General features: G+C 47.5%; 109 protein-coding genes (1 of these 109 cut by a window edge). 22 read left to right on the top strand and 87 right to left on the bottom strand.

The features are described from left to right. Together gntK and gnd are read right to left on the bottom strand one after the other, a co-directional pair. Positions 1–569: the 5' end (the start) of a gluconokinase gene (gntK, locus tag LACZS1_RS01675; RefSeq protein ID WP_070650074.1), read on the bottom strand. The gene continues 1,000 nt to the left of window position 1, outside the view; 569 of the gene's 1,569 nt are visible here — the first part of the coding sequence; the start codon lies at positions 567–569; its stop codon lies off the left edge, out of view. A 14-nt stretch (positions 570–583) separates the two neighbouring features. Next, positions 584–1,507: a phosphogluconate dehydrogenase (NAD(+)-dependent, decarboxylating) gene (gene gnd / locus LACZS1_RS01670; protein WP_070650075.1), complete on the bottom strand. Its 924-nt coding sequence runs from the start codon at positions 1,505–1,507 to the stop codon at positions 584–586. Positions 1,508–2,168: 661 nt separating this feature from the next. Here gnd and LACZS1_RS01665 point away from each other — a divergent pair. Beyond that, positions 2,169–3,011, top strand: coding sequence for a MurR/RpiR family transcriptional regulator (locus LACZS1_RS01665; RefSeq protein WP_274804399.1), 843 nt, complete (start codon positions 2,169–2,171; stop codon positions 3,009–3,011). Between the two features lie 128 nt (positions 3,012–3,139). Here LACZS1_RS01665 and LACZS1_RS01660 read toward each other — a convergent pair whose 3' ends face one another. The 11 genes from LACZS1_RS01660 to LACZS1_RS01610 form a co-directional block, all read right to left on the bottom strand. Continuing rightward, on the bottom strand, positions 3,140–4,003 hold the full coding sequence (locus LACZS1_RS01660; protein WP_070652351.1) for a sugar phosphate isomerase/epimerase family protein: 864 nt from the start codon (positions 4,001–4,003) through the stop codon (positions 3,140–3,142). Positions 4,004–4,008: 5 nt separating this feature from the next. Further along, the gene (locus tag LACZS1_RS01655) at positions 4,009–4,887 is read right to left on the bottom strand and encodes a TIM barrel protein (RefSeq protein ID WP_070652349.1); all 879 of its coding nucleotides are present in this window, start codon (positions 4,885–4,887) and stop codon (positions 4,009–4,011) included. Between the two features lie 149 nt (positions 4,888–5,036). Continuing rightward, complete coding sequence (locus tag LACZS1_RS01650; RefSeq protein WP_070652347.1) at positions 5,037–5,426, bottom strand: tautomerase family protein; 390 nt, start codon at positions 5,424–5,426, stop codon at positions 5,037–5,039. An 88-nt stretch (positions 5,427–5,514) separates the two neighbouring features. Further along, positions 5,515–6,387 (bottom strand): class II fructose-bisphosphate aldolase, encoded by an 873-nt coding sequence (locus LACZS1_RS01645; protein WP_070652345.1) that lies wholly within the window; start codon positions 6,385–6,387, stop codon positions 5,515–5,517. A 29-nt stretch (positions 6,388–6,416) separates the two neighbouring features. Continuing rightward, positions 6,417–7,313 carry a myo-inosose-2 dehydratase gene (iolE, locus tag LACZS1_RS01640; protein WP_070652343.1) on the bottom strand — a complete coding sequence of 299 codons (897 nt, stop codon included), beginning with the start codon at positions 7,311–7,313 and terminating at the stop codon, positions 6,417–6,419. 1 nt (position 7,314) lies between these two features. Then, positions 7,315–8,367, bottom strand: a complete 1,053-nt coding sequence (iolG, locus tag LACZS1_RS01635) for an inositol 2-dehydrogenase (protein WP_010489795.1) — start codon at positions 8,365–8,367, stop codon at positions 7,315–7,317. A gap of 35 nt (positions 8,368–8,402) precedes the next feature. Further along, complete coding sequence (iolD, locus tag LACZS1_RS01630) at positions 8,403–11,432, bottom strand: 3D-(3,5/4)-trihydroxycyclohexane-1,2-dione acylhydrolase (decyclizing) (protein ID WP_306402893.1); 3,030 nt, start codon at positions 11,430–11,432, stop codon at positions 8,403–8,405. Position 11,433: 1 nt separating this feature from the next. Beyond that, complete coding sequence (gene iolC, locus LACZS1_RS01625) at positions 11,434–12,408, bottom strand: 5-dehydro-2-deoxygluconokinase (RefSeq protein WP_070652342.1); 975 nt, start codon at positions 12,406–12,408, stop codon at positions 11,434–11,436. Between the two features lie 34 nt (positions 12,409–12,442). Beyond that, positions 12,443–13,258, bottom strand: coding sequence for a 5-deoxy-glucuronate isomerase (gene iolB, locus LACZS1_RS01620; protein ID WP_010489803.1), 816 nt, complete (start codon positions 13,256–13,258; stop codon positions 12,443–12,445). 33 nt (positions 13,259–13,291) lie between these two features. Beyond that, a complete protein-coding gene (locus tag LACZS1_RS01615; protein WP_070652341.1) occupies positions 13,292–14,767 on the bottom strand; it encodes a CoA-acylating methylmalonate-semialdehyde dehydrogenase in 1,476 nt (491 codons plus the stop codon). A 79-nt stretch (positions 14,768–14,846) separates the two neighbouring features. After that, positions 14,847–16,334 carry a sugar porter family MFS transporter gene (locus LACZS1_RS01610; RefSeq protein ID WP_070652340.1) on the bottom strand — a complete coding sequence of 496 codons (1,488 nt, stop codon included), beginning with the start codon at positions 16,332–16,334 and terminating at the stop codon, positions 14,847–14,849. Between the two features lie 453 nt (positions 16,335–16,787). Here LACZS1_RS01610 and LACZS1_RS01605 point away from each other — a divergent pair, with 453 nt between their 5' ends. Further along, positions 16,788–17,591 (top strand): DeoR/GlpR family DNA-binding transcription regulator, encoded by an 804-nt coding sequence (locus LACZS1_RS01605; RefSeq protein ID WP_047106530.1) that lies wholly within the window; start codon positions 16,788–16,790, stop codon positions 17,589–17,591. An 86-nt stretch (positions 17,592–17,677) separates the two neighbouring features. Here LACZS1_RS01605 and LACZS1_RS01600 read toward each other — a convergent pair whose 3' ends face one another. The 7 genes from LACZS1_RS01600 to croR all read right to left on the bottom strand — a co-directional run bounded on the left by LACZS1_RS01600 (position 17,678) and on the right by croR (position 24,854). Next, on the bottom strand, positions 17,678–18,538 hold the full coding sequence (locus LACZS1_RS01600) for an aldo/keto reductase (RefSeq protein WP_010489813.1): 861 nt from the start codon (positions 18,536–18,538) through the stop codon (positions 17,678–17,680). A gap of 132 nt (positions 18,539–18,670) precedes the next feature. Further along, positions 18,671–19,420, bottom strand: coding sequence for an aspartate/glutamate racemase family protein (locus LACZS1_RS01595; RefSeq protein ID WP_070652338.1), 750 nt, complete (start codon positions 19,418–19,420; stop codon positions 18,671–18,673). Positions 19,421–19,425: 5 nt separating this feature from the next. Then, positions 19,426–20,979, bottom strand: coding sequence for a UDP-N-acetylmuramoyl-L-alanyl-D-glutamate--2,6-diaminopimelate ligase (locus tag LACZS1_RS01590; RefSeq protein ID WP_070652337.1), 1,554 nt, complete (start codon positions 20,977–20,979; stop codon positions 19,426–19,428). A gap of 120 nt (positions 20,980–21,099) precedes the next feature. Next, entirely contained in the window at positions 21,100–21,579 is a 480-nt protein-coding gene (greA, locus tag LACZS1_RS01585; protein WP_070652335.1) for a transcription elongation factor GreA, read from the bottom strand. Positions 21,580–21,666: 87 nt separating this feature from the next. Further along, the gene (locus tag LACZS1_RS01580; RefSeq protein WP_047106534.1) at positions 21,667–22,977 is read right to left on the bottom strand and encodes a D-alanyl-D-alanine carboxypeptidase family protein; all 1,311 of its coding nucleotides are present in this window, start codon (positions 22,975–22,977) and stop codon (positions 21,667–21,669) included. Positions 22,978–22,979: 2 nt separating this feature from the next. Next, positions 22,980–24,164, bottom strand: a complete 1,185-nt coding sequence (locus LACZS1_RS01575) for a sensor histidine kinase (RefSeq protein ID WP_070652334.1) — start codon at positions 24,162–24,164, stop codon at positions 22,980–22,982. 3 nt (positions 24,165–24,167) lie between these two features. Beyond that, positions 24,168–24,854: a response regulator transcription factor CroR gene (gene croR, locus LACZS1_RS01570; protein WP_010489824.1), complete on the bottom strand. Its 687-nt coding sequence runs from the start codon at positions 24,852–24,854 to the stop codon at positions 24,168–24,170. A gap of 144 nt (positions 24,855–24,998) precedes the next feature. Here croR and LACZS1_RS01565 point away from each other — a divergent pair, with 144 nt between their 5' ends. Then, positions 24,999–25,688 carry a hypothetical protein gene (locus LACZS1_RS01565; RefSeq protein WP_070652332.1) on the top strand — a complete coding sequence of 230 codons (690 nt, stop codon included), beginning with the start codon at positions 24,999–25,001 and terminating at the stop codon, positions 25,686–25,688. Positions 25,689–25,764: 76 nt separating this feature from the next. On the opposite strand, the gene guaB is transcribed toward LACZS1_RS01565, so the two are convergent. The 9 genes from guaB to rsmG all read right to left on the bottom strand — a co-directional run bounded on the left by guaB (position 25,765) and on the right by rsmG (position 34,367). Continuing rightward, a complete protein-coding gene (guaB, locus tag LACZS1_RS01560) occupies positions 25,765–27,252 on the bottom strand; it encodes an IMP dehydrogenase (RefSeq protein WP_010489828.1) in 1,488 nt (495 codons plus the stop codon). A gap of 289 nt (positions 27,253–27,541) precedes the next feature. Next, entirely contained in the window at positions 27,542–28,642 is a 1,101-nt protein-coding gene (locus LACZS1_RS01555) for an LPXTG cell wall anchor domain-containing protein (RefSeq protein ID WP_070652330.1), read from the bottom strand. 324 nt (positions 28,643–28,966) lie between these two features. Then, positions 28,967–29,761 (bottom strand): DUF1129 domain-containing protein, encoded by a 795-nt coding sequence (locus tag LACZS1_RS01550; protein WP_070652328.1) that lies wholly within the window; start codon positions 29,759–29,761, stop codon positions 28,967–28,969. A 55-nt stretch (positions 29,762–29,816) separates the two neighbouring features. Continuing rightward, positions 29,817–30,923: a redox-regulated ATPase YchF gene (gene ychF, locus LACZS1_RS01545; protein WP_025013233.1), complete on the bottom strand. Its 1,107-nt coding sequence runs from the start codon at positions 30,921–30,923 to the stop codon at positions 29,817–29,819. 24 nt (positions 30,924–30,947) lie between these two features. Then, positions 30,948–31,139: a DUF951 domain-containing protein gene (locus LACZS1_RS01540; protein ID WP_010489835.1), complete on the bottom strand. Its 192-nt coding sequence runs from the start codon at positions 31,137–31,139 to the stop codon at positions 30,948–30,950. Between the two features lie 26 nt (positions 31,140–31,165). After that, the gene (locus tag LACZS1_RS01535; protein WP_010489838.1) at positions 31,166–32,038 is read right to left on the bottom strand and encodes a ParB/RepB/Spo0J family partition protein; all 873 of its coding nucleotides are present in this window, start codon (positions 32,036–32,038) and stop codon (positions 31,166–31,168) included. After that, the gene (locus LACZS1_RS01530) at positions 32,028–32,795 is read right to left on the bottom strand and encodes a ParA family protein (RefSeq protein ID WP_010489840.1); all 768 of its coding nucleotides are present in this window, start codon (positions 32,793–32,795) and stop codon (positions 32,028–32,030) included. The genes LACZS1_RS01535 and LACZS1_RS01530 overlap by 11 nt, the downstream gene beginning before the upstream one ends. A 9-nt stretch (positions 32,796–32,804) precedes the next feature. Then, positions 32,805–33,632 (bottom strand): nucleoid occlusion protein, encoded by an 828-nt coding sequence (gene noc, locus LACZS1_RS01525; protein ID WP_047106540.1) that lies wholly within the window; start codon positions 33,630–33,632, stop codon positions 32,805–32,807. 3 nt (positions 33,633–33,635) lie between these two features. Beyond that, positions 33,636–34,367, bottom strand: coding sequence for a 16S rRNA (guanine(527)-N(7))-methyltransferase RsmG (gene rsmG, locus LACZS1_RS01520; protein ID WP_070652327.1), 732 nt, complete (start codon positions 34,365–34,367; stop codon positions 33,636–33,638). Positions 34,368–34,860: 493 nt separating this feature from the next. Here rsmG and LACZS1_RS01515 point away from each other — a divergent pair, with 493 nt between their 5' ends. The 3 genes from LACZS1_RS01515 (at position 34,861) to LACZS1_RS01505 (ending at position 37,961) form a co-directional block, all read left to right on the top strand. Then, entirely contained in the window at positions 34,861–36,282 is a 1,422-nt protein-coding gene (locus LACZS1_RS01515) for a glycosyltransferase family 2 protein (RefSeq protein WP_168165322.1), read from the top strand. Positions 36,283–36,406: 124 nt separating this feature from the next. Next, positions 36,407–36,787 (top strand): hypothetical protein, encoded by a 381-nt coding sequence (locus tag LACZS1_RS01510; protein ID WP_047106543.1) that lies wholly within the window; start codon positions 36,407–36,409, stop codon positions 36,785–36,787. A 499-nt stretch (positions 36,788–37,286) separates the two neighbouring features. Continuing rightward, on the top strand, positions 37,287–37,961 hold the full coding sequence (locus LACZS1_RS01505) for a type 1 glutamine amidotransferase (protein WP_049170103.1): 675 nt from the start codon (positions 37,287–37,289) through the stop codon (positions 37,959–37,961). A 122-nt stretch (positions 37,962–38,083) separates the two neighbouring features. On the opposite strand, the gene LACZS1_RS01500 is transcribed toward LACZS1_RS01505, so the two are convergent. The 16 genes from LACZS1_RS01500 to LACZS1_RS01425 form a co-directional block, all read right to left on the bottom strand. After that, positions 38,084–38,704 carry an NADPH-dependent F420 reductase gene (locus tag LACZS1_RS01500; RefSeq protein ID WP_070652325.1) on the bottom strand — a complete coding sequence of 207 codons (621 nt, stop codon included), beginning with the start codon at positions 38,702–38,704 and terminating at the stop codon, positions 38,084–38,086. 232 nt (positions 38,705–38,936) lie between these two features. Then, positions 38,937–39,548: a S8/S53 family peptidase gene (locus LACZS1_RS01495; protein WP_070652324.1), complete on the bottom strand. Its 612-nt coding sequence runs from the start codon at positions 39,546–39,548 to the stop codon at positions 38,937–38,939. Next, on the bottom strand, positions 39,545–41,161 hold the full coding sequence (locus LACZS1_RS01490) for an ATP-binding cassette domain-containing protein (protein WP_070652322.1): 1,617 nt from the start codon (positions 41,159–41,161) through the stop codon (positions 39,545–39,547). Before LACZS1_RS01490 ends, LACZS1_RS01495 begins: the two co-directional genes overlap by 4 nt. Positions 41,162–41,459: 298 nt before the next feature. Beyond that, a complete protein-coding gene (locus LACZS1_RS01485) occupies positions 41,460–41,711 on the bottom strand; it encodes a hypothetical protein (protein ID WP_070652321.1) in 252 nt (83 codons plus the stop codon). Between the two features lie 81 nt (positions 41,712–41,792). Beyond that, positions 41,793–42,917, bottom strand: a complete 1,125-nt coding sequence (locus LACZS1_RS01480) for a P-loop NTPase family protein (RefSeq protein ID WP_070652320.1) — start codon at positions 42,915–42,917, stop codon at positions 41,793–41,795. Next, positions 42,889–44,319, bottom strand: a complete 1,431-nt coding sequence (locus tag LACZS1_RS01475; RefSeq protein WP_070652318.1) for a radical SAM protein — start codon at positions 44,317–44,319, stop codon at positions 42,889–42,891. The genes LACZS1_RS01480 and LACZS1_RS01475 overlap by 29 nt, the downstream gene beginning before the upstream one ends. Positions 44,320–46,314: 1,995 nt before the next feature. After that, complete coding sequence (locus LACZS1_RS01470) at positions 46,315–47,943, bottom strand: putative polysaccharide biosynthesis protein (protein ID WP_306402764.1); 1,629 nt, start codon at positions 47,941–47,943, stop codon at positions 46,315–46,317. 357 nt (positions 47,944–48,300) lie between these two features. Then, a complete protein-coding gene (gene pcp, locus LACZS1_RS01465; RefSeq protein WP_025013227.1) occupies positions 48,301–48,948 on the bottom strand; it encodes a pyroglutamyl-peptidase I in 648 nt (215 codons plus the stop codon). 13 nt (positions 48,949–48,961) lie between these two features. Further along, on the bottom strand, positions 48,962–49,876 hold the full coding sequence (locus tag LACZS1_RS01460; RefSeq protein WP_070652313.1) for a DUF979 domain-containing protein: 915 nt from the start codon (positions 49,874–49,876) through the stop codon (positions 48,962–48,964). Continuing rightward, positions 49,876–50,562 (bottom strand): DUF969 domain-containing protein, encoded by a 687-nt coding sequence (locus LACZS1_RS01455; protein ID WP_047106549.1) that lies wholly within the window; start codon positions 50,560–50,562, stop codon positions 49,876–49,878. Before LACZS1_RS01455 ends, LACZS1_RS01460 begins: the two co-directional genes overlap by 1 nt. A gap of 351 nt (positions 50,563–50,913) precedes the next feature. After that, positions 50,914–51,339: an Asp23/Gls24 family envelope stress response protein gene (locus LACZS1_RS01450; protein WP_010489872.1), complete on the bottom strand. Its 426-nt coding sequence runs from the start codon at positions 51,337–51,339 to the stop codon at positions 50,914–50,916. A gap of 35 nt (positions 51,340–51,374) precedes the next feature. Then, positions 51,375–51,791 (bottom strand): Asp23/Gls24 family envelope stress response protein, encoded by a 417-nt coding sequence (locus tag LACZS1_RS01445; protein ID WP_047106550.1) that lies wholly within the window; start codon positions 51,789–51,791, stop codon positions 51,375–51,377. Between the two features lie 8 nt (positions 51,792–51,799). Next, complete coding sequence (locus tag LACZS1_RS01440; RefSeq protein WP_010489875.1) at positions 51,800–51,997, bottom strand: hypothetical protein; 198 nt, start codon at positions 51,995–51,997, stop codon at positions 51,800–51,802. Positions 51,998–52,095: 98 nt separating this feature from the next. Next, positions 52,096–52,635 carry an alkaline shock response membrane anchor protein AmaP gene (amaP, locus tag LACZS1_RS01435; protein WP_070652312.1) on the bottom strand — a complete coding sequence of 180 codons (540 nt, stop codon included), beginning with the start codon at positions 52,633–52,635 and terminating at the stop codon, positions 52,096–52,098. A gap of 13 nt (positions 52,636–52,648) precedes the next feature. Then, positions 52,649–52,906 (bottom strand): GlsB/YeaQ/YmgE family stress response membrane protein, encoded by a 258-nt coding sequence (locus LACZS1_RS01430; protein WP_025013491.1) that lies wholly within the window; start codon positions 52,904–52,906, stop codon positions 52,649–52,651. A 361-nt stretch (positions 52,907–53,267) separates the two neighbouring features. Then, entirely contained in the window at positions 53,268–53,669 is a 402-nt protein-coding gene (locus LACZS1_RS01425) for a pyridoxamine 5'-phosphate oxidase family protein (protein ID WP_010489882.1), read from the bottom strand. Between the two features lie 232 nt (positions 53,670–53,901). Here LACZS1_RS01425 and LACZS1_RS01420 point away from each other — a divergent pair, with 232 nt between their 5' ends. Next, positions 53,902–54,864: a 2-hydroxyacid dehydrogenase family protein gene (locus LACZS1_RS01420; RefSeq protein ID WP_070652310.1), complete on the top strand. Its 963-nt coding sequence runs from the start codon at positions 53,902–53,904 to the stop codon at positions 54,862–54,864. Between the two features lie 107 nt (positions 54,865–54,971). On the opposite strand, the gene LACZS1_RS01415 is transcribed toward LACZS1_RS01420, so the two are convergent. The 4 genes from LACZS1_RS01415 to LACZS1_RS01400 form a co-directional block, all read right to left on the bottom strand. Beyond that, the gene (locus LACZS1_RS01415; protein ID WP_010489885.1) at positions 54,972–55,166 is read right to left on the bottom strand and encodes a hypothetical protein; all 195 of its coding nucleotides are present in this window, start codon (positions 55,164–55,166) and stop codon (positions 54,972–54,974) included. Continuing rightward, positions 55,163–55,405 (bottom strand): hypothetical protein, encoded by a 243-nt coding sequence (locus LACZS1_RS01410; protein WP_010489886.1) that lies wholly within the window; start codon positions 55,403–55,405, stop codon positions 55,163–55,165. The genes LACZS1_RS01415 and LACZS1_RS01410 overlap by 4 nt, the downstream gene beginning before the upstream one ends. Before the next feature lie 168 nt (positions 55,406–55,573). Further along, entirely contained in the window at positions 55,574–56,041 is a 468-nt protein-coding gene (locus LACZS1_RS01405) for a flavodoxin domain-containing protein (RefSeq protein ID WP_070652309.1), read from the bottom strand. 135 nt (positions 56,042–56,176) lie between these two features. Next, positions 56,177–56,482 (bottom strand): hypothetical protein, encoded by a 306-nt coding sequence (locus LACZS1_RS01400; protein ID WP_025013495.1) that lies wholly within the window; start codon positions 56,480–56,482, stop codon positions 56,177–56,179. A 355-nt stretch (positions 56,483–56,837) separates the two neighbouring features. Between LACZS1_RS01400 and LACZS1_RS01395 the strand changes: the two genes are divergently transcribed. Continuing rightward, the gene (locus LACZS1_RS01395) at positions 56,838–57,044 is read left to right on the top strand and encodes an LBP_cg2779 family protein (protein WP_010489894.1); all 207 of its coding nucleotides are present in this window, start codon (positions 56,838–56,840) and stop codon (positions 57,042–57,044) included. Between the two features lie 76 nt (positions 57,045–57,120). Here the strand turns inward: LACZS1_RS01395 and LACZS1_RS01390 are convergent, their stop codons facing one another. From LACZS1_RS01390 to nikB, 4 genes are all read right to left on the bottom strand, one after another. Next, positions 57,121–58,848, bottom strand: a complete 1,728-nt coding sequence (locus LACZS1_RS01390; RefSeq protein WP_070652308.1) for an ABC transporter ATP-binding protein — start codon at positions 58,846–58,848, stop codon at positions 57,121–57,123. A 59-nt stretch (positions 58,849–58,907) separates the two neighbouring features. After that, complete coding sequence (locus LACZS1_RS01385) at positions 58,908–60,443, bottom strand: ABC transporter substrate-binding protein (RefSeq protein ID WP_070652307.1); 1,536 nt, start codon at positions 60,441–60,443, stop codon at positions 58,908–58,910. 36 nt (positions 60,444–60,479) lie between these two features. Beyond that, positions 60,480–61,403, bottom strand: a complete 924-nt coding sequence (locus LACZS1_RS01380; protein ID WP_047106557.1) for an ABC transporter permease — start codon at positions 61,401–61,403, stop codon at positions 60,480–60,482. A 127-nt stretch (positions 61,404–61,530) separates the two neighbouring features. After that, complete coding sequence (gene nikB / locus LACZS1_RS01375; RefSeq protein WP_047106558.1) at positions 61,531–62,469, bottom strand: nickel ABC transporter permease; 939 nt, start codon at positions 62,467–62,469, stop codon at positions 61,531–61,533. Positions 62,470–62,691: 222 nt separating this feature from the next. On the opposite strand from nikB, the gene LACZS1_RS01370 reads away from it, so the two are divergent. Then, on the top strand, positions 62,692–64,317 hold the full coding sequence (locus LACZS1_RS01370; protein ID WP_070652306.1) for a gamma-glutamyltransferase family protein: 1,626 nt from the start codon (positions 62,692–62,694) through the stop codon (positions 64,315–64,317). An 80-nt stretch (positions 64,318–64,397) separates the two neighbouring features. Here the strand turns inward: LACZS1_RS01370 and LACZS1_RS01365 are convergent, their stop codons facing one another. The 5 genes from LACZS1_RS01365 to LACZS1_RS01345 form a co-directional block, all read right to left on the bottom strand. Then, positions 64,398–64,772, bottom strand: a complete 375-nt coding sequence (locus LACZS1_RS01365; protein ID WP_010489898.1) for a DUF1634 domain-containing protein — start codon at positions 64,770–64,772, stop codon at positions 64,398–64,400. Further along, positions 64,772–65,614 (bottom strand): sulfite exporter TauE/SafE family protein, encoded by an 843-nt coding sequence (locus LACZS1_RS01360; protein ID WP_025013497.1) that lies wholly within the window; start codon positions 65,612–65,614, stop codon positions 64,772–64,774. The genes LACZS1_RS01365 and LACZS1_RS01360 overlap by 1 nt, the downstream gene beginning before the upstream one ends. Before the next feature lie 145 nt (positions 65,615–65,759). Further along, the gene (locus tag LACZS1_RS01355) at positions 65,760–67,073 is read right to left on the bottom strand and encodes a TPM domain-containing protein (protein ID WP_070652305.1); all 1,314 of its coding nucleotides are present in this window, start codon (positions 67,071–67,073) and stop codon (positions 65,760–65,762) included. A 263-nt stretch (positions 67,074–67,336) separates the two neighbouring features. Continuing rightward, entirely contained in the window at positions 67,337–67,969 is a 633-nt protein-coding gene (locus LACZS1_RS01350; protein WP_049169060.1) for an LVIS_2131 family protein, read from the bottom strand. A 10-nt stretch (positions 67,970–67,979) separates the two neighbouring features. Next, entirely contained in the window at positions 67,980–69,341 is a 1,362-nt protein-coding gene (locus LACZS1_RS01345) for an FAD-dependent oxidoreductase (RefSeq protein ID WP_047106565.1), read from the bottom strand. 144 nt (positions 69,342–69,485) lie between these two features. Between LACZS1_RS01345 and LACZS1_RS01340 the strand changes: the two genes are divergently transcribed. Further along, complete coding sequence (locus LACZS1_RS01340) at positions 69,486–71,336, top strand: FAD/NAD(P)-binding protein (protein ID WP_070652304.1); 1,851 nt, start codon at positions 69,486–69,488, stop codon at positions 71,334–71,336. Between the two features lie 165 nt (positions 71,337–71,501). Here LACZS1_RS01340 and LACZS1_RS01335 read toward each other — a convergent pair whose 3' ends face one another. Next, positions 71,502–72,368, bottom strand: coding sequence for a helix-turn-helix domain-containing protein (locus LACZS1_RS01335; RefSeq protein WP_070652374.1), 867 nt, complete (start codon positions 72,366–72,368; stop codon positions 71,502–71,504). A 94-nt stretch (positions 72,369–72,462) separates the two neighbouring features. Between LACZS1_RS01335 and LACZS1_RS01330 the strand changes: the two genes are divergently transcribed. Then, on the top strand, positions 72,463–74,043 hold the full coding sequence (locus LACZS1_RS01330; RefSeq protein WP_070652303.1) for an ATP-binding cassette domain-containing protein: 1,581 nt from the start codon (positions 72,463–72,465) through the stop codon (positions 74,041–74,043). A 186-nt stretch (positions 74,044–74,229) separates the two neighbouring features. Here LACZS1_RS01330 and LACZS1_RS01325 read toward each other — a convergent pair whose 3' ends face one another. From LACZS1_RS01325 to LACZS1_RS01285, 9 genes are all read right to left on the bottom strand, one after another. Beyond that, complete coding sequence (locus tag LACZS1_RS01325) at positions 74,230–75,363, bottom strand: baeRF6 domain-containing protein (RefSeq protein ID WP_070652302.1); 1,134 nt, start codon at positions 75,361–75,363, stop codon at positions 74,230–74,232. 155 nt (positions 75,364–75,518) lie between these two features. Then, entirely contained in the window at positions 75,519–75,986 is a 468-nt protein-coding gene (locus LACZS1_RS01320; RefSeq protein ID WP_070652301.1) for an NUDIX domain-containing protein, read from the bottom strand. A gap of 58 nt (positions 75,987–76,044) precedes the next feature. Further along, a complete protein-coding gene (locus tag LACZS1_RS01315) occupies positions 76,045–76,512 on the bottom strand; it encodes a PolC-type DNA polymerase III N-terminal domain-containing protein (protein WP_070652300.1) in 468 nt (155 codons plus the stop codon). Continuing rightward, the gene (locus LACZS1_RS01310; protein WP_070652299.1) at positions 76,509–77,183 is read right to left on the bottom strand and encodes an ABC transporter ATP-binding protein; all 675 of its coding nucleotides are present in this window, start codon (positions 77,181–77,183) and stop codon (positions 76,509–76,511) included. Before LACZS1_RS01310 ends, LACZS1_RS01315 begins: the two co-directional genes overlap by 4 nt. Further along, positions 77,164–77,859 carry a PTS mannose transporter subunit IID gene (locus LACZS1_RS01305; protein WP_306402892.1) on the bottom strand — a complete coding sequence of 232 codons (696 nt, stop codon included), beginning with the start codon at positions 77,857–77,859 and terminating at the stop codon, positions 77,164–77,166. The genes LACZS1_RS01310 and LACZS1_RS01305 overlap by 20 nt, the downstream gene beginning before the upstream one ends. Positions 77,860–77,904: 45 nt before the next feature. Beyond that, positions 77,905–78,609, bottom strand: coding sequence for a hypothetical protein (locus LACZS1_RS01300; RefSeq protein WP_274804394.1), 705 nt, complete (start codon positions 78,607–78,609; stop codon positions 77,905–77,907). Positions 78,610–78,612: 3 nt separating this feature from the next. Next, the gene (locus LACZS1_RS01295; RefSeq protein WP_070652298.1) at positions 78,613–79,401 is read right to left on the bottom strand and encodes a hypothetical protein; all 789 of its coding nucleotides are present in this window, start codon (positions 79,399–79,401) and stop codon (positions 78,613–78,615) included. 292 nt (positions 79,402–79,693) lie between these two features. Then, on the bottom strand, positions 79,694–81,313 hold the full coding sequence (locus tag LACZS1_RS01290) for a peptide ABC transporter substrate-binding protein (protein ID WP_070652297.1): 1,620 nt from the start codon (positions 81,311–81,313) through the stop codon (positions 79,694–79,696). 326 nt (positions 81,314–81,639) lie between these two features. Then, positions 81,640–84,021 (bottom strand): phosphoketolase family protein, encoded by a 2,382-nt coding sequence (locus LACZS1_RS01285; RefSeq protein WP_070652296.1) that lies wholly within the window; start codon positions 84,019–84,021, stop codon positions 81,640–81,642. A 767-nt stretch (positions 84,022–84,788) separates the two neighbouring features. Here LACZS1_RS01285 and LACZS1_RS01280 point away from each other — a divergent pair. The 3 genes from LACZS1_RS01280 to LACZS1_RS01270 all read left to right on the top strand — a co-directional run bounded on the left by LACZS1_RS01280 (position 84,789) and on the right by LACZS1_RS01270 (position 86,738). Continuing rightward, positions 84,789–84,935: a hypothetical protein gene (locus tag LACZS1_RS01280; protein ID WP_047106576.1), complete on the top strand. Its 147-nt coding sequence runs from the start codon at positions 84,789–84,791 to the stop codon at positions 84,933–84,935. Positions 84,936–84,960: 25 nt separating this feature from the next. Beyond that, positions 84,961–85,131: a hypothetical protein gene (locus LACZS1_RS01275; protein WP_164976626.1), complete on the top strand. Its 171-nt coding sequence runs from the start codon at positions 84,961–84,963 to the stop codon at positions 85,129–85,131. Between the two features lie 158 nt (positions 85,132–85,289). Then, the gene (locus tag LACZS1_RS01270) at positions 85,290–86,738 is read left to right on the top strand and encodes an MFS transporter (protein WP_070652295.1); all 1,449 of its coding nucleotides are present in this window, start codon (positions 85,290–85,292) and stop codon (positions 86,736–86,738) included. A gap of 431 nt (positions 86,739–87,169) precedes the next feature. Here LACZS1_RS01270 and LACZS1_RS01265 read toward each other — a convergent pair whose 3' ends face one another. Further along, positions 87,170–87,466, bottom strand: a complete 297-nt coding sequence (locus tag LACZS1_RS01265) for a thiamine-binding protein (protein ID WP_070652294.1) — start codon at positions 87,464–87,466, stop codon at positions 87,170–87,172. A gap of 18 nt (positions 87,467–87,484) precedes the next feature. Continuing rightward, the gene (locus tag LACZS1_RS01260; protein WP_047106580.1) at positions 87,485–88,204 is read right to left on the bottom strand and encodes an endonuclease III domain-containing protein; all 720 of its coding nucleotides are present in this window, start codon (positions 88,202–88,204) and stop codon (positions 87,485–87,487) included. A gap of 124 nt (positions 88,205–88,328) precedes the next feature. Between LACZS1_RS01260 and LACZS1_RS01255 the strand changes: the two genes are divergently transcribed. Then, entirely contained in the window at positions 88,329–89,150 is an 822-nt protein-coding gene (locus LACZS1_RS01255) for a metallophosphoesterase family protein (RefSeq protein WP_070652293.1), read from the top strand. Between the two features lie 120 nt (positions 89,151–89,270). Here the strand turns inward: LACZS1_RS01255 and ulaA are convergent, their stop codons facing one another. The 3 genes from ulaA to LACZS1_RS01240 all read right to left on the bottom strand — a co-directional run bounded on the left by ulaA (position 89,271) and on the right by LACZS1_RS01240 (position 93,212). Continuing rightward, entirely contained in the window at positions 89,271–90,608 is a 1,338-nt protein-coding gene (ulaA, locus tag LACZS1_RS01250; RefSeq protein WP_049172921.1) for a PTS ascorbate transporter subunit IIC, read from the bottom strand. Between the two features lie 225 nt (positions 90,609–90,833). Next, a complete protein-coding gene (locus LACZS1_RS01245; protein ID WP_010489931.1) occupies positions 90,834–91,703 on the bottom strand; it encodes a class II fructose-bisphosphate aldolase in 870 nt (289 codons plus the stop codon). Between the two features lie 12 nt (positions 91,704–91,715). Beyond that, a complete protein-coding gene (locus LACZS1_RS01240) occupies positions 91,716–93,212 on the bottom strand; it encodes an FGGY-family carbohydrate kinase (protein ID WP_070652292.1) in 1,497 nt (498 codons plus the stop codon). 165 nt (positions 93,213–93,377) lie between these two features. Between LACZS1_RS01240 and LACZS1_RS01235 the strand changes: the two genes are divergently transcribed. Then, complete coding sequence (locus LACZS1_RS01235; protein WP_025013581.1) at positions 93,378–94,130, top strand: DeoR/GlpR family DNA-binding transcription regulator; 753 nt, start codon at positions 93,378–93,380, stop codon at positions 94,128–94,130. A gap of 133 nt (positions 94,131–94,263) precedes the next feature. Here LACZS1_RS01235 and LACZS1_RS01230 read toward each other — a convergent pair whose 3' ends face one another. Both LACZS1_RS01230 and LACZS1_RS01225 read right to left on the bottom strand, forming a co-directional pair. Next, complete coding sequence (locus LACZS1_RS01230; protein WP_070652291.1) at positions 94,264–95,454, bottom strand: acetate kinase; 1,191 nt, start codon at positions 95,452–95,454, stop codon at positions 94,264–94,266. Between the two features lie 303 nt (positions 95,455–95,757). Beyond that, positions 95,758–97,104: a replication-associated recombination protein A gene (locus LACZS1_RS01225; RefSeq protein WP_070652290.1), complete on the bottom strand. Its 1,347-nt coding sequence runs from the start codon at positions 97,102–97,104 to the stop codon at positions 95,758–95,760. Between the two features lie 158 nt (positions 97,105–97,262). Here LACZS1_RS01225 and LACZS1_RS01220 point away from each other — a divergent pair, with 158 nt between their 5' ends. After that, a complete protein-coding gene (locus tag LACZS1_RS01220; RefSeq protein ID WP_010489941.1) occupies positions 97,263–97,592 on the top strand; it encodes a hypothetical protein in 330 nt (109 codons plus the stop codon). 104 nt (positions 97,593–97,696) lie between these two features. On the opposite strand, the gene LACZS1_RS01215 is transcribed toward LACZS1_RS01220, so the two are convergent. The 6 genes from LACZS1_RS01215 to LACZS1_RS01190 all read right to left on the bottom strand — a co-directional run bounded on the left by LACZS1_RS01215 (position 97,697) and on the right by LACZS1_RS01190 (position 104,922). Then, a complete protein-coding gene (locus LACZS1_RS01215; protein WP_070652289.1) occupies positions 97,697–98,680 on the bottom strand; it encodes a DUF805 domain-containing protein in 984 nt (327 codons plus the stop codon). Between the two features lie 141 nt (positions 98,681–98,821). Continuing rightward, a complete protein-coding gene (locus LACZS1_RS01210; RefSeq protein WP_070652288.1) occupies positions 98,822–100,273 on the bottom strand; it encodes a helix-turn-helix domain-containing protein in 1,452 nt (483 codons plus the stop codon). Between the two features lie 405 nt (positions 100,274–100,678). Further along, on the bottom strand, positions 100,679–101,767 hold the full coding sequence (locus LACZS1_RS01205) for a WxLIP family cell surface protein (protein WP_070652287.1): 1,089 nt from the start codon (positions 101,765–101,767) through the stop codon (positions 100,679–100,681). 81 nt (positions 101,768–101,848) lie between these two features. Beyond that, positions 101,849–102,616, bottom strand: coding sequence for a WxL domain-containing protein (locus LACZS1_RS01200; RefSeq protein ID WP_070652286.1), 768 nt, complete (start codon positions 102,614–102,616; stop codon positions 101,849–101,851). 2 nt (positions 102,617–102,618) lie between these two features. After that, a complete protein-coding gene (locus LACZS1_RS01195; protein WP_070652285.1) occupies positions 102,619–102,969 on the bottom strand; it encodes an EF2685/EF0750 family sortase-dependent surface protein in 351 nt (116 codons plus the stop codon). A gap of 15 nt (positions 102,970–102,984) precedes the next feature. After that, positions 102,985–104,922 carry a pectate lyase-like adhesive domain-containing protein gene (locus LACZS1_RS01190; protein ID WP_306402891.1) on the bottom strand — a complete coding sequence of 646 codons (1,938 nt, stop codon included), beginning with the start codon at positions 104,920–104,922 and terminating at the stop codon, positions 102,985–102,987. A gap of 814 nt (positions 104,923–105,736) precedes the next feature. On the opposite strand from LACZS1_RS01190, the gene LACZS1_RS01185 reads away from it, so the two are divergent. After that, complete coding sequence (locus tag LACZS1_RS01185; protein ID WP_010489964.1) at positions 105,737–106,312, top strand: GNAT family N-acetyltransferase; 576 nt, start codon at positions 105,737–105,739, stop codon at positions 106,310–106,312. Between the two features lie 123 nt (positions 106,313–106,435). On the opposite strand, the gene LACZS1_RS01180 is transcribed toward LACZS1_RS01185, so the two are convergent. Continuing rightward, positions 106,436–106,732 carry a hypothetical protein gene (locus tag LACZS1_RS01180; RefSeq protein WP_025013734.1) on the bottom strand — a complete coding sequence of 99 codons (297 nt, stop codon included), beginning with the start codon at positions 106,730–106,732 and terminating at the stop codon, positions 106,436–106,438. A 192-nt stretch (positions 106,733–106,924) separates the two neighbouring features. Between LACZS1_RS01180 and LACZS1_RS01175 the strand changes: the two genes are divergently transcribed. Beyond that, the gene (locus LACZS1_RS01175; protein ID WP_070652283.1) at positions 106,925–107,899 is read left to right on the top strand and encodes a ring-cleaving dioxygenase; all 975 of its coding nucleotides are present in this window, start codon (positions 106,925–106,927) and stop codon (positions 107,897–107,899) included. Between the two features lie 7 nt (positions 107,900–107,906). Here the strand turns inward: LACZS1_RS01175 and LACZS1_RS01170 are convergent, their stop codons facing one another. Next, complete coding sequence (locus LACZS1_RS01170; RefSeq protein WP_047106597.1) at positions 107,907–108,230, bottom strand: DsrE family protein; 324 nt, start codon at positions 108,228–108,230, stop codon at positions 107,907–107,909. A gap of 125 nt (positions 108,231–108,355) precedes the next feature. After that, positions 108,356–109,813 carry an NCS2 family permease gene (locus LACZS1_RS01165; protein ID WP_070652282.1) on the bottom strand — a complete coding sequence of 486 codons (1,458 nt, stop codon included), beginning with the start codon at positions 109,811–109,813 and terminating at the stop codon, positions 108,356–108,358. A gap of 196 nt (positions 109,814–110,009) precedes the next feature. Here LACZS1_RS01165 and LACZS1_RS01160 point away from each other — a divergent pair, with 196 nt between their 5' ends. Continuing rightward, positions 110,010–110,360 carry a YisL family protein gene (locus tag LACZS1_RS01160; protein WP_070652281.1) on the top strand — a complete coding sequence of 117 codons (351 nt, stop codon included), beginning with the start codon at positions 110,010–110,012 and terminating at the stop codon, positions 110,358–110,360. Between the two features lie 373 nt (positions 110,361–110,733). Here LACZS1_RS01160 and LACZS1_RS01155 read toward each other — a convergent pair whose 3' ends face one another. Next, a complete protein-coding gene (locus tag LACZS1_RS01155; protein WP_025013729.1) occupies positions 110,734–111,735 on the bottom strand; it encodes a D-2-hydroxyisocaproate dehydrogenase in 1,002 nt (333 codons plus the stop codon). A 111-nt stretch (positions 111,736–111,846) separates the two neighbouring features. Then, complete coding sequence (locus LACZS1_RS01150; protein ID WP_070652280.1) at positions 111,847–112,338, bottom strand: methylated-DNA--[protein]-cysteine S-methyltransferase; 492 nt, start codon at positions 112,336–112,338, stop codon at positions 111,847–111,849. A 194-nt stretch (positions 112,339–112,532) separates the two neighbouring features. Here LACZS1_RS01150 and LACZS1_RS01145 point away from each other — a divergent pair, with 194 nt between their 5' ends. Continuing rightward, the gene (locus tag LACZS1_RS01145) at positions 112,533–113,618 is read left to right on the top strand and encodes a D-alanine--D-alanine ligase family protein (protein WP_070652279.1); all 1,086 of its coding nucleotides are present in this window, start codon (positions 112,533–112,535) and stop codon (positions 113,616–113,618) included. A gap of 155 nt (positions 113,619–113,773) precedes the next feature. Here LACZS1_RS01145 and LACZS1_RS01140 read toward each other — a convergent pair whose 3' ends face one another. After that, the gene (locus LACZS1_RS01140; protein ID WP_010489986.1) at positions 113,774–114,025 is read right to left on the bottom strand and encodes an MlaD family protein; all 252 of its coding nucleotides are present in this window, start codon (positions 114,023–114,025) and stop codon (positions 113,774–113,776) included. Positions 114,026–114,186: 161 nt separating this feature from the next. Between LACZS1_RS01140 and LACZS1_RS01135 the strand changes: the two genes are divergently transcribed. Next, positions 114,187–115,254 carry a S66 family peptidase gene (locus tag LACZS1_RS01135; RefSeq protein ID WP_274804390.1) on the top strand — a complete coding sequence of 356 codons (1,068 nt, stop codon included), beginning with the start codon at positions 114,187–114,189 and terminating at the stop codon, positions 115,252–115,254. The last annotated feature ends 89 nt before the right edge of the window (positions 115,255–115,343 follow it).

Genomic DNA, 115,343 nt, shown 5'->3' with positions numbered 1-115,343 from the left:
ATCGTATGAATATTGAACAAGCCCGTCGCGTTTGCCAGTGAATAGTCTTGAACATACCGCCCGAAGAAGCGGAACAAGATATAATCTTTAATCCCGATAAAATGACGCGTGCGGGCAACAAGCTCGGGATGCTCGGCACTGAGCCACAGTAATTTCACCAGCGGCGACATCGGGTGCGTTGGAACCCCGGTCGCCTTAAACAGCGTCATTCCCAGGTCACTTTGCTTCAGCTTCGTCGCGTAAGCCGCTGCCCGATTGTCTGCCCAGGTAATAACCCGTGTGATCGGTTTGTCATGCTCATCCATCAAAATCAGACTATGCATGGCGGCTGAAAACGAAACGCCGCCTAATTCACTGGGCTGAACATTTCCGCGATGCATGACTTCGGTTAATCCGCCAACCGTCGCCGCAAAAATTTCTTCCGGATCCTCTTCAGCCATATCCGGCGTATCTTGATATAACGGGTAAGGGTTATTCGCCGTTGCAATCGCTTGACCTTTTAGATCAAACAAAACGACCTTGGTACTCGTTGTACCTAAATCAACCCCGATCATATATTTGATAGACATCACGTTGTTCTCCTTTACTTCACTTGGCCGCCGTGTTTTCCAGTCGTGGGATCAACTGCATGTCCCCCGAACTGATTGCGTAAAGCAGCCACTACTTTACCGGTCATGGTATCGGCCGCTTCTGACCGATAGCGCATCATCAACGCACTGGCAATCACCGGCGTTGCCACGTGCAGGCGCAAGGCTTCTTCGACTGTCCATGCGCCTTCACCGGAGCTATGCATGATCCCCTGAATCTTTTCGAGATCGGCATCGTCGCTAAAAGCATTACCGGCCAGTTCCATCAACCAGCTGCGAATCACGGAGCCGTTGTTCCACATTTTTGCCACTGCTTCATTGTCGTAATCATAAGGACTGTGAGCCAAAACATCGAAGCCTTCGCCAATCGCCTGCATCATGCCGTATTCAATGCCATTGTGAACCATTTTCAAGTAATGCCCTGAACCAGCCGGGCCGGTGTACAGATAGCCACCAGGCGCGGCAATGGCTTCAAACAGCGGTTCGATTTTGGCAAATTGGGTTTGGTCACCGCCGATCATGAAATTGCCATTGGCCCGCGCACCTGCCATGCCGCCGGACGTCCCGACATCAAAAAAGTGAATGCCTTCCTCTGCCAGTAACTGACTTCGCTTAATAGAATCTTGATAATAAGAATTGCCGCCATCAATCACGATGTCGCCAGGCCGCAGTAACTTGGCCAGCTGATTAATCGTTGCATCGGTTGGTTTTCCCGCCGGTACCATGCTCCAAATGATCCGCGGTGATGCCAGACTCATCACCAGCGCATCGAGACTGGCAACAGCTCTCGCCTGATATTGCCCCACTTCCATCCGCGCCTGATCATTCAAGTCAAACGCAACCACTTCAATATCATGATCGCGCATATTCGCGACCAGATTCATACCCATTTTGCCTAAACCTACCATACCTACTTGCATATGCTATCCCCTCCTGAGCGTGAGCCAGCGCGGGTAGAAGCCGGAGTGTAAGCGGCCTTGGGCGTGATGGCCCGGGTTTGGCCATTGCGACCGAGGTCCTTACACGTAGGCTGCTGCGCTGGCGAACGCGTTAATGTGAGCGTGAGCAGGAGCGCTTAGAAATCGGAGTGTAAGTGGCCTTGGACGTGATGGCGGTCTTTGCCATTGCGACCAAGGTCCTTACACGCAGATTTCTGCGACTGCGAACGCGTTAATGTGAGCGTGAGCCAGCGCGCCTAGAAGCCGGAGTGTAAGCGGCCTTGGGCGTGATGGCCCGGGTTTGGCCATTGCGACCGAGGTCCTTACACGTAGGCTTCTGCGCTGGCGAACGCGTTAATGTGAGCGTGAGCAGGAGCGCTTAGAAGCCGAAGTGTAAGCGGCCTTGGGCGTGATGGCCCGGGTTTGGCCATTGCGACCAAGGTCCTTACACGCAGATTTCTGCGACTGCGAACGCGTTAATGTGAACGCCAAGACCACTTTTCTGGGGATCGAAAGCACTCCTCCGTGATCATGGTGCCATTGTATGTAAAAAAATTACAAAAATCAAGCAAACTGTTCGTAATTAATTTTCAACCCATGTATTTAATGCTATACTCATCTTGAGGAAATGGAGGAGGGGCATATGCACGATTTTCTGGTACAACTACAAATTTATAAACCAAACTTGAGTCGGCAAGAAAAGAAATTAGCGGATTTTCTTCAAACGCATCCAGATCGCGCCAGTCAGGCAAATATTGCGGAACTTAGCGCAATAACGGGCGTCAGTACGGCTACAATTTCGCGATTTGCCAAGGCGTTGGGTTACCCGAACTTCCAGGCGCTGCGGATGGCCTTGGTTCAGTCGCCACCGGAACCGGACCAAACGCTATTTGCGGAACTGAGCCCAGACGATTCTGTCGAGACCTTAGCGCAAAAAATCTTCACCTCCAATATCGATGCGCTCCGAACCACTTTGGCCAACCTGGATGCCAACGCTTTGGCCAAATCGATTAACTGGATTACCCATGCGGATCATCTCGGCCTTTTTGGATTAGGCGCCAGCAATCTTGTTGCGTTAGATGGCTATCACAAGTTTCTGCGGACGGCCATTCCCGTTGCCTATGCCGCGGATTATCATATGCAGCTCATGGCAGCAACGCATCTGGGCGCCAATGATGCCATGATTTTGACGTCGCATTCCGGTGAAGATAAAGATGCCATTGCGTTAGCTGACTTGGCCAAGCAACAACAGGTACCGCTTATCGTGATCACCGGCGCACCGGCTTCCCGTCTGGCAAAAATGGCCGATGCCGCCTTTGTCGCGGTTGCCGAAGAATCGCGCTACCGAACCGAAGCGCTCCATGCGTTAATCGCGGAACTCAGCCTCATGGACACACTGTTTATGATCAGTGCCATTCAAACCAACAGTCAGACCGCCCCACTCTTTCGCCGGGTCCGCGCCACCATTGATGCGACGCGCCGATAATCAATCATCAGCAGCTTATGTCACTTTAAGTATACAAAAACGACATCTGAGAATTCATTCATCAGGTGTCGTTTTGGATCGGAAATATTTTTTAGCTAAATGACATTGACCGTCACCAGCCACGACTATCAGAGTTGCAAGCCGTTTTTGATAGACTGCAGCGTGATTTTATTTGACCAGTCAACCTTGTCAGGCCAGGCGAACACATTGTTGGTGATGATGCCGTTAAAATGTCGTTCCCGCAACACAGCATAAAGCGTGGCAAAATCGACTTCACCTTCGCTCGGGTTTAAGTGCTGGTGAATCGTCACCGGGGCGCCTGGCGGATTGATGATGTACCGCAAGCCTTGGTTGCCTTTGTGATTAAACGTGTCTGCAATCAGAACATGGGTAATGAGATCACCGGATTCCGCAAACTGTTGGCGAATATCACCGCGCCCGTCATCCATATAAAAGGCATGAGAGCTGCACCAAACCTGATGGACCCAGTCGACATCCAACGAGCGGATTAAGCAGCTAGCGGCCAAGTTCGATTCAATAAAGTCATTGGGATGCGGTTGGATTTCCAAGGTGATGCCGTTCTTTTCAAATTCTGGCGCCAGCTCTTCCATGGATTTGTACCACTGTCCCTGTGATACCAGTGGCTGGAACTTATCGCCTGAAAATTCGGTATTCAACACTTTCACACCCAGCGCCGCCGTGATTTCAATTGTGCGTTTCAGGTTACGAACAGCAAATTCACGCTCCTGTTCATCGGGTGATGACCATTGCTGCACCGGAAGTACCGAAGAAATTTTTACGCCGGCATCCTGGGCATACCGTTTTACTTGCTTGATCAGTGCCGTGTCCGCTACCGGATGTTCATAGAACCAAATGAAATCTCTACGCGGTGACAGTTCAACATATTCATAGCCGAGACGAGCGACCTCGTCAAACATTTGCTTCAACGTCATGGTGTCGCGAAACATGGAAGGATCGTAAGCTAATTTCATGATCTTCACACCTCCAAACCTGAAACCGCCGTTGATTGATTCAATTGCGCGATGCTGGTGGTGATTTCGTGCGCCAACTGCTGGTTACTTTCGGCCGCTAACCGTGTCGAGAAGGCTTCAAAGGAATAGTTGCCTTTATAACCCATTGATTCAAAAAGCTGTACCTGTTCAACGTTTTGCATGATATCCCGGTCTGTAATAAACAGCCGATCCTCATCCAAAACTTCGCGCAACTCGTGAATCGGTTCGATGCCAGACAAATGAACGAGTCCGATTCGTTTCACGTCAACATTTGCCTTAAACTGTGCTGCCGTTATATGTGCCAAGAAGAAGTGGAAGGTATCAATGGTTAACTTGAATTCCGTGCGACCGGATAATTCGATCGCCTGTTGCGCCGTCCACGGATACCGCAACGTGCTAGCCATAAAGCCCAGCGGTTCAACTAACCCGGTCAGATGATAAGTCGCTAAGATCTCGCCAAACACTTGCAGATTGTGGGCCGCGTCCTCCAGTCGTTGTTGCGACGTTCGGCTATCTTGCGGATTAACTTCCGGCACGAAAATAATGGCTGGGCTGTCGATTTGAACCGCTAACTCGGCCAGTCCGGTCAAAAGTTGCCGATTTTTGACTAACTTTGCTGGCTGATTAAATTGTTGCAGCGCATTAATGGTCAGAATCTTCATGCCGTATTTGGCTTTTAACGCATTAAATGCTGCGGCCGACATTTGATCAATGACTGTCTCGGGATGATCGGACGCCGTCATATCGTTGCGCAACTCCACCTGATGAATGCCAACTTCTGTCGCTAATTGAAAAAAACTTTCGAGTGAGCGGTCCTGCGCTACTTTTCGATTGAGCGCCATTTTTTCTATTTGAATCGTCATGTCTAACGCCTCTACTTTCTTACGCACACTGTTTTGATATTGTTAGCTGTCAGCTTTTCTAACACATCTAGCAGCCGCACAGAAAATGCCTTAACCGTTGCATACTTCCAGAAACGGCCAAGGCATCTTCAATCTATCTTATGATTCACCTACAAACTGCCATCCAGAAATTGCGCTTTTCCTTGGCCGAAACTCCATCCTTGGTCGCTGTTGAACGAAACATTGATCATGAGATCGTTTTTATCGACTAGTCCTGCTGCCGATAACCGCTCTGCCAAATTTGCATAGAATTGCTTTAATTGGTGAACGGTACGCACGCGGCTGACTAATGAAATGACCACAACCTTATCCGTGCGCGGTATCCCTAATCCAGTATCTTCAACAACCATTTCGTAAGGCTCATGTTGGTGGACAATTTGATAACGATCACGCGCCGGTACATCAAAAGCTGCCACCATGACCTCATGCGTGATCTGCAAAATCTGTTGAATCGTTTCGGGTGATCGGCCCTTTAACATGTCAAACCGAACCAATGGCATGGCTTCATCCTCCTAATTCACGCTGTCGACTTTTAAGCTGTCCAATCGGTCACCATCATAAATGACTGACGGCGATGTCGGCAAATACTTATCCCATCGCAGTTAGGCGGGCACTTTTCCCCAGAATATGAAAGTCGTTCATTTTACTTTCGACCAGGCGCGCCATCGCTTGCTTGCCTGCTGTGAGAATTGGTTGCGGATCGTGACCGGAGCGTTTTTGTTGAAGCGCTTTGGCAACTGCTTCCGTCCACACAGTATTCACTTCCGTATTGATGTTGATTTTGGCTGTTCCGGTTTGAATCGCTTGCTGAATCTGGTCGTCAGGAATACCTGATGCGCCGTGCAAAACCAGCGGTAGTTTGGTTGCGTCGGCAATCGCGGCCATCCGCTCAAAATTAAGCTTGGGCCGCCCAACATAATCGCCATGAACCGAACCCAGCGCTGCAGCCAACGAATCAATACCGGTGCCAGCCATTTTGACCGCATCCGCCACGCTGGCATAACGAATCCCGTTGATCAGGCCATTCTCATTACCACCAACGCTGCCAACTTCTGCTTCAACCGACACATGACGTTGATGCGCATAGGCGACCACCTTTTTGGTTAAGGCGACATTTTCATCAATGGGCAACATTGAGCCGTCAAACATGACCGATGTATAGCCGGCATCAATCGCCTGATAAACGTGTTCGACAGACAAACCATGATCCAGATGAAGCACAACCGGCACGGTAATCCCCAACGCTTGGATCATGAAACGCACATAGCGGGACATGAAGTCGAAGCCCCCAAGAAAATCCATAATCCGATCGGAAGTTGCCACAATAATCGGCGTTTTGGTTTCTTCAGCAACGCTAAGATACGTCTCCAGCCAGTCGGGACCATTAATATTAAAATGACCAATTGCAGCGTGGTGAGCCAGTGCGGCTTGCATCAATGTTGTTGCTGGTATCAACGCCATAAGGACCATACCCCTTCTAAATCAAACCCTTAAACTGCTTGCGGGATTGCCATGATGGTATCCAGGTACTGCTTTGCTTTCAACGCATATTCAAGCGGATTTGCCTTGGCAGGATCTTGCTCGGCTTCAACCACAATCCATCCGCTATAGTTGCTCTTTTGAATGGCTTGCCAGATTGGCTTGAAATCAATCATGCCATCGCCAGGTACCGTAAACATGCCGTTTTTGACCCCTGCCAAGAAACTCATGTGTTCTGCCCGTTCCTGCTTAGCTTGCTCCGGCCGAACATCTTTGAAGTGAATATGCTTAATCCGATCTTTGTAGCGATTGAAAATGTCTAACGGATCTTCACCGGATAGAACCAGATGCCCGGTGTCAAACAAAAGCGACACCTTGTCTGGATCCGTCATCGCCATCAATTTATCAATTTCTGCCGTCGTTTGAACGCCAGTACCCATGTGATGGTGATACACAATTTGCATCCCTACTTCATGCGCCCGATCGCCTAACCGTTCCAATCCGGTCGCCAATCGCTGCCACTCCTCATCGGTAAAATGCGGTTTGTCATCAAAAACAGCTTTGTCCAGCATTCCTTGAACGCTATGTCCCTGTTCCGCAACGACGATCACTTTGGCGCCCATCGCATGCAGAAAGTCCCGGTGTTTAATGAAGGCCGCTTCGGTTTCCTCATACGGCTTGGTCGTCAAAAAGGCACTGAACCATGCGCTGGCAATCTTCAGATGGCGCAATTCCAGATAATGCTTTAGCACTGCCGGATCCTTTGGGTATTTATTGCCTACTTCGGTTCCTTGGTACCCTGCCAACGCCATCTCATCAATCGCTTGTTCAAATGTCACTTCTTTGCCCAGTTCCGGCATATCATCATTTGTCCAACCAATTGGCGCAATTCCTAGCTCAATCGTCAATTTAAGCACCCACCTTTTTATCTACGTCATCGACTTTGACAATATCGTTCTTTTCAAATGCCTGCTGTAATGCCAGCGCTGCTTTCGTACCTTGCAAGCCATCTTCTGCCGTGATTCCGACTGAAGTGTCTTTCAAAATGCTGTCAACAAACGCCTTTTCTTCACTCAGAAATGCCTGGGCAAACCGCTCAGGGAAGTTCTGGGATGTTGGTCGGATAATGCCCTCTTCGTTCATCACCGTCACTAGATTCTTCTCTGGAACCTGTGCGACCCGCAGCATCCCTTTGGTCCCGATGACTTCGGTTTCGACATGATAGCCATGTGCCGCATTGCGTCCGGCTACCAGGATCGCCATGGTCTTATCTTCAAGTTGCATCAGCGCCGCGCCGGTTTCCAGCTCGCCAGCCTGATCCAGAACCGGATAAGCGCGATTCAACCCGATCGCCCAAACCTTGTCAATCTCTTTACCGGTGAACCAGCGAATCACATCAATATCATGAATCGACATGTCCAAGAACAAGCCGCCGCTATTAGCCGAGGTCGCAAACTTAACGAAGCTCTCCATCCCGGACGCTGGATCAATGCTGTAACTGCGGATGAGTGTAATGTCGCCAATTTTGCCTTCATCAACTAGCTGCTTTGCATAAACATACGAATCATCGAAGCGCCGCATGAAGCCAAGCTGGAATTTCAAATCAGGATGCTGGTTGATCACGGTCTGTGTGTGTTTGATCGCCGCAAGATCCAAGCCGATCGGTTTTTCGCTAAAAACGTGTTTGCCCGCATTCATAGCGCTTTCAATTTGCGGCAAATGAAAACCTGAAGGCGACACAATAAACACCGCATCAATATCTGCGTTTTGAACCATATCGTCAAAGTCTTCATAGGTTTCTTCAACCCCAAGTTCTTCGCGCGCCCATGCCAACTCCTCTGGAACAACACTTGTGGCTGCCTGCAGCTTAGCGTTCTGAACGCTGGTTGCCAGATTAGTCGCATGGATTTTCCCTAGTCGGCCTAACCCCACAATGCCGATTTTTACTGTCCGTTGAGCCATCATCAATATCCTCCTCAAGTCATTTATTTGGTTCACTAAGCTTTTACTGCCTGTTTCTTTTGATAAAACGCCGGTGTTGCGGCTACATTAATGAGAACCGGTTCCTGATCTTTCTGCGAGCGAATGCCGGCTTCTGCGGTGACAGCGGCAATATAACCATCCCACGCGCTAGGACCGATTGGCGATTCATTCTTGGCCACCTGATCAATGAATTCCTGTACTTCGGTGTTATAAGCCTGCAAGAAGCGCTTGACCCAACTTGTTTCCATTGCAGTCTGTTGCGTTGCCTGGGTTCGCACAATTGGCGCAAATCCGTAATCCGGCAGTTTCAACTCGCCAGTTTCCCCAACCACTTCAAGTTTGACCTCATAGCCATATTGCGCCGTCACATGAACCAGCACTTGAATAACCACACCTTTTTTTGTCGTCAACGTCGCCAGTTGCGGATCCCGCAATCCTTCGTTGTTCACTTTGCTTGACTGCCGCGGATAGGTGATCTGAATCGATGCATAATCGTCGTCAAGCAACCAGTGCATCTCATCGATTTCATGAATCAAAGTATCGGTAATCGCCATTTCATTGGAATAGTTCGCCGCCACATCCGGATTGATGTGACTGGCCCGAACAACCAGCGGAGTCCCAATGATGCCTGAATCCAACTGAGTCTTCAACGCATGAATCCCTTCGTCATAGCGCCGCATGAACCCGACTTGAATGACCTTTCGCGGTTTACCCATTTCTTTGTCGACAATGCGCTTGGCGCCTTCCAAGGTTGTCGCTAATGGCTTCTCCGTGAAAATAAATTTGTCCGTATCCAAGGCTTTAAGAACCGTCGCTTCATGTGCCCCACCAAAACTGACAACAAAGACCGCATCGATATCCGGATCTTGTAACAGACTCGTGTCGTCAGGGTAAACTTTTGCATCCAGTTTAAAATCACGCACCGCAGCTTTAGCCGCTTCTTGATTAATGTCAGTGACTGCCACCACTTTTGCGCCGTTTAAGACATTCGTCAGCCGATCAATATGCGCTCGACCCATTGCGCCTGTTCCGATAACACCAACTTTGACAACCATGTTGATCGCTCCTTTTGCTGTTTTTTCATAGTATTTAAACGCCTGATCAATACCTTCTTGAATGGCCCGATACGCCTTTTGGACTTTCGGATTGTCAGAAACTTCAGACACCCCGACACGCCACCAGCTTTGACCGTAACCTTGCGTCATTGTTTTCGGCAGCACCTTGATGTCAATTAACGTTGAAACAGTTTGTTTTTTAGCGTCTTCCAAAGCGGCGATCAGACTCTCCCGATCATTAGCGTGGTAAGTTTTCGCCCCGTATCCTTCACCGATTTTGGCAAAGTCAATCGTCAAAATATCATGATCAGCTGTTCGGAATTCAGTCAGGTAACTATTGCTGCCTTGTGCCATTTGTAAATTATTGATCGACGCAAACCCTGAATTATCAAAGACCAAAATATTGATTTTCTTGTGATACTGGAGGGCCGTAACGAGTTCCGAATGCAGCATGATAAAGCTGCCATCCCCGACCAAGGCATAGCTTTCTTTATCCGGCTCCGCCAACTTGACGCCCAAGGCCGCTGGAACTTCATACCCCATCATGGAATACCCATATTCCATGTGATAGGTGTTCGGTTCGACCGGATCCCAGATACGTTGAACATCCCCCGGCAACGAACCGGCTGCTGCGACCATAATGCTGTCTGGGTCGATCGTGTCGTTGACCGCAATGACTGCTTCGGTTTGCGTGAAGTGGGTTTTCAGTTTTGCCGCATACTCTGCCAAGGTTTCAGGGCTAAATTGGTTTTTAACTTCAGGCGTAAAGTCCGGAGCGTCATAATTCGTGTGCGCCAAGCGGTTCCGTTCTTTTTGCCAAGCCGCCTTGATGTCTACCAAGTCGGTAAATCCGCTTTCGTATCCAGATAACGCGTTTGTCAGTTGGGTTAAAGTATCACGCACATCGGCAACCACTGGGAACCCATCAAACTTATAGGACTGCATGCGATTCAGATTAATATTGATAATATGGGTCTTCTCTGGATCAATGGCGGTCTTGGATGCCGTCGTAAAGTCCGTATACCGCGTGCCTGCCCCAATAATCAGATCGGCTTTGGCAATCACGTCATTGGCAGCGGCTGTCCCCAGAACGCCGGTGCCACCCATATTGTTCGCAAAAGCAGAAGAGACGGTAGATTTGCCTGTCGGAGTTTCAACAATCGGAATTTTCAATTGATCCGAAAACGCCTCGATTGCCGGTCCGGCTTCACTAAACTTCGCGCCGCCGCCAACAATCAAAACTGGATAGCTGCTGGCCTTGATCAGCCGGGTTGCTTCCGCCAATTCGGCTGCACTTGGCTGAATGCGTTTCACGACATGGACGCGCTTCTTGAAGAAACTGCGCGGATAATCAAACGCCTGCGCTTCGGTATCCTGTGGCAAGGCAATGGTTACCGGCCCTGCCATAGCCGGATTGGTTAGTACTTCAAACGCTTTAAGCAAGGCGCTCATCAATTGCTCCGGCCGCTCAACCCGATCCCAATACTTGGATACCGGCTTCAACGTATCATTAGTGGTCGTCGTTGCGCTGCCATCCACTTCAATCTGTTGCAGAACCGGATCCGGCTGGCGCGTTGCAAACGTATCGGCTGGCAAAAAGAGAATCGGAATGTTGTTAACGTAAGCATTACCCGCCGCGGTGACAAAGTTTGCCGATCCCGGACCTGCCGAAGCCGTCACCGCAAAAATCTTATGGCGATACAGCTGACGGCTATAAGCAATCGCCGTGCTGGCCATGCCTTGTTCGTTGTGTCCTTGATAAACATTCAAATGACCGGGGTCTTCCTGCAAGGCTTCTCCCAGCCCCAGCACATTGCCGTGTCCGAAAATGGCGAAAATACCTTCGACAAAGGGTGTCACTTCTCCATCCACGTCAATATATTGTTGATTTAAAAAGCGAACCAACGCCTGTGCGGTCGTCAGCCGGACAGTGTCAGGTGCGGACCGTTGCGATGTTTTTGTTTGCGGCTCCAACTCCATTGCGCTCATCTTAATGCACCTCCTGCGTCTCAGCCTTTTGAATAAACTCGGTCAGTTGCGCCAAGTTCGGCATGGCTTCCGAAGAACTTAACTGGCTAATGACAATCGATGCCGCAGCACTCCCATACTTCAAGGCCGTTTCAATCCCCAGATGATGGCTGTACGCATACAAGAATCCGGCTGCAAAAGAATCACCTGCGCCAAAGCTCTTTAGCACCTTCGTTTTGAAAACGCCAAAATGATACTTGTCGCCTGCTTTGGTATAAGCATTCGAACCCTGAACCCCACTCTTGATGACGATCAGATTGGCATCGTATTGGAATAAGGTTGCGATGGTTTGCTCATCGGTATTGCCTTGATGATTTTCCAAAACATCGAATTCATCGCGGGTGCCGATGATGACGTCGGCTTTTTGGGCAACAAGTTGGTAATACAGGCTGGTTTCCTCGGCATTTTGCCAAGTGTATGGTCGATAATCCAGTTCGAAAATAACCTCGACACCAAGCTCCTTCGCCAGCAAAAGTGCTTTTAGAATTGCTTCGCGTGACGGGCTCTGGGCTAATCCGGTTCCTGAGATGACAAGCATCTGTGCTTGGGCCAAGTAGTCTTTTGAAACCTCATCGGCTGATAAATATAAGTCGGCGGCTTCATTACGGTACATCAAAATGTCACTTTCTTCAGGACTAATAATTTCGGTAAAAGTCAGTCCGATTTTATGGCCGGCATCATCCTTAACCATCTGTGAAGTATCAATGCCCACTTCAACCATATACTGGGTCACATAATGTCCCAGTTGATCATCTGACACTTTGCCAATAAAGCCGACTTTTTGGCCTAATTTGGCGGATCCGATCGCAATGTTGGCTGGCGAGCCGCCAACAAACTTCGCGAAGGTCTTGGTTTCTTCTAACGGCCGATTATATTCAACTGCATTTAAATCAACGGCTGCTCGGCCAATAGCAATCAAATCAAATTTTTTAGACATTTAAAATGCTTCCTCCCTTGCGCATCAACCTTTTCTACTTGCGATCAATAATCCACGCATGTTCCGGGGCATTATGAAAATGCCAAACCCGGGTCGGTCCTGCCATAATGTTGAGGTAGTAGCTATCATACCCGTCTGGAACGCCAACGGGATGATAGCCTTTAGGAACAATCACAACGTCTTGGTTTTGAACGGTCATGGTTTCATCAAGCGAGTGATCGTCTGTATAGACACGTTGAAAAACAAATCCCTGCTTTGGTTGCATTTCGTGATAATAGATTTCTTCCAGTAACGATTCTGTCGGCAGGTTGTCATGATCATGGCGATGCGGCGGGTAACTTGACCAGTTTCCTGAATCCGTATAAACCTCCACCAGCAACAATTTGTCCGCAAATGGCAGGTCGTCTGGCAAAATGTTTTGCACCAGGCGTTTATTCTGATATTTACCGCGATGCTCGATTTGATGAATATCGCCTTTAAGCAAACGAACCGGGAAGGACGTTGTGGTTGGCGAATAAGCGATCAAAATCTTGGCTGCCGTTTGTGCGGTGACACTGAACGGCAACCCGGTGCCGACATAAACACTGTCAGTCGGGATCTTGTCAAAAACCGACTGCCGCTGACCAATACCTTCAAATCGCTGTTGGTCAGCAGTTACGGTTACTTTTCCGGTCAAAACAACAATGCCGGCCTCAAACGCTCCCAAGGTTTCATCATACGAAGCGTTCGCATCAAGCGCCAAAACCTTGACTGCCGTATACTTCATTGGCGAATTACTTGCATTGACATCCTGAATCAAATGCACGCCTGGCCGAATTTCCTGATTTTGCTTTTGATACAGTAAGCTCATCGTGAACCTCCTCTTTTCAAAGCTGCAAAACTTTTACTTGAACCGGCTTTGATCATATCGCGCCGTCACAACTTTCTTGTGCGTATAGAAGTCCACGCTGTCTTTGCCATTGGCATGCAGTGTGCCGAAGAACGAATGCTTCCACCCAGAAAACGGGAAGACTGCGATGGGTGCCGGAACGCCGAGGTTAATACCTAACATGCCGGCGTCGATATTTTCTCTGAAGTAGCGAATGGATGCGGCTGAGTCCGTAAAGAGGCAGGCACCATTGGCTAGCTCGGAACTATTGGCAATGGCAACGGCTTCCGGCAAGTCTTTGGCCCGCATCACCGAAAGCACCGGCGCGAACATTTCATCATGCCAAATGGTCATGTCGGTTTTGACGTCTTCGAAAATGGTCGGTCCAACGAAGTAGCCATCGCGTTCCTTAGCTTCTTCCGAACCATCCAAAATCAGTTTGGCGCCTTCTTTGACCCCGGTTTTGATATAGTTCAAAGTCCGTTCCTGATTTTCTTTCCGAATAACCGGTCCCAGGAAGACCCCTTTGTCCAGCCCGTTGCCAATCTTGATGTCCTTAGCTGCCTGCGTAAATTTCGCCATGAATTTGTCGGCAATGCTTTCTTGCAATACCAAAACCGAAGTTGCCATGCAGCGTTCACCGGCTGATCCGAATGACGAACTAATAATGCCTTTCACAGCTGCATCAAGGTCTGCATCTTCCAAAACGATGGTGTGATTCTTTGCCCCGGTCAAGGCCTGAACCCGCTTCAAGTGTTCACTGCCGCGCTTGTACACATATTCGCCGACCCGCTCGGAACCCACAAAACTAATCGCTTTAACATCAGGATGATCCAAAAGACCATTCACAACATCCACTGACCCATTAACGATATTCAGCACCCCATCAGGCAAGCCTGCTTCCTGGAACAGTTCCACCAGTCGCTGGCTTGTCAGCGGCGTTTTCTCGGATGGCTTCAGTACAAACGTATTGCCGGTTGCCACTGCCATCGGAAACATCCAACATGGCACCATCATCGGAAAGTTGAAGGGGGTAATGCCGCCAACAACGCCAACCGGATAACGGTAATTGGTCGCCTCGACATCGGTCGCCACCGTTGTCAGAGAATCCCCCATCATCAAGGTTGGAACGCCAGCTGCAAATTCGACATTTTCAATACCACGGCCGACCTCGGCAACTGCTTCACTGAGGCTCTTGCCGTTTTCTTCAGTCACGATCCGCCCTAATTCTTCCTGGTGTTCAACTAATAACTGCTGGTATTTGAATAGAATTTTGGCCCGCTTAGGAACCGATACCCGCTGCCAGGTCTTAAACGCGGCACTTGCTGCGGCAACCGCATCGGCAACATCTTCGCTACTTGAATGCGGTACCCGAGCTAAAACTTCACCGGTTGCAGGATTGTAAACATCTTCGAAGGTATCGGTTTTAGCGTCTACCCACTTACCATTGATAAAATTCTTGAGTGTCTTCACTGCTTGTTGCGTTGTCATTGAAACTGACTCCTTTCGTGCTTCTTTTTCAAGGATGATATGAAGCGCTTACATTTTCAAACAAATTGACTTCGGAAACTTAATTTTTGTTGATCTTGCTCTTTTCCGGGAACTTGTCATCAAACTTGTTGTCCAATTCGATTTCTTCGAGCGAACGACCGGCTGTTTCCGGTGCAAACCGCCATGCGAAAATCAATGAAATGATGTTGGCTCCCACGAAGACAAGGAAGGTATTCGACATACCGATACCTGCCAACATAACCGGGAAGAAATAACCGACGAAGAAGTTGCTGATCCAGAGGAAGAAGGTGGCAAATCCCATCCCCAAACCACGGATCCGCGCTGGATAAATTTCCGATAGCAGCAACCATGTCAGCGGTCCTAATGCGCCTTGGAAGAACGCCAGATAGATAATCGTCAACAAGATCGTGAAATAAGGCAACATCGGACTGCCTGCCAGAAAGTGGCTGGTCAGTGTAATACCGACAAGTGAGAACAAGGTACCGGAAATCCCAGTTAATAACATTTGACGCCGTTTGAATTTACTCATCAAATGCATCGTCACAATGGTTGCAACCACCGATGTAACACCGTTCAGAATATTGGCAATCAAAGCCGCGTTCTGGCCAAAGCCGGTGGTCTGCAGAATTGTCGTTCCGTAGTACATCATGACGTTAATCCCGACAATCTGTTGCATGATGCCTAAGCCAATGCCGATCAAAACAAGCCGTCTGATCCAGCCGATCTTCAAGTCGGCAATCGAAGCGCTCTTCACTTCCTGTGCCGATTTTAAGGAAATCTGGATCTTTTCCATTTCGTCACGCGCCTGCTCTTCTGTCCGAATTTCTCGCAAAACGCTCAGTGCCTGATCCAACTTGCCATTGGCCGCTAACCATCGCGGTGATTCGGGAACAAAATTCATCCCGATCCATAAAATAATCGCCGGAATCGTAGCCAGGACTAACATCCACCGCCAGATGCCGGGAATATGACCCAGTGTGGTTCCTAAAATGGCATTAAACACAAAGGCCAGCAGTTGTCCGGAAACAATCATGAATTCATTCTGGGTCACAATCCGCCCACGAAGATTTGACGGTGCAACCTCGGCGAGGAAGGTCGGAACAATGACCGAAGCGCCCCAAACAGCCAGACCCAAAACGAATCGAACTGACGCCAATATTGGTGCCGTTGGTGACAATGCCGATGCAATTGTCGAGACAACAAACAACATCGCAAGTGCGGTAATCACCTTGTGCCGACCTTTACGATCGGAAATTCGGCCAGTCAAAACTGCCCCAAAAGCGGCCCCCAACGTTAATGAACTTGCTACCAAGCCTTCCATCGAAGGCGACATATTTAATTCTCCTGCCTTGGTCATGAACGGTAACGCACCGTTGATCACCCCGGTATCATACCCGAAGAGCATGCCGCCAAATGTCGCAATCACGGAAATAATCCGTAACCGGCGCCGTGCCGACTTAGGCAACTTTTCAGATTTAATCCCGCCAGACGTCTGCGGAGCAAGCGCAGCCTCGCCTTTGTCGTTAACAATTCCTGCTTTGCGCATTTCCCATAGCCTCCAAACTTTTCTGAAGTTTTTTAGTACAAAGTTAAGCGCTTACTTTATGATCACATTGCCATCATATAAGCAGACTAGATCAAAGTCAACTAAAAAGTATTCAACATTTGCTCATAAAATGACCAGTTATTCACAAAACCGGTCAAAAAGATGAATCTTCCTATACCATGATGGTATGATAAAGGCAAACAACTAGCGGCTTTGCCAAAGAAAACCAATGTTATGTTCACCGCTTTGCGCATAGATCAAAGCAGATTTTATGTTTGAATGTTGCCATTTTTTCTTGAGAAAATCGGTACATTGTTTCGGGAATCGGAGCCAACCAATTGCTTATCAGGAAATTAATCATGATTCGGCTGGCAAGTTAGTCAAAAGTTGTTCAAAAGTTTGTCATTAAGTGCTATAATCGAAATGCTTATAGAAATGAAGAAGGTGACATCCATGCTTAGAAAAGAACGAATTGATGCCATGCAAGCCTATATCAGCGACGTCAAGACGGCTTCCATGAAAGAACTCGAAGATAAGTTTGACATCGCTCCCAGCACGCTTCGTCGCGATCTGGCCAGCCTCATTGCTGCCGGTACCGTTAAAAAAGTGTATGGTGGGGTGACGGATAACACCACGACTCCCAGCACGAAAGGCAATGCCCTCACCGTTTACAGTGAGCGTCAATTAGCGGCACCGAATGAAAAACGCCAGATCGGACGCGCTGCGGCCCAACTCATCGAACCTGAAGACTTGATTTTTATTGACTCAGGGACCACGACTGCTGAGATGGGCGGTTTTTTACCGACAGATTTTCCGTTCACTTTAGTTACCAATAATCTGCAGATTATCAATCAAGCCGCACCGCTTGCGAACATCAAACTCGTCATCATTGGCATGAATTTTGATCGGCGGACCCAGTCGTTTACCGGTATTGATGATATGAACATCTTCAGCCGGTTTAACATTGGCAAGGCGTTCATGGCCGCAACCGGGATTTCGCTGACACGCGGCTTATCCAACTCGGAGTACAACGAATATCTCATCAAAGCCGAGATCTTTAAAAAGGCGCACCGCAAGATCCTGCTCATCGATCAGTCCAAGTTTGGCCGCGTCTCGCTTCTCACTTATGGCGCTTTGCAAGACATCGATGCGATTGTCACCTATGGCAATGTTGACGCAAAATATCGCGATTTTTTGACTGAAAACAATGTTCAGCTCATCAATGCCAAAACGCAGCAGGCAGTCTCACCTTCATAAATTTCGTCACGGCACACAAAACCCCCGCGGTCTCCCGCGGGGGTTTTGTGCAGTCATACAATGCTGACTGCATCGTCATTTTGCTCCTAGAAATCAGTAGTATCAGGATCCGTCGCCAAACCGGCTTCGCCATGTAACGCATCAATCAGCGTCATGTCGTGATGACTCAGTTCAAAGTCAAACAGCTGGGCGTTTTCTTTGATCCGCTCGTCATGCACTGACTTTGGCAGCGGTAGGAAGCCATGTTGCAGTGACCAACGAAGCACCACTTGTGCCACGCTCTTGTTGTACCGTTCCGCAATCTTCTTAAGGGCTTCGACTTTAAAGATTTTGCCTGTGCCTAGTGGGCTATATGCTTCACTCAAAATATCATGTGCCTTGTTATAGTCCACGACTTCCGGCTGCAAATCACTTGGATTCAGGAAGATCTGATTGACCATCGGCTTGACGTTAGCGGTCTTGAGTAACGCGTCCAAATGCTTGGCGCGGAAGTTCGACACGCCAATCGCCCGCAGTTTGCCTGCTTGATAGGCTTCTTCCATGGCTTTCCACGAACCGGCATTAGCCTCTTCCCAGTTGTTACGGAATTGAACCGGGTTTGGCCAGTGAATCAAATAAAGATCGACGTAATCAACACCAAGCTTTTGCAATGAGCGATCGATGGCGGCTTTGGTTGCTTCATAGCCATGATCGGCATTCCACAGTTTGGTGGTCAAAAAGATCTGATCGCGCGGAACTCCGGATGCCTTGATGCCTGCACCGACACTATCTTCGTTACCATAGGCAGCAGCTGTGTCGATATGCCGGTAGCCGGCAGCCAATGCGGTTTCCACACTGTGCTTGGCAACTTCCCCATCAGGTGTCTGCCAGGTGCCAAAGCCAACAATCGGAATCTTAACGCCATTGTTTAAAGTATACGTGTCTGTCAATTTGGTTAAATGTGCCAAATTCTGCATCTCCTTTACTTGAGAACTGATTTAAGCTTACCACAAGTAAGTAGCGTTTTGTATGGCCGTCTACCACTCAAAAATGAATGATAACGCGTTCGCAGTCGCAGAAATCTCCTGTTCACGCTCGGCTCACACCATTAGTTGATTCAAAAGCGCCTTACCGTCCGCTTCGCTCTTGCGGAAGGCTTTGCCTAATGCCAGCGTCTTGTCGACAATAATGCTCTGGGCATCGATAACGTGATACGGATGATCGCCCGCTTTTTCCTGCGCAAATGACAGCTCGGTGCAGCCGAGCACGATGACGTTGACATGAAAATCATCATGCATCCGCTTTAAGATGCGGTGATACAATTCAGCGTTAACTTCGCCTTTTTCTTTAACGTACTTGTAAATCAGTTCCGTGACCATGTCCTGGAGGGCCTGATCTCCCAAAACAACCTCGCGTCCCGTGTTTTCGATTTCCTGACTATAGATGCCATCTTTAATGGTACCTTGCGTGGCAATGAGTCCGATGCGTTTTTCATCGGGAAAACGTTCGCACATGTCGCGAATCGCCAGTCGCGGCATGTGTAACAACGGAATCGACGTTGCAGCCGCCAACTGATCGTAAAAATAATGAGCCGTATTGCAAACAATCACAATAAACTCGGGATTCAGCAAGCTTTGTGCCTGGATATCCTCAAGTAAATCCGGATAAAAACTTGGTTTGCTGTGATCCAAAATGTAATCGGTTCGATCCGGCACGGTGGCATCATTGACCAGAATATAATTGAGATATTCCTGATCACTGTGGGCATGCGTCCGTTGATTAAGCAGTCGCACGTAACTTTCTGTTGCGGGTGTGCCCATGCCTCCGATTACCGTGAAAAATTGACGCATTAATATCAGCCTTCCTGTAACGACTTGGCAACTTCCTTCACAACCGCCATGTCAGTTGGCCACGGCGTATTGACGCCGCGAATCTTCTGATAAGGATCCGCGCCTTTCCCGGCTACGACCACCACATCTTGCGACCCGCTGGCTTTAATCGCTTCGGTGATGGCCTCTTTGCGATCAAGCACCTTGTGGACTTTGACCTTGCTATGATCGATTTTGCTGTCAATTTCGTTGACAATATTAGCAGGATCTTCGTAACCGGGATCATCGGTTGTGAGATAGGCTTCCGTAGCTAGTTCAGTAAGCACTTTGGCAAACCCCGGCCGCCGGGAAACGCCTTTATCACCAGGCGACCCGACCACAACCAGCATCCGCGGATCTTTGTATGAACGCTTCAAAAATGATAAAAGTGCCTTCATGCTGGCATAGTTATGGGCATAATCAACATAAACCGTGCCATGACCGGCAATCTGAACATGTTCCATCCGCCCGGGTATTTTAACCTTTGCAATCCCCGGAACTGCTGCTGATGCATCAACGCCTGCCAATCCGGCACCAATGATCGCTGCGGTCGCGTTACTTTCATTAAAATCGCCGATTAACGCAAGCGAATAATGGCCGCCAATATTGAGTGCGGCCGCTTTTTCCGTTACCGGCACTAATGTAAAGCGACTTTCGGCAACGTCCGCTTCCTGACTGTCAAACCGAAAGTCGATGTCAATATCGTCGCGCTTAGGCTTGAAGCCGGCACTGGCAAATAAATAAATACTTTCCGGATAAGTCGTCGTTGTCGCTGCAGCATAAACTTGGTCAAAATGCTCGGTTTCGGCATTGATCACGACTTTGCGCGCATTAACCAACAACTGCAGCTTATTGTGCAGATAGTTGGCAAACGTTGGATGTTCGTTCGGCCCGATATGATCAGGCGTGATGTTTAAGAAGAATCCGACATCATAAGTCAACCCGAAAACACGATTACGCAGATAAGCCTGACTTGACACCTCCATCACCAGATGGGTCATACCGTTTTCAACTGCTTCCCGCATATCGCGGAATAAATCCAGACTTTCCGGCGTGGTTAGGTTTGATTTGAAGCGTTGATTTGGTTCCGGGCCGACAACCGTGTCAATCGTTGAGAATAAGGCGATATGCCGCGGACGCGCTTCGTTCAAAATAGCTTCAGTGAAATAAGATGCCGTGGTTTTGCCCTTGGTACCTGTATAGGCAATCACAAACAGGTCATCTTGCGGATAGTCGAAAAAGGCAGCGCTGAGAATCGCCATGGCTTTGGTAATATTCCGGACAATTAAGGCATTGAGTCCATTGCCTTCCACATACGGTTTTTCCGCAACATAGGTTTTGGCGCCGTTGTCTTTGGCCATTGACAAATAAATCGGCCGAAACTTATCACCTTTGCAGAAAAACAGCGTCGGACCGGACACTTTCCGCGAGTCATAAGCAATGCCGGTCATGTCCACATCTTCGGTGGTTTGGATGGCCGCGCTTTTGAGTAAATGGTGTTCCTTCAACAATAAAATACAAGCTCTAAGTGATAGTGCCATTGGGCTGCTCCTTTTTATATGCCGTTATTTCAAGCTTCATTATAGCATAAGCATTAGTGTGGCTTTGAGGTTGATTGTTCATGTGATCAACTGACAGACTACTTCAAATGGGGGGACGCGTTACGCGTTCGCTTTTCCTGTCTGAATCGCAAGAATCGTCACCTGATAAGTGCCGCTTGGGGCAGTGACAGTGACCGTATCACCTGCATGATGGCGCCGAATCGCGGCTCCCAATGGCGAGTTGACAGCAAGCTTGTCAGCACCCATGCCAGCTTCTGCCGGACCAACCAACTCATAGGTGGCTTGATCATCGTCATCATCAAACTTAAGCTTGACTGTATTGCCAATATCAGCCATATCGCTTGCTGCCGGCGCCGTGACTTTAGCATAACGAATCAGCTTATCAAGATACCGCAGCCGCCCTTCCAACTGCCGCAGTTCACGTTTGGCCGCACTGTATTCGGCATTTTCCGACCGATCGCCTAACGCTGCGGCTTCGGCAAGATTCTTGATCTTCGCCGGACGAATCGCTTTCAGATCCTCAACCTCTTGCTTCAGACTAGCCAATCCGGCCGGAGTAATTTCGTGATAAGTCACCATGATGACCGCCTCCCTAACAAAAAGGTGAACGTGTTGATCTCCGTTTCGGAGTCCAAAACATTCACCACTTAACATCATTGTTGTCGCTTAAAAAATATTGCCGAAGAAATCACCAATCCCGCGGAAGATCAGGACAAAGAAGTTAGCCTTTGGATCTGCCTTGGTGGTCTTAAGCGTGATCCCTTCACGTTTTGCACCGCCGACAAATCCAAGCGAATCACCCTTGGCCGTCACTTCCAGATGGCCGATCGTAGCACCTTTCTTAACCGGTGCTTCAATCGTGTTCTTCTTGACCCCTTTTGCAGGTGTATAAGTATACTTTAGATCCTGTTTACTGGTATCTGACGGAACCACTGCGACAGCCTTGGTGACTGGGGCAATCGGCGTTGTCCGTGCTTTGCCGCGATTAACCGTGACATTGCGATAACCTTTGATACCTTGTCCTGCATCAGCCAATTGAACTGTCTTCCAGTTTTCCAGAACATGATTCATCAACTTCTTGGTTTGGTCAAACCGTCGAGTCTTAGCATCCCCGTTGGCGTGTAAGACCACCGTGATAATCCGCATGCCGTTCTTTTTGACTGTACCGGTGAAACAGTCGCCGGCAGCGTCAGATGTGCCGGTCTTCAGTCCGTCAACTGGCAGATTTTTATCATATGAAACCAGGCCCTTCAACATCCAGTCCCAGTTTTCCATATTAATCGCATCATCGGTTCCTTTACGGAAAGTCTGTTTGGCAATGCTGGTGGTTTTCAGGACTTCCGGATGATCTTTAAGTAAGTGTTGCGCAACTTGGGCCATATCTTTGGCGGACATTTCGTTCTCCGCCTGATCGCCGGTACCAGGCACTTTAGCGTCTTTTAACTGGCTGTTGTTGAGACCAGTCACGTTGACAATTTTGGCATCCGTAATGCCCCAGCTCTTAAGCTTGGCGGTCATTTGATTGACGAATTTTTCCTGACTGCCAGCCACCGTTTTGGCGAGCAGCATCATGGCGGCGTTCGCCGAATAAATCAGCGAGGCATCGTACAACTCACGTACCGAGTAGGAACCGTCCCGCCGCAATGGCACATTGCTAAGGTCGCGATCCTGACTAAGTGACCAGATTGTCTTATCCAAGGTCACCTTGTCGTCCCATTTGATTTTTCCCGAATCAATGGCGTCCAGCACCAGTTCGATACTCAACATCTTGGTCATGGATGCAATCGGCAACACGCTATCGGCATTCTTGGCGTACAGCACTTTCCCGGTTGTGGGTTCAATGGCAACCGCCGCCTTAGCATCAACCACATTCGTATCGCTACTTTCCGCAGCAGCAACCGAGACCGCCGGAGCAGCACCACCAATCATTAACACCGCGACCATCGCGGCAATCAACCCACGCAACAACTTCTTCATTTTTACTTTCCTGCTTCCTCATTAGAATGTTTTGGTTTATCGGTCAATGAAGCACCGACTTTTAGTGGTAAATGAATCACAAAACTCGTCAACTCCGGACTGGAATCGGCATAAATATAACCGCCATGCAACGCAATAATGCTTTGGGCAATCGCAAGTCCCAATCCGGTTCCGCCGGTTTCCTGCGAACGACTTTCTTCAACTCGATAGAACCGGTCGAACAGCTGATTCAACGAGTCGTTAGGAATCTGGGCGCCATCATTGGAAACTTTCACAACCACTTCACTGCCAATGCGCTGTGCGTCCAGAAAAATATGCCGTCCGCCTTGGCCATACTTCAACGCATTGACAATCAGATTATTGAACACCCTGCCCAGTTTCTCGGTGTCGGCCTCCATCATTAACGGGTTCGGCTCACCACTGACGAGAATCCGCATATGTTTCTTATGTGCTTCGAGCTCAAAACTGGCAGCGAGCTGTTCCAGCATCGCAATCATGTTAAACCGAACCGGGTTAAGCTTGGTGGTGGTCGACTTGACTTTCGTATATTCAAACAAGTCTTCAACCAGCACCTTCATTTGTTTGGCCTTCAAATAAGCGGTGTGCGTATATTTGAGCAACTCTTCGTCACTGCGGTATTGATGGTCTTCAATCAAACCCAGATAACCGATAATGGACGTTAATGGCGTTCGAATATCATGACTGACGTTGGTAATCAGCTCGTCTTTGCTTTGCTCGATGCGCCGCTCTTCCGCCATCGAATTGACCGTCGAATCAACCAGTGCATTGATGCTGCTGACAACCTTTTGCAATTCGGTGTTCACTTCAAACTTAATCCGATGATCAAGATGGCCATCCGCAATATAATGCAGTTCGGCGATGACATGGCGCATCTGCATTTGCCGATAGCGCCGCGCCAAGCGCCAATACACCACAATCACGTCCGCAATCGCCATCATGGTAAGAAACAGATTCGACCAGCTCCAGAGATGAAAACCGCCGCGACCAAAAGTCAAATTCGTTTTCACACCCCAGATGGCATTTTCCAATCCAGGATTATGCGCGATCATCTGGTTAATCAGCACTAACAACGCAAAATTCAGCATCAGTAGCAAAATCACCGTCACAATGCCTTCAATCCACAGTTCGGATTTTTCCTTTGCGGTGAGTTTGACTTTTTCGCTCATGAATTAGGCCTCGACCTTGTAACCAACGCCCCAGACGGTTTCAATGACCTTCTCACCATCAGTTGCCTCTTCAATTTTATCGCGGAGATGTGATACGTGGACCATGACGGTTTTCGCCGAAACAATGGATTCCTGTTGCCAAACCCGCTCAAAAATTTCGTCAGCCGAAAAAACTCGGTTGGGATGGCTTGCAAGTAAATACAAAATACCGAATTCCAACGCGGTCAGCTGAATTTGTTTGCCGGTCAAAGTCGTCACTTCATGGCTGTCCTTTTTGATGGTTAACGGGCCAACCTCAAGCACATCCGGTTCCGGATTGGTAACTTCGTTTTGACTCCGACGCAACAGACTCTTGACGCGCGCCATCACTTCTAGCGGGTTAAACGGTTTGGTTACGTAATCGTCAGCGCCGGTAATCAGACCCTGAATCTTGTCCATATCCGCCGTTTTGGCTGACACAATGATGATCGGAATCTGCGAATCTTTGCGGACTTCTTTCACCACGTCCATGCCCGACATATTCGGCATCATAATATCTAAAATCATCAAAGCAATATCCGGATTGGTCACGAGTTTGGTAATCGCTTCTTTTCCCGAGTATGCTTGAATTGGTTCATAGCCTTCGTTTTTTACGTAAATGCTCAGTAATTCAACGATTTCTTTATCATCGTCAACAATTAATATCTTCATATTTTTAACTCCATTTATAGAACGATCGGTAAGGACTGTCACATCAATGTCCATTGTACCAAAATTGAACCGGGAATTCTTTACGAAAAACCTAAGAAAAAGCGGGTTACAGCGTTATTCATGCTAAAAAGGAGGCAACATTTTTTGGAAAATTTAACCAATGTTGTGGCCGCCAGTCTGCCGCGGGGCATGCGAATCGCCGGTATCAATATCGCGCATACCAGTGGCAGCACCTATTGGCTTTTGTACCAGCAGCCAGACTGGTTAACGTTGCGGCTTGCCACGCACGTCCATTGGTTGAATGGGGTGCAGCAACTACAGGTTATTTGGCCTGATATGCCCGATGTTACTGGACTCAAACCGGTTTTGACCCAAGCATTGGTGAGTCCGGCGGCGCACCAAGCTGTGTTTGCGTTCACGCCAACCGATATCGCCATTGCTAACATGCTGTTGTGGGCGGCGTCTCGCAAACTGGTATTCATGCTCCGCCTGACACCGGCAATGGCCAGCGCCTACAAGCATCGCCAATTCGACTTATATCAGGATCTTGAACCCTTGCCACTTTTCCTGGGCGATCGGAATAATAGTAACGATTTGTTGTTGCCAGTCGCTGATCGGCGCCTGCAACACCACTTGATTCAGTTTTATAGTCGAAACCTGTTATTCACGCAGTTTTCCGGTCATCATTTGATTAAGCTCTTGCCAACCGCGCAATGGTTGCAGACAATGTTGGCGATCGTGCCGCTGACCCGTGCCTGGCCAATAACAGTGGCCACGACTTTTGGAACCCAGGTGCTTGAGGTCTTCCACCAGGCGCGATTGCAGCATCGTTAAACGGTAAATATAAAAGGAGCTTACAGACGACCTCAACTGAGGAGGTATCTGTAAGCTCTTTTAATAGCGTCTTAAATTATTGAACAGAATAATTCGGTGCTTCACGCGTGATCTGAACGTCATGCGGATGGCTTTCGCGTAAGCCGGCTCCGGTAATCTGAATGAACTGGGCGTTGTCTTGCAGCTCTTTCAGGTTCGGTGCCCCGACATAGCCCATGCCGGATTCAATGCCGCCAAGCATCTGGAAGATCACATCACCAAGGCTGCCTTTGTAAGCAACTCGACCTTCAATGCCTTCAGGAACCAGCTTGTTGGCCTCATTCACGCCACTTTGGAAGTAACGATCGCTTGAGCCGTGTGCCTGCGCCATCGCGCCCAGCGAACCCATGCCACGATAAGTCTTGAAGCGCCGGCCTTGATAAATTTCAAACTGGCCTGGTGCTTCGTCGGTTCCGGCTAAAAGTGACCCTAACATGACCGCGTTCCCGCCAGCCGCCAACGCCTTCACGATGTCGCCGGAATACTTGATTCCGCCATCGGCAATGATCGTTTTGCCACGTTTACGCGCCACACCAGCAGCATCATAAACCGCCGTCAGCTGAGGAACACCGACACCGGCAACAATCCGAGTGGTACAAATCGAACCAGGGCCAATCCCGACTTTGACAACATCAACACCGGCATCATACAGTGCTTCCGTTGCTTCCGCCGTCGCAACATTACCGGCAATCAAGGTTGCCAGTGGAAAATGCTCGCGAATTTCCTTGATCTTGCGAATAACCCCGGCACTGTGACCATGGGCGGTATCAATGACAATCGCGTCAGCACCGGCATCTAACAAAGCCTGCGCCCGATCAAAAGTGTCGGAGGTCACACCGACAGCAGCAGCCACCAACAAGCGGCCATGTGCATCCTTAGCCGCATGCGGGAATTCAACCACTTTTTCAATATCTTTAATGGTAATCAATCCGCTGAGCCGGCCATTCTTGTCAATCAATGGCAGCTTTTCAATCTTGCGAGCCTGCAAGATCGCTTCTGCATCCTTAATGGAAGTGCCGGCTGGGGCCGTTACCAAACCTTCTTTGGTCATGACAGTGTCGATCAGCACACTCTTGTCATCGACATACCGTAAATCACGGTTGGTAATGATACCGGTCAGCTTGCGGTCGGTTGTGTTGTTCACAATCGGCACACCGCTGATACGATACTTTTTCATCAATGCTTCTGCATCGCTAACCGGTTTATCGGCTGTAAGATAGAAGGGATCCACAATGACGCCATTTTCACTGCGCTTAACCTTGAGCACTTCGTCAGCCTGCGCGGCAATGCTCATATTCTTATGAATAACACCCAGACCGCCTTGGCGTGCCATGGCAATTGCCATCGCACTTTCGGTCACCGTATCCATCCCCGCCGAGATGATTGGGATATTCAACTTCAAGTTGTCCGCAAGTTGTACAGACAGATCGACATCGTGAGGCAAAACATGACTTTCTGCAGGTATCAACAACACATCATCAAATGTAAAACCACGCCGGGCAAACTTTGTATCCCAATGACTCATAGCGTAAATCCCTCTTTCAATTTTTAGTTGTTGACTAATGTACTACCGGAATGTGAACACGTCAAACGTGTTTCGCAATTTTTTTGAAAAGACCGGTATCATAGGCCTAAAAATGAAAGAAAGTCTCATAATTGTTCAGTCTGATCCGAACAAAAAATTAGCGACCCTTGATATGAGAATTTAATGTTCGGATTTTAGCCATTGGGTTTGTGCCGTCATGGCTATCGTTCGGATTAATAGCTGCTGTCATTTTTCAAACAGGGACCGCTTAATGTTTCAACGGCCACCTTTAGCCTTGGCGACGCCACAACCAAGCGCCTAACGCCGAAAGCAGGGTTGCAAGCCCGGCCCAAAGTCCTGATTGACCAAGTGCTTCACCGGTTTTTGGTAATCCGTGAGTTGACCCACTTTCTGCGGATGTAGCAGCCTGAGATGTCTGTGCTGCTACCGATTCAACCGATGCTTTTTGGGAAGCACTCGCTGATGAGGATGGGCGCAGCGAGAGCTGGCTTGACTGGGCTGACGGGTCAGTGCTTGGCTTTTCTGATGGTGCTTGTGAAGGCTTTTGTGACGCTTGCGAACTTGCCTGAGATGCCTGTGAACTTGAGGAAGCAATCGCAGGCATTTTCACTGAAACGACCGCTGCCTTATCGTCCGCCTTTTCGCCGCCGATTAAGTTCCAGTTATAGCCTACTGTCACGTGCTTATCCGGTAATTCAAAATGATAGAACACATTGCGCTTGAATTGCGGATCATCTGTTGAAAAAGTGACGCGACCTTGGGCATCCGTTGTTTTGACGATTGCCGCCTTAGCACCATCAACCAGGTTCGGAATAGCGGCCACTTTCACGTTTGCCAATGGCTGCTTGGTCTGCTGGTCAACGAGTTGGAACGCGCGCTCGCCTTTTTGATAAGTATACTTGTCCATTTCAATTTTGGTTGTCTGGCCCGGTGTGTAAACGAAGCTCTCCGGAACAGCCTTCCAGCCTTGGTTACCGGAAGCCACAACCTGAAGTCGGTATGTGTGTCCTGTCTGTAGTCCGTCAGCGGCACCGATCCTTAACCCGCTGACCGATGCTGATGGTTCATCTTCATCAGTTGATGCTAACGTTTTGGTTGCGACCACCTGACCGTTATCGGCAGCAACAATCTGCACCGTGATCGCCTGATGATAATTCGCTGCGATGCCATTAAGTAGTGCGAAGACCAGCGTTTGGTCCTTAGCCGCAACCGATTTGACAGCAGATGCCTGCTCAACTGCTTGACTAGCGGAACCGTTAGCAGACGTTGCCGCCTGAGTCGGTTGGGCATTGACCAAACCAAAACCTGCCAATGCCACCACCGCCAAGACAAATCCGCGTCCGTACTGCTGTTGATGCCCCTTATTCATCCAAAAACCTCCCAAATTTTCTAAAGCGTAATCATTACGATTAAGCTCACATGAAGTTTACCGGATGAAAAACAGGGCGTCAAATTTTTTTTGAGCGCGGGCGTGAACTGGCATGGTTAGGAGCCTGCTCACCATAACGCGTTCGCCAGCCCAGAAGTCTGCGTGTAAGGACCTTGGTCGCAATGGCCTAAGCCCGGGCCATCACGCCCAAGGCCACTTACACTCCGACTTCTAACCGGGCTGGTTCACGCTCACACCAAAAAAGTCACCCCACTATCGAGGTGACCTTCAACAACCAAGCAACTTATTTTAAACCTCTACCCACTACCGCCGGAAAAAGCTCTTGAGATGATACCGACGTTGCAAAAGCCAGTGGGAACCATACGCGACAACGGCGATGATTACGTCCACATACCACGGCATTGCCCGGGTGAATGGTGTGTCAAGCATCATGAGGGCGCCGCCGATAAAGGTAACCGCGAGAACCAACACAATGCCGCCGCCAAGCACTAACCAGGCACTGCGGCGATTCTTCTTGTCCTGTTCCATCCAGTCGGCGTAATACACAAAGAAAAGACCGGCCATGAGGCTTAACATGACAAGATAAGCAAAGCTGTTGCTAGCGTTGTTCTGCGATTTCGGATTGATGTAAGTCATCACGGCGAAGACAGCCGCAAGAATGGCCATGAAAAACAGACCTTGATCGGCGACCAATAACCACAGCGGCTTTTTAGGTTCCGGTTTCGGTGTATGCAGGATTTCATTAGCCTTCACCGTGACCGGCCCATAAAGTTGTGTGGCCGGTTTGCCTTGTCGTTGGGCGGTAATCATTTCCGGCAGCATCGTTTTGAGCAGGGTTTCCTCATCCGCCTCACTCATACCGCCGTCTTTTAATTCACGCCGCAGCTTGAAGACATACTCGTTGTTCTTATTGGTCAGTCTTGCAATCATTTCCGGAACGGTTGTAGCTGGCCGCTCCTGCTTAACATGGGCATTCTTGCTTGCCACCGTTGCTGCCGACTGCTGCGTATCAGCCGCTGACGATGCCGCAGTCTGCTGTTGATCAACTGCAGCGCTGTCTGCTGTTTGACTCGTGTCCGTTTCTTGCTTCTTTGCCATGTGTAACTCCTATCTTAAAGTTATCGTCGTCGCGTGCGCGCTTTTGGCTTGCACGTTAAACATTGAACCGAAATTCAATGATATCCCCATCTTGCACTTGATATTCCTTGCCTTCAGAGCGGTAACGTCCGGCTTCCTTGACTGCCTGCACGGAACCATACTTGTCAAGATCCGTAAAGGACATTGTCTCGGCTCGGATAAAACCGCGCTCAAAGTCCGAATGAATGATCCCGGCAACTTGAGGCGCCTTCATGCCACGTTTAAACGTCCACGCGCGGGTTTCTTTGCCGCCAGCCGTAAAGAAGGTTGCTAAGCCCAGCAAATGATAGCTAGCCTTGATGAGTTTATCCAAACCGGATTCATCGACACCTTCTGCTGCCAGAAAGTCGGCTTTCTCGTCATCATCCAATTCGGCAATTTCCTCTTCGGTCTTGGCCGAAATAGCAATCACCTCGGCGCCTTCTTTGGCTGCTTCGGCTTTGATTTGTTTGACATAATCGACGGAATCCGGATCGGCCATGGCTTCTTCCGCAATATTGGCAACATAAAGCACCGGTTTACTCGTTAATAAGAACAAGCCCTTGACGATCTTCTGTTCATCTTTATCAAAGTCAATGCTGCGGACCATCCCGCCGTCTTCAAGAACCGGTTTGATCTTTTGCAGTACTTTAAACTCTGCCTGGGCTTCCTTGTCTTTGGTTTGGGTACGGGCAACCTTTTCAACTTTGGCATAGCGTTTATTGACCGAATCCAAATCGGCGATCGCCAGTTCCATGTTAATCGTAGCCATGTCTTCCAGCGGATCGACTTTGCCAGTCACACTGGTAATGTTGTCGTCATCGAATGCCCGAACAACGTGCACGATCGCATCTACCTGGCGAATGTTTTCCAGAAACTTGTTGCCAAGTCCCTCGCCTTTGGAAGCGCCTTTCACAATTCCGGCAATATCCGTGAACTCAAAAGTCGTATGAATGATTTTCTTAGCCGGAATCAATTCATCAATCCGCGCCAACCGTTTATCCGGAACCTCGACCATCCCCACATTGGGATCGATGGTCGCAAACGGATAATTGGCCATTTCGGCGCCTGCTTTTGTGATTGCGTTAAAAAGCGTGGACTTACCGACATTGGGTAGTCCGACAATACCTGCTGTTAAAGCCATTTGCTTATTTCACACTTTCTATGATTAATCTGTCTGTTCTGCTTGACCTAAAACTTTCTTGAGCCGCTTCTCAAAATCACGGCGCGACATCATGACAATATGGCCGCAACCGGTGCAACGAATTTTAATGTCGGCGCCCAGGCGAATGACTTCCCATTTATTCGTTCCACATGCATGCGGCTTCTTCATTTGAACCAAATCATGTAATTGGTACATTCGTCTACCTCCAGCGGATTGGCCGGTTAATCGATATTGACGTCTAACATCGCTAAGATCCGATTGAGATCTTGCTCGGATGTAAAATCAATTTCAATCTTGCCTTTGCCTTTACTGCCTTCATTAATATTGACTTTCGTGCCGAAGCGTTCGCCCAACTGATTTTCGGTTGCTCGGACATACGGTGATTTAGGCTTTTCCTTCGATGTCGAGCGACTTGTCCCGGCGTTCATCTGATTGATTAGCCGTTCAAGTTGGCGAACCGTTAGATTTTCACTAATGGTCTTCTTGGCAACACTGACCATCTTGGTTTTATCTTTGAGACTCAACAAGGTTCGCGCCTGCCCCATTGAGAGCTGATTGGCGCTGAGCATTTGTTTGACTTGCTGCGGCAACGTTAACAAGCGCAAATAGTTGGCAATATACGGCCGGCTTTTGCCTAGCCGTGCGGAAACTTCCGCTTGCGTCAGGTTTAAGCGCTTGATCAACGTCTCATAAGCCTGCGCTTCGTCTAACGGAGTCAGATCCTCGCGCTGCAGGTTTTCCAGCACTGCGATTTCCATCATTTCCGGATCGTTAAAATCGCGGACAATCGCCGGAATGGTTTCCTTACCAGCCAGCTTAGACGCACGAAAACGCCGCTCACCGGTGATAATTTCATAACCGGAAACACTTTTGCGCACAATAATCGGCTGGAAAACGCCGGTTTGCTTGATGGAATCCGCCAGTTCTTTTAAGCCTTCTTGATCAAAGGTTTTTCGGGGTTGGTACGGGTTCGGCCGGATATCGACCAGTGGCAGTTCCTCAACGGTATTGTTAGCACTCAGATCAGGACTTTCAAAATCTTTGAAAATGGCGTCAATGCCGCGACCTAATCCCTTACTATTCTTATTCGCCATGAGCAGCCAGCACCTCCTTGGCTAAAGCCTCGTAAACTTCGGATCCGCGCGATTTTGGATCAAAATCCACGATTGGCAGACCGTAACTCGGCGCCTCAGCCAATCGGGTAATCCGCGGAATCACGGTTGCATATACTTTATCGCCAAAATACTTACGCACTTCATCGATCACCTGCGCGCCAAGGTTCGTGCGGGCATCATACATCGTCAGCAGAACCCCTTCAATCGCCAAATTCGGATTGAAATGTTTTTGAACAAGTCGAACCGTGTTAAGCAACTGGCTCAGGCCTTCCAGTGCATAATACTCACTTTGAACCGGAATCAGAATCGAATCACTTGCCGTAAACGCATTAATTGAAAGCTGACCCAGTGACGGCGGGCAATCAATCAAAATGTAGTCGTACTGATCCTCGATCGGATGAAGCCCCAGTTTCAAGCGCATTTCCCGGGCCATTTGACTGGTTAACTCGATTTCGGCACCGGCCAACTGGATGGTCGCCGGGACAATGGCTAAATTTTTATGTTTGGTTGGCAAAATGGCTTCGGTAATCGGATCTTCGTTGACCAAAACATCGTAAATATCCTTTTCAACTTGGGCTTTTTGAACGCCCACCCCACTTGTGGCATTGCCTTGGGCATCAACGTCGACAATGAGGACTTTCTTCCCAAGGTTTGCCAGACAGGCCCCCAAATTAATGGTCGTTGTGGTCTTGCCAACCCCGCCTTTTTGATTGGCGACAGCGATGATATGTGTCATGAGCTCCCCCTATCTCTTCTCTTTTGGAATCTCGATAATCATGCGGTAAGCGTCATCGGTATCTTCTTCTTTGGCCGTGACGGTCATTCCGGTATCGCGAATCATTTTGACTGAACGTTTCAGTGTATTCCAGGCAACGCGGGTATCGTGGCTAACCGCTGACCGGCGTACTTTTGGCTTCGGCTTTTTTTCCGGCTTCTTAGGTCTTAGCCATTCATTAACCAAAGCCGATGTTTCCTTCACCGTCAATTTGTCGGCCACAATTTGGTGCAATGCCTGTGCCTGTTGATCATCACTAAGCTTCAGCAATTCCCGCCCATGCCGCTCGCTGATGAGGCCTTTCATAATGGCTTCTTGCACCGGTGCATCCAATTTCAGCAACCGGATCTTATTGGCGACAAACGCCTGACTCTTTCCCAGCTGCTGTGCCAAAGCGCCTTGGGTTAACTGGTTGAGCTTCATCAAAGCCACATACGCCTGGCCTTCTTCAATCGCGCTCAAGCCTTCACGCTGCAGGTTTTCAACCAGCGCCATGGACGCACTTTCATCATCGTCCATCTTCTGGACAATCGCCGGTGCTTTTTCCCATCCCAACAACTGCATTGCGCGATAACGCCGCTCGCCGGCAATGATTTCATATTGGTCAGGCGCATATTCACGCACGATAATCGGCTGCAACAAGCCGTGTTCTTTGATCGTGGCCGCCAGTTCCTGAATCGAATCAGCTGAAAAAACCTTCCGCGGCTGAAATTGATTCGGCGTAATGGCGTTTAGTGGCAACTGTTGCACAACGGTCTCGTCGTTTGGCTTTTTATGGCCAAAAAATGATAATGCCACGCGTTATGCACCTCCCAATGGTTGTTTATTTGGCACCCCCGGCTTACGAGGGTATTTATTTGGTGTTGCCTTCACTTTTTCGATCACCAGCAAATGCCGGGTGTCGCCGGTTTCCGGTAAGGTTAGCGCCGCATCCTGGACTAACTTGCCGCCCAGCAAACCGATTGCTGGCTTGGCGGCGATGAGTTCCTCTGCAGTTGCGGCAGCTTTCATGGCCACAAATCGCCCTTGTGGTTTCACCAGTGGCAGGCACAGTTCAGCTAAAACATTGAGCGCTGCAACTGCCCGCGCCGTCACCAGATCAAACTGGCCGCGATGCGCTGATTTTTTAGCGCCAAAAGTCTCGGCGCGATCATGGAATAACTGAACATCTGTCAGCTCCAGGCGCGTCGTTAACCGCTCTAAGAAGCCAATCCGTTTTTGCAAGGAGTCAACAATCGTGATTTTTAACTGCGGAAACGCGATTTTGAGTGGAATTGACGGAAATCCCGCACCGGCGCCGACATCACAAAGCGATAACGGCTGACGCTGCAAATCAGGCAACACCATCCCCAGGGTCAATGAGTCATAGAAGTGCTTGAGGTAGACGTCCCCTTCAGCTGTGATGCCCGTCAGATTCATTTTTTCATTCTCGCTGATCAGATATTGGTAATAAGCCGCGAACTGATCCTGCTGGTGGTCATCCAAGACGATGCCGTGATCAGCTAGAGCGTGGACAAAAGCTGTTGGATCCATGTCTGCCTCCGTTTTTTGATTTGATTTTGTGGAACAAACAAGGTTTCACGTACCCGTCAAGTGTAACGTAAAAATGCCGTGTGCTCAACCGTATTCTTGGCGTGAAAACGGGTCAAAAATATCGTTGAGTCACCTTGTGCTTAGCCATGAAGTGCGCACGGTGGCCGCAATTTTCAAGCGCTTCATTTTACCACAAATCAACTTGTCGATATGGTGTACTAGTTCACAAGCATAACTAATTCAACAATCAGGTTTTCGTGCTAATCTAAGGCCATCCAAAAAGGGGCCTTTGCGTCATCAGTCAATCTTTTCGGCTCAGTCGTTTCACTTTTTCGATAAGTTCGTCGCCACAAGGGGGAGAAAATTTTTCGCGTTAAGTTTGCCGGAATACGACAATGCTGCGTGAGATTTTCTAAGTGCGCGAACGGATACGAAACCGCGCATGATCAGTATAGAAACAGCGTACCGATCACGTGCGAAGGGGGTAGTCAGTATGTTTAAGCATTTTTCTAAATTGGATTCGTGGGCCCTCGTTTTGTTCCTATTGATTGTCATTGGTGGCCCTATCCTCATTCTGTTCAGTATTAGTCATTCTTTTTTACCATTTATTCATCACTTCGGCTTCGTGATTTTCTTGATTGTGATTAGTAGCAGCACTTGGGTTCTTTTGCTGACCATGTATTATGTTTTCATGATGCTGTTTGGCTGGGGCAAGGCACGGCGGGATTACCCGTTGGTCGCACCCAAGAGCCGGTTTCTGATTCTCATCCCGGCACACAATGAAGCCGCCGTCATCACGGCCACTTTGGAGCACCTTCAGCAACTCGACTATCCGCAAGCGGCGTATCACATTGTGGTCGTCAGCGATCAATCCACTGACCAAACAACGGCGCTTGCGGCGGCTCAGGGCGTTCAGGTGATCGACACGTCGCACCAGCGCTATCAGCGGGTCGGCGTCGGTAAACCGGCTGGCCTCCAATATGCATTGGATGAACTGACCGACTCGGGCATCCTGCAACAATACGACTTGGTAATGGTGCTGGATGCCGACAACTTCACCGACCCTAACCTTTTACGGGAATTGGACAGCCAATATCAGGCAAAGCACTTTACCGCCATTCAGGCCTATCTTGATAGCAAAAATGACAATACGCTGCTGACGTTGGGTTACGCCATGAGTTATTGGACCATGAATCGCTTCTTTCAGCTCAGTAAATATCGGCTGGGTTTGGACAACAGCATCGGCGGAACCGGCTTTGTCGTTGAACGCCAATGGCTGGAAGCTAACCACGGGTTTCAATCACACAGTTTAACCGAAGATCTTGAAATGGAAATCCGCATTGTGGAAAGCGGCGGCACCGTGGGCTGGAATCATTTTGCCCGCATTTATGATGAAAAGCCGGATCATTTGCGCGCCAGCATGACCCAACGTTTCCGGTGGAGCCGCGGACATTGGTATACTGCCTTTCATAACTTGGTGCCGCTATTGCATCACTTTTTGAAAACCGGCGATTTACGCGACTTGGATCAACTTAGCTATCTCTTTTCCATGCGCCAGAACTTTCAATATCTGCTCGCGTCTTTCTTTGGAATCGCGTGGGTCATCAGTCTTTTGATGCCAAGTCTTGGTCTGCATCCAATCTGGCTCATCGATGTCGACCGCAGTTATTTCGTACCGATAACACTGATCAACTGGCTGATTTTACTTGAAGGCTTCATCCCCATGATTGCCGGGTTCTTGTATGACGCTAATTGGGAAGGTTCCAAATGGCTGATCACGCCAAAAGCCGTCCTCGCCTTTTTCTGGTTCTCGCTCACTTATTTAATTGTTCAGATCGGCGGCTTGTTGACTTTTCCTAATCAAAAAGCCTGGGCGCATACCCAGCATGTCCTGACCGTCACGCATCACCTTTGATATGGCTTGTTTAAGGCGTGCTTATGCCAACCAGTAAGACGAGATGATAAAATCCAGAATCATTTTGACAATCTCTGACGACAGTTCGATAATGAAGTGGTAACTAAACTCAGAGGCGAAAAAAATGGAATTAGACGGCAAAGAAATCAAGGAAAACGAACAACTGACCGATGCACAGTTGGCTGACTTGCACCAGCAATATCAGGCTTTGTGGGACAAATTAAAAAAAGATAACTATCGAACCGAGCATCAGTTCATGGAAGTCTTATATGAAGAACCCGACAACGTTCAGAACTATGAAGCGGCGTTTTTCACGTATCAAATCCGCAAAGATACCGGTGACAATCAGTTCGATCAGTTGAATATCATTTTAAACAATAAACCGACTTTTCATGATCAGCCTGATGAATTCGTATTTGAGATTAGTGATTATCCGGATATGGATGCGATTTATAAGGCGATCGAAGAAAAGGCCCAGCCTTGGATTAAGGCTCACAAGCGTTAGCATTTTGGCTAACGTCACGGCTTAAACGTCAATGCGATTAAAGAACCGATCAAGATTTACAATGACCGATCTTTAACCGCATTGTTTTTGATGCTGCTTGCCAGTCGCATGCGTTCAACGGACCAGAAACTTGCTCAATAAGGGCTTTGCGCGGAATAGCTAAAGCATGACCTTGCAGCTTTCTGGTGCGAAACGCGTTCACTGGCCCAGAAACCTGCGTGTAAGGGTCTTGGGCGCAATGGCCAAAGCCCGGCCATCACGCCCAAGGCCTCCTTACACTCCGGTTTCTACCCGGGCTGGTTCACGCTCTTGTTGAAAACGCGTTCGCTGGCGCAGAAGTCTGCGTATAAGGACCTTGGTCGCAATGGCCTAAGCCCGGGCCATCACGCCCAAGGCCACTTATACTCCGACTTCTAACCGCGCCAGCTCACGCTCTTCTCTTTTGTCCCAATTTTGTGATAAGCTGTTGCCAATCAAACCAAACGGAGGCACTTGATTCATGGCGGATACAATCAAAATCGCTTACTTGTACGAAGATCTCATGAATACCTATGGCGACAGCGGCGATGTTAAAATCTTGCGCTATTTGTTGAATCAACAAGGCTACCAAGTGCAGGTCGATAACATCAGCCTCGGCGACGACTTCAATGCCGACGACTATGATTTCATCTTCTTCGGCGGCGGTCAGGATTATGAACAAACCGTGGTGGCTAAGGATCTGCTTCGATACGCCCAAACGTTAGGCCGGTATATCGAAAACGGTAAACCCATGCTGGCGATCTGTGGTGGCTACCAGTTGCTGGGCGATTACTATAAAACCAGCGAAGGTACCGTCATCAAGGGGCTGGGCATTTTGCCACTGCATACGGTGTTCAAACCAGACAGTCGCATGATTGGTGACACCAAGTACCAAACTGAATTCGGAACCGTTAAGGCGTTTGAAAACCATAGCGGCCGAACCTATTTTGACGACAAGAAAAAGCTTAAGCCTCTTGGAAAGATGATTGAAGGGTATGGCAACAATCCTGAAGACGGTGTCGAAGGCATGCGCTACAAGAATACCATCGGCAGTTATTCCCATGGTCCCATTCTCAAAAACCAGAACATCGCCAAAGCTATCGCTAAAATGATCGTGCAAAATCACAAAGACCGCATCGGACAGCCTGCGCACTAACACTGCGACTGACGCTGAGTGATTCGGCCTTGATCGCTTTTAAATTTTAGACGTATCAATAAAACGGAAAGCTGCCTCACGCCCGAGCCTGAAATGACGCGTGCATGAATAGCAGCTTTCCGTTATTTGTTTGCCTGCGCCCGCACCTGATCGGCATCGCCCGTAAACAGGAACAACGGACCATCTGCCTGTGCCGGATAACTATCTGCCAAGCCACCAAGATCCACGGCATCAAAGCCGATTTTTTCAATCAAATTCGTCACGGTTTGCTTGGCAGCGGCATCATCCCCGGCAATCGGAATCGCAATCCGATCGCTTGACTGATTCGGCTTAGCCAGACTGCGGATTTTCGTCATGGCAATGGTATTAAACGCCTTCACCACTTTCTTGGTACCGAAGTGCTGCGCCACCAGCTCCGATGAAGTGGTATGATGCTCGGTCAATGCCGGGCGCTCGCCATCACGGCTGGGAAAATAATTAGTCGCATCAATCACGACCGCATCTGCTTTTACTTTTGTCGGCAACTCGTCTAAGGCGTTGAACGGCACTGCCAGCACGACAATATCTTGATCAGCCGCCTCAGCGACCGTGCCTGCCTCGACCGTCGACCGCATCTCAGCAATAACCGGCGCCAACGAAGCCACGCCATGGCGATGGGACAAAATCACCTTTTCACCAACATGACTGAAAAGCTGGCCAAGCGCGCGGCCTACATTACCTGATCCAATAATCCCGATACTCACGCAATCGCCCTCCTTGTATAGGTTCATTGAGTGAAAACTGACTTCTACTATTATTATATCGCCTATAGGGAGGAAACGGAAAGGAGGTGGTTATTCTGGTTTTCATTTGTCCTGTTTGTTAACGAAATATGACCGAAAAAGCGCCCCTTACGGATGGACAGATATTTTTAAACTGATCGGGCACCTTCTCACTTTCATCGGTCACTACGCTTTAAATTAATTGAATTAGTCACTATCCAAATAGAGAATGATGCAATTTGCCAGAAACATAAGCACAAGCAAAACTGTTTGTTCTTGGCACTCTTAAAGAATCATTTATTTTTAAATTACCGTATACAGTAAAATTAGAGAACCGATCCTCTCTCATGAAAACGGTAGGAAAAAACTTCAGTTTTGAAAACTTGACCGCATGTACAAAAGAGTAACTACTTGGTTGTGGATATGCATTAGGCCTATTAGGACAAGCCGCAACTATTATTGAGCCTGACTTGCAAACATTCAGGCTACTACGATATAAATTAATATTGAATTCAGAACTGTCTAGTCCAATACTCAAATTGATCAGCCAAGTTCCATTAGTTGTTGCCCAATCGAGAATGTTACACAAACTATTGACATCCCCCCGAAGATCTTCATCCAGGACGGGGGCTAGAAATATTTGGGCACGCGATGCAAGTTGTTTCCGCAGTAAAAAAATCAAAATATCCGCATGCGCCAAACTCTCTATACTCCGACAAGTTCGGAATTGATCTCGAATTTGATAAATTGATATTTTGTGATGGGATGAAATTAGCTTTTTTTCAAATACCGAGCACTTAGTATCAATTAAAAGAACTGGGTTCATTTGTCTCCCTCAACTACATATTCCCTATGTGATATATTTAACAAATTTGGGTCGTGTGTGACAATCACGACTATATGAAAAGACTCCAGCTCCTTCACTAGAGATACAAACTCTTCTGCTGTTTGCCAATCCAAATATGAGGTTGGCTCATCAAAAAGCAAAACGTCTCTGTCAGATAGAATGGTCCTTAATAAGGATAGCTTTTGTCTCTGACCTCCTGACCAGTTTTTTATAGAAATGCAGCTCAGTTCTTGCAAATCAGAAAACCACTTTTCCAAAATTGATCGATTTTTGCATGAAAGTTTCTCTAGAGTTATCTGTTGACTTGTATCATTTACAAATAAACTAATATTTGCCTCCAGACTATCTTCTATATAATCTGCCGTCTGAAGTGAAAAAGCTATGTGTTTCAGATAGCACCTATAATCATCTAAGTTATTTAACTCTTGGCCATTTATTATGATGCGATCCGCTGAAGAAGGGAACAGCGAAGTTAAACTTTTTAAAATCGTTGTCTTTCCACTTCCATTCGGGCCAACTAAAAAAAGGAGACTTCCTGTTCTGAGTACTAGATTCCCGCTGAATGTCTGGTTGAAATTTGGAGAATGGATACTAATATTTCGTAAACTTATAGAAGTGATTTTACTTGAATTCTCATAAATGTTGTCATTTGAACTACTTGGAGACAAGTAGTTAAGTCTGTCCAGCGAGGGTCTTATACCAGACAGAATAACTCTGTAATTGGCCAAGTTTGAAATTGCATCAAATAAAAAGCCAATGTATGTCAGCGTAGCAACAAGGGTTCCTAAACTGAAATTGTCATCTGTTGCTACTGAAATTAAGATGAAGGACACTACTGAACAGAATGACATTAATTGTCCCGTGAGAGCATTCCCCGCATCAAGCATCTCTAATTTTCGCTCACGCTCAACGACATCTGCCTGTAAATCGTATATGGCTTTTTTGAATACATCGTATTGCGAGAGTTTCACAGTTATAGCTGCACCAAGTACACTTTCAATTTTCCCAAAAGCACTTTTTGTTTGATCGATATAACTCTCTGTTTCTGACTTAATCCTTTTTGAAAATGGCTCAATGCTAATGCTTCTCGCCAAAAGAATAACTGGCAACAAAAGTACATACCACCAATTAATCCGCATAATTCCAAGAAGTGAAGAAATCAAAACGAAAACATCTGTTAATAAATTGCAGTTTTCTCGCGAAAAGATCGAGGCTATTTTTTTACTGTCATACTTGAGCTGCTCTGCTAATTCACTTGACTGGTTTTTCTCAAAAAAATAGGCATCTTGTGAAATCAAATTTTTAAAATACTGTTCTATAATCACTATCTGAAAACTACTACTGATTTTTGTGCGAATAATTTCAATAAGAAAGTCGAAAAGGGGAATTAAAAGTGACAGTCCACACACAATGCCAATTTGTATTCCCTCTCTTCTAAATGACTTACCAGACGCAATATCATTGGTCAATGATTGAATGCTAATTGGGACCAAAAAAGTACAGACTGCGGTAAGCGCTATGAGTACCCCAATTACAACGAGCATTACAATGCGCACCTTGTATTTAAAAAAATCACGAAGCAGAATCTTCATATTTTCAGAATCATCCTTATTTTTCTCTGGGCCGTTTCGAATCAAAGAAAGTCAGCTATATTAGCTGACTTTCCCGGCAAAGTTAGTTAAGATCGTGCAGCACGTTCGCTTGCACTTGCATAACTACCTGTGTGGCCACCGCTCTTCAGGAACGATAACCAGCATGAGCAGATGCACTTGCACTTGCACCCGTATGCGACCAATGAATCGAGCCGCCCTGAATGCTTACGATTAAGTGACATTGTAATTCCTCCTTTATTATGGGTCTTTGGAACATCGATTTAAATACATAGAAATCTCACCCCTTTGTTTTTGCTTCGATCAAGTTAACAACATTTTTAAAGGAATTGAGTTTGTAATCCGTAAAGTCTTCAGCATCAAATTTTATATTCCAGCGTTGACTAATCTCTAATATAAGGTAAACAAAGTTCGATGATGTCCCTAATACCTTAGGACTGCTTAAACTATTAGCATTTACGTCTTCAAACGTGACGTCAGGACAAATCCCATGAATTATCTCCATCAAGTCATTTTTTATCGATGCTGCCATTGCTTTTACCACCTTGATTTTATTTATAAGGTTTCTTTAAGAAACAATATGAGTATGTTCTATGTCCCTTACATAATAAGGCTAAGCGAACACTGAGTTCTTCTTTAATCTTTCTAGAAGATCTTTCGCACTTGAATCATTTTTAATATTGAAAGGATCAAAAGTCGTTATATTGTCCACTGATTGAGCAACCCTAAAATCTTTGAGAATTTCCTCTAATGATTTGCTTGAAGTAGATCGAGTCTGAAGGATTCTTAGTTCTTCTACTTTCATCGGTTCAAGAACTTGGTTTACGCAGCAGATCTGATCGACATCAAATCCAAACCTGAATTCAATTCTCTTCAATAATTGTGGAAGTACTTGACCATCCAAGAACTCAGGAGTCATTGTGATAGCTGCAAGATCAAATTCGTCTATCGCTTGTGAGATGATATATGAACTTATACCGAAATCAGATGGGACAAGTTCCGAATACTTTAGTAACGAGTGAGGAAAATCTATGATAATTAGGTCAGGTGCTAACTTCTTTTCCAACTGTGCTAGGAGCCTGTTGAAAGTGTAAACGCGTTCCGTATCTGACTTACCTGGGTTAAAACATTCATCCGGAATTAAAGAATATCCCAGAATAGAACAGTTCGAGTCAGTTGTTAGTACTGCTACTTTAATTCCCATTTTTTTAAAATTTTCAGCATAATAGACCACAGAGCGACTATTATCGAATTCTTCACAAATTGACGCTACAGCCATTACGATTGCATTCGTGTGATAAAACTCAACATTGTCTTTTGAATAATCTTCATGAGAACCAAGCTCTGCTACATTTCTAATTTCCACTAAATTAGAGTCGCTTTCTTTAAAATTCTCAGAAAGTAAACTGAAAATTTTAAAATTAGAATCCGCCTTCGTTACAATATCTTTTATATAGCCAAGCAAATATGACGTTAAGCCACTTTGTAATAAGCAAAGGGAATCAACCCTTTTTAAAACGCCTTCTAAATCATTTGTAAGTGCAATGCCAGTGTGAGACTCTTTAATCATTTCTCCAAGATCTGTATTTTTCAAAATGTTAATTGTCGTCTTTAGGGCCACGGCAAAAATCTTTTTCTGGGGATGAGCGTAACGATAAGCGTTGATCACAGCAACGTTTTCAGGCGTTACTGGAAAAAAAGCTATGCTTTCAATTGCCGTATCTTTTGGACTTTCCATAAACTGAATACGCCTCCTTGATTAGGACACTTTCCTCTAAATCTTGTAAGACAATTTCTTTTGACATAGCGCAACCTTTTAACAGTTTTTCCGCAGACAAGGATCCGTTATCGTCGGCGACCTTACAACATGAGATACAGCTATTGAAAGCAAAACAATCTTTGCACCTGTCAGCAATTAGCGTTGCCACGTTCAATAGCCTTTCAGCAGCTACATAATTAAATCCCGATGACAAGTTCCCGATACGCATACACGCTGAGGTTTCGCTAACTCTCTCACACGGGAAAAGATTGCCCCTATAATCGACAAATAACCGACGTTGTCCAGGAATACACGGACCAGCAGGCGCTCCTACATCCGGCAGCTTACTTCGTTTTCCACGCATTTGCTGTTCTGTTCCTTTAAGCTTTCCCAAAAATGTCAAAAAGATTGGACTCACTTGAAGATCTTCGACAACATCTAAAAAGCTTAATGAAGCTAACGCTTCTTGATAAATATATTTATCTAAAAAATCCCGACTAACCTTGTTCTTATGATCACTAAATTCATCATCTAGCAATACTGCTTGTATTGGAATATCCTTAAAGAGAGGATCAGCAAAAAGATGGTTAATTTGGTCAAAGTCATTCGATGGATCCATAACCATGTTAATTGAAATCATATGACTAAGTTCAGATCCAAATGACATTCTGAGTTTACGGAGATTTTCGTAAACTCGCGCGAATGAACCTTTGCCATTTGCAAAAAATCTGTTTTTGTTTTGTATGTTTTCCGGGCCGTCTATGCTGAGAAGTAATGAACAGTCATTTTCGTGTAGAAACTTCAAAATTCGAGGCGTAAGCAACGTCCCATTAGTTGTAATCGTATAAGAAACTTTTTTACCAAGCAATGCCGACTTCGCATATTGGGTCAAATGTTGGATTAGCTTAAAGTTTATTAACGGTTCACCGCCGTAAAAACCGATTGTCACTTTCTCGTTGTCAGATGAATGCTCGCGCAGAAAATCGATTGCCATCTCGCCAATCTCTTTGGTCATCGTATTACTGCTAAATCCACGTTGCTGCTTGTTCATCTGAGTATACGGACAGTATGAACACCGCAGATTACAGTTCTGAGTCAACTGCAGCGTCATTTGATCAATTTTGTTGTTTAAGTAATATTTAAGATCATCCGTGTAAGGGTGTCTTATATTTGATACACGATGAGAACTTAGAAGGCCTTGTGATATAAGTAATTTAGCCTCAGACTGAGTCCTTGAATCGCTGATGAGTTCATCAACCGTCCAAGACTCATTCAACGCTGAGTATAAATGTTTCGAAATACGGACAATACTGTTTGTATTTACATCATAGCAGTAGTGGCCATTAGGACTTCGAAGCGTTTTGATGAATGGTGTGTCCATAATTCGCCTCCACAATTCAAAAATTACTTTTTGATTTCTCGTTGATTATGGAGTCATTGTACCTGGCCAAAAAAAGAGAGTCAAGCTGCTTGATCACCACTGAACAATAAAATTCCTTGTATTTTATATTTATAGTGCGCGCCTCAATCGTTCTTTTAATTCCTTCCCGTTCGGTTATGGCGGACCCTTCATTTGAAATATTTCTTTTCATTGTATTTAATATAACGATAGCAGCGCCTAAATTATAAATAAAATTTTTTTGTTGCTCATTTTATCACTTGCAGAGCACCTAAACCTTTACGTGGATTTAGCAGCTGCTATACCAACATGAGGTTCTATGTTTCAGTCCAACTATTCCCGCATGAATAATAAAGTTTGGCTGTTCATGAAAGGCTCCAATTAAGAGACGTTATCTGCCCAAGCCAACAGTCGTAGACAACTTCAGTTCCGGTAAAACAAAACGTTCGTACAAATTGTAACCAAAGACCCAGCCCGTAAAAACTTAACAGCAAAAAAGGAATGGTCACGCAAGTGATGGAGATACTGCAACAATCACACCTTTTTTGCCAAGCTAACATTTATTTAAGCACTTATGTGGATCGTAATTGCTACTGTTTCAGTGATAAGCTCATTTACATCAACTCCATCACAACTGACTTTTCTGAATATGGCCCGTGGTGATGATGGCTTAGCCATGATGATCGAACTTTGTCATCGGTTCACTTTGGTCAACTGCTTTGTCAAGCGTTACATTTTGAGAATCAGCGCAAATTCCACACTACGATTTATGCCGATATTTGTTTTCAAAAGATCTTGCTTAGCAGTACCAACTATCACCATGACGTTTACAACGTTGATCTTTAGATCGATCCGACAATGGCCGCGATCTTAGGTGAACAAGTCTCGTCTCGCAGTCATCGCTGTTATGATTATTTGCCATGCTCATCCCAGACAATCTTGACGAGCTTAAGCAACTACTTTGGCAGACAACGGCTTTAGCTTTTCGATATTATGAACATCGCCAGTTCATTTTAGACATTGATTCAACTTACTTGTATGCCTTTAGTAACCAAGTAATAACCGTGTTTAACGCCCACCATATGATTAAAAGTATCACCCACAAGTTGTCTTTGAAGATACCCGCAGTCTGTTACTGGATACTTGGGCGCGACCGGGAAATACAAATACTTATGCCGACCAGTTTATCCAAGGAAAGGGTGACCATCTTGAAGCACTTACCCCACGATTCAGGCTTTGCAGTACCCGCTTTTTATGGAGTCTATGTGAGTCGAAGTGTTCTCATCGTGCGTTCAAGAGCCAGCAACGACCTTAAAACCCGTGATGACAGTTTGCGTCGTCTTAGTTCAATTGACGATGAAGAGAATAAATTCATCTATCACAAGCTTAGGTATCAGGCATCTTGGCAGGACCCTTATCAAATGGTCACGTATTCGGTATATACTGTTTGGTGAATTAAGCTCATGGAGGCACGCTTCTTTTGTGCCCGGCATGATTGAGAGTTTATTCCCAGCACATCAAGGCAGCGGTAACGTCCAAAATGACATCAAGGAACTCAAGCACAGTTTCGGTTTTGATCAAACGGATAGTTCAATTCTTATTTACAATACTGCTGGAGATAATCGATGGGATGCTTATAAGCTGCTTCAGTTCTTCAAAACGCCTCTGATGCCTGAGAGATACACATGTCACAGTCGATACGTTACGTTTCTGCTTGTGTCACATCGCGGGACGCGTCATTCACCATGTCACAAAAGTGAACCTGAATTTAGCTTCTACTTACTATTTTTTTGATTTGTTGACCCGTATGCAGCAGATTTGGTTATAACTATGGCAACTAAAAGGTCCGCCTAGCAGGCTCAAAAGGTAATCTGTCGTCCTTGTATGTCCGAAACGATGAAGCTGGGTTAAAGATAAAGCCGTACTCAAAATAACGAATGACTTGAAAATGGTCACTATGTTATTAGTCAACTACTACTACTTAACCCGCAAGCGCCTTCGTAGTTCATCTAAAGAAAACCCAAATGCAGCATCCGCCGCTCTAGTTTTGAGGGTCAATAATCCATAGATAAGCGATCCTGTGAGGGCACCCACAAATAGTATAAAAAGTGAGCTTCTCCCAGACACTCCCAATAATTGATAACAGAAATAGATTGATAACCAGACTACAATGGCCATTATCGTTACAAGCAGTGAGACTCCAATTGCAAATTTGACTAAATTATGAAGTTTTATTTGGAAATCAATTTTTAACCTTCTAGTCATTAAAGCTGAACTCACAGCAAATCCAATACCAGTTGCAATCAGTGGCCCATAGACCTGAAATATCCCAACACTAGCTACTTGAACTAACACCTTAAAAATCAATCCAATCAAAAAATAAAGTATCGCCTGTTTGCTATGATGCACTGCCTGCATTATAGAAACCAACAAAATAAAAAGCCCAATCACCACGGCAATAATCGAATTCATCTTTAAAACATCTACACCTAGAGCTGCTGAGGAGCGATAAAAAGCCATATTTAGAGGTGCCGCAAGACTGAGCATTCCAACTGCTCCTGGTAACATGACGAAGAAGAATAACTTTAACGTAGACTGGATTTTAGTTGACAACTCAGCATAATTTCTTTGAGCAAAGGTTCTTGACAGTAGTGGAATAGCAGTGGTCGCCATTGCTGTTGATAAAGATATCACTATCATAGTAAGTTTGTTTGAGTTGAAGCCAAAAAGCCCGTACAAAAAATTAATTTCTGCATTCGTGGTCGAATGAAACTGGTGCATGATAACAGGGAAAGTATATTGATCTATAAATTGATAAAGGACAACGGCAGAGTCTAAAACGACAAACGGCAGAGACTGTCGTAATAGTTCAAGAAGTGCTTCTTTCCTCTGATATTTAGACTTTTCTATAGAAGCTTCGTGCAAAGAAAAATCATCTTGCTTTTTAAATTTAAAGACAAGATAAATCAAAGCACACATTGCACCTATGAAAGCCGCAAACGTTGATTGCGAAACCGCTCGTACATATCCTCCATGTTGGATATTCATAATGATGTATGTTGCCATCAGTAAATAGCCAATTCTAGCTATTTGCTCAATCAGTTGCGATATTGCGCTTGGTCCCATCTGAGAGCGGCCTTGAAAATAACCCCTAAAAATACTGATTGGAGGAATAATGGCTAACGGCCAACATAATACATGTATAACCGAGACCATCCTCAAATCAACTTGATTATTTTGCCATGCAAACACAGGTGCTGCGAGCCACATGATAATCGATGAAAACAAGCCCAACAAACTCATTACAAGCAAAGAATCTTTCAAAAGCTGATGCGATGTATCGGATTCTCCAATGGCATCATAGTGCGCAATTTGTTTGGACAATGCGCTAGGTATTCCTGCAGTCGAAACAATGATAAAGAGACTGTAAATGTTGTACCCTTTTGCAAACAGCGAATTAGCTAGGAAAAAACTAGATCCCAACCATATTCCCCAAGGTATGACATAAACAGCCCCCATAATCCTTGAAACAATACTCCCAACTGTCATCCACGCCGATCCAGTCACCAAGACTTTACTGTCATCCGAAGGTGTTAACCGCATCATCTTCCCCCAAAAGTTTTACCGTCACCTAACCAATCAATATAAACACATTGCCAATATCCTGGTGAAAACCATTATAAAAAAACGAAAAAGGTTTAGGTCGAGCAATTTCTTTAGCCGTTGCGTCCACCGTCCTCAATCTCGTCTTTTTGGCTATTCTTATAGTATATTCCCCAGCGCATACTACTTACCATCATTATACATTGGCATCGGTATTTTAGCTGACCTGGTAACAGTAATAATTGTTAAGATGCCCATGCTACAGGGTAGAGAGCAGAAAGAAAAAGTCTGACACTTTCGCATGAGCACCTATCTCGCATCTTTGATAACCCGCTCACCGGCGTTGAAGACGCCTCGCCCTCAGTGAGTCTTACCCTCAACCGTTTCCAAATCACCCTTACCATCGCGTTCAACAATGGCTTGGATCGCGGCCGTAATGCCCTTCACATCGTCATCAAGCGACAACGCCGGCGTTTCTGGCCGGGCAACGACTTGCTCTGGTAAAAACGGAATGTGCATGAAGCCGGCTTTGATGGTCGGGAACTCTTTGTCGCGCATGTATTGAACCTGATAAAAAATGTGGTTGCAAACATAAGTGCCCGCGGTGTTGGACACTGAAGCAGGAACGCCGGCTTCACGAATGGCCTTTGCCATCGCTTTAATCGGTAACTGGGTAAAATAAGCAGTTTGCCCATCTTCGTGAATCGTATGGTTTAACGGCTGATAACCAGCGTTGTCTTTAATCCGGCCGTCATCCAGGTTAATGGCCACCCGCTCCGGCGTCAATTCAAAGCGACCGCCAGCTTGGCCAATGCTAAGCACATAATCCGGCTTTTCTTTGACAATCGCATCATGCACCACGTCCGCAGACACGTTAAACTTAGTCGGAATTTCCAGCTTCACAATCGTTGCGCCGCTGATTTCGTCCGGCAAGCGTTTAACCGCCTCAATCGCCGGATTAATTTTATCATCGCCAAAAGGGTCAAAACCCGTTACAAGAATCTTCATATTAATATCCTTTCTAAAATGCCAAGAAGTACATCAAACCGATTTGAATCACCAATAACAACACGGCAATCGGTGCCTGTTGCTTGATGACGCCCAATGGATCGTCCATTTCCAGCAACGCGACCGGCAGACTGTTAAAGTTGGCTGCCATCGGGGTCAGCAAGGTTCCACAATACCCCGACGTCATGCCAATCGCCGCAACAATCGCCGGGTTGGCACCTTGGGCAATGACAAAGGGAATCCCGATCGCGGCCGTAATCACCGCAAAGGCCGCAAACGCGTTACCCATAATAATCGTGAACAGCGCCATCGCCACACAGTATAAGATGACCCCACCCAGATGACTGCCAGCCGGAAATAGACCGGCAATTAACTTAGCCGTCAACGAGCCGACCCCGGCCGCGGTGAAAACTGCGCCTAAAGTGGCCAATAATTGCGGTAAAATGCCGGCAGCACCAACTGAGCGAACCATCCGCTGCGTATCATTATAAACCATTTTTCCGGAAGCTTTGGTCATGATGATCGCGACCACCAGGGAAACTGCTGCGCCAATCCCGATGCCGACCTGACCGCCAAGCTTGGTGAACTGGGCAACCGCGATCGAAACAACTGCCAGCACGACACTCGGGACAAAGACCCAACCACCGAGCCGCTTAGCTGCCTGGGCCGCATGTGCACCGTCAACCGGCTTGATCTTCCCGATTTGAATCTGCTTGAACAGCGCAAGTACGCCGATGACCACAACTAAAACACCCACAACCATCGCCGGCAATAACGTGCCAAAGGCGAAAATAACCGCCAAAATGAGCCAAAACAGGCCGGTGCCGATACGCGCTGGATTATCTTTTGCGCGAAAAGACTCAATTCCGGCCAGTGCCATCACGACTCCAATCAAGGCATAAAGCACTAGAAGCAACGTATTCACCATCAGTGCTTGCCTCCTTTATCATCCTGCGGGTCCGTCTCAAACTGGCGATCAAACCAGCGATTATAAATAGCCACAACGACTAATGTGATGATCGCAACCGGAATGGATGCCAACACGACCTGCATCGGCTCAACCGGATGCTTGAGGCCTTTCATCGTACTGGCGATCAATAAAACGCCAGCCGTTGCTACAAACAGATTCTGGGCAAAAAAGTTACCGAAATTATCTGTCGCAGCCGACCGCGCTTTAATGAGATCAATTTCCTTATCCGTCAGTTTGCGTTTGGATTCAGCGGCCGCGGTGACCATTGGCGTGATCAGCGGCCGAACAAATTGCACCTGGCCGGACAATGAAATCCCAAAAACACCGCCTAATTCACGGATCACTAAGTAAAGATTCAAAATACGACTGGGCGTGAGCTTCTTTAGTTTCTGAATGCCGGTCACTGCTACCTCTTTTAAGCCATGGCTTTCAACCAGGCCGATCATCGGCAGCGTCAAGAAGAAAAGCGACACCATGCGATTATCAACGAAACTCTGGCCCAGTGTCGTCAATAAGTCCGGGATACTCATGCCGGAGAAGACAGCCGTGACAATGGCCGCCAGCACCACGACCGCCGTTGTATCCCACTTCAAAGCAAAGCCGACAACGATGATAACAATGCCGAGTAATTTCAAATATTCCAAGTGCTGTTCCCCCTTATCGATAATGGTGAAAATTTTAAAGGTTCTTGGCAGGAAGGTCAATTAATTAAAGCGTGCAACTATTTATAACGGAGACTATTTTATGACGGGCAATCTTTTGACTGCTGCACTGTTGTGGGTGACTCCAATGAAAGTAGCTAAAAAGGGATAGCCCCGTTAGCTTGGGGTTATCCCTTTTGCGTTGAACCGTGTTTACTGGGCCAGTTCACGCTCTGAAACGCGATCACTGGCGCAGAAGTCTGCGTGTAAGGACCTCAGGCGCAATGGCCAAGGTCGGGCCATCACGCCTGAGGCCACTTACACTCCGACTTCTAACCGCGCCAGTTCACGCTCTTAGGCCGGTTGCATCTCTTTTTCGTTGTTCTTGTCTTTATCCTTTGCCTCATTGCGGGCAATTTCTTCCCTTGTCAGCATATCCTTGACCGTCATTTTAACCTCGGTCACGTTCAAGCCGGTCATTTGGCGGACGTTTTTGGCAATCGCCATGGTGACTTTGTTGAAAATTTCCGGTACGTTTTCACCATAGCGAACCGTTGCGTCAAGTGAAACGGAAACATCCTGATCATCACTCAAATCAACGTTAACCCCTTTGGTCGGATCTTCATCTTTGCTGAACATGTCGGTGATGTTCGCCATCATGCCGCCTTCAAGCGAGTAAACACCTTCGACTTCATTGCAGGTGATGCCCACGATTTTAGCAATCACCGCGTCGTCGAATTTCAATTCCTTATTAATACCGCTTTGTTTCTTGTTATCCATTATTAATCGCTCCTTTTTTGAGGTCGTTTAGTAACTTAGCGTTTTTGCCATTCGCGTTTCGTCAACACATCTTTAACGTGCATATTCAATTCAACTAGCTGCAGACCGGTCATGCGCTCGATTTGCGCGCTGATCTTGTCGCACAGTTGCTTGAAAATGGCCTGGGCATTGCTATCGAATTCCAGGAAAACATCCATATCGATCGCAACCTGCTTTTCACCAACTTCCGCCGAGATCCCCTTAGTCAGGTTCTCACCGCTGGAAAAAGTCTCCGTCAGGTTGTCCATCATGGAGCCGTCCATCCCCAGAATGCCATCGACATTCTGGGCACAAATGGCGGCAATTTTCTCGATGACCTTATCTTCAAAAGTCACCCGACTATTGGCCATCAGCGTCTCGTGCTGATTCGCTTTTGGTGCCGGTGCGGTTTTTGGTGATGCTACTGCATCCATCGACTCACCTACTTTCCTTTACTAAATGCATCTTTGCCAGACGTTAGCCAGCTCATGAGGTTGCCCCAGTTAGGGACGAGATAGCGCTCAATGAGCCAGCCTAATCCGCCAAAAATCACGACAAGCATCATGCCCATAAACCCGAAGCGCATCCAGGCAAAGGCAAGAATGACGCCAATCACAGCTCCGATTGTTCCTTGCTGCATGCTGTTATCACCCTTTCGTTGCTGATGAACGCTGATGCCAACGGTGCTTTGGTACACACCCGGTTTGACTGGCAATCAGCTTTCATCCATCCGCGACATCAAATGACCCGAGCAGTTTTGGCCTTCACTTTCGTTGCCGGAAGCAGCTGCACCCGCACATGCTTGACGGGAACGCCAAGACATTCTTGTAACTTTTGGCGCGCCGTTTCTTCGATTTGCTTGGCCTCTTGTTTCAGCTCCTTACCGTTTCCGGAAAAGGCTGCGATCCGCATGCGGGCCACTTGCTTCTTCCGAATGCTGACGTCCACGTCCACTGATTTGGCAAAATGACGGGCCACGATCGCTTTTGCCACCGTGTTTTCAATGGCACTTTTATCAAGTGTCAGATCGCCATCATCCCCTGCCAAAATCAAAGCATTAGCCGTTGACCGCCGGAAAATGGCCACCAGCAGCATAATCAGAAAGACCAGCAGCACCAATCCCGTTAAACCGATCATAAGCGGCCGTAACCACACAGCTTGCTGCAGATAGAACCGGGTAAATTCGCGACTGGGCCAAAGTAATAACCCAAAACCTATACTCTGTAACAATCCGCAAATGGCAACGAGGCCGAACAATCCTTTCGTTATCGGTTTCATCTTTTGCTGCCCCCTACGCCTTGCGCCGGGTCGATCCCAACAGCAAGGAAACAAGGAAAACAACAATGACTGCGCCGATAATTGCCGGAATCAACGCCATGCCAGCCAGTGACGGCCCCCAGTTACCGAGTAAAGCCGTACCGAGCCATGCACCGATCAACCCGCCGATAATATTTCCGAGCCAACCAAGCGGCATGTCTCGACCAACGATGAGCTGCCCAATGCAACCGATCACAGCACCGATAATCAGTGTCCAGATTAAATGCATCATGGTAATCATCCTTTCTTGTGAGCGTGAGCCGGCGCGGTTAGGAGTCGGAGTGTAAGCGGCCTTGGGCGTGATGACCCGGGCCCTAGGCCATTGCGACCAAGGTCCTTACACGCAGACTCCTGCGCTGGCAAACGCGTTATGACTAACAACTTTCTGACTATCTTAAGCTTAACGAACCGAACTTATCATTCGCAATAAATATGCTAATAATAACAATTAGTATTTAATTGAAGACGCAAAAAAGCCCGCCGTTATGCGTTTCACACAACGACGGGCTTATGAATCCGTTAATTAAAAAGATTAACGGATTAATCAAAGCGCCACTAGCTCATCCAAATCCGTTTGCGGATTCGGTTCGCGATTAGCCTTCGATCAAATCGCCGGCATTCGGACCGGCATCCAACTTGTAAATCCGATCAACATTGATAACAACAGCACTGATGGCTGCTGGCAAGTGACGTTCTTTGGCAAACGCCTGCGCATCTTCAAAGATCTTGTCATCATTATGAAATTCAACGGTGCCTTCAAACCGAAAGCCCTTCAAAGCCTTGTAATCAACTGAGGCAACGGCAGCCTTTTTGGAGTACTGCAGATTGTGCCACGCTTGTTTACCGGTTTCTTCGTTGTAAATCAAGTGATGATCATCCAAAACTCGCATGGTGCCTTTTGGGCCGACCTGCGGATTTCCGTTCTCATCGGCGGTTGCCAAGTAGTTAAGCTGTGCACCGATCATGTCTTTCATGTCTTGCGTCAAAGTTGCCATCAACGATCAATCCCCTTTGTTTACTTTTTGTTACCAATGTCAGTGTAACACAAATTGATCGTGCACGTCAGTTTCTGCTTTTTTTTGGCCTTTAAGCAGTTCTAAGCCATCAGCGGTGATTGGAAAAGATGGTCGCGATTTTATTCATTTGGCGGAACCTGTATTACACTAAGGTTAAGTGAGAAATTAATTTTGTCATAGGTTCAGTTTGACCTAAGGGAGGCAGGTATTGATGCCACAGGTTTATGTTTCAGCCGCTTTGCCTAAATCCGCCAACGCAGCGCTGCAAAAAGCCGGAGTGGATTTTGACGCTTACAACGGTAAAGGACTCATTACTGAAGATGAGCTCCAAAGTCATTTAGCTAACACCGAAGTTCTCATTACAGCACTTTCAACGCCAGTCACGGCAGCAACACTGGCCAAGGCGCCGCATTTGAAACTTATCGCAAATTACGGGGCCGGCTTCAATAACATCGACGTCACCGCCGCCAAAGCGCAGGGGGTGCTCGTGACGAACACGCCAAAAGTTTCAACCACGTCAACAGCCGAGGTGACACTAGCTCTGATGCTGGCAGTTTTACATCGGGTCACTGAAGGCGATCGGTTAATGCGCGGTCCGGGTTTTTCCGGCTGGGCGCCTACGTTCTTCTTAGGCCACGAGCTTGCCGGCAAAACCGTCGGCATCATCGGCATGGGACAGATCGGGCAAGCCGTTGCCAAGCGCGTGCATGCATTTGATGCCAAAATTCTCTATACTCAGCATCATCAACTGACACCTGAAGCCGAACGGGCACTGGGAGCGACGTTTACGGATCAGGCGACTTTACTGCAACAAAGCGATATTGTCACCCTTCATTTGCCGTTGGTGCCAGCCACGCATCATTTGCTCGACGCTCAAGCCATGACAACGATGAAGCCGACTGCCTACCTCATTAACGCAGCCCGCGGTCCCTTAATTGATGAATCCGCCCTACTCAAACAGCTAACCGATCATCGTCTGGCCGGCGCTGCCCTAGATGTGTACGAGGCTGAACCGCACGTCAGCTCAGGACTCAAGGCGCTGGACAACGTTGTGCTAACGCCGCATATCGGCAATGCAACCGTTGAGGCGCGTGATGCCATGGCCAAAATCGTCACCGACAATACGCTGGCTGTTTTAAACGGTAAACAGCCGCAATACGTTGTAAATGGCTAAGCAGCTGTTATAACCCAATTAAAAACGCCAACCAACCTTCTTTGCCGCGATGTCGGCTTCAGGTCGTTTGGCGTTTTGTTTTGTACAAAAATCATGGTGTCAATAAGCTAGTGTTTCTGCGAATCATGTGGCTGCCAAAAGCTGGCTAAAAGTAGCGCAAGAACAACGCCCAAAGTTAAACCAAGGCCGCCGACTAAAAAAGGATTCGCAATTTGATGCTGCTGCATGAAGCCATAGATAACCGCGATGAGAACAATGGCAATTGCCACTAATGCAACACGATACCAAGTGTTCTTAGTCATAGGTGAGCCAGGATCGTGTACTTGCCGACATTCTTATAGTCGCCTTTCGCCTTTGAATCAGGTGTACCAGCGGCTTCATAGAAAACCGAGTACTTGCCATCTTTATCTTTTGCAACAACCAATCCCTCGTCAACGACGTGTTGGGCCTTGTAAATTTGCGCACTGCGCCGGGCAGCGGCAAAGTCATAATCATTGGCAACTGCATCGCCGGGATTGAAGAAAACAATTTCCTCACTCATCAAGATCCCCTCACTTTCTGGTGAGCGTGAACTGGCGCGGTTAGAAGTCGGAGTGTAAGTGGCCTTAGGCGTGATGGCCCGATCTTGGCCATTGCGCCTAAGGTCCTTACACGCAGACTTCTGCGCCAGCAAACTCCTTATGACTTCAGTATACCACGCTAATTCAGGTCACTTCTCACTTTGAAGCGCCTCCGCTCGCTTAATCAGGCTCTGCGTAAACGCCGCAAATTGAGGCATTTCCTCCTGCTTAACGTTCAGCGCAATTTTAACCGGCTCCGCGCCCTGAATCGCTCCGCTCGCTCTCAAAACCGCTTCAAACAACTCCGGAGCTGTGTTGTAATCCTTGCCGTAATAAGGATCGCCGGTGCCAAGCACGCCAAAAACCAGCGGCTTCTCAGAAAAGTCCAGCTTGCTCAAATCCTCATAGAAGTCCTGCGTTTCTTCCGGAATCACGCCGCCGGTCCAAGTATACGTTGCCAAAACCAACACATCATAGTCCTTAATCTTACTCGGGTCCGTCTGAATCATTTCGCCAAGCGTAACATCCCAGCCGTAATGTTCAAAAAACTGCTGCTCAACCCGTGCCATTCCTTTGGCATTGCCCGTGATTGATGCGTATAAAATGATCGCCTTCATCGTCCTCACCTCATTAAGTCCAGTATACTGATAACTGCGGGGTTGTAAAAGCTTACATGACTGGTGAAATGCGATGCTTGGCTGTACGCACTCAAAAAGTCGCAGTATCGCTCACACTGCGACTCGGCAACTCCCTCAACTAGCTGTTTCAACGGTTCCTTCACCTTGAAGGATGAAATGAACAGCATCCGCAAGTTCGTTTTCTTTAAAAAACTTGATTTCTTGATGACCCGAAAAATCATCCACTTCGATAATCGGCTCAAATCCGTTAAAGCGCCGCAATTCTTGACGCAACCAGGCATCCCAGACTTGGGTTGCCAAGCCTTGATGCTGGCTTTGGTTTCGCCGAATAATGATATTCTTATTGTCCCAAATCCGCACCCGCAAATCACGGTCACTTTGACTAGCGGCTAAGTCTTGCAAGTAAGCATAGTGTTCCATAAGCTCACCTTACCTTTCAAATCAAGGCAATACTTACAACATCGAGCGACTGGCAACCTTGTCCAAACGCCGCCAAATCAACTGTTTTACCATCGGGATGTTGGCGGTTCTGACACTCTCTTTTAGTACATCTTCATTATACAAACATTTGTTCGCTCTTGCAATCTTTAAGTTTACCCCCTGATTATTTTTAAGTTTACCCCCTGATTATTTTTCGAATATCATCCTGCACTCCGTCTTTGTAACCTGACATTTTCGCTAATGAATCACGACAAAGTTACGATTGAATGTCATACGTGCGCACCTTGACAAAAATCGTTATACTGTTAGTAAAGGCTCACGAGGAGGAATCGTTTTGGCTGAAAAAGATCAAATCAGTGCATTTTCACGGGAAATCATCGACTTCCAGCGCAAAAATCATCTAACGGACACGGAGATGGCGCTTAACAGCCATGTATCAGTGGAACATATTCACAACATCAAATCTATGCGTGAGATGCCGGATTCTTCCGTCGTCGCCACGCTGAAGGATTACATGGAACACAAACCGAACGGTAAGTAAGTTGCCGTTATACAAAAGTCCCGTCATCAAATTCAGCATTTGATGACGGGGCTTTTTTAGACCGCAGGCATGCTATTCAAAAATCAACGACCATGTGCTGCGGTTCAACCTCATGCAGTTCTGTGCTTGTGGGCCGCGGAATGTGTTCTGCCAAGATCCGCTCATTTCGTTGACGGGCTGCAACCGCTGATTCCGGATTTGGCCGGGGGATTGCTGCTAATAAACGTTTTGTGTATGGATGCACTGGGTTCGTAAAAATCTGCTCAGTCGTTCCAGTTTCGACAATGGTGCCTAAGTACATGACCAAAATGCGATCACTAATTTCCCGAACAACGCCCAAGTCGTGCGTAATGAAAAGATAAGTCAGCTTTAGCTTGTCCTGTAACTGCTTTAGTAAGTCTAGCACCTGCGCCTGAATTGAAACATCCAATGCTGATACCGCTTCGTCACAGATAACCAAACTCGGATCAAGCGCCAATGCCCGGGCAATGCCGATCCGTTGCCGCTGACCACCGGAAAATTCAGACGGATAGCGATTCGCACTGGCCTCATCAAGGTCAACCGCTTGTAAAAGTTGCAACATCCGCTCGTGCCGTGCTTGCGCATTCATTTGGTGATGGATAGCCATCACTTCTTCAATCGCATCCCCAATTTTTTGACGTGGATCCAGTGAGCCAAACGGATCCTGAAAAATCATTTGCATCTTAGCGATTAATGCAGCATGGCGATGATTAAATGGTGGCAACTCCTTGCCTGCATAAACCATCTTGCCAGCAGTCTTCTGCTCCAATCCTAAAATTGTTCTGCCCAACGTCGACTTTCCTGAGCCAGATTCGCCTACTAATCCTAATGTTTCACCAGGATAAATATGAAAGCTGACGTCATTAACCGCTTTTAGTCCGGCAGCACGTTTGCGAAATAGCTGTTTCTTATCCTGATACACTTTCGTCAGATGTTGAACGGCCAACAATGGCTGTTTGTCGGTTACCTGTGAATGTTGCGCGATGTGGGGAGCGTCAACATCAGGAACCGCGGCAAGCAATTTTTTAGTATAGGCATTTTGCGGATGCTCAAAAATTGTTTGTGCAGTGCCTCGCTCAACAATTCGCCCTTGCTTCATGACGACCACATAATCGGCGATTTGTGCCACCACGCCCATGTCATGCGTAATAAAAAGAACACCCATCCCTTCTTGATCTTTTAATTTATTAATCAGCTCAAGAATTTGTGCCTGAATCGTGACATCTAAGGCAGTTGTCGGCTCATCAGCAATCAGCAACTGCGGCTTGCAAGCAATGGCCATGGCAATCATCACCCGTTGTCGTTGCCCCCCGCTTAACTCATGCGGAAACATTTGCAATTTTTTGGCAGGCTCAGGCATCTCAACTTGCTTCAACAATGCCAACGCCTGATCAAAAGCAGTTTTACGATCTACTGCTTGGTGGGCTTTAATGACATCCGTCAGCTGTTTGCCAATGCGTAACACTGGATTTAACGCCGTCATTGGTTCTTGAAAAATCATCGACAGTTGATCTCCGCGAAGTCGCCGCATGGCCTTGTCGCCTAGTTTCAGCAGATCCTGCTTTTCAAAACGAATCGAGCCACCGGCAACACGTCCGTTTTGCGGCAGAAGCCCCATCACCGAAAACGATGTGACACTCTTCCCAGAACCGGATTCACCAACGAGGCAAACCGTTTCATGTGGATGAACGGCTAAACTGATGTCGTGTAAAATTTGTTTGGTCCCCTGATCTGTTTCAAAATCAACATTCAGGTTTTGAACTGCTAAGACTGGTTCCACCATGACTGTCACCTCCAACTGGTTTCTCTAAGATAGACACATTCAACTTAACGGACTTTAGACTAATTGAAGTAAGCTCCGCCTAAATACCACAAGCCTGTTGGTAAGACAGTCACGCCTTTGAGATCCTTAGCTTGCGCAACTGCAACGGAATTGTGATCCATTACGATCCACGGTATATCTTTCATGGCGATCTTATTCGCTGCGCTCAAAGCCTTTTTACGTTCAGAGGTATTTAACGTCTCTCGTGATTTCTCAACTTCGGCGTCAAATTGTTTGTTGCTGTACTTCATGTAATTGGAACTGCCGATATTCTTTGAATCAAGGTTAGGATAAAACAATTCGCTTGCATCACCTGTACTATTCGCCCACCCGGAGAAGGTCATCTCAAACTTTCCTGACGCTAGCGTTGTCAGATAGGTTGCCCACTCTTGTTTTTCAATTTTGACTTTGATGCCGGCTTTTGCCAGTTGCTGCTGAACGACTTGCGCCATTTGCACATAAGCCGGCTGGTTACCGACTAGAATGGTATAAGTTTTCTTGTTAAAACCATTTGCTTTAACCAATTCCTTCGCCTTTTTCAGGTTATAGGTGGTCGCAGCTTTCTTGTCGTTCTTGTTATAGCCAAATAGCTCAGGCCCAATCAGGCTAGGATTATAGGTTCCCAAACCGTTTAACTGGGCGACATATGTTTTGGCATTAATTGCATAAGCAGCAGCTTGTCGGAACTTCTTATTCTTACCTGGATTAGACTGCATATTAAAGCCAAAATATCGCATTGGCGTTCCGGCTTTGTTTGTCAGCTTTACATTTGTCAGCGACTTGATTCGCGATAAGTAATCCGATGTCACATTGTCGAGTAACTGAATTTTACCAGTTTGTAACATCGAAACCGCGGTGGCATAATCCGGAACGGTTTTAAACGTCACACCTGCCAGCTTTGGCTTTTTGCCCCAATAATCTGTGTTGCGTACTAACTTGACGCTATCGCCAGTTGTCCAGCTCTTAAATTTGAATGGCCCAGTGCCAACCGGATGTGTATTCAGTTTTCCTTTTTTATCAGCAGTCGGACTAACAATCGAGGCATTGGGATGACTTAGCATCGCCAAAAATGGGCCATACGGATATTTGGTCTTAATTTCGACAGTGCTGTCATTAACGACAGTTGTCGACGCAATCGGTTCGAGTAACGAGGCGCGCGGGGCGGCACGTTTAGGATCTTTCATTTGGTCAAACGTGTACTTCACTGCGGCAGCATTAAATGGCGTACCGTCTTGAAATTTAATCCCTGTGCGCAAATGAATGATCCAGTCAGTTGCGCTTTTACGTTCATAGGACTTCGCCAACCACGGTTTGGCCTTTAACGTTTTAGCATCTTGTCGAAAAAGCGTTTCATAGACTTGCTGAATAACATTTGATGAAACCGTGTCTGCCGTGGATAGCGGTGATAACCCCTTAGGATCAGCCGTTGATCCATAAACCAACGTGCGCCCAGCTGCTGCCGTCACGTTGGTTGGACCGGTTCCAAATGCAATCAATGTCATCAATAAAGCGGTCAATACAGAAACTAAAAGCCATTTGCTTGTTTTTTTCGTCATGCACATTTCCTCCAACTTAACGCTCATCATCTCGACTTAGCGAATTTTAGCGTTTGGATCTAAGGCATCTCTCAAGCCGTCACCAAAAACGTTAAACGAAAAGATCACTAGCATAATTGCAATCCCGGGGACAACAGCCACTTGCGGCGCATCCCACATAATCGACTGGCCCTCGGCAATCATGGCGCCCCATTCAGGTGAAGGTGGCTGAGCACCTAACCCAATGAAGCTGAGTGCTGCGGTTGATAGAATAGCTGATCCTAGGCGCATCGTTGCATTCACAATAATTGGTGCCATGCAATTAGGCAGAATATGTTTAAAGATAATGCGTGGCGCGCGGGCACCCTCCGATTTCAGTGCTGTGATATATTCTTCGTTTTTAACAGCTAGAACACTGCCACGGACAATACGAGCAAAAGTGGGGATGGCCCAGATGCTGATGGCGATAATAATGTTCCCAATACCAGTCCCCAAAATGGCAATGATCAATAACGCCAACAAAATTCCGGGAAATGCGAAAAGAACATCCATGCACCGCATAATGAGACCATCCAGCCACTGAAAATAACCGGCGATCAAACCAAGCACAACACCAATACTGAGACCAATCGCTACAGCCGAAAAACCAACTCCCAAGGAAATACGTGCTCCATAAATCACGCGGGATAAAAGATCGCGCCCATAGTTGTCTGTCCCTAGCAGATGACCCGGCGCCCCGATACCAAGATTCTTTCCGGTAATCAGATCTTGTTTGTAAGGACTATCTGGCGCCAGCACAGGAGCAAAGATTGCTACTAAAATCATCAACGTTATGACAATTAGCCCGAATACAGCAAGTTTATTGTGCAGTAATCTTTTAACGCGCAAAAAACGTGCCTCGGATTCTCTAGTCGCATGGGCTTTACTTTCACTTGTTGTAGCGACTGATTCACTTGATGCAGCTGAGATATTTCGTTCCATGTTCTACCTCCCTTGCTTGTTTGCTAGTTCGTTGCATTTAAAGCCGGAAGTTTGCAATAAGGTCGCTGTTAAGATGGCCTAAAGCATTGACTCCCCAGCTTCTGAACGCGTCGCCCTATGTCCTAGTTCAATAGCTAATTCTTGGATCAACCTTGGCGTAGATAATATCGACGACTAGATTGACCAGAACGAATATTGTAGCAATGAACAATACGGTCCCTTGTACAACCGGGAAATCGCGAGCTGAGATGGCATTGATCATCAATCGGCCGACACCGTTGATGGTAAAGACTTGTTCAGTCACAATCGTTCCACCTAATAACGTGCCAAAGTTGATACCGATAACGGTAATAATCGGAATCAAGGCGTTACGAAACTCGTGGGTTAAGATGATTTTCCAGGGCCGCAAACCTGCTGCTTTTGCTGTCCGCACATAATCTTGCTGCAGCACTTCAAGCATGGTAGCTCGTGTCGTGCGTGCGATTAAGGCAGCCGAGCCTGCACTCAGCGCAATCGCTGGCAATATTAATTCTTTTAGACCAGCGACCGTATACCAATGCATCGACATGCCGCCAATTGGCAACGCGTGCAACATCACGGCGAAAATCAAAATCAGCATCGTTCCTAACCAAAAATTAGGAATGGACACACCGAGGAGTGATAATGTCGTGCTGGTAAAATCAATCCAAGTATTGTGCTTAATGGCGGCAACAATCCCCAGTGGAATGCCGATTATCAATGCCAGAACCATGCTGGCTGTTGCTAATTTAATCGTTGTTGGGAGGCGACTGAGAATAGCTTGGGTTACCGGCTGGGATGTTTGATATGACGTGCCGAGATTGCCGTGCAAGACTTTACCAATCCAGTCAAGATATTGCACCACAATTGGCTTGTCTAACCCCAAGCTCCTATGTAACGCAGCGATATCGCTTTTAGTTGCCGCCGGTCCGGCCATGATTCGCGCCGGATCGCCGGGCGCTAGGTGCATGCTGAAGAAAACAATGAACGATACACCAATTAATAACAGTACAAGTTGCAGCATCCGTTTCAAAATGAAGTGACCCATGCGCTTGCCTCCTCGTATAAAAATAATAATAGCTTTATTAAAATTGAATGTTAGAATTAGATTGTCTTAATGTCAATAACCAAAATAAAAAATGTTAAAAAGTGACCCGTGACTTGACACGCCTACATTGCTGGTATGGCAAGCATTTAACATTAGATTTAGATTGTGATATTCTGTGACCTATATTTCACATTACATATTCGACAAAACCGAGGCGATTCGATGTCCTTTTTCACGAACCCTAACAATCCTTACCCGCGTTCGCGCAAGTCAGTCTATGCTAAGTACGGCATGGTGGGTACCAGCCAGCCGTTAGCTGCTCAAGCCGGGTTGCGGATTCTGCAACAAGGCGGCAATGCAGTTGATGCAGCCGTAGCGACCGCTGCCTGTCTAACCGTTGTCGAGCCCACCACCAATGGCATTGGTAGTGATGCATTTGCGATTATCAGCATTAACGGTCAGCAATATGGGATCAATGGCAGCGGTCCGGCGCCGCAAAGTCTCAACGTGGCAGATCTTCAAGCTGCTGGTTTAACGGAAATGCCTAAATTTGGCTGGACTTCTATTGATGTTCCAGGTGCACCTGCGACTTGGGCAGCGATGGTTGAACGGTTTGGCCAGCTTTCCTTGGCTGAGGACTTAGCGCCAGCCATCACGTATGCACGAGGTGGCTATCCTGTGTCACAAACCATCGCTTATTTTTGGGAACGCGCTGCGCAAAATTACCGCCAAGCACAAAAAGAGGCGGCCAATCCGGCGATTTTTGACGAATGGTTCAAAACCTTTTGCCCAAATGGCCATGCGCCACGAACCGGTGAAGTTTGGCAATCTGCGGAACAGGCCGATACTCTGACACGCATTGGCCAAACACAGGCGCGCGATTTCTATGAAGGAACCTTGGCCCAAAAAATCGTTGCAGCTGCGTCACAGAATGGCGGTTATTTAACGGCTGATGATTTAGCGGCGTATCAGCCGGCTTGGGTGACGCCGCTAAAGCTCCACTATCATGGCTATGACGTGTTGGAACTCCCCCCTAACAGTCAAGGTGTGGTGGCGTTAGAAGCACTGGGGTTATTGCAGGGTTGGCATTTTACCAACCGGGATTCATTTGACACCGTCCACCACCAGATTGAAGCGATTAAGTTAGCTTTTGCCGACTTCTTTAAATTTGCTGGCGACCCGCGGGCCATGCAGCTTGATCCGAATCAATTGCTTGCAGCGGATTACCTCGCCAACCGCAGCGCGCTGATCGGTGAATCGGCCCGACCACCTGAAGCTGGTGACCCGCAAAGTGGCGGAACCGTTTATCTGGCAACTGCCGATCGGGATGGCAATATGGTGTCCATGATTCAAAGCAACTACATGGGCTTCGGCTCTGGTGTCGTGGTGCCCGGCACAGGCATCGCCTTGAACAACCGTGGTAACAACTTTTCCTTCGATCCCGCGTCACCCAATGTCCTTGAAGGTGGTAAACGCCCGATCAACACCATCATCCCGGGCTTTTTAACCAAAAATGGGACCCCAATCGGACCGTTTGGTGTGATGGGTGGTTTCATGCAGCCACAAGGGCATCTGCAGGTTTTAATGAACACCATTGATTTCGGCCTTGACCCGCAAACCGCGTTAGATGCCCCGCGCTGGCAATGGATGCATGATCAAACTGTCCAGGTCGAACGCGAAGTGCCAGCCGTGACCGTTAACCGACTTGTCGCGGCTGGACATCAGATCGTTGTTCAACCCGAACCCAATGTTTTTGGTCGCGGACAAGTCATCTGGCGCAATCCCGAAACCCAAACTTATGTTGGCGGGTCCGAATCGCGAACAGATGGCGCTATGGCGGTTTGGTAACGCAAAAAGAGGAATTTCAACTCGCAGGCAAAAATGTCTGTGGGCTGAAATCCCTCTTTTTTCGTGTGATTGCTAACGACTTAACGATTGCCCAAATACCCAATCGTCATCGCACCGATTAAGATAATCAGCACGGCAGTCGTAATCCATACATACAGGTGGTCATGTTCCACGGCAAACGCATAAATTGAAACTACCACCCGCAAAACGGGGGTCAAAATCAGCAAAAAAATGCCTGTCATTAACACAGCGTAAGGCTTTAAAGCGAAGGTTCCACTCAAAATAGCGCCAACCCGCGTCGGGTGAACGCCTGCCGGATACCCGGTCGACCCGGTCGCAATAAGCAAAATCAGCCCCAAAACAATGACCACCGCCGACAAAATGACGCCAACTTGCATGACCTTGCCGATCATAATTTCGACATCATCAATTTCAGTTTTAAGTTTATTGTCCATCAGATTGACACCCCAAATCCTTTAAGCGCCATTTGAATGCCCATATAGCCAATAACCGGAATGAAGATCATGCGCAAAACCTTGGTCGGCAGAATCTGCATCACGCGGGAACCGACCGTCGCGCCAATGAGGATCCCGATGGCCAGTGGCGCTGCAATTTGCGGCTGCAGCTGCCCGCCAAAATAATAAACCGTTGCACTGGCCGCCGCAGTAACCCCCATCATGAGGTTGCTGGTCGCACTGGAAGGCTTCAACGGCATGTGCATGATCGTATCCATCGCGATCACCTTAAACGCGCCGCTGCCGATCCCTAACAGACCGGAGGCAATACCGGCGCCAAACATCATCGCAAAACCGCCCGGTACATTGGTCACCGTATAATTGACTTCTTTACCGGTGGCCTTGTCAAAATAAGCCCCGTTCAAGCGCAACTTGGTCGCAATTTCATCCGGTGTCGTCTGGCGCGCTTCGTCTTCTTTCATCCGCATTTTGCGAATCATATTGAACGCTGAAAAAATCAATAACGCGCCGAATAAAATGTACAGCACTTTGCCGTCCACAAGCCCGGTAACAATCGCGCCCAAAACTGCGCCGACCGTCGTGGCAATTTCCAAAAACATCGCCACACGTAAGTTCAGCATTTCATCTTTAAGATACGCAATCGTCGCCCCTGAACTCGTGGCAATGACGGAGACGATGCTGGCTCCGATCGCATATTGAATCGGCAAACCCATTAGCATCGTCAGAATCGGCGTAATAATCATCCCGCCGCCAATGCCAAGCACCGCACCCAGAATGCCGCCAAGCAAACCGGTGCCCATTAACAATAGTATTTGCTCCATTTATCTAGCCCCGTTTTCATGCGTTAAATAATGGCAGTTAAAACCACACACCATTTTGTTTGTATTTTCTAATGTTAGCCCACGTGATATGTGATTTTCAAGCTATTTTCAAAAAGCGGGTCGCCACGCTTCACCGATTCATCAGTCACCAGCTGCCACCAAAACCACCGCCGCCACTGGATCCGCCACCAAAACCACTGCCGAAACTGTCGGATCCGCCACTTCCGCCACTACTTGATCCAGAGCCAAAATCAGACATCACCCACAGCGGTAAGTCATCTTGATCTAAGTGCTGATCCTTGTCTGGATGACGGATATGGAAAAGTATGGCCGAAAACGTTGCTGCCAAAGTTTTATCCGAAAAATGATCCGTTGCTTTCACGTTTTCAAGAAACTTCGTCCATGTTGTGTCGGCTTCCTGACTGGAGATGCTTTTTTGCCCGCTGAGCCATGTTGCATATGCTGTTTCGTACGGCTTGCCTGTTACTAACCGATCCGTTAAGGCCGGATTCAGCAAATCAGCCAGTGCCGTTATGGTGGGCGCGTTGACGATTTCTTGATCTGACAATTCCCGGAGTGCCCCTTGAAGATTGTGATAGTACCAATATGGATGTGGCGTCGTGAACCGAATCTCCTGCGTCCAGGATTCAAACCTTCGTCGCGCTAGCCCAGCCATTCCGATCACGCGTAATTGGTGATGCGCCCAAGCAAAGCGAAATAACGGCAAGGAAGCTGAACCCATCCGCAACTTAATGCCGGCAGTCATCACCGCTGTATAAATCGGCAATGCTGCCATCGCCCCGGGGTCGCTCATCGCGTCATGCAACCGCGCATTCATGGCAGCATGCACCAAAAAGAAAAGAACCATTAATCCACACACAATCAGTGCCGCAATCATCAGCGCCTGCTTGATTGCCGCAGCACGTGCGCGTTTGATCTTAATTTGAGTTGGCGTTGTAATCGCACTTTGGTGAGCAACGACACGCTTCCCGATATTGGTCAAGAACATCGCAATGGCGCGATCATAATTTTCGGCCTTGAGCTGCTTTTTAACGCTGTCCGTCACAATCTCGTCGGCGCTGCCATCTGGTACGACATCTTCCAGACCATAACCGACTTCCAGCCAATACTTGTGATCATTGCGGGAAAGCACCAACAATAGCCCATTTTCCCAGTCTTTTTTGCCGACGCCGGCCTTCGCAAACTGGTCATTAGCATAATCTTCAATGTCATCATCATGCAACGACGCCACCGTTATGACCGCTATTTGCGGATGCCCTTTTACCTTGGCAAATGTCTGGTCATTTAGCTCGTTTAAAACCCGGTGACTTTCAGGCCCCATCATCGCCCCTTGATCGCGATACCATTTACCTGAACTCGCCTGAACCGGTTGCAGCGTTGCAGCGCAGAATCCCAGCAATAACATTAGGGGTACCAACCACCAGCTGTGCCGATGCATCCCCTCGCCTCCTTCATTTAATCGGATTGTGAATGGTTTCATCATACCATGTGCTGAATACCGAACCATTCACTTAAGCATCAGGTTTTGCTGAATTTTTAGTCAGTTCAATTTAAAAGGCCATAACGCGCTCGCCAGCCCAGAAACCTGCATGTAAGGACCTTGAAACCTACACTCCGTTTTTAACCGGGCTGGCTCGCGCTCACAAAAAAATCGCCTGACGCAACATTTTGCATCAAACGATCAGATTGTTTCTGTTCGCCTTAATCCTCGACCGGATCAATCTCGACAAACGTATCATTAGGAACCCGCAGAATCGAGAACCGGTCAGCAATATGGCCTACGTGCATGCCCAGGCCATTCAGAAAACCCGGTTGGTAACGTGCCGTTACCGTCGCCACATAGGCTTGGTCCGCAGTTTGATCAAGTCGCTTCAGATACTTTTTCGACCACGGATAGGCGGCAGCTCGCGGCGTTAACGGTTGGGCGCCTGAGCTGACTTCCGCGTTATGACTATTGTTTTCATACTTCGCGCCTTCCGTCCAGTAAGTGTAGTAGAGGATCGGATTTTTACCGTTACCGGTGTGGACCCGAACGTAGAAGGAATGCTCGTCGCCTGTTTGTAAGATCAGCGGTTGCGCGCTATGGCTGATGGTGACGGCGTGACTATCGCGGTAATCGATAGGCCGCAACCAGCTTGCCCATACCAACCCGGCCGTCGCCAGGAATAGCACGGCTACTTCCGCAAGATCAACCAGCACCACCGAAGCCGGCACTTGGCGACCGGATTTGACGATCGCTTTAATATGTCGCCGGCGAATGTGCCAGACGATGAAGATGAAGTAGGCAATTAAGATCACCCACGCTGACAGTCCGATAAGATTCCACGCGTTCATAATTTTCCCCCTACACCTTTGCGTTATCTGCCTGCATCACTGCTAACTGGCCTAATAAATTAAGATAATGCCATGGTTTATCATAATTCGGATTAAACAACATATCGACATAGGCCAGCTGATCAATCGTATTGCGATTTTGAATCATGACCGAAATCAGATTCGCCGCATTGGCAATGTCATATTCACTATAAAACTGTGCCCCTAGAATCCGGCGATCGCGCGTATCATAGACCAGCACCATCGTAATCTTGACCGTATGCGGCATGAATGGCGGCCGAAAATCATCCGTCATGGTCACACTGGCTGCCGGCAGATGATTACGCTTGGCGTGGGCAAGTGTGAGTCCGGTAACCGCCAGACTATGATCATACAATTTTAACGCACTGGTCGCCTGTGTTCCCATATATTTGATATTCTGGCCAAAAATATTGGCACCGGCCATTTTTCCTTGGCGAACGGCATTCGTTGCCAACGGCGCATAAGCATCTTTACCAGTCGGGTTAAAATGAACGGCAACGGCATCACCGGCAGCATAAATATCCGGATTGCTGGTTTGCATATAATCATTCACATGAATCGCACCATCCGGATTCATCTCAACCTGTCCGACCAGCAATTCGGTCATCGGACGAAAACCGACACAAACCACCGCCAAGTCGGCCTGAATCTCCCCTTGATCCGTCTGAATGAAGACATGCTTGGCATCACTGTCAAAATGTCTGGCAATCGTATTGGTCTTGAGTTCAACGCCGCGTTTCGTCAACACAGAAGCAATTTCCTTACTGAGCGGCAAGTCAACATAGTGGCTCAACAGCGGCGACACGCCATTGATCAAAATGACCTGTTTGTGGTTGCGGCTATAGGCCTCGGCCAATTCAACGCCGATATACCCACCGCCAACAATGGCAATTTTGTCGGCATCTTTGGCACTCTCTTTAATCTTGCGGGCATCATCATAACTTTTGCACATCAAGACCCGCGGAATACTGACACCGGAAATCGGCGGAATCACTGGATAACTGCCCGTGGTCATAATGAGCTTGTCGTACTGATAATGTTGCTGCTGGCCGGTCGCCAGATCCTCGGCCACGACCCGATGATCAGCTGCATCAATCGATAAAACGTCATGCTTTAAATGGACGTGCACCTTGGCGCCAAGCGCTTCAAGCGAAGCCGGGGTAGCATAAAACATATCTTCCAGCCGGCCAACTGTTCCTTCAAGGTACAAAGCAATGCCACAAGAAAGAAAGGAGATGTCTTCGCGACGTTCAAAAACATCCACTTCCGTTTCCGGGTGTCTCGTTAAAAGTTCGCGCACTGCCGCAGTTCCTGCATGCGTACAGCCCACAACGACAACTTTCATCAGCATCTGCCTTCCCTTCTAGATTATCAATACAAACATTATGACACGAAAAGGGCGAAACCTAAAGCAAGTCGCTAACGGCTTTGCGACGCTTCCAAGTATAATAGCTTTGTTGCTTCTTAATTGGTCAATTCATAAAAGGAGTTCAATATGCACATCACACTTATCGGTGCCGGCCCGCGTGGCTTGCTGCTTTTAAGTCGGCTGCTTAGTTGGCAACCGACCCGCTACCCCAAGCGCCGGCTTAATATCGTACTGGTTGACCCTTATCCAATCGGCGGCCGAGTATGGAAAATCAATCAGGATCCTAATTTAATTATGAACACTGCTGCTTCGCAAATTACCTTATTTACGGATCAGAGCGTCACTGACGTCGGGCCATTTATCACCGGACCCGATCTGAGCACTTGGGCACTGACGATCGCGGCAGGCTATCTGGATGCCCACCCTGAACTGGATAATCGGGCAATTTTGTTACGCCAAGCTGCCAGTCTCGGACCCAACAGCTACGCTTCCCGCGCACTTTACGGCGTGTATCAGCAGTGGTTCTTCGACTTACTACGCGCCCAGGCCGGTCAAAATACGATCACCTACAAACAACAAACGGTGACCCGTTTAGACCAAAAAGATCCCGGATTTACCATCACAACCGACCAGGAAAGCTGGCAAACCGATCAAGTTGTCATGGCACTGGGGAATTTAAAGAACTCATTGACGCGCGATCAAAAAGCCTTACACGACTATGCCAAAGCGCACAAGCTATTTTATCTGGAACCGGGCTTCCCGGAAGAAGGCGACCTCAGCAACATCGAACCGCAAGCGCCGGTTATCGTTCGGGGACTCGGCTTGAGTTTCTTTGATTTAATGAGTCGGTTAACAGAAGGTCGCGGCGGGCGGTTTCAGAAAACGGCAGATGGCTTGCTCGCCTATCACCCGAGTGGTCGCGAGCCGCACATCTTTGCCGGCTCGCGGCGCGGTTTTCCATATCGCGCTAAAGGCCACAATCAAAAGGGCCCGGGTGAGGAATGGGAGCCGCAATTTTTAACGCCTGAGCAAATCAATGCCTGGCAGACCCGCGGTGAAGTGAGCGGCCAGACTTTCTGGGACGCGTTAAAGCATGAAGCCGAGTTGATTTACTATCGTCTCCTGTTACCGCAACGCTATCCCGACATTGACGAGACCGCGTTTGAACATGATTTTCTCGCGGACCCGGTTGCGACTTTAGGCACCTTACCGATCGCCGCTAAAGACCGCCTCGATTGGGATGTGCTCGCCGATCCGATCAAAGCCCATCCCAGTGGCCAACCCTACCAAGACTTCATGCGCCATTATCTCCGACAAGATGCCCGCGAGGCGATGCGCGGCACGAAAACCGGTCCGCTGACCAGTGCACTGGAAGTCTTACGCGACATGCGCGATCCCATTCGCCAATTTGTCGAACGCGGCCTCTTTAGTCAGGATCAGTATCTCGACTTCTTCTTGCGCTGGTTCAACTCACTGAACGATTTTCTATCGATCGGACCACCGGCGATGCGGATCGATCAACTGCAGGCCCTAATCGGTGCAGGCATCGTCACAATCCTACCACCAGGCATGCAAATTAAAGGCATCGACGGTCAATTCCTTTTAAAAACACCAAGCGATCCAAAATTCTCCTTGCAAGCTAAGGTCTTACTCGAAGCACGGGTTCCGGCCGTCAACGCCCCAACCGCGCAAGATCCGCTCGTTCGGCAACTGCTGCATGACGGCTATGCGCATCCTTATGAACTGCAACTCAATGCCGACAAACGTTTCCAGTCAGGCGCGATCGCCGTCGACAGGCAGACTCAGCAATTGCTCGACGCCAATGAACAGCCCCAAGCCGGTCTCTTCTTCTGGGGTGTCCCAACGGAAGGCGTCCACTGGCTCACCACTGCCAGTCCGCGCCCGCTCGTCAACGATGTGAGTTTAAAAACCGCGGAGCAGATTGTGAAGGCGATTTTTGCTGGGGCGGGTTCGTGATCGCAGTTCAAAGTTTTTACAAATAACCTAAAAGGCTCAGGCATCCGCACATTTTGGATGCCTGAGCCTTTGTAGTATTCGCGAGTCGGCACGTTTAGAAGCCGCAAGTCGGATCGAAGCAGCACATTTTTAAAACGATTTGAATTTTATCACGCATATCGTTATTTAAGGTGTCGTTTCATTTATGAACATTTCGGCCTGTCTTTTGAATGCAACAAAAAAACTTGTTGACCCAAGGGTTTTCTGAATCTCCACGATCTTCTCGACACGCTCTTTATTTTCGGGGGACGGTTCTTCACAGTATGCGCAAAGTGCTTCTGCAAGTGTGGTCAAAAATCGTTCAGCCATCATGTTGTCCTCAATATGACTGTTCTTCATAACGCGTAGAAAAAGCCTGGCCATTTTTAAATCCTTAGCCGTTAAGTTTAATAGTACAACATTGTATAAAAGGCTTATATTAAGTTGCAGATTTTGGTGTATTTCCAAAGCCTCATTAGTTTGAGAAGCTAATTCCCGCGCCAGCTGGTTAACGGTTACTAACGGCATAACTGACAACGTATTTCCGAAAAGCAACAGTTCGAATCGAGTCCAACCATCCACATTAAACAGATAATCTGCTAAGAAACTGACATCGGCTTTTGAGAGTGATTCACCATTCATATCGGCAATCATTGCTTTAACCATAATCAAAATGAGCCGATTATATTTTCCTGAATGCTTCTTGAAATGCGCTTCAGCCCTGTCTTCTACCAGTGCAGCTTGGCCCCCGTTGTTATTGACAATTGCCTTGGTAATGTCTTCCAATATCGACTGCTCGTACTGATTCTCCTGAATAGCTAGAGCATTACCGAATTCGGCAAATGTGACGTGTAAGCGTTCAAGAAGTGCCAGAAGCTTATCAGCGGAAATCTGGGTTAAATTCCTTTCAAACTTAGATAACTGCGCCTTCGAAAGAATCCCGTCACTAAGCTCCGCCTGGCTCATTCCCTTGTTCTCACGAAAAATATGAATAACTTCGCCAATCTTTTCCATGATGCTCCCCTGCTTTTTCATATTTGAAACATTTTTTGTTGGCATCATATTACCACATATACTAGGGCCATCAAATTAATGTGAGGCGATCACCATGAAACCAACTATCAGCTTACTATCGCGACAAAAGGCGCTGACGCTATTAACCACACTGCTGATTCTAATCGAGTCGCTTGGAAAAGTGGCTAGCTCACTAACCCTTGCGCCTTTGACCGATCAACTCATCAACAAAAACTTTAATGGTGTCGTCTTTTGGCTGCTGTCCACCATTACCATCTGGGGCGTTACCCTAACCATTGGCTACGTGAATTCAGTACTGAAGGCCCAAATTATCCGTAAGGTAACGAATCAGTTGCGTACTGACATTGCAGACGGACTCAGCACTGTATCGATTCCTGAATACAAGAAAGTCAACCATAATGAATACGTCTCATGGTTGACAAATGACGTCAATATGATCGAACAAAATGGCTTAGATGCGTTCTTCTCACTGCTAGGCAATGTTACAACGTTGCTGTTTGCCGTTACGTCGTTAGCTTTCTATCATTACAGTTTGGCACTGGCCGCTATTATTTTGGGACTTCTCACAATGACTATCCCCCAGTTCTTCTCTAAAATCATGACCAGAGAGACTAATCGGCTTGCAACTGCCAATAGTTCTTTCCTAGGAAAAGCGGATGACATTATTGGCGGATTCTCTGTGTTTTTCAGCCACAATCTTGGCAACGCCTTTACACATAAGCTGGCTGTTGCTTCCGATCAGCAGGGAAAAGAGAAAGTTCTTTACACCAAAAATGTCGGCTTGGTGAATTTGCTGATCAGTGGTGTCAATGTAACCGCACAAATGCTTGTTTTGGCACTAACTTGCTTGTTAGTTGTCGGCGGTTATTTTACAGTCGGTGTCATCTCATCTAGTGGTTCGTTGGCAGGCACCGTCTTCAACAATCTCGCAGGTATGATTCAAGGTATCTTTCAGATGAAATCTGTTACAGTATTGCTTCATAAAGATACTTCCTCAAAAGAACCTGCCCCCTCTCTCGAAGATGACTCATTTAAAAACGCACTCACGGTTGACCATCTTTCTTTCAATTATGGCGAAAAGCCTGTCATCAAGGATATCTCTTACCGCTTCGAGAAAGGCGGTAAGTATGCCATTCTCGGAAAAAGTGGAACTGGCAAATCAACACTTATCAACCTGATGAGTGGCAGACTTACTAATTACAGCGGTTCTATCCACGTTGACGATCTAGAATTAAACTCACTTCCAGCATCAACGCTGAATGCAAAAATCGAACTTGTCGATCAAAAATCATATATTTTCAATGAGAGTGTGCAAGAAAATATAACATTGGGAAAATCTAACGCTTCAAATACACTCAATAAAATCGTGGAATTTCTTGGCATCAACACATTCACCAGTTTGAGTACGAATATCCACGAGCATGGAAGTAACTTATCTGGTGGGCAACGACAAAAATTAGCACTAGCACGCGCCTTATCATTTCGGAAACCAATCTTGATTGTCGATGAAGTCACAGCTGGTATTGACGACGAAAGTGCTCAAGCCATTGAAGATGCATTGCTAGCCGAAAAAGATCTCACGGTGATCATGATCACGCATCACCTCACGCCTAAGACAAAAGCACAATTGACTGGAACACTCGAATTAGCTTAGGAGGCTAAGATCATGCAATATACAGGAATTGATCCATACAGTAAACCCAATGCTCCTGGCATTTCCACTTTGACTTAGGCTCACTAACTGAACCGTAAAACAGACGCTTACATTTCCAAATAATTTTGGAAATATGAGCGTCTGTCTTTTTGCTTAGTCGTACGCCTAATCTTTGCCGAAACAAACTCAAGCGTAACGCATCATTGCCCCGACTTTGGCCGGTAGTTGTTCCTCTGGCAATACCACGACCTGCCCGCCATGGCCTATCACGATATCTGCCAATGTGTTTAATAAGTTGGCGTGCTGAGCAACTTTGGAGTCACGCTCGATTCGCTCGCCGTCAAGTCGGGCATGAATCCGGGCGCCCGCCTGAACAAATAACATGGCAAGTTGACCACGCAATGCTGCCGTGACAATGGTGGTCAGTTCCTCGGTGTAACTGCCATTACTCCGCGCCTTTTCGATCGTCTCAGCAAAACGCTGACGTCGCCGATCGCGTAGTGTTTCGCGAATTGGCGCCAACAAATCATCCAATTCGACAAAATCAAGTGTTGCCGGGCTTTTCATCACTGCAAGCTTCGGCAATAAATGATGGTTCTTGGAAATCTCCCGAAAGACCGCCACATTTTCGGCTAATCCCATCAGGACCAGCGGCATTTTGTTCGGATTGCTATAATGCACGAGTAAATACTGATCGACAGCCTGATAAAAGCGGCGTTGATCGCTGGCCTTTTCAGCGGACTTGTCATTGTGGCCGTGATACGTCACATGGCCGCCACCTTGAGGCACACTGTTTAACTCGCCGCCACGAATCTCGGTGCCCAGCGTCCCTGTCAACGTCTGGGGCGCGTCATCCGGCAAGGACACCGATCGCACCTGATGGCCGTGGTTATGGTAAAGCTTGATGCTGTCGGCATTAAGCGCCAGAATATCGAAATCCGTCGCGGTCGCCTCATCCAGCATCAACGGCAGAATCTGTGGCAACTCGGTGACCATCGCCACATCATCAACGGTTTCATACATTGGGGTAACATACGTTTGCGTGCCGTTTGTCAGCACACCAATACCATTCGTCTCGCATGTCTGCCAAAACATCGGATCCTGTTCATACGGTTCAAGCTCAGCAGCGTATGGCGCGAAATCCGTCTTCGGATAGGTTTCGCCCATCACCGCTTTGACATGCTTCATCATATTCTTAAACCGAATCCGTAATTTCTCAACCGGTGTATTGTCCGGCCAAGATAGATACAGTGATACATAAGGGCCTTGCTTCGTGTCTGCTAAAAACTGCTGCAACGTCGGTCTAGTCGTTATATCCATCAAAATGCAACTCCCTTCCGGCCTGTAGCCTACCTTTAGCGTATCAAGGTTAGCAGGTAAAGGCAAAGTAAGCACCTCTAATTAGACATTTTATAATTGATGCTGCTTGTAAAGCTAGCCGGAGAGGCATGCGCCATAAGGGCGGTGACACTGTGTCACTCTTTGTGATGGTCAACTAGATGCAAAAACGTCTCACTAGGCCGCATAAATTCAGCCAACGTACGCGGCCGCATTCGCCGAGACGCCTCTGAAAATGACAACCATTGACCCTGCAAGCCTTCCTGCCAAACGATGGCTTCGGCCTGTTCTGACGACAATTCAAATCGATGCACCAGAATTAACTGCTGATAAGTTTGCTCCGGTTGTTCCCAAAATGATTCAAGCACACCCACCAGAGACGGCTGCACATCTTTCAGCCGTAATTCCTCATAAACTTCGCGCACAGCAGTCTCTGCAGCTGTCTCGCCAAACTTCACGGCACCACCGGGGACAATCGCAAAACCGCTCGTCGCTTCAAGCGTCACCAAAACCTGATCGTCGTGAATTAATAAAACCGCAGCCCGGACATCAAACTTGGCATGGGGGTTTAGTTGAAATCGAAGATCATCCTTTTCTTGAACCAAGCTATCACATCCCTTCAGAAATCGGTGCCCGCAGACAACAATTTTGCAGCTATACGCCTTAAGCTTCAAACGGCACAAGCTGCACCTGATTTTGCGAGTGCAGCGCGTGTGGCAAGGTAACCATAACCACTCGATTAAACTTAGCCTGACTGTAATAGGAATCCGTCATGGTAAGCACCTTATTATTCCGACTCAAACTTACCATTGATTCATTGGCGACTTTTCTCCCCTGACGTTGCTGCTCAATTTGAAAGCGCATATGTTTGATGCTTTGTTTGGCAAGGGGTTGATCAAAATGTAACTGCACGTGCCACTTGCCGTGTACAACCCTTGCCTCAACCTTTTCAAGTACAGCTGTCTTTTGATTTAAGCCAACTTTAGCCGGTAACTTCAGCGTCCTCACACTAACTGCCGGATGCGCTACTTTAGTATTAATTGTGTGGTAACGCCACGAAAATAAGCCGATAAGGAGCATGATAACCGCCAAAAATCCGAGTCGGAAAAATCGCCGCTGCGATGTACTCATGCTTGCATCACATCCTCGATTTTATGAAGCTGACCATGCGTCAATTCAAACGTCTGATCAGCCAATGTTTGTAACCAAAGAAGATCGTGACTGGCAATTAACACTAGTTTGCCCTGATCTCGCAGTTCTTTTAATAGCTTTGTCAGGAAGGCAATCCCTTCTCGATCAAGCGCATTGGTCGGTTCATCCAGCACAATCAGTTGTTGATCCTCCATGATTGCCTGGGCAATACCCAATCGCTGAATCATGCCTAATGAATAGTCTGACACCGGCTTTTTATCATCCGGCAAACCCACTTTCACCATCACCGCGTGGACATCTGCATCCGTGAGATCACTCCGAATTTGGCCAAGTGCCAATAAATTATCATGGCCATTCATATCGTTGATAAAACCCGGATGTTCAATAATTGCGCCCACACTGACTGGAAAATCGCGGCGCGGATCAATCTGAACGTCATTGATTTTCACACTGCCACTGGCTAATCGAATAAAGCCAAGCAATGCTTTAAGAAAAACCGACTTGCCTGTGCCGTTCGGACCAACAATGCCATAAATATTCGGCGAAACAAAAGAAAGCGAAATGTCATCAAGGATCTTTTTTCGTTTAATCGAGACCGCTAAATGAACGATATCAACCCGAATCTTTGGCTTATCTACGCTCTGTGACATAGCATCCCCACCTTCCCGGCATATAAAAAACTTGAATAAGTATGAGTAAAAGAATCAAAACCATCTGATACCAAAGCACATTTAGCAATTGGTGATTCGTTGCAAGCATGCTCCCGATGGCAAATCGTAATGGCATTAAGGGAACCTGCAGAAAACTCAGGAAAACAACAACCAAAGTGCTCACGACACCGATCACAACCCCAAAATAGCCCTCGACAACTGTTTCAAGAATCACCAACAACACTTGGCTCATAACGACGACCAATGTGAACCAACCAGCTGCAAAGAAACGTTGCTCCGGCCAAATAAAAGGCACAACGACTGCAAGAACTACTCCCATCATGAACAAGAAACCCACTTCCATAAGCAGTAATTGTTTAAGCGGCCATAAATATGCCGAAAGCCGCGGTCGGATGCGTAAGCTAACGTAAGTATACAGGCCATCTTGGTAAGCATTCGTCACCCCTGCACTGATAAAAATCGGCAAGGTCATAAACCCCACCCAGAGAAATAGCCATAGCACTTGACTGCTGGCAAACCGATCCGGCGTTGCTCCGATAAAGGCCATCATGACCGGATCGTGCACTTGACGAAGTATCGCACTTTGCCGATATTGGAAACTCAGCGCTAGCGATCCCATTAAGAGCACGAGGAAAATAACCGACGCTATGCTCAATCGCCTTCGTAAAAGCCTTCTTACCCACCGTCTCTTCATATATTTTCACACCTTTATCGGCAAACGAATATGCATCAAAGTGATCGTCATCAGCTCGATTGCAATAACGACTAACAGCCACTGCTTAACAATGTCAATCGGCCACATAGCTCCTTGGGTTAATTTTGGCGTTATAAGATTGGTTATCGCATCCAAGCCGAAACTTGGCGCAATGTAAAAAACAATGATCACTCCCAATCCAAGCGAAATGCCAACCGCTTGAGATCTGAATGCCAAACAGAAAAATAGTGTCAGCAACGTGTCAATAAAAAGTGCCGTCGCAACATTCATCATTAGATTAAGATTGGCAGCGATTATCATGACACCTTGCCCCACTTGCGAAAAAAGAAGGACAGCACCGAACCAAATGCCCCATACAACGACTGTGACAGCTAATGTATAAACTGATAGCTCATGTAGAATCTGCCGAGCAATCGATACCCGCGATCCAATTCGTAAAAGCAGGCTAGTGTTTTTCAACAGCTTCACCAACAAAAATGTCAGTACCCCAACAATTGGCAGCAAAAGTATTATTTGGCCAAAGGGTCTTTGAACAGAGAGATTGGCACCAAACAAGCCCTTTTGAAACTGCCCCGTCATTAATCCCATGATGGTAAAGCCGGATGAGACAACTAGCATGAGCAAAATAAAGACGAGTCTAGGCATCTGTGGTAAAAATCGAATTGCCAATAGCTTTCCTTTTCTTTTCATCGCTCACACCTCAACCGCCGGAACCCGAAGCGCCAAGAGACTTAATCCGATCAAAACAAAAGGCCACAGCAAGACATATATCAACGAGGGAGCACCAACTGTCGGCACTATTTGTAGATAGGTCATTGGCGCTAAGCTCACGCGGGAAATCATGCTAATACCTAGCAATAAGAGTTGAAGGCCCACCAAGCCCAGCAATGCGACGATCGTCTTCCCCGTCATAAAATAAAGAAAATTGGAGAAGACTGCGTAGCTTGCTCCATAAAGGGCGATTAACAAAATCCACCCCAACATGTACAGCCAAGTGTGTTCGTAAAAGAAATTGCCACCAAATCCCAAATAGCTAATCGCGACATTGTTGTTAAGCCACTGATTTGGCAATATGTTGGGATGAATGGCAAGCAATCCAAGAAAATCCAGGATCAAAACAACGCTTGGTAAGATCGCACCCCACGCGCCGCCGATCATGAGTGTCTTTAGTCGATAAGCTTTGAAGTTTAATCGGCTGCGCATTAATCTGACATAACCGCTACGTCCTTGATTAGCAGCAAACATCCCACCTGCAAGAACTGAAAGCAATGGCGCTGCCATGCTCCATGCAACCGGTATGTTTGAAGAAATATCAACAGGCAGCCAGTTCATATATGGCGAGAAAAAAAAGAACCCCACTGTTTGTTTCCCACCGTTGGCATCATAACCAAGATTGGCATAAATATGCCCCAAAAGAAATAGGAGTGCCATTAAGAAAGCAGTTATGGTTGATTTGGTTTTCCAGTACTGCTTGTTGAGCAATTAAATCAACTCCATGCTTCAATTGATACCATGATGTTAAATCTCTGTATTACTTTATTCAATCATTTTTACCTCATTTTTTCTTTGATTTTACAAACCATTTTTTATTAACAAGATCATTTGAGTTCATATATTAATATGTGCGAATAGTTCTATCTCTTTTTGATTTTCAAAAAATCAGTAGAAGCTCACATCAGCTTGATTTCACACTTGGATAAAAAGGGACAAGAAAAAACTCTCTACACCACCGGTTTTCACCGATGTGGCATAGAGAGCAATTTCAAGTTTTAGCTTACTTCGCCATATACGCCCCAACAAAGTTATACATATTGGCCGGACTGAAGGTTTCGCCTTTCAGTTTCGGATTGCGTAAATGTCCTTGAACGGTTTGATACAGGGTTGCGACTGGTGCTTCTTTGGAGAGCAGAACCTGTGCCTTCAGGAGATCATCATAGCGCTTGGTCTCATTGTTGGCATCGGTGGTCTTGGAAGCCTTGAGCAGATCATCGTATTCCTTGTTTGACCAGTGGCTGAAGTTATAGGTGTTGCCCGTTGAATAGAGATCCAGGAAGGAAATCGGATCCGGGAAGTCACCCTGCCACCCGGAAAGGATGAACTGTGCGCTGCCATCCAATGACCGTTGGATCCGGGTCTTAAATGGTACGGAAGAAATCGATACCTTCATACCTGGCAATTGTTCCAAAGCTGATTGCAGATATTCGCCGGTCTTCTTGGCAACATCCGTGTCGTCTGTTGTCAGCGTGACTTGTTCGCCGGTTTTACCGACTTCTTTCAAGCCTTCAGCCCATAGCTTCTTGGCTTGTTTAAGGTCATACTTCTGAACGGTTTCGGATTCTTTGGCTGCATCCTTGGCAAAGTCTTCACCGGTCTTCGGGTTGCTACCTGAGTTTTCCGGTGTGATGGTCGGGATACCGAATGAGCCATCGCCGATAACCTTCTCAGCAAGCTCTTTCCGGTTAATCGCCATGGAAACCGCCTGACGCAATTTCGTGTTCTTGAAATCAGGAACCTTGTCTTCGTTCATATCCAAGTAGGTGGTACGGCCCTGCTTGTCCCCGACATAATCCTTGTCATTTTTATGCTGCTTGGCAATTTCACCAGTTAGAACAGCATCGTCAAGCTTCTTGGTTGAGTACAGGTTAGCGGCTGTGTTGGAATCCTTAACAACCTGAACGTGAATCTTCTTTAACTTAACCTGCTTGGCATTCCAGTATGAATCGTTCTTCACTTCATCCCATGAATTACCGGTACCATTCCAGTTAGTCAACTTAAACGGTCCATTAAAGACAAGGTACTTACTTTGCGTCCCGAACTTCTTGCCATACTTTTCAACTGTCTTTTGGTTCAACGGGAAGAAGACCGGGTTGACCATCATCGTGCCAAAGTAAGGTATTGGATGATCCAGGGTTACGACAAGTTTGTAATTGCCTTCAGCTTTGACACCCAGTGTTGAAGGTGCCTTTTTACCGGCCGTGATGTCGTCAGCGTTCTTGATGCCTGAGAACAGATAAGCATACTCTGACTTGGTCTTAGGATCGGTCGCGCGCCGCCAAGCAAACACGAAGTCCTTAGCTGTCACCGGATCGCCGTTACTCCACTTGGTTTTGCGTAAATTAAATGTATACGTCAGACCATTGTTAGTCGGCTTCACCACTTTGGTTGCGACCGCAGCCTGAAGTTTCTTACCCTTGTACCGGTATAAACCATCGCCGGTATCGACTGCCGCCTGCCCACTGACAACGTCCGTAATATGGGCATTGTCCATCGTGGAGATGACATCCTTCTCCATTCGATTAAAAGTGTCTGAGCTACTACTCTTGCTGCCACACGCAGCCAAAAGAACGGTTGAAGCAAAGATCATGGCTCCTGCAACTAATCGTTTAACTTTCATTTACTCACCCTCAAAATGATATTGCATTAAGAGTATATTAGATTTCAGAGAAAGTAAAGTGATTTTTTACAGATATTACACAACTTCTTGCCATTTGTTTCACGGTTTTGTCACTTATCGCGTCAACTCGTAGCTGGCATAGTCGCATAAATGCTGATGCAGCGGAATTGTATGCGATTACATTTTTTGTCGGATTAACGCCAACGTCTTGGTTTTCAAAATGGCGGAATTTTCACGTATATCTCAACGAAAAAAATCGACCTCCAGTTGCGGAGATCGATTTTCGTCATGTTCATCTGTTAACGTCAAACAACGCTTATACCTGATTACTTAATCGGCTTCCAAGTCCATTCCTGCACTTCAGGGATATCTTCCCCGTTTGCGCGGATGAAGTCATGGTGGTATTGCAACGTGTCATCCATCTTCTGAATGAAAGCTGCAGCCTTTTCGGCATATGCCGGCACGTGCTGAATGACATCCTTGGCTAAGTGGAAGCGGTCAAGTTCGTTCAGAACCCGCATGTCAAATGGTGTCGTGATGTCGCCTTCTTCACGATAACCATGAATCAGCACATTGCGATTCTGGCGGGTGAAGAAGATGTCGCGAATCAAGCCTTCAAAGCCATGATAAGCAAAGAGAATCGGCTTATCGGTGGTGAAGTAGCTGTTAAATTCGGCATCGCTTAAACCACGTGGGTCGATTTCCGGACTGCGCAACTTCAGAAGATCCACAACATTAATGAAGCGAATCTTCAAATCCGGGAAGGCATCATGCAACAAGTTGATTGCTGCCAAGCTTTCCATGTTCGGTTCGGTACCCGCTGCAGCCATCACCACATCCGGTTCAACACCGTCATCGTTGGAAGCCCAATCAATGCGTTTAAGCCCGGCATTGGCCAAAACGGTTGCTTCATCAATACTGTAGAACTGTGGCCGTGGCTGCTTGGAAGTGATCAGCACATTGACGGTGTTTTGTGATCCGAACAGTTTTGGTGAGATCGCCAACAAGCTATTCGCATCCGCTGGCAGATATTCGCGGATGTATTCAGGCTTCTTTTCCGCCATGTGGGTCAAAATGCCTGGATCCTGATGGGTGTAACCATTGTGATCTTGCTGGAAGGAAGTCGAGGTTGATACCACATTCAGACTTGGGTAAGCCTTGTGCCATGGTTCTTCGTGGGCCTTGCGAATCCACTTGAAGTGCTGGGTGAGCATGGAATCGACAACCCGCAGGAAGGCTTCGTAACTGGTGAACAAGCCATGACGGCCGGTCAGCGTGTAGCCTTCATTGAAGCCTTCTGACTGATGTTCGGACAGCTGTGAATCAATGATCCGACCAGCTGGTGCCAGGTATTGGTCAGCCGGTTCCTTGATTGGTTCCAGCCATTGCCGGTTGGTCACTTCAAACAAGCTATAAAGCCGGTTACTCATGGTTTCATCAGGGCCAAAAATACGGAAGTTGTGCGGATTCAATTTAATCAAATCACGCAGATAATCGGACCAGACAATCATGTCCTGCTTGATCTGCTTGCCATGCTCCTTGTTGTCCAGCGCATACTTGCGATAATCTGGCAGAACCAATGGCTTTGGATCAATGCCGCCATTGGTAATCGGGTTGGCGGCCATCCGTTGGTCACCCTTTGGCGGCAAGGCAGCCAATTCCGGAATCAACTTGCCATTTTCGTCAAACAGTTTGTCCGGATGGTAGGACTTCAACCAGCCTGCCAAAGAATCCGCATGCTCCATGTCTTCGGCATCAACCGGAATCGGAATCTGGTGCGCACGGAAGGAGCCTTCAATCGGTTCGCCATTCCAACTCTTAGGACCGGTCCAGCCTTTTGGTGAGCGGAAAATAATCACTGGCCAATGTGGCATGGTGGTGTCGCCGGTTTCACGGGCGTGCTTTTGAATTGCCTTAATCGTTTCAATCGCATCATCCATGACCTTGGCCATTTCCGGATTCAGCTTGGTCGGATCGTCGCCTTCAACAAAGTACGGCTTCCAGCCCATGCCTTCAAAGTACTTGGTCAGATCTTCATCCGACTTCCGGGAGAGGATCGTTGGGTTAGAAATTTTGAACCCATTCATATGAACGATTGGCAAAATCGCGCCATCGCTAATCGGATTGATGAAGGTATTGCTGAACCATGAAGCTGCCAATGGGCCGGTTTCCGTTTCGCCATCGCCGGTCACAACCGCCGCAATGACATCAGGATTATCCAGAACCGCACCGGTTGCGTGACTCAACGCATAGCCTAACTCCCCGCCTTCATGAATCGAACCCGGCGTCTGGGCGCTGGCGTGTGACGCCACACCACCTGGCCATGAGAATTGCGTAAACAGACGCTTCATGCCTTCTTTATCCTGCGAAATCCGTGGATAAATTTCCGAGTATGACCCATCCAGATAAGAATTGGAAACCATAACCTGGCCACCATGACCCGGACCCTCAATGTAGAACATGTTGAGGTCGTACTTATTAATGACGCGGTTCAAATGGGTGTAAATGAAGTTTTGACCGGCAATCGTGCCCCAGTGACCGATCGGATGCGGCTTCACATCTTCACTTTTCAGTGGCCGTTCCAGCAACGGATTGTCCTTCAAATAAAGCTGACCAACCGACACGTAATTAGCGGCTTGCCAGTATTCTGTCATTCGGTCGAAGTATTCCTTGGATGAGTAATCAACAGTCTTAACTTTTGTATCCATGCTCATACCTACTTTCGGTTTTAATGAGTTCAGTATAACACAGATTGACGAAAAAGCACTTATTTTGACTTAAATTCGCTTAAATTGCCTTAAAACTTAATTTGGTAAATTTTTTCAAGAGCGTGAACTGGCGCGCTTAGAAGTCGGAGTATAAGTGGCCTTAGGCGCAGACTTCTGCGCCAGTGAACGCGTTTAAGGCAGAGCGTGAATCAGCCCGGTTAGAAACCGGAGTGTAAGTGGCCTTGGGCGTGATGGCCCGGGCTTAGGCCATTGCGACCAAGGTCCTTACACGCAGGTTTCTGGGCTGGTGAACGCGTTTAAGGCAGAGCGTGAATCAGCCCGGTTAGAAACCGGAGTGTAAGTGGCCTTGGGCGTGATGGCCCGGGCTTAGGCCATTGCGACCAAGGTCCTTACACGCAGGTTTCTGGGCTGGTGAACGCGTTTAAGGCAGAGCGTGAATCAGCCCGGTTAGAAACCGGAGTGTAAGTGGCCTTGGGCGTGATGGCCCGGGCTTAGGCCATTGCGACCAAGGTCCTTACACGCAGGTTTCTGGGCTGGTGAACGCGTTTAAGGCAGAGCGTGAATCAGCCCGGTTAGAAACCGGAGTGTAAGTGGCCTTGGGCGTGATGGCCCGGGCTTAGGCCATTGCGACCAAGGTCCTTACACGCAGGTTTCTGGGCTGGTGAACGCGTTTCAACGCAAAGTGATGGTAAAATAAAGTTGGGTTCAAGGTTTGACGATCTGGAGGCACGCGAAGGAGGAAACCTATGAAAAACCATTTTTTGAAAACTTTTGTGGCCATCGCGGCAGTCGGTGCGGCAGCTTACTGCTTGAAGCGTTTCAGTGACGAACTTGTTGTCTACGTCTCGCCTGACAAAGACGCCGGTGACAAGGATGATTGGACAGACTTTTAAGGCTAATGTCTAGGGGGCGATTGTTTTGTCACTATCACAAATTGATTGGCTGTTGCTGTTCTTCGCCTTGGTTGGCGCGCTTAGTTTGATCCTATTTGATCAGGTTCTGGCAGCCGCCGTAATTATCATTTTAATGGCAGGTGCGATTGTGGTGGATCGTCACATGCCACGTCATCCACGACGTCCTGCATTGTAAAAAGTTAAGACGACTGTCCGCTAGAAAATGGTGGGTGGTCTTTTTATAGTAGTTGCTCAATCGAAGCAATGTGCACGACATCCCCCCCTTCCTCCGTTATCTAATACTAAAAGTCTTGACCCCAATTGGTACAATGTAAGTACTAGGGGGATGCAAACATGGCGACAACAACGAAACCTCAAGGCCGCGGCCTGGTGATGGCGGCGGTTTTTATTGCAACGTTTATGACTTCGGTTGAAGTGACGATTGTGACAACTGCTTTACCTGCGATTATTAGCGACTTGCATGGACTGGCTTATCAAAGCTGGATCATGAGCGCTTACCTACTTACGACAGCCATTACCACACCGATTTACGGAAAATTGGCAGATGCGATCGGCCGCCGAGGAATCTTTCAGTGGGGTGTTGTGCTGTTTACAGTCGGCACCTTGCTGAGCGGCTTGGCACCGCATATTTTATTGCTTATTTTAGCCCGTGCTTTGCAGGGGATTGGCGCTGGGGCAGTGATGCCGCTGACGTTTACCATTATTGCCGACTACTATGATTTCGCTCACCGCGCGAACGTGATGGCGCTAAATAATACAGCATGGGGTCTATCTGCTTTGGTTGGACCGCTCATTGGGGGCTTTTTGGTCGATCAGTTGTCGTGGCACTGGGTTTTCTTCGTGAACGTGCCACTGGGTATGCTGGTCTTCTTCCTCATTCAAGTTGGGTACCGTGAACCCAGCCGCAAGCATGTGTCATTAACGATTGATTGGCTGGGCATTGCTTGGCTAGCGGTTACATTAATTGCCCTGCTATTGGGTATCCAGGCGCTTGATCAACAGCCCTGGCTAGCAGCGTTTTTGTTAGTCCTGGCATGTGTGGGTGGGTATCTTCTGTTCCGGCAAGAACAACGGGCAACCGATCCGTTAATCGCACCGCAAATGTTTCAAAGCTTTACCTTTACCGTACAGATTTTGACGGCGTTATTGCTTAGCGGCGTCTTAATCGGTTATCAGGTTTACTTCCCGATTTGGTTACAATCGCTGTACCATTTGGGCGCAACGGCTGCCGGGCTGGTAGTGACGTCTAGCTCCGTGTTATGGCTGGCATCATCTTTTCTGGTCGGTCCCTTGATTAAAAGATTTGTCCCGCGAACCTTGTCGTTAATGCTCGTCTTCATTCTGACATGCGCCTATTTACTGCTCACGGTTGCTTCGCCGAATTTTCCGGTATGGGCTTTTTACGTGATTGCCATGGTTAATGGAACGGTGATGGGGATTGTCATCAGCATGAACACGGTCCTTAGCCAACATCTTGTGCCGGATCGCTACGTCGGGTCGGCTACCAGTATTTTGACGCTAGGGCGCTCGCTGGGGCAGACGGTGATGACTGGCGTGTATGGAGCCGTGCTGACTTTGGTGATTCGGGCGAACCTGCATGGGCTTTCTTTCAAAACCGTCAATGCGGCAATCAGCGCCAAATCAGCCACCTCGGTTCACAATCCGCAAGCAGCTGCCGCGATTCTCACCGGTCTGCATGGTGTTTTCATGATGGTCGTCGTGATGATGGTACTCGTCTTGATCATTAATTGGCGTGATCCTAATCGTGACATTATTCAGTAGCTAGCAAAAAATGCGAGATCATAATTGTGACCCCAAAGTAAAAATGAACGCATTCCAAAGGATTACAAGGAATGTGTTCATTTTTGCGTCCACAAGGGTAACTCGTTCGAGTCATTTAAGATATTAGTGCCAATGCGGAGCAATCGTAGGCCAGATGAGGCTCAGTGGTGACATTGTTGTTGGTGGGGCGCCTTTTGCCCCGCCTACAACAAGGCCGAGCTTAGAGACTCTGCCGATTTTGCAGAGGCTCTAAGTCGTGCCCACCACGTTCCAGCCTCAGCTGGCCGGAGATTGCGGAGTTTGGCACGACTCGGAACTTATTGCCTAAGTTTTTTGATCGCTCGGAATTCACTAAACTATAAACCTTCTTACAAAATTATGACTCAACCTCCCTCAGGCAACTTGATGGCTATATGACCATTTTTGGTTGCTTAATGCTTAAACTTATCGACCTTATCAGCAATCGACAAGCCAGTATCTTCGGCAAAATAATTGATCTTGGCATACACCATCTGGGACGTACCGCCAGCTTTAGCCGTGACCACGGGGATCTGCTTCAAAATAGCCATTAGCTGATCGTAATCGCCTTCCATGATCGTTTCAAACGCGCTGACCTCGTAATTGACACCGGTTGATTGAATATACGCAATCACTGCGTCAACAACCTCCAGCACTTTCTTTTGATCCGGATACATTGGCAAAACCTGTACCGCAATACTTGCATTCATGACATTCGTCCTCTCTATTCACTCATTGGATGATTCTTCTGCGTGACGCCACTTACCACTGCCAGGGTCATCGTGCGGCGGTTCAACCTGAGTCGCTTCCGGCGGCCACTGATCTTCGGTTAAATTCGGTTGGAGTAAAAAGTGATCGTCGTAGGCATGCCGCACTTGGGTCTTCCCATGCTCGTCAATCAGCGCATGCCATTCGCGGGCGTCATCCAGACTGATGCCAGCCAGTAACGGCGCAAAATCGGCCTGCATTTTGGCGTAATTTGTGTACGGGCCAAACCCCAGCCGATTAAACAGCCGCATCGCATAAGTGTCCGCAACAAATGTCTTCTTGCCAAACGTGTACATTAGCATCACGTCAGCCGTTTCATTACCGATGCCGTTTAACGCCAACAAGGTTTTTCGCAGCTGATCGGTCGGTTTTTTGGCAATTTCGGTAAAACTGCCACCTTGGGCCACGAACCACACTAACAGATCATGAATGCGTTGCGCCTTTTGCCGATAAAAGCCCGCTGGCCGGACAAGTTCTTCAAGTTCGGCCTGCGACAATGCCAAAAGTTGCTTAACACTCATATATGGCCGCAAGTTATGGACAGCCTGCGCAACATTCTTGGAACTGGTCCGTTGAATCAGAATCATCATCAGCCAATCTTCTAACGAATTTTGTTGCCACCAGTACTGTTTGCCATAATGTTGGCTCAAGTTATGCATGACAATCAGCCGTTTATCCATCTTTTCACCCCTAACCATTTATTAATATCGCACAATCGGCAAAAAATAAAGTAAACTGTACGTAACGGTTATTTTAATCAGACCATAACAGCTCACGCAAGAAGACGTTGAGGAGGCGACGGCGATGACCATGATTGTTGTTTCGGATATTCATGGCAACTTAAAGACAATGGATCGAGTCCGTCTGATGCAGGAAAAGTACCCGCATGTACTGACGGTCTATCTTGGTGACTACATAGATGGCTACCCTTATGGCGGCCGCGTCTTGGCTCAGATTCATGAACAGGTTCAGGATAGTCAGGCGATCGCGGTGCGGGGCAACCATGATCAGATGCTTCTAGACTACCTGGCTGACAAGGATAATCCTTGGTTTATCAATGGCGGCAAAGCAACATTGCGCCAAATGGTCAAGGATTTTGCACCGGCTGTCAAAGGAATGAGTCTTCGTGAAGCGGTGCGCACGCATATGGCACCGTTAATCTCATTCATCGCGGAGATGCCTACTGCCATTGCTTTTGATAAGCTTTTGCTCATTCACGCCGGCCTGGACTTTTCGCTGGCAGACCCGTTAAAGGAAACAACGCCGTTTAACCGGATGTGGGTCCGTGAACCTTATATCTATGATATGAAGCAAACCCAAAGTCGTAAACACCCGATTTTTGCGCATAACCCGCTTAATAAAACCATGATTACGGGTCACACGCCGACCGCGTTGATTTATGGCGAATATGAGGGCCAGGTTAAACCGCCGATCGCCGAAACGACTTTTACCGGGGGTTATCCGAAATGTCCGGTCAAGGTTATCCAATACCCTGGCGAATCGCCACGCTACTTTATTGACGGCGGCAATCACATGGGCTTCAAGGCCAATTACGGTAATATTTGCGTTTTTGACGAAACCAAAGGCGTCATGATTGACTCGGATCAAGGGATTAATGCTGAATGAACTTACCGGCTGACAGACGTTACGGAAGGTTCGCTAACCCTAAGTGTATAAAAAAGATGCAACCGGTAGATTAGCCGCCTGCATCTTTTTTGTTTGGTTCAACGTATCAGATCCGGTACATTAATCAACCAACTTCTTTTTGTGCAAAGCACTGAAGACGAATGGGAAGGCAAAGATGATTAATGCTGCAATCATGATTGGCCACTTGCCGACTTTGGCGATGAGTCCCAAGATAACGCCGATGGTATTGAAATCACTATCAGACCAATATGTTGTGGTGTAGCCCAAACCACCGTAAAGACTGGTGGCAATCAGTGGCAGGAAGCTCAAGATGATGCCACCGAGAAATGGTCCAATCAAAGCGCCTTTTCGACCGCCAGTGGCATTGCCAAAGATGGCTGCAATGCCGCCGCAGAAGAAGTGCATGACGATCCCTGGGATGACAATGGTGGTGCCAATCAAAATCTGAACACCCATGGAAAGCAGGCCGCCAAGTAAGCTGACCAGGAAGCCCGCGAGCAAGGCATTAGATGTACCTTTGAACAGAATAGCGAATGGATAACCAGGTACAGCACTTGGAACAATCTTTTCACTGAATCCTTTAAAGGCTGGGGTAATTTCTGCCAGTAACATGTTAACGCCTTGGACCAATACGATGATCCCGGCTGTGAATTGTGCGGCCTGCAGCAACGCCCAAACATATGGATTCAGGTTAGTCAATTTACCAACATAAGCCGGACCGGCCACCGCGGTCACAACGAAGAACAGAATGGTCATGACGATGGTCACCGAAACGTTACTATCTTGCAGAAAAGCTAATGATTTCGGGAAATTAATATCTTCAATAGATTTTGACTTTTTATCTTTATTGACTAACGAACCGATTTTAGCAGACATCCAGTATTCCAGCGTGCCGAAATGGGCAAAGCTCATGTCGTCGCGGCCTGTGATGATTTTCATTGTTGGGTGGGCAATTGCCGGGAAGACGCAGAGGATGACGCCGAGCGTCATGGAACCAAAGACAATCGCTTCAAGTGTATTCAAACCACCCAAAAGCATCACTGGCGTCAAGCAACACGCCATATAGAAAGCATGGTCGCTTGATAGAAATATATATTTGAATTTGGTGATGCGGGCCAGCACAATATTCAACACGAGTCCAAAGACAAAGATAAAGGTGGCAACCGTGCCATACTTTGCGACGGTCACGCCGATAGCGGCTTCGTTACTCGGAATCATACCGTGCATGTTAAAGGCCTTGGTAAAGAGCTTGGCGAAGTTATTCAACGCGCCGACGATGATGTTGGTCCCGGCAAGCATGACGACAAACCCGATAAATGCACGGACCGTGCCGCCAATCACTTCGGTAAACGGCTTACGCAGCGCAATCAGCCCGACACAAACAACAATGCCGGCAATGATGGAAGGCTGACTAAGCATATCGACCAGAAATTTCATGAAAAAAACCTCCTCGTGGTGAGCGTGAGCCGGCGCGTTCAGGAACCGGAGTGTAAGTGGCCTTGGGCGTGATGGCCCGGGCTTAGGCCATTGCGACCGAGGTCCTTACACGCAGGCTCCTGCGCCGGCGAACGCGTTATGATGAGCACAAACTAAAGCGCTCACATTATTTTCCTGAAAGTAGGCGGATAGCAACATCGCTTATCCGTCCGCTTCTGGAATCAGTTAAGCCTTCCCTGCCGAACCAAAGACGCGCAGACGACCGCGAATTTCTTTTTCGACCATTTCGGTTTCCCAGATGCTGGCGTCTGAGATGAATAGTTGTTTGTCGCTATCATCCTGTTCCAACTTCTTCTGAACGCCTAAGGCAACGCGGTGAACCATTTCGGAATAGTAATTGATCTTGCAAATGCCATTTTCAACTGACTTGCGATATTCTTCATCAGTCAAGCCGGAAGCACCGTGAACCACTAATGGGAAGTTAACCAAATCAGAAATTTCCTTCAACCGACTGAAGCTCAAGTGCGGCTTTTGCGTGTAAACACCATGAACCGTCCCATACGCAACCGCCAGCATATCGATACCGGACTCTTCAATGAACTGTTTGGCTTCTTGCGGGTTGGTGTAAGTTTTGTCCAGATCCGCATAATCCACTTTCTTATCCCCGCTACCTTCACGATTCATTGGCCCGAGTTCGGCTTCAACCGTGATATCCAACGGCTTGCAAATCTTCACGATTTCTTTGGTCTGCGCCAGATTATCGGCAAAATTCTCCTGCGATGCATCGACCATCACCGAGGTAAATCCAAGCCGAATCGCCCGCATAATATTGTCAAAGGTTTCCCCATGGTCAAAATGAACCGCAACCGGAACGCTTGCTTTACGGGCAATGTTCAGCATCACCGGCGCAATTACATCCAACGGCACATACTTATCATGCAACTCCGCAAACTGAATAATGACCGGTGAATTTTCCTTTTCGGCAGCGCCAACAATTCCACGAATCATTTCGATGTCGGTGACGTTAAATGAACCAACTGCATAGTGACCTTCCTTGGCCTTTTTAATCATTTCTTTTGTGTTAACTAAAACCATAATGATTCCCTCCTATAAGCTCCGTAACTTCTTACCAAACGCATACAGTTGCTGATACTTTTTGTACTGGTGGTTGTAAAAGGCAACATTCTCCGGAATCGGCTTGAAGACTTTATCGATCGAAACTAACTTCTTCATGGCGGTTTCAAAAGAATCAAACAGGCCAACCGCAACACCAGCCATGATGATGACGCCCATGGTTCCTGATTCCTTCATATGAACCCGGCCGACTTCGCGGTTAAAGACATCCGCTTTGATTTGCAGCCAGGTATCCGACCGTGATCCGCCGCCAGTCGCCCGTAAATGATTGACATGCATCCCGCCGGCTTCCATGTTGTCCAGATTCATGCGCATCTCAAAAGCCACGCCTTCCATCAACGCCCGGTAAATATCAGGTTTCCGCGTTGCGCCGGAGAGTCCGAGGATCATGCCGCGCGCATCTTCGTCAAAGTAAGGAACCGCTGCACCGGAAAAATGTGGTAGAACCAACAAATTTGTTGGCTTTTTCGGTACATATTTATCAAAGATGTTGTAGACGCTGACTCCTGATAACTCGGCCGCCTGAACTTCTTCAAAACCAAACGTGTCGCGATACCATTTAAGCGATGTGCCGCCATCGTACATGTAAGCAATGGTGGTATATTTGTTGTCCAGATACGGTACCGTTGGATAATTCTTTTTGGCATTTTCCTTAAGATGGCTGGTATCTGTGAAGATCGGTGAAATATTATCGACCGAACCCATCCCGTCAGTCGCATCGCCAACATCGATGGTGCCAGCGCCAATCGACACACAAATTTGGTCATGGGCGCCGGTAACAAGTTTCATGTCGGCGTTAATCCCTAACTCAGATGCCAACTCCGGCTTGATCGTGCCGACCACCGTGCCTAGGCGGTAACACTTTGGCAAAAGCTTGCGATCAATGCCGGCTGCTGCCAAGATGTCCGGATCCCAGTCATTGGTCGAAACGTTAAATGCCAGCGACCGATCAGCCAGGGTGTAATCAATCGCATCAACATTACCAAGTTTGTATAGGATATAAGCGCCGTAAAGCAGGATACGATGAATCTTTCCATAAAGTTCCGGACGGTGTTTTTTGATCCACATGATCTTAGGTACCGCGAATGTCACCGCCGGATTCAACCCGGTTTTATTCCTGATGTCCTCAGCCGAAATCCGCGTCAGCAGGTCCTTTAATTCATCCTTGCCGCGGCTATCTGTCTGCAACATCGTGTTCATCAGCGGCTGTCCTTGATCATCAACGGCAACAAACGCTTCACCGAACGATGAAACACTGACGGCCAGCACATCTTCCTTAACGAATTTTTTCGATTCCTGAATAACCTCCTTCGTTGCCGACCAGACCACGCTTGGATCCAGCTCGTATTCACCTTCCCTGGGAACCGACGTCTCATATTCCCGGTAGGCAGCAGAGAGAATGTTGCCTTGATTGTCTGTGATGGTACTCTTTACCCCGGTTGTCCCGAGATCCAATCCCATAAGTGCCACGCTGAAAACCTCCTTTGCTTTCGTAAACCGCTTTCATAGAGTAGTATATGAGTTGTGAAAAATATTGACAATGCATGACGAGCAACTCGATAATTTTTCATATTTTTCCATATATGTGCTATAATTTTGCATAAAATCATTCAAATTAGGAAAGAAGGCGCTTTAATGGTTTCTTTTCAACGGCAAGATCAAATTCTGAAAATTTTAAATGCTCAACAATTCGCCCGGTATAGTGACTTAGCCAAGCAGCTTTTCGTCAGCCCTGCCACCATCAGACGGGACACACTGGATATGGAAAACCGCGGTTTGATTAAACGGGTTCTAAATGGTGTCACGTTAAGCGAGGAACCCGAAGACGTGCCTTATGATTATTCGGTAACCTTGAACCTTGATGCCAAGCGAACGGTCGCATCAAGGGCGGATCGGTTGATCAAAAGCGGCATGAGCCTTTTTATTGATTCAAGTACCACTGCTTTAGTTCTAATTCGTGAATTAAGTGGTATTGATGAATTGTACATCGTCACAAATGGCATTCTGGTTGCACTTGAAGCTTCCAAACATAAAGGCTGGCACGTCAATCTTGTTGGCGGTGCGGTCAATAAAATGCTGGAAAACATTAGTGGCGACAGAGCAACGCGTGACATTGAAAATTACCAAGCCGACCTGGCAATCTTCTCGTGTCGCGGACTGATTGCTGCCGGTGCAACCGATGCTAACGACCAGGAAGCTAACATTAAGGGGGCGTTTGCAGCGCATGCAGACCAGGTCATGTTGCTGGTAGATCACACCAAAGTTGGTAAACATCAACTCTATATGAGTGCACCTATGAATACGTTAGATTACATTGCCACTGACAAGGCCATGCCCGAAGATATTGTCAGCACCGCGCGGGCGAACCATGTGCAGATTTTTGACTGAAGCCATGAAGCTTTAGTGAGGGCAAAAAAATAGACGCTAGATGACAAGCGATAAAGCTTGTTTCTAGCGTCTATTTTGGGTTTGTGTTGTGGCAAACCCCTTTATCGTGATCTTTGCAATCTGTTCTGGATCCTTAGCTTAAGGCCATCACGTCGCGCACGATCATTAACTCTTCGTTCGTAGGTACCAGTAACGTCTTGACCGTTGAATCCGGCGTGCTGAGATCGGTTTCGACACCATGTGACTTGTAATTGAGATCATTGTCGATCTTGGCGCCGAGGTAGCCCAGTGAGCGCATAATCTTGTCGCGGATTTCATCCCCATTTTCGCCGATGCCGGCAGTGAAAATAAGTGCGTCTACCCCGTTCATCAAGGCTGCATAAGAGCCAACATATTTCACAACCCGATTGACAAAAATATCCAATGCGAGTTTCGCCCGCGGATTCGTATCTTCGGCCGCTTCCAAGTCCCGCATATCGTTGCTTAAACCGGAGATGCCCAGTAGCCCGGAATCATTGTTGAGAATATGAATCATCTGGCCAACATCCGGAATGTCCAGTTTCTTCATCAGGTAAGCGACCAGTGATGGATCAATGTCCCCAGAACGCGTGCCCATGGTTACCCCAGCCAGAGGCGTAAAGCCCATGGAGGTATCAATGGACTGGCCATCTTTAACCGCGGTGATACTGGAACCAGAACCCAAGTGCATGACAATCATCCGTAAATCTTCCAATGGTTTGTTCAGCATTTCAGCAGCACGCGCGCTCACGTAACGCACACTGGTTCCGTGCGCACCATACTTACGCGCGCCATACTTTTTGTAATAGTCGTAAGGAATGCTGTACAGGAAGTTCTCAGGCTGCATCGTTTGATGAAAAGCCGTATCAAAAACCGCCACTTCAGTCGCCCATGGCATCATTTTCATGAAAACTGCGATATAATCGGCTTCAACCGGATTATGCAATGGCGCGTAGTCACGCAGGTTTTGAATCTGCAGCAACGTCTCATCGTCAACGACAACGGATTCAGCAAAAACTTCGCCACCGGCAACAACCCGGTGACCAACACCGATAATTTCATGCAAATGCTCGACCAAGCCCAAAGACTTGATATTGCCCATCAGACTGGCAACCGCTTCTTGGTAGTTGGCAATCGGCGTATCACTTTCGTATTTTTGACCGTCACCATATTTAATTTTAACTTTCGATTGCGGTTGGCCCAAACGATCAACCAAGCCCTCGGCCAATTGAACCTCAGCCGGCATATCAAAAAGTTTCCACTTCAGGGTAGAACTGCCTGCGTTGACTGCGAGAATCTTCGCCATTTTGTATTCCTCCTATAGGTAAGTGAGCGCGAACCGGTGCGGTTAGGGACCGGAGCATAAGCGGCCTTGGGCGTGATGGCCCGATCTTGGCCATTGCGACCAAGGTCCTTATGTGCAGGTCCCTGCACTGGTGAGCGCGTTATAGTGAGCGTGAGCCAGCCCGGTTAGAAACCGGAGTGTAAGCGGCCTTGGGCGTGATGGCCCGGACTTAGGCCATTGCGACCAAGGTCCTTACACGTAGGTTTCTGGGCTGGCGAACGCGTTATGATGAGCGCGAACCAGAGCGCGCCAGTGTCGTCCCAATCACGACTTTTTCTTGGTATCCGGTGGTGTAGGGGTAGGGTGTTGCGCGTGCCATGCCTTAATCTGTTCGAGTCGTTCTTTGACTTTCTCTTCGCTACCTTGATCAGTAGGATGATAGTAAGTTCGCCCCACCAGATTATCCGGCATGGTTTGCATCGTTGTCAGCTTGTCTTTGGCATTGTGGGCATATTGGTAATCTTTCCCATAACCGAGATCCTGCATCAAATCAGTTACCCCATTACGAATTTGAAGCGGGACCGGTTCAGCCAATGTTTCGGTTGCATCTTTTTTGGCGGCACCATAAGCCGTATAAAGCGCATTGGATTTGGGTGCCAGTGACAAATAAGTAACGGCATGGGTTAAGTGCACCGTACACTCCGGCATGCCGATAAATTGGCACGCCTGATACACGGTAACGGCGATTTCTAAAGCTCGGGAATCGGCCATACCGATATCTTCGCTGGCAAACCGAACTAGGCGGCGGGCAATGTACAATGGGTCTTCGCCTGCCTCTAGCATGCGGGCCAACCAATAAATGGCCGCATCCACATCAGAATTGCGCATCGACTTGTGTAATGCCGATATCAGATTATAGTGCTCTTCCCCATTCTTGTCATACAATAAGGCCTTTTTGGTCAATAATTGTGCGACATCGGCCTGCGTAACCGAGATGATATCCCCCTTGGTCTCGGCGTTCGTGACCGCCATTTCCAGTGTATTCAACGCGATTCGCGCATCGCCATTGGCAAAGTCGGCAATTTGCCCCAACAGCTTGTTGCTGATCTTCACCTTCTGCAAGCCATAACCGCGTGGATCCTTCAGCGCTCGTTGCAACAAGTCAACCAGTTCCGCACTAGTCAGACCATGCAAAACGAACACACGCGTCCGCGACAGTAACGCAGCGTTCACTTCAAACGACGGATTCTCGGTTGTAGCACCAATCAGGATAATGCTGCCTCGTTCGACATATGGTAAAAAGGCATCCTGCTGGGCTTTATTAAACCGGTGAATCTCGTCAACAAACACAATCGTCTTTTGACCCAGTTCGCGATTCTGCTCAGCCTCTTTCATCACCTGCTTAATCTCTTTGATTCCACTGGTGACAGCAGAAAACGTCACAAACTGTGCTTTGGTTCTCCTGGCAATAATCCGCGCCAGGGTTGTTTTACCAACCCCCGGGGGACCCCAGAAGATCATCGAACTAATCTCATCATGTTCAATGAGATTGCTCAACACCTTATTCTTGCCTAACAGGTGGGTCTGGCCAACAAACTCATCAAGCGTTTGTGGCCGCATCCGACTCGCCAACGGCTGAAAGTTACCATTTTGAAACAGACTTTGATCCATATGCTCACCCCCGATCAACGTCCAGCCCTAATTTTAAGCGTTTTCAAGCTGCGACGCAATCATTCCATTGTTCTATTATTGTGTTAACATAATGATAAGTAAATTCATAACCACCCGACGTTGTCAGAACAACGTACGCAGGCCCCAGGAGTGATAAAATGGCACAACCACCTTCATCGCTAGAAGGATTTCCAAAAGGTGAATTTGCGGCTTTTTCAACCGCTAAAATGACCCACTTCCTACCTTACTCGCAGGACACAACTACGAAAGATTTAAAGGGATTCTTCGGCACCAACTTCCAGTACCTCACCAAAACGCCAATTGGTCGGCTCAAAATCGAAATTCCCAATACCGAACCGCTCATCGTTCAATATGGCGAAATCATCGCCCGTTTCACCAATGGCAAGTTCAAAGTCATCGACAGCAACTACTTCCACAAGAACTTCAACGATCCACTGGTCGATGAGGATTCAAAGGGTATTTATTGAGTCAACTGACATGTTGTGAAACAAATTAAAAAGTGCTCGTCTTCGTTTGAGAAGTCGGCACTTTTTTTGATGAACTCGTCATTGTTTGGTGCAAAATACGGTTACTATTGTTCGCCTAAATTCTTAGGCGGTAAGGCAAGAATGACGATCTGCACGATAACGAGAATCAAGGGAATTAAAGTTAAAACAAGGTTCTTGTTGCTTGCTTGAAGAGCCGAGACGAAATTCGACACGACATAAAACGCAACAAACCACCATGGACTAATGCCTGCATCTCTGAACCGGCGCCAAGTTACTGTCAACATCGGCAAAGACAACATAGACCATGCATAGAAAATAGCAAGGAACAGAACAACTAAAATGACAGCACCAAAGCCTAATGAATTAAAAATATGTGCTGCATTTTGCGGGTCTATTTTTCCTGCAGCAGCTACCCCAACAAATGTGGCAACTAGTGACAAAATAACGAATAATCCTGTAGGGACCATAATGAGGACAGAAAATAAAATACTCCACCAATACTGACTCCGACTAGATGTCCCGGTAAAGTCGCCGCCGCGAAGGAAGAGATTTTTAACGGCTGCACCAAAACCTACGCCAACTGTGCTAGGCGAATGTGGTTGAACCGGAAAAGGCTTCACTTCCTGCTCACGGCTCGGTAACACCAAGATAATTAAAGTTACCAGTGCCGCAACGATCGGTAGAATGAACAATGGCAACAGTCCCATGCCACTCGCCGCCAGTAGTGGTCCGGCTAAAGCCACGATCACTAACACTAGATACAACCAAGGGCTAACCTTGGCATCACGAAACCGCCGAATTGTCAGACTTAGTTGGGGATAACCTAAATACCCAAGCGCAATTGCTGGCAACATCACCAGCGTTTGCAAAAGACTAGCGCCAAAAGACTTTTCGCCATTAAGAATCGCGGGCCCGATGACACCGATCAAAACGCCGGCCACAACGCCGACTAGAATTTGAGCTAGAAACACCCACCAATACTGCGCCCGTGAACTAACACCTTTGAAGTCGCCAGCACGAAAGAAGAAGTCCTTAATCGCTGGCCAAAAACCTTTTTCTTGTTTCATAGTGCCTCGCCTCCTGTTGTGAATATCGTGAGTATAACATAAGAAATCTATAGATCAAAAAAAGATACGCGTGAATAAAAAATTAGTTGCGCACAACACTCACTTTTAATTACTTCTGAGGCGGTCCGTCACAGTCATTGTTCAAACACCATGTGGCACTAAGCGAAATGCCAAAAGCTCGCTAATCAAATGTTCCCAATCTTCCGCGCGTGGCGGCGAAAGCCAAATCACTTTAGGGATATCGGTATGATGATATGCGTTAACCAAATCAGTAATAATCAGGCGGGTCTGCGGCTGGACCTCATTGGTGACTTTGACATTTAACATCGAGAAACGCTTGATCCCCCGTTCAATAATGGTGTTGTAGGCTTCCCCCAAAGTAAAATCAACGCAAACATACAGTGGTTCAAGCACACTGCTCAGCGGCACATTCGCCACCAGTGTCAGCAAGCAACGATAAAAAATGAATTGGGCCTGCTGATCATCTAACGCGGCCTCTTGTTGTTGCACATAGGTCTGACAATATTCAAAAAACTCCGGAAACGTTCTGGCAAAATAAGCAATTTCGGTATGGTATTCAAAGAAACCGCTTCTAAGCGGAAAGGCGACAACATCAATCCAACATTTATCAACTTCGTAAGTGATATTTTGCTTCGCTTCCAACGTTAATGTAACACCAAACCGTTCTTCAAATCCACGAATAAAGTCGCTGCTTCTTTGCGTCACTTCATCTGGAAAAATCACTGCCGGAGCGGAAATGATTCCCACAATCGCAAGAAACGTACCTAGGTAATCACACTCATTGTTGATAGCTTGCTCATCGGCGGGAAAATGGGCCTGAAAAATCGAAATTACTTTGTTCCGCTCTTCAAGTGCCTGCTGCCGGATTTTACTGATCAGTTTGGCAACTTCCGGTGAAGTCGCAACGAAATAACCTTGCTGAAATCGCAATAAGCTAGCGAGCAAATAAGCTTTGGTTTCAATCAGTTGGCTCATTGATGGGGCAATAACCGGGGTGTCAATCAACTCAAGTAACTCATGCAAGGCTGTCCGAATCTCATCATCAAACGTTTCTTCACCGACGTGGGTAATGATGATGAGTTCCGCCAATAATAAGCGAATGGCTAACTCATCACCGGTCAACTCGCTATTGTTATTAAGATTAATCCCCCATTTTTGCAGTGTTTGGCGCAATGCCGTGAAACGTTTATACATAAATGTATAACTGACATAATGCGCTTCCGCAAAATCATAGAGATCAAAATTCTGTCGTTGCGTCACTAGCAACATCAGGATTTTAATTTGGTAGGAACGCTCAAGATAATGATTCAAAAAGACGAAAATGTTGGTGTTGTGATTTTTATGCAGAATCGTGGTGGTTTCGGTCACTTCAATATCAAATAAACCTGACAACTGAAACGTATCAATGTCATCAGCAATTTCTTTAGTCCGCCGTTTAAAGAGATAATACGAAATATCCAATTTGTGTTGTAATTCACTATTCCTCAGTCGCTGGTTTGGATGTTGATCAAGATAATGCAACAGCTGGAGTTTCTTTTGATCATTTTTTTCCATTAACTCAGATAATCTCATAAATACCACCCTCACCTTAAGACTAAAACCAACCCGCTTACTTGATGTCGTGCCTTCACCTAATGATCAAATGCCCACATCATCAATGAAATCAAGCTTTCAATTTTGCTTTTACACAATTCAAATCACATACATCACTAAAAATTCGCACAATTAGGCTGTCAGCGTCCTCAGACGTTGGCAGCCTAATGTGCGGATTTTAAATCTGTTGTTTAAGTTGGGCGCCGCTTGAAAATGCTCATTTTTTAATAAGCGCGTTCATCATGAACCACATATTTGGTTGGGTTACAAACATTTTTAACCTAAGCCAATTCATTCATATCCTTAGGTACTGCCCGTTGAGCGCCGCTTGATCCGAAGTCAAAAGAAGTATCAATGTTTACCCTGAATTGTAACATGTTTAATCTACTCATTCACGTTCCGTGCTTTTTTGTGCTTGCGTTTTAGCAACACGATCATCAACAGCACAACGACGATGAGTAAAATCGCGACCACTGCCAGCAATGCATAGACCCACCAATGATTGGTTGACTTCAGGGTCACATCTTTTTGATTCAGATTCTTGGCAGTATGGTCGGTAATGGTAAATTCTTTGGTCAATGTCCAGTGATTTTGATAGCGTTGTTTGGCGCTGTTGATTTGCCGTGTCACCTTGCCATCCGAACTCTGATTGCCATAGACTTCTAGTTGGGCAATGTAAGTGCCTGGCTCCAAGGCTTTCCCTGCCAACGCGATCGGAAAATCGAAAGTCGTGTTAGGAGCTAATTGCATGCCTTCTTTTTTAACACGATAAAGCACCTTTTTGGCCCCTTTGGCACGCACATTCGCGTCAATTGCAACTTTGTTGATGAACGTCGGCGTGATGTTTTCCAGAGACGCGGAAATGACGTTGCGATAATTCACCTGGCTCGGCTTAACGGTATTCAATTTCAGCTCTGGTGCAACCGGCAGGGTAGTCTGTTGAAGCACAAGGCCAATGACGTAGGAAAACCGGTTGTTGATCGACAATCCTTTGCCTTTTTCTTTATTGGCCTGATCTTCCGTTTGATGCTCTTTGAGCGTGATCCCTCCGGCCATCTGCCCTTTCAAGGCGGCATCGGGCATGGTGACATCTAAATTCAAAACCGTATTGCCCTTGGCCGGAATCTTGATCTGGCTGGGCGCTTTGACGTGATCCTTGAGATTAAACGCAAGGCTTTTGGCCGGTTTAATGTCGTTAGGACTATATTCCACCACGCCATTAATGTTGGTTGTCGCGCTAGCAATGCCGACATCGACTTCGACCTCATTATCGGTGTCATTACGTAGATCAACGTGAAGGGTTTGCTTAGCGCCGCGATCCATTTTAATGTCAAAATAACTGACATCTTTATGAACCTGATTGTCTGGCAGCTGAGCCTTTGCGGCAAAATTCAATTCTGAACCAAAAACATGCACGGCAGGGGTCAACAACATGGCAACAAACGCTGCTAAACAGAAAAGTATTTTCTTCACAAAAATCTCCTTTTTAAAAATGGTGTCTCGAGGCTATCGGCAAAATCATGCTAACGCTGGCTAAAATCCGGTTATTTTTGACTAAGGCTTAGGGGTTGCGTTGGCCGGGGTTGATTCTAAGGTCCAAGTTAACGCGGTAACGTAAGCCTTGGCCATCTTCGGTGTCTTACCCGGAACTGACAATTCAACGGAACGGCCCATTTGCTTGTCGTCACCGAAACGGTAGATCCATGTACCCATTCCTTGGTCCTTAACCGCTTCAACCGGGGCAATTTGGGCGGTGCCCGGAATTAATTCGAATGATGCCAAACCGGTTGGGGCGTACTTCGAATCGGTGGCTGAAACCAGACTTGCATTCTTGAACTTCAATTGCGCGCCGATCAATTCACGGGTGGCATCATCTTTCACGGCGAACTGTTTGTCTTGTTTCACTTTCAAGGTCCAACCTTCAAAAGTTCCACGCTTATCGGAAACCTGAACATAATTAGGCCGGTCGACAGTTGTGCCGTCTTGTTGGGCAAACGCCTGTGGCTTCGCATAGTATTTGGCATCATCGCTACTGATCGCTGCTTCGCCGAACGTAAAGCTAGAAGCAAAGTCCAGTGACAGCGGGCCGCTTGTCCCCGGTGTCGGGTTGCCGCCTGGATTACTTGGATCGATCGGCTTGATTGGATTAGGATCGGTAGGATCAAGCGGATCTTTTGGTCCGGTACTTGAGTTGTCGGCTTTAAACGTCACCTCACCATTTGAAATCATGTCAGTTGCTGAAGCCGCGTTAACTGCAGCCGGTGCTACAAGTCCTACCAAGGTTAATCCCAATAATGGTGCTGTCCAGATACTCTTCTTCATTTTTATTTTCCTTCTTCCTTATCTTCTTTAGGTTGTTTGATGATGAAAAACAGGAGCATGGTGACGATCAACAAGCCGCCGATTAAGCCGTATAGCATTTCCGGTCGCTCCCCAAGTCGCGGAACGAGTCCGGACCTGGACGGCGGGGCTTGTGACGTCGTTGATGGCTGATGTTGCTGGTTATTCGACTCGTGAGTTGATGAGGCTGTCGATGTTTCTTCGGCAGTAGATGAGGCCGGTTCAACAAAAACAACCTCACCTGTCGACGTGTATTGACTATCTGCAATGGCAACGAATCGTGGGTGGCAAGCGAGTCCCAGCAAAAGAACAGCCAGTGGCAACCATTTTTTCATTTGGCCTATCCTTTCTTAATTCCCTGGCACATCTTGGAGTGACCAGTCCAGTTCTCCCGAGAAATTGCCGATTTTTTGTTTTTCAATCGGCAAGGTTAATTTGAATCCGCGAGCCGAGCTATCAATGGCGGTATTCCATTCACTGCTAACGTCGCGTTCCGTGACGCCCACATTCACTTCAGCAAGAATCGCCTGACTGGATAAGGTTTGTTCCTGACCGGCCTGATTCGTATAGGTTAGGCACCGGGTCGCATCCACGTCACCGTTTTTAAATGGGCGTGCCATTCTAAGATAGAGGCGCGATTTCCGGGAGCCATTCGTGCGCGAATCTTCAATTTTTAAGCTGCCTTGAACGCGTGGCCGTAAGATTTGGGTCAACCCGGTAACCGTTTGATTCCCAAAATCCAAATCCGGCACGCTGATGACGGCTAGCTTGCCTGCTGGTTTCGGAACCACTTGCCGCTTTAATTTAAAAACCGACGCATTGCCCACCTGCTTTGCAACATCAGTGGGAAGTGCCGTTGGTTGCCGACTTACATACTTACCGTTAAAAATCCAATCGTCGTCACCGGTTTGGGTTGTCAGTAATTGGCCGTCCGCATGAACCTCGTACCCTTTTGTTTCTTGGTTAAAGGGTTCAAGCAACACATTGGCCTGACTGGAAACCAAACCGGTGGGACTCGTTCCCCCAAATTTTCCGGTTTCAAGTATTAATTCATCGGCGTTATCAAGCGTAATGGTGCCTTTCCCTTTCTTGAAGAAATCGCCATTGACGTTTTTTAAATTTGCTTTCGCCCCCGGCCCTAGATTGATACTGGAGTTACTATTGAAATTGGTTGCACTAACCGTTTCGGCTAACAACTGGCCATTTCTTTGAACATCGATGGTCAGATCATGGTTATAGAACATTAAATTGCCAGCGACCGCTCTGCTCGTCTTAACATCCAGAACCGCCTCTTCGCCAATGACGATACGGTTGTTGTGGATTGCGCCGATGCCGGTGTAGACAAGCGCATTGGTGGTATCGACTTTCAACCGTGCCCGCTTCTTTAATTCCAAATTCAACGGCCCGGTTGACGGCCAAAAGGTTCCCAGGACCTCGCCTTTAGCCAAGGTGATGGTGGTGTCTGAATCTTCTTCAAATAAAAAATTAGTGGCTTCGGCGAATTCCTGGATGAAGAATGAACCCGGGTTCTTCGTCGTGTAAAAACTGTTTTTCCCTCTGAAAATAATCTGGTTACTTTTATCGCGGATGTGAAGCGGTTGGGCACCATAATCTGAGTAATAGTCGACGTTTTCAATGATGATCTGACTGTTTCTAATGCTATTGTCTGCCGGCGCAATGCCGTAGTAGTTATTGGCAGAATGTTTAACGGACGCCTTGCCGATTTTAATATTTTTAAACGTAATCTGGATGCCACTGGCCGCGAAATAAATCCCGCGATGCCAATCTAGTCCGCTATTGTACATATAGGTGTATTTGTGATCGCCATCAATGGTGACTGACTGGCGCACCGGGATAGCGGCATCGCCAATATTGATATCAGCCGTTAAGCGGATATGTGTTTCACCACGTTTAATGGCGGCTGCCAATTCTTGAGCAGTTCCTACTAGAAAAGGTGAGGATTGGCTGGAGCTTGGTACGGGCGCTGCTCTTTTTTGCCGCCGCTTCGAAGTCGCTGCGTCGTCGGCTTGATCAGTTAGCGCTTCGTGAGTTGTATCACTCGCAATTGGCTGACTGGCAGACGCGGCGCTGGCGTTGCTCGCTATCATTTGATTCGAACTCGTCGATGCTTCGCTACTTGTCTCAAGCTTACTTTCGGGGCTAGTAGATGGCACCTGTTGATCCGATTGTGAAACCGACGCTTCATTTAAGACTGGGCTAGGTGCTGATGAAGCTGCCTGTGAACCGACATTTAATGTAAGTGGTTGCAACAGCATGACACCTGACAAAAGCCAAAAAAAAACTGTTTCATTTGTTTCACCCCTTTCTCAATGTTATTGATTATATAAGGTGGTTCTGACGTTTGTCATTTTCAGTTTTTATTTATAGGCTTAAAAAATAAAAAAATAACGGCTAATTCCGTTAATTTCCTAGGTATACAAGATTTTAAAAATCAGCTTGAAAACGGCGTCAATTTAATTCGGTTAGTCCAGTTGGCTGTGATCAATTTGTGAAATTGTTCTTTAATGGATACTGAAGAACATTTTCACAATTACTCATCATCGTTAAAAACAAACCGCAAACCATTTCTTTTATAACGGTAGATGGGTGCTATTCGTAAATCGGTTGGTAATGGTTCATGCCATTTACGATAGGCCTGTGTTGGAAGTGGCGTCGTTCCCCATAACGCGTTCGCCGGCGCAGGAGTCTGCGTGTAAGGACCTTGGTCGCAATGGCCAAGCCCGGGCCATCACGCTCGAGGCCACTTTTGATTAGGTATCTAGATGTACGTAACCCGTACTCTCTCCATAACGCGTTCGCCGGCGCAGGAGTCTGCGTGTAAGGACCTTGGTCGCAATGGCCAAGCCCGGGCCATCACGCCCAAGGCCACTTTTGATTAGGCATCTAGATTTGTGTGACTTGTCCTTTCTCCATAACGCGTTCGCCGGCGCAGAAGTCTGCGTATAAGGACCTTAGGCGCAATGGCCAAAACCGGGCCATCACGCCTAAGGCCGCTTATACTCCGACTTCTAACCGCGCCGGCTCACGCTCACCTCCTTTTATGTTAAGCTTACGTCATCACCATGATCATGGAGGAAGACTATGCAGAGTTTTGAAAAGTACCATCCGATTATGTCGGTTCATTACACGATGGACTGGCTGACGACCTTTAAGATTAAAGATGTTTTTCAGTTGCGAGCTGATCAGCAGATTGCCGCGGAGTCTGGGCGTCAATTTGACCAGAAAATTACCGACACCGCGCGCTATGTTAACCGCTCGATGCGGCTGGTGATGAGTAATAATGCCTTGCTTTATGGCATTAAAGATCGGAGCACGAATGATTTTCTCGGCAGTTTCTGCATCTGGAACTTTAGCGAGAAGAAGACTGTTGCCCAGATTCGTTTTGAAACTTTAGCTGCTTATCAAGGGCAAGGCATTATGAGCGAAGTGCTTAAACGCATGATTGGGTTTGCCTTTTTCGAACTTGGCCTTAAGCGGGTTTATGTCATTCTGCCAGCAAGTAATGACCGCGCTGCGAAGTTGTTAACTGCCAACTTTTTCACGCAGGTTGGCGATTATCGGCATGAACGAACCCTCCCTGATGGCAGTAAGGTGCCGCTGGTTCGGTATGAACTCACGGCCGAAGCGGTGGCGGATAAAGACGACTTCCATTTTTAAAGTGGCACAGCAAGGCTCAGATCAATCCAGAGGCACTCAAAAAGCGATCCCCCATGGCGGAGATCGCTTTTTGAGTGGTCTTGTGCTTGGTCAGCTGTTATGCCGCTGATACCTTCACGCCCGTTACGCTATGCCAATTGGGAAGCGGGCGATCATCACCATCAAGTAGCCTGCCAATGCGGGGATCGCGACAGCCGTGCCGATGAAGCGGCTGAATCCGCGCGATGCTCCCAACAGTCGCAGACCTTCGACGATGGCGTCCATCAAGAAGAATGCAGCAGCGATGGTCGCAAACAAGGCCCCAGTCAGCACGCCAAAGTTGAAGAGCACGACACTGGCAGCCACGGCAACGACCGTGATCAATATTTCCATTTTCATCAACCGTTTATATTCATCCGGATTATCCAAAAAGTTAAACATGTTCACCTCGGGCTCCTTTACCTGGATTTACGTTAATGAAGTGAGCATATCATGTCGTTAGGGCCAGATCGCGACCGAGTACAACATTTTGAAAAGAGCTTAATCAACTTAAGGAAAACGCAAGCCCTTGCAATTTGTTGGGCAGCATGGTACCTTTCACTTACTAAATACAAGTAAAAGGAAGTGCCCGCCATGTCTCATCAATTAACCGGGTTACATCATCTAACCGCCATTACGTCAAGCGCACCGCGGATTTTTCACTTTATGAGTGGTATTCTAGGTCTCCATCTCATTAAGAAAACCGTCAATCAAGACGATGTCCGTACCTATCATCTGTATTTCACGGATGACATGGGCACTCCGGGGACAGACATCACGTTTTTCGACTTCCCTGGCATCCAAAAAGCCCAGCATGGCAACAACGAAATTGCCCGCACCAGCTTTCGCGTGCCCTCCGATGACGCCCTCAATTATTGGATCAACCGATTTGACGAGCAACGCGTGCGTCATGACGCGATCACTGAATTGTTCGGTGCCAAAATACTGCCTTTTCACGATTTCGATGGCCAACAATATCAACTGATTAGCGATGAACACAACCATGGCATCCCTGCAGGTACGCCGTGGCGGCATTCACCCGTGCCGCCGGAGTTTGCAATCGGCGGCCTCGGTCCCGAGTACATCACCACCGATCACTATGAAGAACTTATCAGCATCATGACCGATCTGCTTGGCTTTGAAAAAGTCGCCAAAGACGGCCAATATACCTTACTTGAGCTAAATCACGGCGGCCATGGTGCGCAAGTGATCATTGACTACCAACGTTTGATCCCCGCTGCTTACCAAGGCTTTGGCGGTGTTCACCACCTTGCGTTTCGGACAGATGATCGCGATAGCCTGCAATACTGGATCAAAAAAATCGGCGGAGCCGGCTTGGATGCTTCCGGCTTCGTCGATCGGTTCTACTTTGCGTCTGAATATTTCCGCCCGATTCCCGAGCTGCTCTTTGAAATTGCTACCGATGGCCCGGGCTTTCTACTTGATGAAACTTACGAACAAGCCGGCGTTCACCTTGAATTACCGCCATTTCTGGAAGATCAGCGCGCCGCCATCGAACGCAATCTGGTCCCCTTCAACACGGAACCACAATCAACGGAGAAACTTTAGGCTACTTTTATGGCTTAATGTACGCATAACCGGCTGTTTCCGCCTGCGCCAGCTTAATCACACCAACTGGAACAATCGCCACAGTCGCCGGCAACTGCTTTTCATCTAAGTGGCGTTGCGCCAACGAATTGTGGCAGGCAAAAAACTTCACCTGCGGATGGGCAGCGATGAAATCGACAACTTCCTGATCGAAATAAACGGTAATGCCGTCGCCGTTCACCAGAACTTCCAAATCGGCACCCGGCTCAGCTGTTAGAAAATTAGTTAGATTCGAAGCCAGATGGGACCAGCGCTCGGTCGTATCTAAATGGAAAATTGCTTTTAGCGCCATTGTTAATCACCTCGAGATGAGCATAGCATAGATTCGGCGTTTCGCCGAGCGTCCAAAATAGCACATGCCTTAGAACGCGTTCACGCAAAAACCACTGCCGCCTGACAGTGGTTTTGTGCGTGCTTTTATAACGCTGCAAGAATGACAAAGTTCAAGATGAAGCCGACGGTGACTACGGCCAGAACCGGATGAATTTCCTTGGCTTTGCCGGTGATCAGCTTGATCAGGCAGTAGAAGATGAAACCAGCCGCAATGCCGTATGAAATGTTATAGACAAAGCCCATGACGATTGATGCCATGAACGCCGGAATGGCTTGGGAAAGGTCTTCCCAGTCGATTTCCTTGAAGGTACTCATCATCATAATCCCGACCAGAATCAAAGCCGGTGCCAACGCCTGTGTCGGCACAATGGCGATAAACGGCGCAAAAATCGAACTAATCAGGAACATCCCTGCAACAACAACCGAAGTCAAACCGGTTCGACCACCGGCACCGATACCAGCGGCACTTTCAACATAAGTGGTCACGTTACTGGTCCCGAAGATCGACCCAACACCCGTCGCAATCGAATCGGCGAACAGTGCCCGATCCATTTTCGATGAAAAGCCCGAGCCTTCTTCCAAAGCGTGCTCATCGGCATCGGAGAAAATCCCAGTGCGCCGGCCAGTTCCGATGAAGGTGCCCAGCGTGTCAAAAATATCCGAGAAACTAAAAGCAAAAATCGTCATGATGGACAACACGATTTTATCCGGATTCGTGAACAGCGAACCCATCCCCTTAGCCGAGAAAGCCGCGCCAAAGGTTGTTTGAAGTGATGCGAAGGTGCTACCAAAGGAATTTGCAGCACTGAGATGCAAATCGGTGACACCCATTGGAATCCCGATAATCGTTGTCAACAGAATCCCGATTAAAATCGCGCCAGGTACCTTTTTGACATTCAAGATGACCATGATGACCAACCCGATCAAAGCCAGCACAGCACCAGCCTGAGTGAAGTTAACCAGTGCCGGCACAATCCCACCGTTGGAAACAACTGATTCAACCCCATGTTTGAGCGTCAACGCACCGGCTTTTAGCGGCTGGCCATTAATCGTGTTAATGCTTGATGCTTCGGAGGTGAACTGCAGGAACCCGGCATTTTTGATCCCGATATACGCAACGAAGACCCCGATCCCGCCACCAATCGCATGTTGAATGGTTTCCGGAATCGCCACAATGATCAATTTCCGAATCTTCGTGACGGTGATCAAAATGTTAATCACACCACAGATGAAAACCAGCGCCAAGGCTTCCTGCCAACTAAACCCAAGGGCGAAGACAACCGTGTACGTGAAGAAAGCGTTCAGGCCCATGCCCGGTGCCAAAGCATAAGGCACATTGGCGAACAGCCCCATAACCAACGTACCAACCGCACTAGCGATGATCGTCGCGAGGAAAACTGCCTGCGCCGGCATCCCGGTTTGTGACAGCACTTGAGGATTAACGAATAAAATATATGACATTGCAAAAAATGTGGTCAACCCCGCCATGACCTCGGTCATCGGCGTGGTTTTATTTTGATTCAAATGAAAAAAGTTTTCCATGACACGCTCCCCTAAACTTTGAATATGAAAAGTTTACCGAAGAACACATCAACTTGCAATAGAAAATACGTTTATTTTTCAAAAAGTCACCGTTAATGTTCGTGTTTTACTGGCAACGCCCAAATATCATCCGTTTTTTCAGAAAAAGCGGTATAGTGTAACTAATACTTTTGCTGATTCAAAGGAGGTTTTCTTTATGTGGCTTTGGCTACATCTTATTTCATGGGCAGTTCTGGCAGTCGCAGCCGGAATCGCTATTTTCAGTCACACGCGGCAGTTTGTCATGTGGACGATGATCGCGCGCGTTTGTTACCTGGTTTCGATCGTAAGCGGTGTCGTGTTGATGCGCTTCGCATTCGCTCGCAACCCTTTGCTGACAGTCGTTAAAATTTTGTTGGCTATTGGTTTAATCGGATTAATCGAAGTTGCCTTTGCAGGTAAAAAGCAACAGCACTTAAGTAAACCCATCCTGTGGAGCGCGCTTGCTGCATTCGCACTTGTGACCGTTACGGGCTTTGTGTTGGCACAGTTCCGGCCGTTTGTTTGAAATAAATGCTGGTGATGCAACCTAAAAATAAGTGACACGGTGTCACCGACAAATCTATTTAAACCTAACACATTAAAACACGCTGCTTAATATACAGGAAGCAGCGCGTTTTAATGTGTCATGCTTGAGAGCTAGACTTCTTCTTTTTGTCAAAGTGGTGACCGAATACGTAAGCGATCGATGATGCAACGACAATAGAGCCGATGTTGATGCTCCATGCTAACACGGTATTATTTACCATTTTGGCTAGGCGACCGGTAAGCTCACCGAAAAGATACCCGCCAAATGCGCAAATCCAAATAATCCTTTTTGTCGTCATCTTAAATCTGATCTTAACCACTCTTTTCGCTTGGCTGGTCTAACCTTCTGATCCTTACTTCGCCGGCGCCGTTACTTCCGTATTCGTCTCACCCTTGGTTAAAAAGTCAACCAGATTCTGCAGCGAGAAGTAAACCATATTGTGCACCGCGGTTTCCGTGTAATACGCGATATGTGGGCTGAGGACAACGTTTGGCATGCCGAGCAGTTCATCCCACAACGGATCCTCGAAGCTGCCGTGCTTGGCTAGGTTCAGCAGATCTTCGGTTTCATATTCATAAGTATCAATGCCAACACCGGCTAGCTTGCCGGATTTAAGGTTACTGAGCATGGCTTGCGTGTCAATCAGGTTTGGCCGAGCCGTATTGATCACGATGGCACCGGGTTTCATCAGATCAAACGCTGCTTCATCGATGATGTGGGTATTTTGCTCGATACCGGGAACGTGAAGATCAATGATATCACTTTGTTTGAAGAGTTCTTCCAAGCTGACATACTCGAAGTCCGGATGTTCGCCTTTCATCGGGTATGGGTCGTAGGCAATAACTTTGGCGCCAAAACCTTTAAAGAGTTTGATGGCGACCCGACCGATGTGCCCAGTGCCCATCACGCCGACCGTTTGCTGGCCAAGTTCCTTACCGATAAAGGTGCCGGCCTTTTCATAATCGCCTGCGTGCAGCTGTGCCTGGACCTTGCCCATGTTACGCAACAGGTACAACGTATCGGTCAACGCAAACTCGGCAATGGCCGCTGGTGAATACGCCGGAACGTTACTTAACCGGATACCATATTGCTTCATGGCCGCCATGTCAATGTTATCGGTGCCGACGTTACGGATCGTCAGAAACTTGATGCCGTATTCATGCATTTTTTCAAAAACGCCGGCTGCATAAGGCGTCGTTTGCAGCGAGTTGATCCCGTCAAATCCTTTAGCCCATTCAACGGTGTTCTCATCCAAGAACTCGGTATGATACTCAAGCGTGTTGCCGGTTTCCTTGGCCCACTGCTTGAAATATTGGATCTCGTCCACCCGCGCACCGTAAGCGATAATCTTCATGTCTCACTATCCCCTTGTTTTTAGTTTGTCTAACCCAGTATACAAGATCCTGAGATAAAAATAGAACCTTTCGCATCGCCCTTTAAAAAATTATGGAAATTCCCGCTATGGTCAAAAGAGTGGTCGTTCCCCTTGTTCCAGCGCCAGCAGCTTGCGTTTTAACGCTAAGCCGCCGCGAAAACCGCCTAACCCGCCGTCTTTGCGCAAAATCCGATGGCAAGGGATCACCATCATGAGCGGGTTCTGGCCAACCGCATGCCCGACTGCCTGAAATGCGCGGTCGTGCCCGACTGCTGCTGCGACTTGCGCATAGGTTCTGGTCGCGCCATAAGGAATCGTTAGTAGGTACTGCCAAACCGCTGTCTGCAAAGCGGTGCCGCGAAAAGTTACTGGAACTGTCACTGTCTGTGTTTTCCCTGTGAGGTAAGCAGTCAGGACGCTTTGAAATGGCTTCATCGCCTTGTCATTAAACTCAAACGGCCCGTCTACATAGTGCTCTGCTTCTTGCAAGTCAGCATCCGGCGACCCGACAAAAACAAGTTTCCCCTGATCAGCTACCAGTAAGTAACGATGATGGGGCATTGTTAACCACGAATATTGCATGGCGACCTCCTTAGACTACGCTCGTTAACATTGCTGCAGTCTTTTGCTCAAATTTAAGTCGATTCGAATTTTAGTAATCCCTTTCATTTCGGTTAATTTTACCGCAAATCCAAGCGCCGTTCTCGCCGGTTAGACCGGATTGTGCTAAACTGTAGTTTCTATCAAACTCGGATAATACGTGGAGGTACTATCAAATGAAAATTGTCGTTTTAGCAGGCGGCCGGAGCACGGAACGCAATGTGTCGATTTCAAGCGGCTACCGGATCACAAACGCCTTGCGACAAAAAGGGCAACAGGCCACCTTTATTGACCTGTTTCTTGGCTATGATCTCGAAGGAAAGACGGTCGACCAGGTGTTTGACGACGCCAACACCAGTAAGGATCTGAAGATTTCGGATGCCATCCTGACTGACGCTGACATCAACAAGTTACGGACCGACGGCAGCACACAGCTATTTGGTCCGAATGTTTTAGCAATCTGCAAAGCCGCAGACATTGTCTTTTTGGCCTTGCACGGCGGGGACGGTGAGAACGGGAAGGTTCAGGCAACGCTGGATCTGAACAATGTCAAATATACCGGCTCCGGTCCGCTGGCTTCAGGGATGACCATGAACAAGGTCTTCAGTAAGGAGATCATGTTGTACCACGGGATCCAGACCGCTGCATTTAAGGAATTCAAACGGAATCAACCTGGCGAACATAAGGTGCCGTTTGATTTTCCGGTCGTTGTTAAGCCAACGTCTGGCGGTTCCAGTGTTGGCACGCACATCGCCCACAATCAGGAAGAATTGGAAAGTGGCATCGCCGACGTTTTCCGCTTCGATAATAGTGCGATTGTTGAAGAATTCACGCCTGGTCGCGAATTCTCGTTAGGCGTTGTCAACGGGCGCGCCTTCTCAGCCATCGAGATTAAAGTCCATTCCGGCTGGTACGACTTCAAGCACAAGTTCCAAGCCGGTTACACGGATTTCATCACCCCGCCAAAGGATTTGGATGAAGACGTCCATCAGGCGATGAAGGATGTATCGCTGCAAACCATGGATGTTTTAGGCTTACAAAACTATGGCCGCATCGATTTCTTTGCTAACGATAAAGGCGTATGGGTCATCGAAGCCAACAACCTGCCTGGCATGACGCCGCTATCGCTTTTGCCACAGGAAGCCGAAGCAGACGGTGTTGAATATGGCGATCTTGTCATGGACATTATTAATGGCAAGCTGAAATTGTATGCAGATGGGATGACTGAAGCCGGCATTATGACGGCCACGTCAGCCGACTAGCTCATCTACATTAAAAAATCGGTCTTAACCACAAAAACTCGCCTGACGAGTCCTTGTGAGTTGAGACCGATTTTTTGCGTTGCGCTCATTTTAAATGAATGTGGACGCTTATTCACATTCATCAAATAGTCGCGCCGCCCGCCAATCTGCTGGCGTTATGACTTGCGTGGTGATTGCGGAAACTCAATGGTGTCACCGGGTTTAACCGGAATCGTGATCACTAATCCGGTACACGGCTTGTCGTTAACATGGTGCGGATGATTGGCTTTTTCAATCGCGCGCACTCTGCCAATCCTTTTGCCATTAAGCCGAATCGGATCACCTGGTCGAATCCGTTCAATCGGCGGTGCAATCGTGATCACCGTGCCCCTTGCCCCAACCGTTGCGGCAGTTTGAATGGTATACATGATTTATCCCCTCGTTCACGCATTCACTAGCTACCCTTCGATCTTACCAGCATGCCGGGTGGAAACACAACTTTAACGAATCGCGAAAATCAAGCCTGCTTGCATGTGCCTGACTCATCATGAATAATAAAGGCAACTGTTAGCCGAAAGGGGCTGGTTTAATGATCAAACCACTGAAGTTGCATCAACATGATCAAGTTGCCATTGTCAGTCTAAGCGCAGAGACACTAGGGGAAGCCTTTGCCGCGCATCAACGGGAACTAGGGACCAAACGCCTCGAAGCAATGGGGTTGGTCCCGCGTTTTATGCCCAATGCTTTACGCGGGCAAGCGTATTTAAAAGCACATCCTGAAGCTCGGGCCGCTGATTTAAAAACGGCCATGACCGATCCGGATATCAAGGGGATTATTTGCGCAATCGGTGGCGATGATACCTACCGTATCGTGCCCTATCTGCTTGATGACCCGGAATTTATTGAAGCGGTCAAAAATCACCCGAAAATTTTCACGGGATTTTCTGACACAACCATCGATCATCTCATGTTCTACCAGCTGGGGATGACCACCTTTTACGGGCCGAACTTTCTGAACGATCTGGCCGAACTGGATACGCAATTATTGCCTTACACGGCAGCCAGTTTTCACCATTTCTTTGAAAATCCGGCGACCACCGAGATCACATCCAGTCCGACATGGTACGAAGAGCGAACCGATTTTTCCGCCGATCAGCTAGGGGTGCCGCGCAAAGCCCATCCAGAGCAGCACGGCTACTTAACCTTACGCGGTCATGGCCGCGTCACCGGTACCTTGCTCGGTGGGTGTCTCGACAGCCTTCACGACTTACTATATCCTGTCCGCTATTCCGATGAGCCGCAAGTTGCCGAGAAGTACCACCTTTTCCCGCAATCCTGGTCAGACAGAATTCTCTTCATTGAAACCTCTGAGGAAAAAATCGATCCGGCGACGTATCGTCAGTTTCTACGGCATCTCGATGATCACGGTGTCCTGCAGCAAGTACGCGCCATTTTGGTTGGCAAACCGCAAAATGAAACTTATTTTACCGAGTACCAACAAGTACTTTTAGACGTGACGGCTTCTTATCAAACGCCGATTCTATACAACCTCAACTTCGGTCACGCCTACCCGCGCACCATTTTACCGTATGGCTTACAGGCAACCGTCGACTTCGACCAACGGCAATTAACGATTAACGAACCCTTCTTTGCCTAAGCCTCTGTAAATTTCGTATCGGTGACTTAAATGTTGCGTACAGGTCGCGTAAATCCCCCCATTTTCTGCAAACTCTGTGCTATTTTCAA

Origin of the sequence: Lacticaseibacillus zeae subsp. silagei (assembly GCF_030770335.1) — a bacterium.
Classification (GTDB): Bacteria; Bacillota; Bacilli; order Lactobacillales; family Lactobacillaceae; genus Lacticaseibacillus; species Lacticaseibacillus zeae.
The sequence above is the reverse complement of the archived record's forward strand: the minus strand, read 5'-3'. Positions and strand labels throughout refer to the sequence as shown.

Coding starts and splice junctions, on each gene's coding strand:
- gnd (WP_070650075.1), bottom strand. CDS start 1,507: ATGCAAGTAGGTATGGTAGGTTTAGGCAAAATGGGTATGAATCTGGTC.
- LACZS1_RS01665 (WP_274804399.1), top strand. CDS start 2,169: ATGCACGATTTTCTGGTACAACTACAAATTTATAAACCAAACTTGAGT.
- LACZS1_RS01660 (WP_070652351.1), bottom strand. CDS start 4,003: ATGAAATTAGCTTACGATCCTTCCATGTTTCGCGACACCATGACGTTG.
- LACZS1_RS01655 (WP_070652349.1), bottom strand. CDS start 4,887: ATGACGATTCAAATAGAAAAAATGGCGCTCAATCGAAAAGTAGCGCAG.
- LACZS1_RS01650 (WP_070652347.1), bottom strand. CDS start 5,426: ATGCCATTGGTTCGGTTTGACATGTTAAAGGGCCGATCACCCGAAACG.
- LACZS1_RS01645 (WP_070652345.1), bottom strand. CDS start 6,387: ATGGCGTTGATACCAGCAACAACATTGATGCAAGCCGCACTGGCTCAC.
- iolG (WP_010489795.1), bottom strand. CDS start 8,367: ATGGCTCAACGGACAGTAAAAATCGGCATTGTGGGGTTAGGCCGACTA.
- iolD (WP_306402893.1), bottom strand. CDS start 11,432: ATGAGCGCAATGGAGTTGGAGCCGCAAACAAAAACATCGCAACGGTCC.
- iolC (WP_070652342.1), bottom strand. CDS start 12,408: ATGTCTAAAAAATTTGATTTGATTGCTATTGGCCGAGCAGCCGTTGAT.
- iolB (WP_010489803.1), bottom strand. CDS start 13,258: ATGAGCTTACTGTATCAAAAGCAAAATCAGGAAATTCGGCCAGGCGTG.
- LACZS1_RS01615 (WP_070652341.1), bottom strand. CDS start 14,767: ATGACAACGCAACAAGCAGTGAAGACACTCAAGAATTTTATCAATGGT.
- LACZS1_RS01610 (WP_070652340.1), bottom strand. CDS start 16,334: ATGCGCAAAGCAGGAATTGTTAACGACAAAGGCGAGGCTGCGCTTGCT.
- LACZS1_RS01605 (WP_047106530.1), top strand. CDS start 16,788: ATGCTTAGAAAAGAACGAATTGATGCCATGCAAGCCTATATCAGCGAC.
- LACZS1_RS01595 (WP_070652338.1), bottom strand. CDS start 19,420: ATGCGTCAATTTTTCACGGTAATCGGAGGCATGGGCACACCCGCAACA.
- LACZS1_RS01590 (WP_070652337.1), bottom strand. CDS start 20,979: ATGGCACTATCACTTAGAGCTTGTATTTTATTGTTGAAGGAACACCAT.
- greA (WP_070652335.1), bottom strand. CDS start 21,579: ATGGTGACTTATCACGAAATTACTCCGGCCGGATTGGCTAGTCTGAAG.
- LACZS1_RS01580 (WP_047106534.1), bottom strand. CDS start 22,977: ATGAAGAAGTTGTTGCGTGGGTTGATTGCCGCGATGGTCGCGGTGTTA.
- LACZS1_RS01575 (WP_070652334.1), bottom strand. CDS start 24,164: ATGAGCGAAAAAGTCAAACTCACCGCAAAGGAAAAATCCGAACTGTGG.
- croR (WP_010489824.1), bottom strand. CDS start 24,854: ATGAAGATATTAATTGTTGACGATGATAAAGAAATCGTTGAATTACTG.
- guaB (WP_010489828.1), bottom strand. CDS start 27,252: ATGAGTCATTGGGATACAAAGTTTGCCCGGCGTGGTTTTACATTTGAT.
- LACZS1_RS01555 (WP_070652330.1), bottom strand. CDS start 28,642: ATGAATAAGGGGCATCAACAGCAGTACGGACGCGGATTTGTCTTGGCG.
- LACZS1_RS01550 (WP_070652328.1), bottom strand. CDS start 29,761: ATGGCAAAGAAGCAAGAAACGGACACGAGTCAAACAGCAGACAGCGCT.
- ychF (WP_025013233.1), bottom strand. CDS start 30,923: ATGGCTTTAACAGCAGGTATTGTCGGACTACCCAATGTCGGTAAGTCC.
- LACZS1_RS01540 (WP_010489835.1), bottom strand. CDS start 31,139: ATGTACCAATTACATGATTTGGTTCAAATGAAGAAGCCGCATGCATGT.
- LACZS1_RS01535 (WP_010489838.1), bottom strand. CDS start 32,038: ATGGCGAATAAGAATAGTAAGGGATTAGGTCGCGGCATTGACGCCATT.
- LACZS1_RS01530 (WP_010489840.1), bottom strand. CDS start 32,795: ATGACACATATCATCGCTGTCGCCAATCAAAAAGGCGGGGTTGGCAAG.
- rsmG (WP_070652327.1), bottom strand. CDS start 34,367: ATGGATCCAACAGCTTTTGTCCACGCTCTAGCTGATCACGGCATCGTC.
- LACZS1_RS01515 (WP_168165322.1), top strand. CDS start 34,861: ATGTTTAAGCATTTTTCTAAATTGGATTCGTGGGCCCTCGTTTTGTTC.
- LACZS1_RS01510 (WP_047106543.1), top strand. CDS start 36,407: ATGGAATTAGACGGCAAAGAAATCAAGGAAAACGAACAACTGACCGAT.
- LACZS1_RS01505 (WP_049170103.1), top strand. CDS start 37,287: ATGGCGGATACAATCAAAATCGCTTACTTGTACGAAGATCTCATGAAT.
- LACZS1_RS01495 (WP_070652324.1), bottom strand. CDS start 39,548: ATGAACCCAGTTCTTTTAATTGATACTAAGTGCTCGGTATTTGAAAAA.
- LACZS1_RS01490 (WP_070652322.1), bottom strand. CDS start 41,161: ATGAAGATTCTGCTTCGTGATTTTTTTAAATACAAGGTGCGCATTGTA.
- LACZS1_RS01485 (WP_070652321.1), bottom strand. CDS start 41,711: ATGGCAGCATCGATAAAAAATGACTTGATGGAGATAATTCATGGGATT.
- LACZS1_RS01480 (WP_070652320.1), bottom strand. CDS start 42,917: ATGGAAAGTCCAAAAGATACGGCAATTGAAAGCATAGCTTTTTTTCCA.
- LACZS1_RS01475 (WP_070652318.1), bottom strand. CDS start 44,319: ATGGACACACCATTCATCAAAACGCTTCGAAGTCCTAATGGCCACTAC.
- LACZS1_RS01470 (WP_306402764.1), bottom strand. CDS start 47,943: ATGATGCGGTTAACACCTTCGGATGACAGTAAAGTCTTGGTGACTGGA.
- pcp (WP_025013227.1), bottom strand. CDS start 48,948: ATGAAGATTCTTGTAACGGGTTTTGACCCTTTTGGCGATGATAAAATT.
- LACZS1_RS01460 (WP_070652313.1), bottom strand. CDS start 49,876: ATGGTGAATACGTTGCTTCTAGTGCTTTATGCCTTGATTGGAGTCGTG.
- LACZS1_RS01450 (WP_010489872.1), bottom strand. CDS start 51,339: ATGGATAACAAGAAACAAAGCGGTATTAATAAGGAATTGAAATTCGAC.
- LACZS1_RS01445 (WP_047106550.1), bottom strand. CDS start 51,791: ATGGATGCAGTAGCATCACCAAAAACCGCACCGGCACCAAAAGCGAAT.
- LACZS1_RS01440 (WP_010489875.1), bottom strand. CDS start 51,997: ATGCAGCAAGGAACAATCGGAGCTGTGATTGGCGTCATTCTTGCCTTT.
- amaP (WP_070652312.1), bottom strand. CDS start 52,635: ATGAAACCGATAACGAAAGGATTGTTCGGCCTCGTTGCCATTTGCGGA.
- LACZS1_RS01430 (WP_025013491.1), bottom strand. CDS start 52,906: ATGATGCATTTAATCTGGACACTGATTATCGGTGCTGTGATCGGTTGC.
- LACZS1_RS01425 (WP_010489882.1), bottom strand. CDS start 53,669: ATGGCAACTTTGACGCAAGACATGAAAGACATGATCGGTGCACAGCTT.
- LACZS1_RS01420 (WP_070652310.1), top strand. CDS start 53,902: ATGCCACAGGTTTATGTTTCAGCCGCTTTGCCTAAATCCGCCAACGCA.
- LACZS1_RS01415 (WP_010489885.1), bottom strand. CDS start 55,166: ATGACTAAGAACACTTGGTATCGTGTTGCATTAGTGGCAATTGCCATT.
- LACZS1_RS01410 (WP_010489886.1), bottom strand. CDS start 55,405: ATGAGTGAGGAAATTGTTTTCTTCAATCCCGGCGATGCAGTTGCCAAT.
- LACZS1_RS01405 (WP_070652309.1), bottom strand. CDS start 56,041: ATGAAGGCGATCATTTTATACGCATCAATCACGGGCAATGCCAAAGGA.
- LACZS1_RS01400 (WP_025013495.1), bottom strand. CDS start 56,482: ATGGAACACTATGCTTACTTGCAAGACTTAGCCGCTAGTCAAAGTGAC.
- LACZS1_RS01390 (WP_070652308.1), bottom strand. CDS start 58,848: ATGGTGGAACCAGTCTTAGCAGTTCAAAACCTGAATGTTGATTTTGAA.
- LACZS1_RS01385 (WP_070652307.1), bottom strand. CDS start 60,443: ATGACGAAAAAAACAAGCAAATGGCTTTTAGTTTCTGTATTGACCGCT.
- LACZS1_RS01380 (WP_047106557.1), bottom strand. CDS start 61,403: ATGGAACGAAATATCTCAGCTGCATCAAGTGAATCAGTCGCTACAACA.
- nikB (WP_047106558.1), bottom strand. CDS start 62,469: ATGGGTCACTTCATTTTGAAACGGATGCTGCAACTTGTACTGTTATTA.
- LACZS1_RS01370 (WP_070652306.1), top strand. CDS start 62,692: ATGTCCTTTTTCACGAACCCTAACAATCCTTACCCGCGTTCGCGCAAG.
- LACZS1_RS01365 (WP_010489898.1), bottom strand. CDS start 64,772: ATGGACAATAAACTTAAAACTGAAATTGATGATGTCGAAATTATGATC.
- LACZS1_RS01360 (WP_025013497.1), bottom strand. CDS start 65,614: ATGGAGCAAATACTATTGTTAATGGGCACCGGTTTGCTTGGCGGCATT.
- LACZS1_RS01355 (WP_070652305.1), bottom strand. CDS start 67,073: ATGCATCGGCACAGCTGGTGGTTGGTACCCCTAATGTTATTGCTGGGA.
- LACZS1_RS01350 (WP_049169060.1), bottom strand. CDS start 67,969: ATGAACGCGTGGAATCTTATCGGACTGTCAGCGTGGGTGATCTTAATT.
- LACZS1_RS01345 (WP_047106565.1), bottom strand. CDS start 69,341: ATGCTGATGAAAGTTGTCGTTGTGGGCTGTACGCATGCAGGAACTGCG.
- LACZS1_RS01340 (WP_070652304.1), top strand. CDS start 69,486: ATGCACATCACACTTATCGGTGCCGGCCCGCGTGGCTTGCTGCTTTTA.
- LACZS1_RS01335 (WP_070652374.1), bottom strand. CDS start 72,368: ATGGAAAAGATTGGCGAAGTTATTCATATTTTTCGTGAGAACAAGGGA.
- LACZS1_RS01330 (WP_070652303.1), top strand. CDS start 72,463: ATGAAACCAACTATCAGCTTACTATCGCGACAAAAGGCGCTGACGCTA.
- LACZS1_RS01325 (WP_070652302.1), bottom strand. CDS start 75,363: ATGGATATAACGACTAGACCGACGTTGCAGCAGTTTTTAGCAGACACG.
- LACZS1_RS01315 (WP_070652300.1), bottom strand. CDS start 76,512: ATGAGTACATCGCAGCGGCGATTTTTCCGACTCGGATTTTTGGCGGTT.
- LACZS1_RS01310 (WP_070652299.1), bottom strand. CDS start 77,183: ATGTCACAGAGCGTAGATAAGCCAAAGATTCGGGTTGATATCGTTCAT.
- LACZS1_RS01300 (WP_274804394.1), bottom strand. CDS start 78,609: ATGAAAAGAAAAGGAAAGCTATTGGCAATTCGATTTTTACCACAGATG.
- LACZS1_RS01290 (WP_070652297.1), bottom strand. CDS start 81,313: ATGAAAGTTAAACGATTAGTTGCAGGAGCCATGATCTTTGCTTCAACC.
- LACZS1_RS01285 (WP_070652296.1), bottom strand. CDS start 84,021: ATGGATACAAAAGTTAAGACTGTTGATTACTCATCCAAGGAATACTTC.
- LACZS1_RS01280 (WP_047106576.1), top strand. CDS start 84,789: ATGAAAAACCATTTTTTGAAAACTTTTGTGGCCATCGCGGCAGTCGGT.
- LACZS1_RS01270 (WP_070652295.1), top strand. CDS start 85,290: ATGGCGACAACAACGAAACCTCAAGGCCGCGGCCTGGTGATGGCGGCG.
- LACZS1_RS01265 (WP_070652294.1), bottom strand. CDS start 87,466: ATGAATGCAAGTATTGCGGTACAGGTTTTGCCAATGTATCCGGATCAA.
- LACZS1_RS01260 (WP_047106580.1), bottom strand. CDS start 88,204: ATGGATAAACGGCTGATTGTCATGCATAACTTGAGCCAACATTATGGC.
- LACZS1_RS01255 (WP_070652293.1), top strand. CDS start 88,329: ATGACCATGATTGTTGTTTCGGATATTCATGGCAACTTAAAGACAATG.
- ulaA (WP_049172921.1), bottom strand. CDS start 90,608: ATGAAATTTCTGGTCGATATGCTTAGTCAGCCTTCCATCATTGCCGGC.
- LACZS1_RS01245 (WP_010489931.1), bottom strand. CDS start 91,703: ATGGTTTTAGTTAACACAAAAGAAATGATTAAAAAGGCCAAGGAAGGT.
- LACZS1_RS01235 (WP_025013581.1), top strand. CDS start 93,378: ATGGTTTCTTTTCAACGGCAAGATCAAATTCTGAAAATTTTAAATGCT.
- LACZS1_RS01230 (WP_070652291.1), bottom strand. CDS start 95,454: ATGGCGAAGATTCTCGCAGTCAACGCAGGCAGTTCTACCCTGAAGTGG.
- LACZS1_RS01225 (WP_070652290.1), bottom strand. CDS start 97,104: ATGGATCAAAGTCTGTTTCAAAATGGTAACTTTCAGCCGTTGGCGAGT.
- LACZS1_RS01220 (WP_010489941.1), top strand. CDS start 97,263: ATGGCACAACCACCTTCATCGCTAGAAGGATTTCCAAAAGGTGAATTT.
- LACZS1_RS01215 (WP_070652289.1), bottom strand. CDS start 98,680: ATGAAACAAGAAAAAGGTTTTTGGCCAGCGATTAAGGACTTCTTCTTT.
- LACZS1_RS01210 (WP_070652288.1), bottom strand. CDS start 100,273: ATGAGATTATCTGAGTTAATGGAAAAAAATGATCAAAAGAAACTCCAG.
- LACZS1_RS01200 (WP_070652286.1), bottom strand. CDS start 102,616: ATGAAGAAGAGTATCTGGACAGCACCATTATTGGGATTAACCTTGGTA.
- LACZS1_RS01195 (WP_070652285.1), bottom strand. CDS start 102,969: ATGAAAAAATGGTTGCCACTGGCTGTTCTTTTGCTGGGACTCGCTTGC.
- LACZS1_RS01185 (WP_010489964.1), top strand. CDS start 105,737: ATGCAGAGTTTTGAAAAGTACCATCCGATTATGTCGGTTCATTACACG.
- LACZS1_RS01180 (WP_025013734.1), bottom strand. CDS start 106,732: ATGTTTAACTTTTTGGATAATCCGGATGAATATAAACGGTTGATGAAA.
- LACZS1_RS01175 (WP_070652283.1), top strand. CDS start 106,925: ATGTCTCATCAATTAACCGGGTTACATCATCTAACCGCCATTACGTCA.
- LACZS1_RS01170 (WP_047106597.1), bottom strand. CDS start 108,230: ATGGCGCTAAAAGCAATTTTCCATTTAGATACGACCGAGCGCTGGTCC.
- LACZS1_RS01165 (WP_070652282.1), bottom strand. CDS start 109,813: ATGGAAAACTTTTTTCATTTGAATCAAAATAAAACCACGCCGATGACC.
- LACZS1_RS01160 (WP_070652281.1), top strand. CDS start 110,010: ATGTGGCTTTGGCTACATCTTATTTCATGGGCAGTTCTGGCAGTCGCA.
- LACZS1_RS01155 (WP_025013729.1), bottom strand. CDS start 111,735: ATGAAGATTATCGCTTACGGTGCGCGGGTGGACGAGATCCAATATTTC.
- LACZS1_RS01150 (WP_070652280.1), bottom strand. CDS start 112,338: ATGCAATATTCGTGGTTAACAATGCCCCATCATCGTTACTTACTGGTA.
- LACZS1_RS01145 (WP_070652279.1), top strand. CDS start 112,533: ATGAAAATTGTCGTTTTAGCAGGCGGCCGGAGCACGGAACGCAATGTG.
- LACZS1_RS01140 (WP_010489986.1), bottom strand. CDS start 114,025: ATGTATACCATTCAAACTGCCGCAACGGTTGGGGCAAGGGGCACGGTG.
- LACZS1_RS01135 (WP_274804390.1), top strand. CDS start 114,187: ATGATCAAACCACTGAAGTTGCATCAACATGATCAAGTTGCCATTGTC.